General features: G+C 59.0%; 105 protein-coding genes and 1 pseudogene (2 of these 106 only partly in view). 53 read left to right on the plus strand and 53 right to left on the minus strand.

All coding sequences use genetic code 11. The annotated features are described in order from the left end of the window. The 5 genes from ACMG4M_RS02440 to ACMG4M_RS02460 all read left to right on the plus strand — a co-directional run. Positions 1-12: the 3' portion of a DUF3820 family protein gene (locus ACMG4M_RS02440; protein WP_035246140.1), read on the plus strand. Its footprint begins 213 nt before the window's first position; the window shows 12 of its 225 coding nt (coding positions 214-225); the start codon falls outside the window, past its left edge; its stop codon occupies positions 10-12. A 53-nt stretch (positions 13-65) separates the two neighbouring features. Then, positions 66-746 carry a DUF4336 domain-containing protein gene (locus ACMG4M_RS02445; RefSeq protein ID WP_035246141.1) on the plus strand — a complete coding sequence of 227 codons (681 nt, stop codon included), beginning with the start codon at positions 66-68 and terminating at the stop codon, positions 744-746. 82 nt (positions 747-828) lie between these two features. Next, a complete protein-coding gene (locus tag ACMG4M_RS02450) occupies positions 829-1,761 on the plus strand; it encodes a histone deacetylase (RefSeq protein WP_272962569.1) in 933 nt (310 codons plus the stop codon). A 211-nt stretch (positions 1,762-1,972) separates the two neighbouring features. Next, on the plus strand, positions 1,973-2,353 hold the full coding sequence (locus ACMG4M_RS02455) for a sirohydrochlorin chelatase (protein WP_272962570.1): 381 nt from the start codon (positions 1,973-1,975) through the stop codon (positions 2,351-2,353). Between the two features lie 5 nt (positions 2,354-2,358). Further along, the gene (locus ACMG4M_RS02460) at positions 2,359-2,487 is read left to right on the plus strand and encodes a hypothetical protein (RefSeq protein ID WP_269529969.1); all 129 of its coding nucleotides are present in this window, start codon (positions 2,359-2,361) and stop codon (positions 2,485-2,487) included. A gap of 80 nt (positions 2,488-2,567) precedes the next feature. On the opposite strand, the gene ACMG4M_RS02465 is transcribed toward ACMG4M_RS02460, so the two are convergent. Then, positions 2,568-3,680 (minus strand): lipid A deacylase LpxR family protein, encoded by a 1,113-nt coding sequence (locus ACMG4M_RS02465; protein ID WP_272997753.1) that lies wholly within the window; start codon positions 3,678-3,680, stop codon positions 2,568-2,570. Between the two features lie 457 nt (positions 3,681-4,137). Between ACMG4M_RS02465 and ACMG4M_RS02470 the strand changes: the two genes are divergently transcribed. Beyond that, positions 4,138-5,304, plus strand: a complete 1,167-nt coding sequence (locus ACMG4M_RS02470) for an acetyl-CoA C-acetyltransferase (RefSeq protein ID WP_035246147.1) — start codon at positions 4,138-4,140, stop codon at positions 5,302-5,304. Between the two features lie 290 nt (positions 5,305-5,594). Here the strand turns inward: ACMG4M_RS02470 and ACMG4M_RS02475 are convergent, their stop codons facing one another. From ACMG4M_RS02475 to ACMG4M_RS02490, 4 genes are all read right to left on the minus strand, one after another. Continuing rightward, on the minus strand, positions 5,595-6,719 hold the full coding sequence (locus ACMG4M_RS02475) for a HupE/UreJ family protein (RefSeq protein ID WP_273010157.1): 1,125 nt from the start codon (positions 6,717-6,719) through the stop codon (positions 5,595-5,597). Further along, entirely contained in the window at positions 6,716-7,765 is a 1,050-nt protein-coding gene (locus ACMG4M_RS02480; protein WP_414430666.1) for a tetratricopeptide repeat protein, read from the minus strand. Before ACMG4M_RS02480 ends, ACMG4M_RS02475 begins: the two co-directional genes overlap by 4 nt. A 181-nt stretch (positions 7,766-7,946) precedes the next feature. Further along, the gene (locus ACMG4M_RS02485; protein ID WP_062815385.1) at positions 7,947-8,192 is read right to left on the minus strand and encodes a hypothetical protein; all 246 of its coding nucleotides are present in this window, start codon (positions 8,190-8,192) and stop codon (positions 7,947-7,949) included. 11 nt (positions 8,193-8,203) lie between these two features. Further along, entirely contained in the window at positions 8,204-9,724 is a 1,521-nt protein-coding gene (locus ACMG4M_RS02490) for a DUF4331 domain-containing protein (protein ID WP_273010159.1), read from the minus strand. 172 nt (positions 9,725-9,896) lie between these two features. Here ACMG4M_RS02490 and ACMG4M_RS02495 point away from each other — a divergent pair, with 172 nt between their 5' ends. Continuing rightward, on the plus strand, positions 9,897-10,442 hold the full coding sequence (locus ACMG4M_RS02495) for an RNA polymerase sigma factor (protein ID WP_273010160.1): 546 nt from the start codon (positions 9,897-9,899) through the stop codon (positions 10,440-10,442). Next, positions 10,439-11,128, plus strand: a complete 690-nt coding sequence (locus ACMG4M_RS02500; RefSeq protein WP_035246155.1) for an anti-sigma factor domain-containing protein — start codon at positions 10,439-10,441, stop codon at positions 11,126-11,128. Before ACMG4M_RS02495 ends, ACMG4M_RS02500 begins: the two co-directional genes overlap by 4 nt. Positions 11,129-11,159: 31 nt before the next feature. Here ACMG4M_RS02500 and ACMG4M_RS02505 read toward each other — a convergent pair whose 3' ends face one another. Then, complete coding sequence (locus ACMG4M_RS02505; protein ID WP_035246156.1) at positions 11,160-13,064, minus strand: ATP-binding cassette domain-containing protein; 1,905 nt, start codon at positions 13,062-13,064, stop codon at positions 11,160-11,162. Between the two features lie 62 nt (positions 13,065-13,126). Here ACMG4M_RS02505 and ACMG4M_RS02510 point away from each other — a divergent pair, with 62 nt between their 5' ends. Both ACMG4M_RS02510 and bioA read left to right on the plus strand, forming a co-directional pair. Next, positions 13,127-13,591, plus strand: coding sequence for a TIGR02444 family protein (locus ACMG4M_RS02510; RefSeq protein ID WP_273010161.1), 465 nt, complete (start codon positions 13,127-13,129; stop codon positions 13,589-13,591). A gap of 322 nt (positions 13,592-13,913) precedes the next feature. Then, positions 13,914-15,188: an adenosylmethionine--8-amino-7-oxononanoate transaminase gene (gene bioA, locus ACMG4M_RS02515; protein WP_273010162.1), complete on the plus strand. Its 1,275-nt coding sequence runs from the start codon at positions 13,914-13,916 to the stop codon at positions 15,186-15,188. Between the two features lie 185 nt (positions 15,189-15,373). Here the strand turns inward: bioA and ACMG4M_RS02520 are convergent, their stop codons facing one another. Next, positions 15,374-16,114: a ParA family protein gene (locus ACMG4M_RS02520; RefSeq protein ID WP_052042557.1), complete on the minus strand. Its 741-nt coding sequence runs from the start codon at positions 16,112-16,114 to the stop codon at positions 15,374-15,376. Between the two features lie 203 nt (positions 16,115-16,317). On the opposite strand from ACMG4M_RS02520, the gene ACMG4M_RS02525 reads away from it, so the two are divergent. Further along, positions 16,318-16,659: a DUF4124 domain-containing protein gene (locus ACMG4M_RS02525; RefSeq protein WP_035246162.1), complete on the plus strand. Its 342-nt coding sequence runs from the start codon at positions 16,318-16,320 to the stop codon at positions 16,657-16,659. 16 nt (positions 16,660-16,675) lie between these two features. Further along, positions 16,676-17,398, plus strand: a complete 723-nt coding sequence (locus ACMG4M_RS02530) for an FKBP-type peptidyl-prolyl cis-trans isomerase (protein WP_035246165.1) — start codon at positions 16,676-16,678, stop codon at positions 17,396-17,398. A 258-nt stretch (positions 17,399-17,656) separates the two neighbouring features. Here the strand turns inward: ACMG4M_RS02530 and rsd are convergent, their stop codons facing one another. The 10 genes from rsd to ACMG4M_RS02580 all read right to left on the minus strand — a co-directional run bounded on the left by rsd (position 17,657) and on the right by ACMG4M_RS02580 (position 30,212). Then, positions 17,657-18,142, minus strand: coding sequence for a sigma D regulator (rsd, locus tag ACMG4M_RS02535; protein ID WP_414430667.1), 486 nt, complete (start codon positions 18,140-18,142; stop codon positions 17,657-17,659). Between the two features lie 217 nt (positions 18,143-18,359). Continuing rightward, positions 18,360-19,085 carry an LrgB family protein gene (locus ACMG4M_RS02540; protein WP_035246168.1) on the minus strand — a complete coding sequence of 242 codons (726 nt, stop codon included), beginning with the start codon at positions 19,083-19,085 and terminating at the stop codon, positions 18,360-18,362. Further along, complete coding sequence (locus tag ACMG4M_RS02545) at positions 19,078-19,446, minus strand: CidA/LrgA family protein (RefSeq protein WP_273010165.1); 369 nt, start codon at positions 19,444-19,446, stop codon at positions 19,078-19,080. Before ACMG4M_RS02545 ends, ACMG4M_RS02540 begins: the two co-directional genes overlap by 8 nt. Before the next feature lie 7 nt (positions 19,447-19,453). Next, positions 19,454-19,960, minus strand: coding sequence for a disulfide bond formation protein B (locus tag ACMG4M_RS02550; protein ID WP_035246173.1), 507 nt, complete (start codon positions 19,958-19,960; stop codon positions 19,454-19,456). 183 nt (positions 19,961-20,143) lie between these two features. Beyond that, entirely contained in the window at positions 20,144-20,335 is a 192-nt protein-coding gene (rmf, locus tag ACMG4M_RS02555; protein ID WP_035246175.1) for a ribosome modulation factor, read from the minus strand. A gap of 287 nt (positions 20,336-20,622) precedes the next feature. After that, a complete protein-coding gene (gene gshA, locus ACMG4M_RS02560; RefSeq protein ID WP_273010166.1) occupies positions 20,623-22,182 on the minus strand; it encodes a glutamate--cysteine ligase in 1,560 nt (519 codons plus the stop codon). Between the two features lie 161 nt (positions 22,183-22,343). Beyond that, the gene (locus ACMG4M_RS02565) at positions 22,344-24,689 is read right to left on the minus strand and encodes a Tex family protein (RefSeq protein WP_414430668.1); all 2,346 of its coding nucleotides are present in this window, start codon (positions 24,687-24,689) and stop codon (positions 22,344-22,346) included. A gap of 131 nt (positions 24,690-24,820) precedes the next feature. After that, positions 24,821-25,183 carry a response regulator gene (locus ACMG4M_RS02570; RefSeq protein WP_035246181.1) on the minus strand — a complete coding sequence of 121 codons (363 nt, stop codon included), beginning with the start codon at positions 25,181-25,183 and terminating at the stop codon, positions 24,821-24,823. Positions 25,184-25,318: 135 nt separating this feature from the next. Beyond that, positions 25,319-28,930 (minus strand): efflux RND transporter permease subunit, encoded by a 3,612-nt coding sequence (locus ACMG4M_RS02575; protein WP_414430669.1) that lies wholly within the window; start codon positions 28,928-28,930, stop codon positions 25,319-25,321. Further along, a complete protein-coding gene (locus ACMG4M_RS02580; RefSeq protein ID WP_272998395.1) occupies positions 28,923-30,212 on the minus strand; it encodes an HlyD family efflux transporter periplasmic adaptor subunit in 1,290 nt (429 codons plus the stop codon). Before ACMG4M_RS02580 ends, ACMG4M_RS02575 begins: the two co-directional genes overlap by 8 nt. A 207-nt stretch (positions 30,213-30,419) precedes the next feature. Here ACMG4M_RS02580 and ompR point away from each other — a divergent pair, with 207 nt between their 5' ends. From ompR to ACMG4M_RS02595, 3 genes and pseudogenes are all read left to right on the plus strand, one after another. After that, positions 30,420-31,130, plus strand: coding sequence for a two-component system response regulator OmpR (gene ompR, locus ACMG4M_RS02585; protein ID WP_272962591.1), 711 nt, complete (start codon positions 30,420-30,422; stop codon positions 31,128-31,130). Between the two features lie 73 nt (positions 31,131-31,203). Next, the gene (locus tag ACMG4M_RS02590; protein ID WP_272998394.1) at positions 31,204-32,520 is read left to right on the plus strand and encodes an ATP-binding protein; all 1,317 of its coding nucleotides are present in this window, start codon (positions 31,204-31,206) and stop codon (positions 32,518-32,520) included. A 473-nt stretch (positions 32,521-32,993) separates the two neighbouring features. Further along, positions 32,994-33,452 (plus strand): annotated as a pseudogene (locus tag ACMG4M_RS02595) (outer membrane beta-barrel protein); the annotation flags it as partial. Here the strand turns inward: ACMG4M_RS02595 and ACMG4M_RS02600 are convergent. Then, positions 33,369-34,715: an MFS transporter gene (locus ACMG4M_RS02600; RefSeq protein WP_414430670.1), complete on the minus strand. Its 1,347-nt coding sequence runs from the start codon at positions 34,713-34,715 to the stop codon at positions 33,369-33,371. The pseudogene ACMG4M_RS02595 and the gene ACMG4M_RS02600 overlap by 84 nt on opposite strands. A 148-nt stretch (positions 34,716-34,863) precedes the next feature. On the opposite strand from ACMG4M_RS02600, the gene ACMG4M_RS02605 reads away from it, so the two are divergent. Next, positions 34,864-35,214: a VOC family protein gene (locus ACMG4M_RS02605; protein WP_414430671.1), complete on the plus strand. Its 351-nt coding sequence runs from the start codon at positions 34,864-34,866 to the stop codon at positions 35,212-35,214. 50 nt (positions 35,215-35,264) lie between these two features. Here ACMG4M_RS02605 and ACMG4M_RS02610 read toward each other — a convergent pair whose 3' ends face one another. The 4 genes from ACMG4M_RS02610 to ACMG4M_RS02625 form a co-directional block, all read right to left on the minus strand. After that, positions 35,265-37,232: a CocE/NonD family hydrolase gene (locus ACMG4M_RS02610; RefSeq protein ID WP_414430672.1), complete on the minus strand. Its 1,968-nt coding sequence runs from the start codon at positions 37,230-37,232 to the stop codon at positions 35,265-35,267. A gap of 151 nt (positions 37,233-37,383) precedes the next feature. Then, a complete protein-coding gene (locus ACMG4M_RS02615; RefSeq protein ID WP_414430673.1) occupies positions 37,384-38,505 on the minus strand; it encodes a PQQ-dependent sugar dehydrogenase in 1,122 nt (373 codons plus the stop codon). Between the two features lie 63 nt (positions 38,506-38,568). Further along, positions 38,569-38,829 (minus strand): hypothetical protein, encoded by a 261-nt coding sequence (locus ACMG4M_RS02620; RefSeq protein WP_035246189.1) that lies wholly within the window; start codon positions 38,827-38,829, stop codon positions 38,569-38,571. Between the two features lie 64 nt (positions 38,830-38,893). After that, positions 38,894-39,649 (minus strand): SDR family oxidoreductase, encoded by a 756-nt coding sequence (locus ACMG4M_RS02625; protein WP_414430674.1) that lies wholly within the window; start codon positions 39,647-39,649, stop codon positions 38,894-38,896. Between the two features lie 107 nt (positions 39,650-39,756). On the opposite strand from ACMG4M_RS02625, the gene ACMG4M_RS02630 reads away from it, so the two are divergent. Beyond that, positions 39,757-40,665: a LysR family transcriptional regulator gene (locus tag ACMG4M_RS02630; RefSeq protein WP_414430675.1), complete on the plus strand. Its 909-nt coding sequence runs from the start codon at positions 39,757-39,759 to the stop codon at positions 40,663-40,665. Between the two features lie 48 nt (positions 40,666-40,713). Here the strand turns inward: ACMG4M_RS02630 and ACMG4M_RS02635 are convergent, their stop codons facing one another. From ACMG4M_RS02635 to yrfG, 8 genes are all read right to left on the minus strand, one after another. Next, positions 40,714-41,904 (minus strand): lytic murein transglycosylase, encoded by a 1,191-nt coding sequence (locus ACMG4M_RS02635; RefSeq protein ID WP_052042564.1) that lies wholly within the window; start codon positions 41,902-41,904, stop codon positions 40,714-40,716. A 96-nt stretch (positions 41,905-42,000) separates the two neighbouring features. Continuing rightward, complete coding sequence (locus ACMG4M_RS02640) at positions 42,001-42,405, minus strand: 3D domain-containing protein (RefSeq protein ID WP_414430676.1); 405 nt, start codon at positions 42,403-42,405, stop codon at positions 42,001-42,003. A gap of 90 nt (positions 42,406-42,495) precedes the next feature. Beyond that, the gene (locus ACMG4M_RS02645) at positions 42,496-43,404 is read right to left on the minus strand and encodes a YihY/virulence factor BrkB family protein (RefSeq protein ID WP_035246193.1); all 909 of its coding nucleotides are present in this window, start codon (positions 43,402-43,404) and stop codon (positions 42,496-42,498) included. A 318-nt stretch (positions 43,405-43,722) separates the two neighbouring features. Beyond that, entirely contained in the window at positions 43,723-45,015 is a 1,293-nt protein-coding gene (locus tag ACMG4M_RS02650) for an NAD(P)/FAD-dependent oxidoreductase (protein WP_414430677.1), read from the minus strand. Positions 45,016-45,323: 308 nt separating this feature from the next. Beyond that, a complete protein-coding gene (locus ACMG4M_RS02655) occupies positions 45,324-46,868 on the minus strand; it encodes a phosphoenolpyruvate carboxykinase (protein ID WP_035246197.1) in 1,545 nt (514 codons plus the stop codon). Positions 46,869-47,249: 381 nt separating this feature from the next. Next, the gene (gene hslO, locus ACMG4M_RS02660; RefSeq protein ID WP_414430678.1) at positions 47,250-48,104 is read right to left on the minus strand and encodes an Hsp33 family molecular chaperone HslO; all 855 of its coding nucleotides are present in this window, start codon (positions 48,102-48,104) and stop codon (positions 47,250-47,252) included. 39 nt (positions 48,105-48,143) lie between these two features. Next, positions 48,144-48,554, minus strand: a complete 411-nt coding sequence (locus ACMG4M_RS02665; RefSeq protein WP_414430679.1) for an RNA-binding S4 domain-containing protein — start codon at positions 48,552-48,554, stop codon at positions 48,144-48,146. 10 nt (positions 48,555-48,564) lie between these two features. Then, positions 48,565-49,218 carry a GMP/IMP nucleotidase gene (gene yrfG, locus ACMG4M_RS02670; protein WP_035246202.1) on the minus strand — a complete coding sequence of 218 codons (654 nt, stop codon included), beginning with the start codon at positions 49,216-49,218 and terminating at the stop codon, positions 48,565-48,567. 89 nt (positions 49,219-49,307) lie between these two features. Between yrfG and nudE the strand changes: the two genes are divergently transcribed. The 3 genes from nudE to ACMG4M_RS02685 all read left to right on the plus strand — a co-directional run bounded on the left by nudE (position 49,308) and on the right by ACMG4M_RS02685 (position 51,842). After that, on the plus strand, positions 49,308-49,856 hold the full coding sequence (gene nudE, locus ACMG4M_RS02675; protein ID WP_035246337.1) for an ADP compounds hydrolase NudE: 549 nt from the start codon (positions 49,308-49,310) through the stop codon (positions 49,854-49,856). A 170-nt stretch (positions 49,857-50,026) separates the two neighbouring features. Then, entirely contained in the window at positions 50,027-50,842 is an 816-nt protein-coding gene (gene cysQ / locus ACMG4M_RS02680; protein ID WP_035246204.1) for a 3'(2'),5'-bisphosphate nucleotidase CysQ, read from the plus strand. Between the two features lie 115 nt (positions 50,843-50,957). Then, positions 50,958-51,842 (plus strand): alpha/beta hydrolase, encoded by an 885-nt coding sequence (locus ACMG4M_RS02685; RefSeq protein ID WP_414430680.1) that lies wholly within the window; start codon positions 50,958-50,960, stop codon positions 51,840-51,842. 152 nt (positions 51,843-51,994) lie between these two features. On the opposite strand, the gene ACMG4M_RS02690 is transcribed toward ACMG4M_RS02685, so the two are convergent. After that, the gene (locus tag ACMG4M_RS02690) at positions 51,995-52,237 is read right to left on the minus strand and encodes a hypothetical protein (protein WP_035246207.1); all 243 of its coding nucleotides are present in this window, start codon (positions 52,235-52,237) and stop codon (positions 51,995-51,997) included. Between the two features lie 437 nt (positions 52,238-52,674). On the opposite strand from ACMG4M_RS02690, the gene ACMG4M_RS02695 reads away from it, so the two are divergent. Next, positions 52,675-54,183 carry a flavin-containing monooxygenase gene (locus tag ACMG4M_RS02695; RefSeq protein ID WP_035246210.1) on the plus strand — a complete coding sequence of 503 codons (1,509 nt, stop codon included), beginning with the start codon at positions 52,675-52,677 and terminating at the stop codon, positions 54,181-54,183. A 132-nt stretch (positions 54,184-54,315) separates the two neighbouring features. On the opposite strand, the gene ACMG4M_RS02700 is transcribed toward ACMG4M_RS02695, so the two are convergent. The 3 genes from ACMG4M_RS02700 to ACMG4M_RS02710 form a co-directional block, all read right to left on the minus strand. After that, entirely contained in the window at positions 54,316-55,281 is a 966-nt protein-coding gene (locus ACMG4M_RS02700) for an NAD(P)H-dependent flavin oxidoreductase (protein WP_272975268.1), read from the minus strand. Between the two features lie 119 nt (positions 55,282-55,400). Beyond that, on the minus strand, positions 55,401-55,883 hold the full coding sequence (locus tag ACMG4M_RS02705; protein WP_272975269.1) for a DUF4282 domain-containing protein: 483 nt from the start codon (positions 55,881-55,883) through the stop codon (positions 55,401-55,403). Positions 55,884-55,986: 103 nt separating this feature from the next. After that, positions 55,987-56,457 carry a DUF4282 domain-containing protein gene (locus ACMG4M_RS02710; RefSeq protein WP_272975270.1) on the minus strand — a complete coding sequence of 157 codons (471 nt, stop codon included), beginning with the start codon at positions 56,455-56,457 and terminating at the stop codon, positions 55,987-55,989. Between the two features lie 513 nt (positions 56,458-56,970). Here ACMG4M_RS02710 and ACMG4M_RS02715 point away from each other — a divergent pair. From ACMG4M_RS02715 to ACMG4M_RS02725, 3 genes are read left to right on the plus strand one after another with little or no spacing between them, the layout of a single operon-like run. Continuing rightward, positions 56,971-57,900, plus strand: coding sequence for a metal-dependent hydrolase (locus tag ACMG4M_RS02715; RefSeq protein ID WP_272997563.1), 930 nt, complete (start codon positions 56,971-56,973; stop codon positions 57,898-57,900). A gap of 38 nt (positions 57,901-57,938) precedes the next feature. Continuing rightward, positions 57,939-58,778, plus strand: a complete 840-nt coding sequence (locus ACMG4M_RS02720) for an SDR family NAD(P)-dependent oxidoreductase (RefSeq protein WP_272962610.1) — start codon at positions 57,939-57,941, stop codon at positions 58,776-58,778. 15 nt (positions 58,779-58,793) lie between these two features. After that, entirely contained in the window at positions 58,794-60,317 is a 1,524-nt protein-coding gene (locus ACMG4M_RS02725) for a flavin-containing monooxygenase (protein WP_272962611.1), read from the plus strand. Positions 60,318-60,408: 91 nt separating this feature from the next. Here ACMG4M_RS02725 and ACMG4M_RS02730 read toward each other — a convergent pair whose 3' ends face one another. Further along, the gene (locus tag ACMG4M_RS02730) at positions 60,409-61,020 is read right to left on the minus strand and encodes a TetR/AcrR family transcriptional regulator (protein WP_272962612.1); all 612 of its coding nucleotides are present in this window, start codon (positions 61,018-61,020) and stop codon (positions 60,409-60,411) included. 147 nt (positions 61,021-61,167) lie between these two features. On the opposite strand from ACMG4M_RS02730, the gene ACMG4M_RS02735 reads away from it, so the two are divergent. The 3 genes from ACMG4M_RS02735 (at position 61,168) to ACMG4M_RS02745 (ending at position 65,840) form a co-directional block, all read left to right on the plus strand. Continuing rightward, complete coding sequence (locus ACMG4M_RS02735) at positions 61,168-62,094, plus strand: reductase (RefSeq protein WP_035246221.1); 927 nt, start codon at positions 61,168-61,170, stop codon at positions 62,092-62,094. Positions 62,095-62,165: 71 nt separating this feature from the next. Continuing rightward, positions 62,166-63,719 carry a flavin-containing monooxygenase gene (locus tag ACMG4M_RS02740; RefSeq protein WP_035246223.1) on the plus strand — a complete coding sequence of 518 codons (1,554 nt, stop codon included), beginning with the start codon at positions 62,166-62,168 and terminating at the stop codon, positions 63,717-63,719. A gap of 192 nt (positions 63,720-63,911) precedes the next feature. Further along, complete coding sequence (locus ACMG4M_RS02745) at positions 63,912-65,840, plus strand: choice-of-anchor I family protein (protein WP_272961623.1); 1,929 nt, start codon at positions 63,912-63,914, stop codon at positions 65,838-65,840. A 186-nt stretch (positions 65,841-66,026) separates the two neighbouring features. On the opposite strand, the gene ACMG4M_RS02750 is transcribed toward ACMG4M_RS02745, so the two are convergent. Then, positions 66,027-66,329, minus strand: a complete 303-nt coding sequence (locus tag ACMG4M_RS02750; RefSeq protein ID WP_035246224.1) for a DUF1244 domain-containing protein — start codon at positions 66,327-66,329, stop codon at positions 66,027-66,029. Positions 66,330-66,458: 129 nt separating this feature from the next. Between ACMG4M_RS02750 and ACMG4M_RS02755 the strand changes: the two genes are divergently transcribed. The 6 genes from ACMG4M_RS02755 (at position 66,459) to ACMG4M_RS02780 (ending at position 73,037) form a co-directional block, all read left to right on the plus strand. Further along, a complete protein-coding gene (locus ACMG4M_RS02755; RefSeq protein ID WP_272975275.1) occupies positions 66,459-67,232 on the plus strand; it encodes a hypothetical protein in 774 nt (257 codons plus the stop codon). Positions 67,233-67,327: 95 nt separating this feature from the next. After that, entirely contained in the window at positions 67,328-67,735 is a 408-nt protein-coding gene (locus tag ACMG4M_RS02760) for an acyl-CoA thioesterase (RefSeq protein WP_035246228.1), read from the plus strand. 108 nt (positions 67,736-67,843) lie between these two features. Then, positions 67,844-68,935 (plus strand): ferrochelatase, encoded by a 1,092-nt coding sequence (gene hemH, locus ACMG4M_RS02765; RefSeq protein WP_272975276.1) that lies wholly within the window; start codon positions 67,844-67,846, stop codon positions 68,933-68,935. A gap of 129 nt (positions 68,936-69,064) precedes the next feature. Continuing rightward, positions 69,065-70,018, plus strand: a complete 954-nt coding sequence (locus ACMG4M_RS02770; protein WP_272975277.1) for a helix-turn-helix transcriptional regulator — start codon at positions 69,065-69,067, stop codon at positions 70,016-70,018. Positions 70,019-70,082: 64 nt separating this feature from the next. Beyond that, positions 70,083-71,255 (plus strand): helix-turn-helix transcriptional regulator, encoded by a 1,173-nt coding sequence (locus tag ACMG4M_RS02775; RefSeq protein WP_272961619.1) that lies wholly within the window; start codon positions 70,083-70,085, stop codon positions 71,253-71,255. A 135-nt stretch (positions 71,256-71,390) separates the two neighbouring features. Beyond that, entirely contained in the window at positions 71,391-73,037 is a 1,647-nt protein-coding gene (locus ACMG4M_RS02780; RefSeq protein ID WP_414430681.1) for a hypothetical protein, read from the plus strand. Between the two features lie 146 nt (positions 73,038-73,183). Here ACMG4M_RS02780 and ACMG4M_RS02785 read toward each other — a convergent pair whose 3' ends face one another. Beyond that, positions 73,184-74,200: an isocitrate dehydrogenase gene (locus ACMG4M_RS02785; RefSeq protein ID WP_272961617.1), complete on the minus strand. Its 1,017-nt coding sequence runs from the start codon at positions 74,198-74,200 to the stop codon at positions 73,184-73,186. Positions 74,201-74,323: 123 nt separating this feature from the next. Beyond that, entirely contained in the window at positions 74,324-74,773 is a 450-nt protein-coding gene (soxR, locus tag ACMG4M_RS02790; protein WP_052042567.1) for a redox-sensitive transcriptional activator SoxR, read from the minus strand. 139 nt (positions 74,774-74,912) lie between these two features. Between soxR and ACMG4M_RS02795 the strand changes: the two genes are divergently transcribed. Continuing rightward, the gene (locus ACMG4M_RS02795; protein WP_084573413.1) at positions 74,913-75,875 is read left to right on the plus strand and encodes an ABC transporter ATP-binding protein; all 963 of its coding nucleotides are present in this window, start codon (positions 74,913-74,915) and stop codon (positions 75,873-75,875) included. 5 nt (positions 75,876-75,880) lie between these two features. Next, positions 75,881-76,642, plus strand: a complete 762-nt coding sequence (locus ACMG4M_RS02800) for an ABC transporter permease (RefSeq protein WP_414431115.1) — start codon at positions 75,881-75,883, stop codon at positions 76,640-76,642. Positions 76,643-76,811: 169 nt separating this feature from the next. On the opposite strand, the gene ACMG4M_RS02805 is transcribed toward ACMG4M_RS02800, so the two are convergent. Beyond that, positions 76,812-78,041, minus strand: coding sequence for a saccharopine dehydrogenase family protein (locus ACMG4M_RS02805; RefSeq protein ID WP_035246237.1), 1,230 nt, complete (start codon positions 78,039-78,041; stop codon positions 76,812-76,814). A gap of 192 nt (positions 78,042-78,233) precedes the next feature. Further along, positions 78,234-79,415, minus strand: a complete 1,182-nt coding sequence (locus ACMG4M_RS02810; RefSeq protein ID WP_414430682.1) for an alkane 1-monooxygenase — start codon at positions 79,413-79,415, stop codon at positions 78,234-78,236. A gap of 165 nt (positions 79,416-79,580) precedes the next feature. Between ACMG4M_RS02810 and ACMG4M_RS02815 the strand changes: the two genes are divergently transcribed. After that, positions 79,581-80,609: an AraC family transcriptional regulator gene (locus tag ACMG4M_RS02815; protein ID WP_414430683.1), complete on the plus strand. Its 1,029-nt coding sequence runs from the start codon at positions 79,581-79,583 to the stop codon at positions 80,607-80,609. Between the two features lie 49 nt (positions 80,610-80,658). Here the strand turns inward: ACMG4M_RS02815 and ACMG4M_RS02820 are convergent, their stop codons facing one another. Then, positions 80,659-82,080: a fatty acid desaturase gene (locus ACMG4M_RS02820; protein WP_349677496.1), complete on the minus strand. Its 1,422-nt coding sequence runs from the start codon at positions 82,078-82,080 to the stop codon at positions 80,659-80,661. A gap of 325 nt (positions 82,081-82,405) precedes the next feature. Between ACMG4M_RS02820 and ACMG4M_RS02825 the strand changes: the two genes are divergently transcribed. Next, the gene (locus ACMG4M_RS02825) at positions 82,406-83,872 is read left to right on the plus strand and encodes a flavin-containing monooxygenase (RefSeq protein WP_414430684.1); all 1,467 of its coding nucleotides are present in this window, start codon (positions 82,406-82,408) and stop codon (positions 83,870-83,872) included. Between the two features lie 86 nt (positions 83,873-83,958). On the opposite strand, the gene ACMG4M_RS02830 is transcribed toward ACMG4M_RS02825, so the two are convergent. Together ACMG4M_RS02830 and ACMG4M_RS02835 are read right to left on the minus strand one after the other, a co-directional pair. Next, entirely contained in the window at positions 83,959-84,399 is a 441-nt protein-coding gene (locus tag ACMG4M_RS02830; protein ID WP_272975285.1) for a YchJ family protein, read from the minus strand. After that, complete coding sequence (locus ACMG4M_RS02835) at positions 84,396-84,980, minus strand: TetR/AcrR family transcriptional regulator (RefSeq protein WP_272975286.1); 585 nt, start codon at positions 84,978-84,980, stop codon at positions 84,396-84,398. Before ACMG4M_RS02835 ends, ACMG4M_RS02830 begins: the two co-directional genes overlap by 4 nt. A gap of 93 nt (positions 84,981-85,073) precedes the next feature. On the opposite strand from ACMG4M_RS02835, the gene ACMG4M_RS02840 reads away from it, so the two are divergent. Further along, the gene (locus ACMG4M_RS02840; protein ID WP_414430685.1) at positions 85,074-85,490 is read left to right on the plus strand and encodes a VOC family protein; all 417 of its coding nucleotides are present in this window, start codon (positions 85,074-85,076) and stop codon (positions 85,488-85,490) included. Positions 85,491-85,589: 99 nt separating this feature from the next. On the opposite strand, the gene ACMG4M_RS02845 is transcribed toward ACMG4M_RS02840, so the two are convergent. Further along, positions 85,590-86,147 (minus strand): gamma-glutamylcyclotransferase, encoded by a 558-nt coding sequence (locus ACMG4M_RS02845; protein WP_414430686.1) that lies wholly within the window; start codon positions 86,145-86,147, stop codon positions 85,590-85,592. Between the two features lie 77 nt (positions 86,148-86,224). On the opposite strand from ACMG4M_RS02845, the gene pdxH reads away from it, so the two are divergent. Continuing rightward, positions 86,225-86,854 carry a pyridoxamine 5'-phosphate oxidase gene (gene pdxH, locus ACMG4M_RS02850; protein WP_035250448.1) on the plus strand — a complete coding sequence of 210 codons (630 nt, stop codon included), beginning with the start codon at positions 86,225-86,227 and terminating at the stop codon, positions 86,852-86,854. A 138-nt stretch (positions 86,855-86,992) separates the two neighbouring features. After that, the gene (locus tag ACMG4M_RS02855) at positions 86,993-87,604 is read left to right on the plus strand and encodes a response regulator (RefSeq protein WP_414430687.1); all 612 of its coding nucleotides are present in this window, start codon (positions 86,993-86,995) and stop codon (positions 87,602-87,604) included. Here the strand turns inward: ACMG4M_RS02855 and ACMG4M_RS02860 are convergent. Then, positions 87,601-89,340, minus strand: coding sequence for a hybrid sensor histidine kinase/response regulator (locus ACMG4M_RS02860; protein WP_414430688.1), 1,740 nt, complete (start codon positions 89,338-89,340; stop codon positions 87,601-87,603). The genes ACMG4M_RS02855 and ACMG4M_RS02860 overlap by 4 nt on opposite strands. 161 nt (positions 89,341-89,501) lie before the next feature. On the opposite strand from ACMG4M_RS02860, the gene ACMG4M_RS02865 reads away from it, so the two are divergent. Continuing rightward, a complete protein-coding gene (locus ACMG4M_RS02865; RefSeq protein ID WP_272997041.1) occupies positions 89,502-91,040 on the plus strand; it encodes a hyalin in 1,539 nt (512 codons plus the stop codon). A gap of 87 nt (positions 91,041-91,127) precedes the next feature. Here ACMG4M_RS02865 and ACMG4M_RS02870 read toward each other — a convergent pair whose 3' ends face one another. The 3 genes from ACMG4M_RS02870 to atzF form a co-directional block, all read right to left on the minus strand. Beyond that, the gene (locus ACMG4M_RS02870; RefSeq protein ID WP_414430689.1) at positions 91,128-92,063 is read right to left on the minus strand and encodes a bile acid:sodium symporter family protein; all 936 of its coding nucleotides are present in this window, start codon (positions 92,061-92,063) and stop codon (positions 91,128-91,130) included. A gap of 84 nt (positions 92,064-92,147) precedes the next feature. Beyond that, entirely contained in the window at positions 92,148-92,924 is a 777-nt protein-coding gene (locus ACMG4M_RS02875) for a GntR family transcriptional regulator (protein ID WP_414430690.1), read from the minus strand. A gap of 40 nt (positions 92,925-92,964) precedes the next feature. Beyond that, the gene (gene atzF / locus ACMG4M_RS02880) at positions 92,965-94,755 is read right to left on the minus strand and encodes an allophanate hydrolase (RefSeq protein WP_414430691.1); all 1,791 of its coding nucleotides are present in this window, start codon (positions 94,753-94,755) and stop codon (positions 92,965-92,967) included. A gap of 309 nt (positions 94,756-95,064) precedes the next feature. Between atzF and ACMG4M_RS02885 the strand changes: the two genes are divergently transcribed. After that, positions 95,065-95,913, plus strand: a complete 849-nt coding sequence (locus ACMG4M_RS02885; protein WP_414430692.1) for a patatin-like phospholipase family protein — start codon at positions 95,065-95,067, stop codon at positions 95,911-95,913. A gap of 107 nt (positions 95,914-96,020) precedes the next feature. Here ACMG4M_RS02885 and ACMG4M_RS02890 read toward each other — a convergent pair whose 3' ends face one another. The 3 genes from ACMG4M_RS02890 to ACMG4M_RS02900 all read right to left on the minus strand — a co-directional run bounded on the left by ACMG4M_RS02890 (position 96,021) and on the right by ACMG4M_RS02900 (position 98,455). Beyond that, entirely contained in the window at positions 96,021-96,344 is a 324-nt protein-coding gene (locus ACMG4M_RS02890) for a hypothetical protein (RefSeq protein WP_272997048.1), read from the minus strand. A gap of 16 nt (positions 96,345-96,360) precedes the next feature. Further along, on the minus strand, positions 96,361-97,149 hold the full coding sequence (locus ACMG4M_RS02895; RefSeq protein WP_272997049.1) for an aldo/keto reductase: 789 nt from the start codon (positions 97,147-97,149) through the stop codon (positions 96,361-96,363). 112 nt (positions 97,150-97,261) lie between these two features. After that, positions 97,262-98,455 (minus strand): FAD-dependent oxidoreductase, encoded by a 1,194-nt coding sequence (locus ACMG4M_RS02900; RefSeq protein ID WP_414430693.1) that lies wholly within the window; start codon positions 98,453-98,455, stop codon positions 97,262-97,264. 136 nt (positions 98,456-98,591) lie between these two features. Between ACMG4M_RS02900 and waaA the strand changes: the two genes are divergently transcribed. Next, on the plus strand, positions 98,592-99,851 hold the full coding sequence (gene waaA / locus ACMG4M_RS02905) for a lipid IV(A) 3-deoxy-D-manno-octulosonic acid transferase (protein ID WP_273009111.1): 1,260 nt from the start codon (positions 98,592-98,594) through the stop codon (positions 99,849-99,851). A 173-nt stretch (positions 99,852-100,024) separates the two neighbouring features. On the opposite strand, the gene ACMG4M_RS02910 is transcribed toward waaA, so the two are convergent. Then, entirely contained in the window at positions 100,025-101,431 is a 1,407-nt protein-coding gene (locus tag ACMG4M_RS02910) for a TolC family outer membrane protein (protein ID WP_035250480.1), read from the minus strand. A gap of 162 nt (positions 101,432-101,593) precedes the next feature. Here ACMG4M_RS02910 and thiC point away from each other — a divergent pair, with 162 nt between their 5' ends. From thiC to ACMG4M_RS02950, 8 genes are all read left to right on the plus strand, one after another. After that, positions 101,594-103,477 (plus strand): phosphomethylpyrimidine synthase ThiC, encoded by a 1,884-nt coding sequence (gene thiC / locus ACMG4M_RS02915; RefSeq protein ID WP_035250482.1) that lies wholly within the window; start codon positions 101,594-101,596, stop codon positions 103,475-103,477. After that, entirely contained in the window at positions 103,470-104,099 is a 630-nt protein-coding gene (locus ACMG4M_RS02920; RefSeq protein ID WP_349380158.1) for an NUDIX domain-containing protein, read from the plus strand. The genes thiC and ACMG4M_RS02920 overlap by 8 nt, the downstream gene beginning before the upstream one ends. Further along, the gene (locus ACMG4M_RS02925; RefSeq protein WP_349380159.1) at positions 104,096-104,557 is read left to right on the plus strand and encodes a DUF1249 domain-containing protein; all 462 of its coding nucleotides are present in this window, start codon (positions 104,096-104,098) and stop codon (positions 104,555-104,557) included. Before ACMG4M_RS02920 ends, ACMG4M_RS02925 begins: the two co-directional genes overlap by 4 nt. 165 nt (positions 104,558-104,722) lie before the next feature. Next, a complete protein-coding gene (gene cpdA / locus ACMG4M_RS02930; protein ID WP_035250488.1) occupies positions 104,723-105,529 on the plus strand; it encodes a 3',5'-cyclic-AMP phosphodiesterase in 807 nt (268 codons plus the stop codon). 129 nt (positions 105,530-105,658) lie between these two features. Then, positions 105,659-106,249, plus strand: a complete 591-nt coding sequence (locus ACMG4M_RS02935; RefSeq protein ID WP_035250489.1) for a YqiA/YcfP family alpha/beta fold hydrolase — start codon at positions 105,659-105,661, stop codon at positions 106,247-106,249. 82 nt (positions 106,250-106,331) lie between these two features. Continuing rightward, positions 106,332-108,218, plus strand: a complete 1,887-nt coding sequence (gene parE, locus ACMG4M_RS02940; protein WP_272980342.1) for a DNA topoisomerase IV subunit B — start codon at positions 106,332-106,334, stop codon at positions 108,216-108,218. A gap of 232 nt (positions 108,219-108,450) precedes the next feature. Then, a complete protein-coding gene (gene parC / locus ACMG4M_RS02945) occupies positions 108,451-110,691 on the plus strand; it encodes a DNA topoisomerase IV subunit A (RefSeq protein ID WP_035250492.1) in 2,241 nt (746 codons plus the stop codon). 172 nt (positions 110,692-110,863) lie between these two features. Beyond that, positions 110,864-111,793, plus strand: a complete 930-nt coding sequence (locus tag ACMG4M_RS02950) for an acyltransferase (protein WP_297766048.1) — start codon at positions 110,864-110,866, stop codon at positions 111,791-111,793. A 74-nt stretch (positions 111,794-111,867) separates the two neighbouring features. On the opposite strand, the gene ACMG4M_RS02955 is transcribed toward ACMG4M_RS02950, so the two are convergent. Beyond that, entirely contained in the window at positions 111,868-112,608 is a 741-nt protein-coding gene (locus ACMG4M_RS02955) for a TIGR04219 family outer membrane beta-barrel protein (protein ID WP_414430694.1), read from the minus strand. Between the two features lie 150 nt (positions 112,609-112,758). On the opposite strand from ACMG4M_RS02955, the gene ACMG4M_RS02960 reads away from it, so the two are divergent. Together ACMG4M_RS02960 and ACMG4M_RS02965 are read left to right on the plus strand one after the other, a co-directional pair. Continuing rightward, entirely contained in the window at positions 112,759-113,289 is a 531-nt protein-coding gene (locus tag ACMG4M_RS02960; protein WP_414430695.1) for a DUF4262 domain-containing protein, read from the plus strand. A 14-nt stretch (positions 113,290-113,303) separates the two neighbouring features. Beyond that, on the plus strand, positions 113,304-113,590 hold the 5' portion of the coding sequence (locus ACMG4M_RS02965) for a DUF2058 domain-containing protein (RefSeq protein ID WP_035250499.1). The gene runs 253 nt beyond the window's last position; the window shows 287 of its 540 coding nt (coding positions 1-287); its start codon is at positions 113,304-113,306; the stop codon falls past the right edge of the window.

Here is a 113,590-nt window from a genome sequence, read left to right on the forward strand (position 1 = left end):
AGCCATGGATAGCCGCGTGTTTGGCCTTTAGTCTTGATGGTTCAGAGACACGGAAGGATCACACCATGAGCCAGCTTCAATCGCTTACCGACACCATCTGGCACGTCGCCGTCCCTCACGCCTTCATGGGCCTGCATGTGGGGTCCCGCATGACGGTGGTGAAGCTGTCCAGCGGCGGTCTGTTACTGCATTCGCCGGTACCGGTGGATGAGGATCTGGCAGCCGAGTTGGCGGCACTGGGTGAGGTGAAACATATCGTCTGCCCGAATCTGTTCCACCATGTGTTTGCCGCCGAGGTAAAACAGCGTTACCCGGATGCGCTTTTGCATGGCCCGGCCAAACTGGCGGGCAAGCGCAAGGATCTGACCCTGGATGCCACCCTGTCGGAAACCCCGCACCCGGATTGGGGGGACGATTTCGAGCTGGTCTTTATCGAAGGCTCCATGTTGCAAGAGACGGTGTTCTATCATCCCGCCAGCCGTACCCTGATCGCCGCCGATCTGATCGAAAACTTCCGCCAGTGTGACCATGGCTTTACCCGCTGGTATCTGAAGCTGGGTGGTCTGTGGCAAAAGCCCGGCTGGCACCCGATCCTGCGGCTGGTGTATCTGAACCGCAGAAAGGCCCGCGCCAGCATCACCCGCATTCTGGAATGGCCCTTCGAAAAACTCAGCCTGGCCCACGGCGAGGTGATTACCGAAAATGCCCGTAACCAGGCGCGGCATGGTCTGGAGTGGTTGTTTTAAGGGGCCAGGCAGGCCGGAGTCGTTGCTCCGGGAAGCATCGGCCGCCACAATGTGGTAACTGTTTTTCACCTTATGGTCTGCCGTGCTGCCCCTGGTCTACCACCCCGATTACAGCTTTCCCTTTCCCGGCGAACACCGTTTCCCCATGGAAAAGTTCGGCCGGCTGCATGGGCACTTGCGGGGGCTGGGGATAGCCCACGGCGACAACGAATTTCGTCCGGGCCGGGCCAAGGCGGCCCTGTTGGGCCAGGCCCATTGTCCGCAGTATGTCTCGGACATCGTTGCTGGCACCCTGGATCACAAGGCCCGGCGTCGCCTGGGGTTGCCGTGGAGCGAGGGGCTGGTGAAGCGCACCTGCATTGCCCCCATGGGAACCCTGCTTACGGCGCAGCTTGCCCTGAGACAGGGCCTGGCCTGCCATCTGGCCGGTGGTACCCATCACGCCCATTACGATTTCGGTTCCGGCTTCTGTATCTTCAATGATCTGGCGTTCGCCGCGAAACAGTTACTGGCCAGCGGCGCCGTGGAGCGTCTGCTGGTTTTCGATTGCGATGTGCATCAGGGCGATGGCACCGCCGCCATGCTCGCGGATGAGCCGCGGGCCTTTACCTGTTCCCTTCATTGCGAAAAAAACTTTCCGGTGCGCAAGCAGAAAAGCGATCTGGATGTGGGCTTGCCGCTGGGTATGACTGACCGGGATTATCTGGATACGGTGTTCGAAACCCTGGAAAACCTGCTCGATACCGTGCGCCCGCAACTGGTGCTTTATGATGCCGGTGTCGATATTTTCGAGCATGACCCACTGGGGCGGCTGTGTGTTTCCGAGCAGGGCATTGCCGACCGTGAGCGGGGCGTGATCGAGCGCTGCCGCCGGCGGGGAATAGCGGTGGCCACGGTGATCGGTGGCGGCTACGATGATGACCGGGACGCGCTGGCAAGGCGGCATGGGATCGTCGTCGAAACCAGTCACGAACTGGCTACGAAGCCACTGTCGGAGCGCAGCGAAGCGGAGTAACGCAAGCAGTGCGGCCCAAAGGGTGAGCGAAGTGCATAAACCCAAAACCTGAAAATCGGTATTTACCACAGAGGGCACAGAGATCACTGAGGAAAAGAATGGGTTTTCTCTGTGTGCTCTGTGCCCTCTGTGGTGAAATTGCTTTTGATTTACGTGGGTTATCGCGCCGTCAGCGACGCTCCTACAGAAAGATTGATGAGGGAGAGCCCCCATGTCCAAAGCCCTGCTAATCATGGCCCATGGCAGCCGTAGTGACACTGCCAACGATGAATTCCGTGCCCTGGTGGAAACCGTGGCGGAATCCGCCCATGGGGCGGGCGAGGAATACGTGGCGGTGCTGCCCTGTTTCCTCGAGCTGGCGCAGCCTTCCCTGGTGGAGGCGATTCAGCAACTGGAGCACCAGCCGGTTACCCGTGTGCAGCTGTATCCGTTGTTTTTCAACAAGGGAAAACACGTGGGCAAGGACATCCCGGCCCAGGTGGAAGATGCCCGACAACGGTTTCCCGATCTCACCATTGAGTTGCTGGATTATTTTGGCAATGCCAACGGTCTGGCGGCGCTGGTGCTCAAGCATATCGGGGAACAGGACTAGCTGGCATGGCCATGGACGGCACAGTATTCGCCAGAGAGATTGATACGCTGTTTGCCTGGGAATCCTCGGATACGGTCTCCTACGCGGAAGCGTTGAAATCCTGGGCCGCCGTTGCAGCGTTGCTTGCAAAGTAAAAGATTCGGTATGGAGGTGACCGCCGTCCTTTGTTTTCGAGCAACGCCGGAACAGTGAATGGATGTGGTCTGAATCGGCCCTAGAAAGTCTTGGCAAACACCAGTCCGCCCCACAACACATTGCGATCGCCCACGCCGTCTTTCAGTTCGGAAGTGTGACCGCGCAGCACATAGCTGAGCCGGTAGCCGTCGCTGAAAGCCCAGGTATAACCGAGCCAGGCTTCGGCCACGCCATGGTTCAGCTCGTTACTGTCGTAGCTCACTTCGCTGTCACGGAACTGGCCTTGCAGAAAGGCGTTGTAGGCTCGGCCCACCAGAGCGATGCCGCCCCACAGGTAATGCTCATGATCCTGGCTCATGGCGGTGGCGTTGTTGCGTTCACCGTAGTGCGCCAGTTCCGGGCTGGTCTGCCACCAGGGTGTATGCAGACGTCCGGCGCGAAAGCTCAGGCTCCAGCGTGCTTCGGTGAGGTAGCCCAGCGAGCCTTCCACGGTGCTCTTCACTTCCAGGTTGTCGGTGGAAACGGGCAGGATTTTCTGCCGGGCCACGGCATAGCGGAAGGTGGGTTCGCCGCCGTCGCTGACCTGATGCTCCCAGCCCTCCGCCCGGTCACTACCAATCACCTTGTGGACCCCGTTCTGGATATCACCGGCCAGGTCCAGACCCATGGCGCCGACTGTCAGTGAGCTGTGCCAGGCCACTTGCTTGGCCGGGTCTACCTGTACCCGGCTGCTGGAGACATACAGCAGGCTGGCGTAGGGGCGGTCGTCATACAACGGGGCCTCGGCTTCCTTGTCTTCCGGGGTGAACCCGAAGATGCCGGCCTCGAAGCTATGGCCCCGGACATTGCTGTTGGTGATGCCCTCCACCCCGGTCAACCGGTCGATCCAGGTCAGCGGAGTATTCAGTGACAGGGCAAAGTCCCGGGCACGGGTACCGGTGGCGGCGACACTGATGCCATAGGTGTAGTCCTGATCCCGGCTGCCCGGGACCAGCAGATCGTTATCCAGGGTCAGGGACCAGCTGCCGGTTTCCCGCTCCTGTGCCGGGTTGGTGCGGGGGCGACGTGGGCGCTGCTCTTCGAATGCCGGGTCGCCGGCCCGGGCCAGCTGCACGGTATCGACATTGGTGGCCCCGCTGCTGGTGCCGGGCACTGCCAGGCTGGCGAGAAGGATCACAAGCAGCCCGGTCATGGCCGTCCCATGGGAATTGGCAACAGCTGTCTGTCTCTCTGTGTGTTTCATGGCTCCGTGTCCAACTGCGGAGGTGCAGTGCGCCTCCGTGTTACGTTTGCTGCGCGTACAGTAGTGCCGGCGCGTGCAGTAGCGGTATTGGGTTGCTGGACGGTTATTGCCTGTTTCTGCAGAGAGTTGTCGTTATGCCAGCGGTGACGGTTCAGCGAATGTGAGCGTCAGAATAGTGATGACAAGGATGAGCTGGAACAGTTTGATGAAACAGCGGAACTGGCTGGGCGATTTAATCGATTTTTTCGAACTTTACCGTCTGTATGGCGGCCCTGCGCTGACATAGCGGTGACCGAATGGCTGCTTGCCGCGTTGTTTTCTGTCATTGAGCCGTTCCCTGCCTCAAGCGTAGCCTCAAGGTCATTATCGAGTTTTCACCAGTCAACGACGTGTGAGGAGAGGCAAGGTGGCAGAGGCATATATCGTAGCGGCGGTGCGTACCGCCGGAGGCAAGAAGAATGGTCGGCTGAGCAAGGTACATCCGGCGGATATGGGTGGCCGGGTGATTGATGCGGTGGTAGGCCGTATCGGTGTGGCGCCGGAGAAGGTGGACGACGTGATTTTTGGTTGCGTGAGCCAGATCGGGCCGCAGACCTTCAATGTGGCACGTACCTCCATTCTCAGCTCCTGTCTGCCGGAATCCGTACCCGGTGTCACCATCGACCGCCAGTGCGGCTCCTCCCAGCAGGCTATTCATTTCGCTGCCCAGGCGGTGATGAGTGGCACCCAGGATCTGGTCATCGCCGGCGGCGTGGAGTCCATGAGCCAGGTGCCTATCGGTGCTCCGGTAACCGCCGTCAAGGAAATGGGCAACCCGTTTACTGGTGAAATCAGCAAGCGCTATCCCGGTGAAAACTTCAGCCAGTTTATCGGCGCCGAGCGCATGGCGGAGAAGTACGGCGTGAGCAAGGCCGAGCTGGACCAGTTCGCCTACGACTCTCACAAGCGGGGTGCCGCGGCTACCGAAGCCGGCCGCTTCAATGAGGAAATCATTCCGGTGCCGATTACCCTGGAAGATGGCAGCAGCGACGAGCACATCGTCGATGAGGGGATTCGCTGGGAAGCGGAGCTGGATGCGATCAAGGCCCTGCAGCCGCTGCAGGAAGGCGGCCATATCAGTGCCGCGAATGCCAGCCAGATTACCGATGGCGCTTCTGCGGTGATGATTGCCAGCGAAAAGGCAGTGAAAGAATACGGTCTCACGCCACTGGCCCGCATTCATGCCATGGCGGTGGTGGGGTCCGATCCGACCATGGTGCTGGAAGGGCCGATTCCGGCCACCGAAAAAGTCCTCAAGCAGGCGGGTATGACCATTGGTGATATCGATCTGTATGAAGTGAACGAAGCGTTTGGTTCCGTGCCGTTGGCATGGATGAAGGCGGTGGGTGCCGACTACGAGAAGCTCAATGTCAACGGCGGTGCCCAGGCGCTGGGGCATCCGCTGGGTGCCACCGGCACCAAGTTGATGGGAACCCTGGTTTACGAGCTCAAGCGTCGCGGTGGCAAGTACGGTCTGCTGGCTATCTGCGAAGGACTGGGCACTGCTAACGCGACCATCATCGAAATCTTGTAAGCGTCCTTGCAAGTTTCAAGTTGAAAGTGGCAACGCGGGGTTGGTGTGGCGCCAGCGATGAAACGTTGGGTGCCGCGCCGTCGCGTTGTTCGACCATAAAAAAGCCGCCCCGGGAAACCGGAGCGGCTTTTTTATGGTTGGAAATACTCACTGCTCCCCTCGGCATGAAGGTGGATTACGCCTTTGGCTAATCCACCCTACGTTTTATTCAGGGGTTGGCGGTTGATCCCCCCAAACCCTTCGCCATGCACGCATGGCTCCCGGGAGAAGAGGGGAAGATGATCGCCTGGTCAGGAGCCGCTCAGCCTTTCTGCCAGCCACACTCCGGCCAGTATCATGATGGCTATCGAGCCTACCGGCACAAAGATCCGTCGATAGGCCACGGTATTACGGACCAGATAGGCTGCTGGCACAAACAGCAACACAATGGCGACCTGTCCCAGTTCCACGCCCAGATTGAAGCCCAGCAGCGGCAGGAAAATTCCGCTGTCGGTGAGTCCCAGATCGGCCAGTACCGAGGCAAAGCCCAGGCCATGAATCAGCCCGAACACAAAGGCCATTACCCAGCGTTTGGGAAACAGGCGGGGCACCAGGTTGGCCGCTGCACCCAACGCTACGGTGATGGCAATGGCGGACTCCACCAGCCAGATAGGTAGCGTGATGATACCCAGTGTCGCCAATGCCAGAGTCAGCGAATGGGTGACCGTAAAGGCGGTGACAATCGCCAGTGTCTGAGTCAGCGCGCCGGTGATGGTGGGGGCTGGCTGCCAGCCACCCCGTTGCCACACCAGTACCGCCGGGAACAGCAGTGTCAGCAGGAACAGGATGTGGTCATAGCCGATCAGGATGTGGTGTACCCCCTGGCGGATGAACCCCTGGAACGCCTGCCATTGCGACCCGACATCGGTCCCCATCAACTGGTTGCGATGCTGATTACTGAACACGGCGGTGAGGGTGGTATCTCCCTGCTCCAGCCGTAGCAGGCCATGGTGGCTGGGGTCGCGATCAAACAGGAAGCTGTAGCCCACGGCCAGTTGCTCCGGCGGCCGCTGGCAGTCGCCGCGCCAGTGCAGGGCGGCGTAGGTGCCATCCACATGATCGATGGCCTGCAGTCGGGTCAGGTTGAGGGCGCAGGCGTGTCGTTGCGCGCCGTGCAGTGCCTCGATGGTGAGTGCAGGGAGTACGGTGGCGTCCAGGTTGCGTTGCTGCCGGCGCAGTTCGCCCCAGGTGATGTCGCCATCACCATTCTGGTCCAGTGGCAACACCAGCTGCAGGTCGCGCAGGGCGATATCCCAGCGACCCTCAATCAGGGCGTTGCCGGCATTGCTGTTGATCACCAGATAGCTGTCACTGGGTTTGTGGGCGAATGCCTGCCCGGCCAGCAAGAGCAGGAAAAGCAAAGACAGGAGTTTCATTCACTGGCTCCCTTGGCAGGTTGAGTGAGTTGGGCATCGTCAACCTGGTATCGGTCTACAAAGGCCTGTAACTGGCTCAAGGTTGCCTGATCGTCGGCGGCCATGGCGCTGGCGTGCAGCAGTCGCAGGTCAGCCAGTTCCCGTTGTTGCTGCCAATTTTCCCGGGCCAGCGTGAGGGCGCCTTGCGGATCGGACTCTACTTCAAGCAGGAAGCGGGCGTGCTCGCGCAAGTGGCGCTGGCGACCGGTGTCCTGGTCAGCGGCCATGCGGGCCCGGTAGTCCTGCCGCCAGGCCTGGGCCTGAGGGTGCTCAAGGCGTTGCCCGGCAATGGCCAGCCTCAGCAAGGCGCCTTCCCTGTCCTGCCAGTTGGTGAGATCGCGGATGACCGCCGGTGCCTGGTTGCTGGCCAGCCACAGGTCACTTTGCAGGTAGCGTAGATAGGGATCATCCGGGGCCTGTTGCAAGGCGTCACGCAGGTGCTCGGTTGCCAGTTCGAGACGGCCCTGTTGCAGCGCTATTTCCGCGCTCAGGGTGTTCAGCCATTGGGCGGATTTTCCCTGTGGGGCGGCCGGGCTGGATGCCAGGGCCTGCAGGGTGCGATAGGCTTGCTCCCGCTGGCCCGTGATGGCCTGGACGCTGGCCTGACAGAGCAAAACGGTGGTGGGCGGCAGCGTACGGGATGCTGCCTGGCAAGCCTGCCGGGCCTCATCGAGCCGGCCTTGTACCCGGTCAATATTGGCCAGCATCAGCCACGCTTGTCCCTGGTTGGGTGACTGCTCCAGCAGTCGTGTCAGGCGATGACGGGCACGGGCAAATTGATGACGTTGCTGTTCGATACGGGCCATCAGCAGGTTGGCTGCCGGTGACGACATGTCCTGACTGAATGGAGCCAGCGTGGCCTCGGCGTAACCGAGAAAGCGGGGATCGCCTTGGGCACTGGCATAGTCAATCTGTGAGCGGGCCAGTGCCAGCGCTGCTGACAGGTCGCTGGTTGGAGAAGGCGCCTTCAGCGTTGCCGGAACCTGGGGAAGGCGGGCGAGAACCACATGGTCCCCGCCCGGTGTATAGGGGGCGGCGCTTGCGGGGGCCGCCATGCAAAACAAAAAGAGAGTCACCGCAACCGACAAAAGACGCCATATTTTGGCGCCTTTGTCAGTCCCGGAGAAGCTCTCTGAAACGTGCGGGTGAAAAGCCTCCACTACCGCATCGCGGTAGTGGAGGCTGGTTTCATTTCTCCGCTGCCAATACATCGTCATAGGCGTTCGGGTTATTCAGATCACGAAAAATGAAGCGGGTATCATTGATGGGAACCGGATCCCGGGTATCCCCGCTAGTGGCTAGCTGAGCTTTCACAAAGGCGGTGTAGTTGATCGCCACCGGCGCCTGCTGGCGGGGACGGTCATTGTCACTGCCAAAGCACCCGCTCAGCACCAATGCACTCAGGCTGATGATGGTAGCCAGTAGATATCGCATGATGTCCTCCTTCACTCTGCTGCGGCAACGTTATCGGCGCCGGGCAGTGGGGTGTTCAGGTAGGGGAAACGGGTCAGGTAGTCCGCCGCGTTGGGCAGGGCGCCGTCGTTGACGATGGCGCCACCGTTGACCTGCATGTCCTGAGTACCACAGGAGCCAATTTCGCCACCCGCGGCTTCACCGTTCACGTCGGCGCCACACAGGAAGCCTTCAGCCGCAGTGAGGGCGATGTCTACCACATCATCAATCGGGCGTCGGCCATTGGGGAAGCCGGCAAAGTCGCCACCTGCAACACCCAGATCATTCTGGCCACCTGCTGCCGTGGCCGGGATCCCGGTGTTCAGGCGCAGCATTTCGCTGGCGGTAACGGTGGGTAATTGAGTGACCCCGGGCACACCGGTAAGGAAGACAGTGACCAGGTCATTACGGGGCGTTTCCGGTGCCGGTACACCGAACAGGATTTCTACCAGCGCAGGCAGGCTGGGGTTGGTCACATAGGTAGCAAACTGACCATCATCCTTGGGTTCACTGCTGTTGAAACGGTCCTTGTCGGGCAGGCCGATGACCACTTCATTGACCAGCGGAGAGCCAAGACGGGACACCTGGGTAAAGGCGCCGCCTTTCACTGCAGGGCCTTTGGCGTTACTGCTGCCGGTAGTCTCTGAGCCCTGGGGTGCCGGATTGATGACTGTGGCCTGCCGGACGCTTGCGGTGGTCCAGCCGCCGATGACGGTATTGTCACCGGTGAGGCAGTCAGCCGGGACTTCCAATGCCAGGCTGGTGATGTTCTTGTCGGCAATGATGTTTCTGCGCGAGTCCCGTGCACCCAGCGGATTCAACGCGACCAGATCGAAGACTTCACCCAGGTTAACGACAAAGCCTTCCTGGCGCTGTCCGGCAAATACGCGGCCGGGCATGGGGCAGTCAGGGATGGTGACGTCGTAGATGAAGTTGTCCGCGTAGGCTTCGTAGTCACCAATGGATTTGGTGCCGATGTTGTCCAGCGGTTTGGCAAAGCTGCTGTCACCACTGCCGGCCTTGGTCAGGTTTTGTACGTTGCCGGTACGACGGTCGCCGGTCACCATTTCTACGGTGAAGCTTTCCAGTACATTCTGGGCATCGTTGTTCTGGCCGGTTACCGCGCCGATATTAATCAGTGGTACGGGGACAGAGGTGCCGCCTACATCGACCGCCAGGTCGCGGCGTTCGGTATTGAACTGGAAACGGAAGGTAATGTTTTCTTGCGCGTTGCCATCGTTATCAATGTGGATCTCATAGATGGCGTCGTCATCCAGTGAGAAATAATTGGGACCACCATAAGAATCCTGCAGGGGCAGGTAGTTGGCGATCAGAGTGACATAACCCTCTCGGCCGGATTCATAACTGTTGAACATGTAGAAATCCGTACCGTCGACTTTGGGCATACCGGTAATAAATGGCGCTTCTCGGTGGCTGGATGCCATCGTGCCGGCACTGGCCAGCAGAGTGGCGGCAGCACAGGCCGCGGGAAGCAGGGTAAGGCGGGATAGCATGACGAATCTCCTTTCTTGTCGGTGTGTAGGTAGTACGCGTCAGGAGAGGAACTGGATGCAGAATTTCTTTTTCTTTTTTTTGTGCATCCAAATCGGTTTTTTTCACGTATTAACGACAACGCATCTGTCATTAGTGAGGAACGACTTATGGTAATACAGGGGGTGCCTCGTCATGGCGGAAGCAGACGACGGACTAGTACGCGCGCTGGCTCGAATCGCTCAGGGCGACCGTCAGGCTTTTGCTGGTTTTTATCAGAAAACCCATCGCGCCGTATTTGGCATGTGTGTGCACTTGCTGCGTGATCGTGATGAGGCCTGTGACGTGCTTCAGGAAACCTATATTCAGGTCTGGCACCACGCCGGCGAATACCATTGTGACCGCGGCAGCGTGCAGACCTGGATGATGTCCATAGGCCGTTATCGCTGTCTTGATGCCTTGCGCCGCCGCCGCCACGAAGCGGATTACGATAGCGTCAGTGATCGTGAGGAAAGCAACACACCGGGCCCAATGGATAACGTTGGCAATCAGCTTGATCGTCAACGACTCAATCACTGCCTGAAAGATCTGGATGAACGGTATCGTTCCAGTATCGAGATGGCCTACTTTCGTGGTTTCACTCATCAGGAGCTGGCGGTCGCCATGGGCGAGCCGTTAGGAACCACAAAAAGCTGGATTCGTCGCGGGCTGGATGTATTGCGCCGGTGTCTGGACACATGAAGCCGGATAATTACGAACGTAATCATGCGCTGGCCGCAGAATATGTGGTTGGCACGCTGCAGGGCGCCGCCAGGCGACGTTTTGAGCGCTGGATGATGGTCTCTGCCCGGGTGCGTCGTCAGGTATGGTACTGGGAGCGACGGCTGCAGCCTTTCAATGAATCCTTGCCGGAAGAGGCCGCCCCGAAGGCCGTGTGGAATAGCATCGAGCAACGGCTCTTCCCGGGAACGGCACCGGTGGCGTCGCGGTGGTGGCAGACCCTGACCGCCTGGCGCTGGAGTACGGGTATCGCCGTGCTGGCGGTTTTTGCCTTGCTGCTCTGGACGCCGTCACCGCCGGTGGTCACACATTATGTAGGTGTGGTGCAGAGTCAGCAGGCGGAGCCGCTGTGGCTGGTGAATGCCTCTGCGGATCATCGCCTGAGCGTGAAGGCCATGCCGCCGGTTCAGCCGGCGGACGGTGGCAGGGATTACCAGTTGTGGTTGTTGCCGGAGTCGGGCGCGCCGATATCACTGGCGTTGCTGCCTACGGGTGGTGCCCGGTTGCAGATTGATCTCAGCGATCAGCAGGTGCGCCAGTTGTTACAGTCCCGCTCTCTGGCGATCAGCCTGGAACCGGCGGGTGGCTCACCGACCGGCCAGCCCACCGGTCCGGTGGTGTATCAGACACGCCTGGTGCAAATGTAGCGAGCAAAGCCTGAAAGTGAACGCATCAGAATCAGTCGGTGAGTTCACTTTCGGCTTGCTCCAGCGACTCCATGGCTTCCAGTAACTGCTCTTCCAGTTCGTCGTGCTGTTTCTTCAGACGCGCCTGATCGCCGAGTAATCCATTCATTTCGTTTTTGCGACTGTCGTCTGTATACAGGGCTTCGTCGCCCAGGGCTGTCTCGATCTCGGCCAGCGTCTGGTCGCAATGGCTGAGTTGCTTGTCCAGTTTTTCCACCTGCTTTTTCAGCGGGCGCAGCTGGTGGCGTTGCTGGGCAGCCTGTTGACGGCGGGCCTTGGCATCGAGGCCGTCGCCGGGCTTGTCTTCCTTGACGGGTTTGCCGTCGCGGCGGTTCTGTTGCAGCCAGCGGCCGTAGTCATCCAGGTCGCCATCGAATCGACTCACTGACCCGTTGGCCACCAGATAGAACTCGTCCACGGTGGTTTCCAGCAAGTGGCGATCGTGAGACACCAGCACCACCGCACCCTCGAAGGATTGCAGCGCCATGGTCAGCGCTTCGCGCATGTCCAGGTCCAGATGGTTGGCCGGCTCATCGAGGAGCAGCAGCGCCGGTTTTTCCTGCACGATCATAGCCAGCGCCAGGCGGGCTTTTTCGCCACCGGAGAAACGGCCCACCGGTGCAAACACATCATCGCCGTGGAAACCGAAACGGCCCAGCTCGCTGCGCAGCTGCGATTCACTCCACTTGGGGTAAAAGCGGGACATCATCTGGTAGGGGGCGTCGTCGGCGGCCAGCCGGTCCACCTGTTGCTGGTGGAAGTAGCCGATCACCAGGTCGCCGTCTTTTTCGAAGCGTCCACCCAGTGGCGCCAGTTCACCCACCAGGGTGCGCATCAGGGTGGACTTGCCGGCGCCGTTGGGGCCGAGCAGGCCGATGCGCGATTCAGGGCGCAGGCTCAGGCTGACCTGGTCAAGAATCGGTGCGCCCGGGTAGCCGCACTGCACCGCATCCAGGTTTTCCATGGGGTTGGGCAGTTTGTTCGGGCTGTGGAATTCAAAGCTGAAGCCGGAATCCACGTGGGCCGGGCCAATCAGTTCCAGCCGTTCCAGTGCCTTCACCCGACTTTGTGCCTGTTTGGCCTTGGAGGCCTTGGCCTTGAAGCGGGCGATGAACTTCTGCATGTGGGCTACCTGGGCCTGCTGCTTCTCGTGCATCTTCTGCTGCAGGGACAGTTGCTCGGCGCGCTGGCGTTCGAAATCCGAGTAGCCGCCGCTGTAGTGCTTCAGTTGTTTGTGTTCGATATGCAGGATCTGGTTGACGGTGGCATCCAGGAAGGCGCGGTCGTGGGAGATCACCAGTAGTGCCCCCGGTTGCTGTATCAGGTAGCTCTGCAACCAGAGGATGGCATCCAGATCCAGGTGGTTGGTGGGCTCATCGAGCAGCAGCAGATCTGCATCGCTCATCAATACCTGGGCCAGGTTCAGACGCATGCGCCAGCCACCGGAGAAGCTGGCCACCGGCTGTTGTTGCTGGGTTTCGCTGAAACCAAGGCCGGCCAGCAAGGTGGCGGCGCGGGCCGGTTGTTGCCAGGCGTGCAGGGCTTCCAGCTCGCCGTGGGCATGGGCGATGGCGTGGTTATCACCGGCGATTTCCGCGTCTGCCAGTGTTTTCTCTGCCCGGCGCAGGGCGCGGTGGCCGTCAAGCACATAATCGATGGCTGGCTGTTCCAGTGCCGGTACTTCCTGGGCCATCATGGCCAGGCGCCAGTCCGAGGGCAGGTTCAGGTTGCCGCCGTCGCTCTCCAGTTCGCCCATGATAAGCTTGAACAGCGAACTCTTGCCGGTGCCGTTGCGGCCCACCAGCCCCACACGCCAGCCCTTGTGCAGGACCACGCTGGCGTCTTCCAGCAACAGGTCGGGGCCACGGCGAAGGTTGATGTGTTCCAGAGAGAGCATGGGGTAATCCGGGGTTGATGAGAACCGGCGCAGTGTAAGCCAGCAAACGTAACGGGGGAACCGTGGACGACTCCATAAAGCAGGATCTGTGGCGCTATGCCCTGGGGCGATGGCAGCACAAGAATTTTGAGCGGGCTTGCCTGCATCTGCAGGACGATTACCAGGTGCCGGTGGCCCTGTTGCTGTCTGGCCTGTGGCTGGCAGAGTCAGGTAAGCAACCGGATGCCGGGGTAGGGCGCCGCATGGCAGAGCTGGCCGGACAGTTTGAAGCCGATTACCTGCGCCCGTTGCGGGCGGTGCGCCGCAAGGCCGGTGAAGACACCCGGTTGCCGGAATTCAAGCGGCAGCTGCAGCAGGTGGAGCTGGAAGGGGAGCGCTGGTTACTGGCCACCCTGCCGACTTTGTGTGACAACCTTATCCCTGCGGGCAAACCGGTGGACGCCATGGGCTGGTTGCTGGTGCTGGTGCCGGAAACGGCGCAGTGCGAAGGGTTGCAGGAATCCCTCAATGATCTGGTTGCGCTCTAGGCATTGCGACGAAGCCGCTGTAGGAGTACCTCTTGAGGTGCGAATCCGAGCCTTGGCGAGGAAATGGTATCGCAGCTACTCCCATCCCTTTCCAGAAAAGCCTGTTGAGCCCTGACATTCCTGATCGGCCTTCGGCCGATTCCGCGTTGACACGCGGTTCGCCCCTCAAGAGGTGTATTCGCTGCGCTCACCCTTCGGGCCGCACTGCACAACGTGCGTTACTTCGCTACGCTACGTTCCTACGGTGCCACCACCTCGCGCTTTGAACTTTTAACGCCTGCCTGCCATCCTTCATTTCCCTTGTGTTTCACTGGATTTCCCCATGACCACCGACCTGGCCTTCGACCGCGATCATCTCTGGCACCCCTATACCTCCACCTCGAAACCCTTGCCTACCTTTCCTGTGGCCAGTGCCAGAGGGGTGCGGTTGACGCTGGAAGATGGGCGCGAGCTGGTGGATGGCATGTCGTCCTGGTGGGCGGCGGTGCATGGCTATAACCACCCGGTGCTGAATCAGGCCGCCAAGGACCAGATTGACCGCATGGCCCATGTGATGTTCGGTGGGCTGACCCATGAGCCGGCGGTGGAGCTGGGCAAGAAACTGGTGGCATTGACGCCGGACCCGCTGGAGAAGGTCTTTCTGGCTGACAGCGGCTCGGTGTCGGTGGAAGTGGCCATTAAGATGGCGTTGCAGTACTGGCTCAGCCAGGGGCATACCGGCAAGGATAAATTGCTGGCCCTGCGTAACGGCTATCACGGCGATACGTTCGGAGCCATGGCTGCCTGTGATCCGGTCAATGGCATGCACTCCCTGTTCAGCGGCGTACTGGCCAAACATTATTTTGCCGAGGCGCCGCAATGCCCCTACGACAGTGATTTTGATACCGAGGATCTCAATTCCATCCAGCAGATGCTGGCGGATCATCATCAGGAGATTGCCGCCGTGATTCTGGAGCCGGTGGTACAGGGCGCCGGCGGTATGAGGATGTATCACCCCACCTATCTGAAGGCTGTGCGCGCCTTGTGTGATCAGTACGGGGTGCTGTTGATCTTTGATGAAATCGCCACCGGCTTTGGTCGCACCGGCAAGCTGTTCGCTCTGGAACATGCGAATGTGTGCCCGGATATTCTCTGCCTGGGCAAGGCGATCACCGGCGGCTACATGACCCTGGCAGCCACCCTTTGTACCGGCCAGGTAGCAGCGGGTATTTGTGATGGTGAAGCCGGTGTATTGATGCACGGTCCCACCTTCATGGGCAATCCGCTGGCCTGTGCGGTGGCCAATGCCAGCATCCAGTTGCTGCTGGATTCCGGCTGGCAGGAAAAAGTGGCGGCCATCGAGGCGCAGTTAAAGACGGAGCTGCTGCCTCTCAAGGACCTCTCCCCCGTGGCTGATGCCCGGGTGCTGGGTGCCATTGGCGTCATGGAAATGAAAGAACCGGTGGCCATGGAACAGGTGCAGGCACACTTTGTGGAACAGGGCGTCTGGATCCGCCCGTTCGGCAAACTGGTCTACATCATGCCGCCATTCGTGATTGAGCCGGAGGATTTAAGCAAGCTGACCGGGGCGATGCGGGATTTGGCGGAGGGCAGTTGACGTCAAGCCCCAACTTTAAAGCCGTTGTAGGAGTTCCCTTCCAGGGGACGAACCTCGCGAAGTGAGGCGACAAGAGATTTCACCTGCCGCACTGCCATGAGTCGACCTGTAGAACCTGATCGCCCTGCGGGCAATTCCGCGTTTACACGCGGCTCGTCCCCTGTAAGGAAACTCCTACAGGTGGTTTACCGAAACCCCGGCATGGTCTGTATCAGATGCCGCTGCACCTCCAGCCACTCACCAATACGACGCCAGTGCTGTTGGTCATCCAGGTGACGGGAGACGGCGGCGTCGAGGACGCCTTCGCCATTGCTCATGGCCTGCACATAGAGTTGAGTATCGCGCAGGGTAACCAGGTAGGGAATCTTCAGGCTGGCGAGAAACTGGCGCAGAGACTCGTACATGCGGGTGCGGGTGCGGGAACGATTGGCTATCACTGCCAGCCGACGCGGACGGCGCCGGTAGCTGGGGGCCAGCATGACGGTTTGCAGGAAACGGGTGGTGGCACGAATATCGATAGGGCTGGGCAGTACCGGGACCAGTACCACCTGTGACAGGCGCAGCAGGTGATCAAGATGATGGGGGTCCAGGCCGGCGGGTGAATCGATGATGGTAATCGGGCCGGCCTGATCGAGCTTCTGTTGCAGTCGGCCCAGGGAGACCGGCTCGCCGGCTGGCCAGCCGAGGCCGCGAATTGTGGTATCACGACGTAGTTTCAGCCATTGCAGAGACGACTGCTGTGGATCCATATCCAGCAGGGATACCTGTCGCCCCAAGGCCTCATAATAGCAGGCCAGGTTGGTGGCAATGGTGGTCTTGCCGCAGCCCCCTTTACTATTTGCGATCAGAATTACCATGCGGGACGGGCTGGACGAACGCGATTGGGAGCCGATCCCCTTGGCAGGGCTGTTCTGTGCGCTATTCATGCCGTGTCTTATTCGTTTTTTTGCGGGGGATTGTACCCGGCGGTTTGGGTGGCGCGATTACCGTCAGAAGAAAAGGTGATGCTGCTCACAAAACCAACAGTACCGCAAAATAAGGCGCATTGATGTAATTTGTGATGTTATTTTGCTCTCGCGGGGAACTGAATCCTGTGAAGACGGCTCAGTAAAGGGGGAGAGGAAACATCATGCGTTACCTGTTGATTATCATCGTGTTGCTGGCAGTTGTGCTGGCAGCGCTGTTTACTGTGCCGCTCGGTGGGGGTAAGCCGCTACTGGACTGGCAGCATGTCGAACAGAACTGGCAGCAGCCGGAACGGTTGCTGGACCGGAAGATTTCTCCCTGGATGGGGGGAAATGGGGAAAGCGCAGAGATGTATCGCTGGCGTGACCCCCAGGGAAACTGGCAGTATGGCCAGATTCCGCCGCCCGGTGTGCAGGCGGAACCCTTTACCGTAAAAGCGCCCAATACCATCACTGCCGAAGAAATGCGCGGTGGTAAGGTGCCGGAACAGCAACAACAACAGTAGGCCAATTGGAGGCAGAATGAAGAAATTGGGAATCGTGCTGGCGGGGACTGTCCTGCTGGCAGCGTGTGGTCAGGAAACGGTTGAGCTTAAAAGTGATGATCAGAAAGCGTCCTACGCACTGGGCTTCCGCAGTGCGGAGCAGATGCGTAGCCTGGAAAACCTGGATCTGGATGCCATGGTGTCAGGCCTGCGTGATGGCTTTGCCGAAGACGGCAAATCCAAGCTGGGTGAGCAAGATCTGGACCAGCTGATTCGTGACTTCCAGGGCCGTATGATTGAAGCCCAGCAGAAGAAGATGGAAGAAGCGGCCGGGAATAACCTGGAAGCCAGCGAAAAATTTCTGGCCGAGAATGCCGAGCGTGAAGGCGTTACCGTCACCGACAGCGGCCTGCAGTACGAAGTGCTGGAGTCCGGTGAAGAAGGGGGTGCATCCCCGACCCTGGAAGACACCGTGGAGGTTCACTACCACGGCACCCTGCCGGACGGCACCGTCTTTGACAGCTCTGTAGAGCGCGGTCAGCCGGCCACCTTCGGGCTGCAGCACATCATTCCTGCCTGGCAGGAAGCGCTGCCGATGATGGCGGAAGGCGACAAGTGGAAAATTGCTGTGCCGCCGTCTCTGGGCTATGGCGAGCAAGGCGCTGGCGGCGATATCGGCCCCAACCAGGCGCTGATCTTCGAGATCGAACTGCTGGACGTGAAAGGCAGCGGTAACGAAGCGAGTGCCGACGAGGAATAAATCCCGTCGTTACACGCTTCAAAAAAGGGCGCCCTCGGGCGCCCTTTTTGGTTTAGTTGCAAGTTGAAAGTTCAAAGTTGAAAGGCGCGACGGAGGCTGGCGCCAAATATTGAGCCCCAGCGCCGCGCCGCCGCTCATAAAGCCCAGCTCGCTCGCGCATTCGGATGCATATCCTATCCGTGCGGCGCGGCTCTGAGCTGTGTCGGGTAGCACGCAACCCGATCGCGCTTTGTAACTTTCAACTTTAAACTTGCAACTCTAGTGTGTCGCCTGCTGCCGTGGCGGCTCCTGCTGGTGAATGCTGAGAATCAGCTGGTCTTCCAGCGCAAACCTTTCCTCCAGTGTCTGCATCAACAGGGTAATACGTTCCGGTAACTGATCCCGCAGTGCCAGCCACTGTTCCGGGCGCTCGAAATGCTCGTTGAAGGCCAGGGCTTCGTCGGTGGAGTTGTCCAGTTGCTGGAGAATCTGTCGGGTGAGGGTAGGGTTGTCGCGATGGAAATGGCGGGCCTCGTTGACCAGCTCCCGGTACACCTCGAAGTAGCCGGCGCTGATGTAGTCCATCAGTAGCTGGCAGAAATTCTGTACCTGTTTCTGCAAAGGCTGACGGTGATCGGACAGGCCTTTCAGGCCCTGCAGAGTGCATAGCAGCACAATCAGTTGCTGACGCTCATCCAGCCAGGCCTGCACCAGCGCCTCAATGCGCTGCCATTGGGCCAGAGTTGCAGAATGGGAGCTCACCATGGTTCCTCCTTGGAGTGCCCGTTGACTATTGTCTTGTTGGGCTATCGAGCCTAGGACTGGCGGGACTGTGCTGGCAATGGGACAAAATCGGCGTGAAGTCGGGTCAGGGGGAAAAAGCACGCTATCTCAGCCACTTGTCGTTAAAGACAAATTTCTTCTAAAAAGCGGTTTTTTAGCGCTATCCGTGTTGCGTAATGCGTGCAGCCTGTCGCGGCTCTTATAGATATTGCGCTACCCAGGGCCACAACCAGGGCAGCGCCAGCGCCGTTACCAGCCCGCACAGGCCTAGCGCCAGTCCGGCAAAAGCACCGGCTTTTTCCCCATATTCGAAGGCTCGGGCGGTGCCGATGGCGTGGGCTACCAGGCCCAGTGCAAATCCCTTGATGCGGTCGTCGGTGACTCTCAACAGGCGGAAGATGGGGCCAGCGGCCAGGGCGCCGACGATGCCGGTGATCGCCACTGCGCCGGCGGCCAGTGACACATAGCCACCGGTGGATTGCACCACCTCCACGGCAATCGGGGTGGTGATGGATTTGGGCGCCAGTGAACCCACCACTTCGGCGGGAGCGCCCAGCCACCAGGCCAGTCCCACGGCAATGGCGGCAGAGATAAAAGCGCCCAGCACGGTGGCGATCAGGATCGGTGTGAGCACGCTGCGTACCGTGTGCAGCTGTCGATAGAGAGGCCAGGCCAGTGCTACCGTTGCCGGACCCAGCAGAAAGGAAATCAGGGTGGTCTGGTCGCGGTATTCCACGTAGTCCACGCCGACCAGGGGTAGCACGACAATCACCGGAATCGAGGCCACCAGAAAGGGGTGAAACAGGGGCAGGCTGTTGCTACGGCCGTACACCCACAGGGCAAAGCGGTAGCTGACCAGGGTCAGCAGGATGCCGAACAACGGGGTGTGCACCAGGTCTGCAAGGTTGTCGAGCCTATCAATCATGGCTGCCTCCCCGCGACTTACCATGTTTGCCGCCCAGCAGCTTCTTCAGCATCAGGGTGACCAGCACCATGCTGAGCAGGGTGCCTAGCACCACAGCCACGCCCAGTGCCAGGGCATAGTCTTCGTAGCGATGCCATTGCAGCACGATGCCTACCCCCAGCGGGAAGATCAGCAGGCTGATGTGCTTGATCAGGGCGCCGGCGGCAGGGGCGACTCGCTGGCTGAAGGGGGCATTGAGTAGCAGGGCCAGCAACAGCAGCACCATGCCGACCACGGAGGCGGGCAGGGGGATGCCGGTGAGGCGGATTAGCACCTCACCAAGAAACTGGAAAAACAGCAGGATCAGCAGGCCGTCGATCATGGGGCGATCAACGTTTGGGGAGCGGGCGGAACAGTTGCACCAGCGCCACCAGCAGCAGGCCGGAAAAGACCACCAGTGACCAGGCTGGCAGGCTCAGGCCCAGGAAAGCCCAGTCCATTTCTGCGCATTCCCCGGAGCCCGCCAGCACTTCCTGGATCACGCTTTGCAGGGGGAACACATCCAGCATGTAATTGAGGCCGGGACCACAGGCGGGCACCTGATCCGGCGGCAGGTTTTGCAGCCAGATATGACGGATGGAGATGGCGCCGCCGCCGATGGCAGCCAAGCCGGTGAGCAGACCGTAAACACGCACACCAATGCGCCCGGGGCCATGCAGAGCCGCAATCAGCAGAATCAGGGCGGCAGCTATCACGCCGATGCGTTGAAAGATGCACAACGGGCAGGGTTCCAGGCCATCAACGTGCTGCAGATAAAGGGCACCGGCCATGGCGGCAATACAAGCCAACAGGGCAAGCAGGTTAAGCTGACGGGGTGCTGGGATAAGGGACGACATGGGCCACTCTTTTCGTCGGGGACCGGCGAAGGGTAGGCAAAAGCGGGGTTGGCGGCAAGGGGGGGATTGAACCGTGGGAGCGGTCGTTAGACCGCGATCTTCATGGGACAGGGCATTCGCGGTCGAACGACCGCTCCCACAGGGTCGAGGTAGAGGGTGGGGCTGCTGTTTGTTCGGATGGTGTCAGGCCTGCCTGGCATCCTGCTCCTGCAGGTTGCGATCATGCCAGGCCTGGATACCCGCTTCCCACCCCTGAAACCACCATTCTGCCAGGGCATCATCGGCGGAATAAGGACAGCGATTGTTGTCGCCTCCACCCATGCCCCACATACATCCTTGATTGTAGGCTTTTTCGCACTGATCACGATCTGGCATCGCGACGCTCCCTTGCCTGTTTGTCCGAGACTACCACCGCAATACAGACTGAACAGGGAAGAAGTACGTCTTTTTGTTGTGAAATTGCACAAAAACCGGACGGAACGGTGGTGTTGAGACGCGGCGCACAGCGGCCTTGTGACAACCGCCCCGGGGTATAAAAACAACCCGTTTCACCACAGAGCACACCGAGAGCGCAGAGCTAAGGTCTTTCTCAGTGTGCTCTGTGCCCTCTGTGGTGAAAATGCCTTTTGCTGTCAGAGTCACTCACGTGGTTGGTCGGGGCTTCAGTCGCGGAAGTAATCCGCCAGGTAATCCTCGAAACTCTGGGTCTCCGCGTCTTCCCAATGGCGCTGCTCGGTGAGGCTGTGTTCGGCCAGTTGTTCCAGGCGCTGGTTGGTCTCGTCGCAACGCTGGCGTGACAGGAAGTGATCCCGGTGGGCCAGAGCCTGATCCATGGCGAACTGAAAGAAACTTTGCTGACGGCTTTCCAGCTTGTCGAGAATGCGCGCGGACGGGGTAGTGTCCGGGTTGTCCACTTTTTCCTGTTGGCGGGCCAGGGCATCGCTGTAGTTGGTGCCGCCGTGAGTGCGGTCGAAAAGCTCGGCAATGGGCTGCATCTGGGTGAGCTTTTCGCTGGCCCAGTCTTTCAGGGAGACGGACTTGCCCCAGTTGCACAGTTCGATGGCTGTGTTGCGCCCCTCGTAGACCACCTTGCGCAGGTTCTCCTTGCTGGCATGGAGATCGCATTTTTCCAGTTGTGGCGATTCGCGCAACAGGCAGTAGGTGGCGAACAGATCCAGGAAGCGGATTTCCTGCTGGTTAATGCCTACCGGCTCGAAGGGGTTCAGGTCCAGGGCGCGAATCTCGATATATTCCACGCCGCGTTGCTGCAGGGCGGTGGTGGGGCGCTCGCCCTTGTTGATGGTGCGTTTGGGGCGGATCGAGGAGTAGTACTCGTTCTCGATCTGCAGGATGTTGGCATTGAGCTGGCGATAGTCGTCGCCCACCTTCACCCCGATCTTGTCGTAGGCCGGTTCCGGCGTCTTGATGGCATGGGTGAGAGTGGCGACGTACTCGTCCAGATTGTTGTAGCTGATGGCCAAGGACGACTGGGCATTGTTCTGGTAGCCCAGGTCGCTCATGCGCAGGCTGGTGGCGTTGGGCTTGAACAGGGTGTGGTCAAAGGTATCCAGCTGGTGTTCGCGACCTGCCAGGAAGGATTTGCACAGCGCCGGGGAGGCACCGAAAAGATATACCAGCAACCAGGAGTAGCGTTGAAAATTGCGGGTCAGGTCGAAATAGCGCCTGGAGATATAGTCCTGTAACGGGCCGTTTTCTCCCTCCAGCACCTGATTCAGTTTCCAGAATTCTTCCGGGTAGGAGAAGTTGTAATGGATGCCGGCGATGGTCTGCATCTTGCGGCCATAGCGGTGGCCCAGACCTTCCCGGTAGACGCTCTTCATGCGCCCCACGTTGGAGCTGCCGTACTGGGCTACCGGCACGTCGTCATCGTTGCGGATCATGCAGGGCATGGAGTTGACCCACAGCACCTCATCATCGATATGGCTGTACACATAGCGGTGCAGTTGTTCGAGAAACTCCAGCGGCTTGTGCAGCTCGGTGCTGGGTGGAGTAATGAATTCCAGCAGGGCTTCGGAATAGTCCGTGGTGATATAGGGGTGGGTCAACGCGGAGCCCAGCGCCGGCGGATGTGGCGTCTGTGCCAGGGTGCCATCGGTGGTAATGCGCAGGCTTTCTTTCTCAATGCCGCGGCGGATGCCGGCCAGGGTGGCGGCGGCGTCTGAATCCAGCAGGGCATGGATGCGTTGTTCGAGCTGTGCCATAGCAGGCGGTTCCGTTATCGAACTCCGGGTGACGAACAGGCCATCGGCATGTCCGCCCTACATTGCACGGGAGCGGCACCCTGTTCCCCTGCGCCCCCGCCACTGGCGAGAGCGGCGCGAGAGGAAGAGGGTGCCGCCGTTTCCGTCAGCCTGAGCCATGACTACAGGCGCTTCTTGCCTTTTTTCTGCTCGTCCTTGGCCTTGGCGAACAGATCCGCAAAGGTGCCGCCAGCGTTGCTCTGGGCCTGGCCGCCGCCGCGTTTGTTGCCGCCCTGACGCTGGCCGCCGCCATTGCCCTTGCGGGCACTGGCAGGGCGTTGCCCGGCGGCTTTCTCGGCGGGCTGGTCGTCCATGCGCATGGTCAGGCTGATGCGTTTGCGGTCCAGGTCCACTTCCAGCACCTTCACCTTGACGATATCGCCGGGCTTGACCACATCATGGGGGTCTTCCACGAACTTGTCGGCCAGTGCGGATACGTGCACCAGGCCATCCTGGTGAACGCCGATATCCACGAAGGCGCCGAAGTTGGTCACGTTGGTGACGGTGCCTTCCAGCATCATGGACGGTTTCAGGTCCTTGAGTGTTTCGACCCCTTCCTTGTACACCGCCGCCTTGAATTCAGGGCGTGGGTCACGGCCGGGTTTTTCCAGCTCGCTGAGGATGTCGGTGACCGTGGGCAGGCCGAAGGTGTCATCGGTAAAGTCGGCGGCGTTGACCTTCTTCAGGAAGGGCACGTCAGCGATCAGGTCCTTGAGCGGCCGGCCGTGTTTCTCGGCGATTTTTTCCACCAGTGGGTAGGCTTCCGGATGGACGGAGGAACTGTCCAGCGGGTTGGCGGCGTCCATGATGCGAAGGAAGCCGGCGGCCTGTTCGAAGGTCTTATCACCCAGGCGTGGCACCAGCTTCAGGTCGGCCCGGGAGCCAAAGGCACCGTGGCTTTCCCGGTAAGTGACAATGTTGCCGGCGATGGTGGTGTTGAGGCCGGCGATACGGGCCAGCAGCGGGGCGCTGGCGGTGTTCACGTCCACGCCCACGGAGTTCACACAGTCTTCCACCACCGCGTCCAGGGAGCGGGACAGCTTCAGCTGGCTCACATCATGCTGGTACTGGCCCACGCCGATGGCTTTCGGGTCGATCTTCACCAGTTCGGCCAGCGGATCCTGCAGGCGGCGGGCGATGGAGACGGCACCACGGAAGGATACGTCCAGATCCGGGAATTCCCGGGCGGCGGTTTCCGAGGCGGAGTACACCGAGGCGCCGGCCTCGGAGACCATGATTTTCTGGATGTTGCCCTTGCTGGCCTTGACCACTTCGCCGGCCAGCTTGTCGGTCTCGCGGCTGGCGGTGCCGTTGCCGATGGCGATCAATTCCACCTTGTGCTTGAGGCACAGGGCAGCCAGGGCAGACAGGGACTGGTCCCACTGGTTTTTCGGCTGGTGCGGGAAGATGGTGCTGTGCTCCAGCAACTTGCCGGTGGCATCCACCACCACTACTTTCACCCCGGTACGCAGACCCGGATCGAGACCCATGGTGCACTTGGGGCCGGCCGGGGAGGCCATCAGCAGGCTCTTCAGATTACGGGCGAACACCTGAATGGCTTCTTCCTCGCCCAGCTCACGGACCCGGCCCAGCAGTTCGGTTTCCAGGTGGGTGTTGAGCTTGATCTTCCAGGTCCAGCGCATTACTTCCTTGAGCCAGTCATCGGCGGCGCGGCCCTGATGCTGCCAGCCGGTTTCCGCAGTGACCATGGCTTCGCAGGGGTGTGGCTGGGCGCTTTCCAGTTCTTCCGGCAGCACCATGGAGACATGCAGGATGCCTTCGTTGCGACCGCGGAACAGGGCCAGAGCCCGGTGGCTGGGGATATTCTTGACGGCTTCGCTGTGGTCGAAGTAGTCGCTGAACTTGGCGCCTTCCTTCTCCTTGCCGTCGACCACCTTGGCCTGAATCTGCGCCTTGTCCCACAGGAAGGTACGTAGACGGGTTAGCAGATCGGCGTTTTCGGCGAAGCGTTCCATGAGAATCTGCTTGGCGCCGTCCAGGGCATCCTTGGCGCTAGCAACTTTGTGTTCTTCGTTCAGGAAGCCGGCGGCCAGCTCTTCCGGGTTCTGGCTCGGATCATCCAGCAGACCGTCGGCCAGCGGTTCCAGGCCGGCTTCGCGGGCGATCTGGGCGCGGGTGCGGCGCTTGGGCTTGTAGGGCAGGTAGAGATCTTCCAGCCGGGTTTTGGTATCGGCGGCCTTGATCGCCTTCTCCAGCTCCGGGGTCAGTTTTTCCTGCTCGGCAATGCTCTTCAGGATCGCGTCGCGGCGTTCTTCCATTTCGCGCAGGTAGCGCAGCCGTTCTTCCAGGTTACGCAGCTGGGTGTCGTCCAGACCGTCGGTTACCTCTTTGCGGTAACGGGCGATAAAGGGGACGGTGGCACCGTCGTCGAGCAGGCCTACGGCAGCGTGGACCTGGCGTTCCTGACAGCCGATTTCCTCGGCGATAATCTGTTCAATACTGCGCATGACATTTCCTGGCTGCGTGCGGCCTGCCGACGTATTGCGTGCAGGCGTAAAACAAAACGACCGAAATCATAGGCAATGATCCCGGTCGTTAACAGATTGACTTGTCGAAGCGGCTATGTTGCGGGGCTGGACTAGCCCAGCACTTCGTTGATCTTGGCGATCAGCTCGGCTTCCTTGGGCGGCTTGATGATATAGCCGGCTGCGCCCTGGCGTTGCCCCCAGACCTTGTCGGTCTCCTGATCCTTGGTCGTCACCAGGATCACCGGAATCTGTTCGGTAGCCGGGTCACGGGTGATTTTGCGGGTGGCCTGGAAGCCATTCAGTTCCGGCATCACCACATCCATGAGGATCAGGTCAGGCTTTTCCTCACGGGCTTTTTCGATACCTTCCATACCATTGGTGGCGGTGATGACCTCATGGCCTTCGCCCTGAACGATCTTGACTAGATTGGTCAGTTGAGTCGGCGAGTCGTCCACCACAAGAATTTTGGCCATGTTGCTCTCCTCGCGCCGATCCTGCTGTGCGTCGGCGGTACTTTGTTTTTGTCTGTTTGCTTTCAGACGCGAATAATACCAGTCACTGGTCAAAAGGTAAGCTGTCGAATTATGGCACTGTGATGCCGTTTTCGGTCAGCGTGTCAGGGTATGGGCGCTGCGCCGACTCCAGAACAGCAATGGCAGTACGATTACGGCAGTGAAAAGGCTCCAACCTGCCAGTGACCAGAACGCGCCAGCCAGCAACTCCCCTTGCCGGCCTGACAGAGGCGCCAATGCCGCTATCAGCAGACTGCCGAAACCTGTCACCAGCAGCCAGTGTACAGCCAGCCCGGTGGCCCGCTGCCGGCGGCGGAACAGTTGCCACAGGAAGGCGCCACCCAGCCCCATCATTACTAGCCACAGCAGCGCGGAAGGCGCTATCACCAGCAGCCCGGCATCGGCTTTCAGTGCCTGCAGCAGCAGCGGTAGTTTGCCCACTATCGTCAGTAACAGCCAGGGGCCGAGAATCGTCACCCACCACAGGTGCCCACCCAGCCCCTGGGGACCCGCTTGCTGGCGGTAATGGATGGGGTCGAAACGCCAGGCGCGGCGGGCCAGTTCGCCCCAGTTGGTTGGCGCCAGGTGCGGGCCCAGGCCCTGAAAGCGGTCACGCTGTTCTTCGATCAGCATCAGCATGGCCGGCACCACCAGCAGGATCAATACGGTGCCGAACAGCAACCCGAAGACAATGCTCACCGCCATGGGCTTGAGGAACTGGGCCTGCAGGGAGCTTTCGAACAGGATCGGGGTGAGGCCGGCGATGGTGGTGATGGAGGTCAGCAGCACGGCCCGCAGTCGCCGCACACAGGCCTCCACGATGGCCTCGAACCGTTCCATGCCTTCGGCCACCAGTTGTTGGTAGAAACTCACCAGCACGATGGAATCGTTGACGATAATGCCGGACAGGCCGAACAGCCCCATGGCCGAGAACATGGAGAACTTGATGCCGAACGGTGCGGTGAGGATATGCCCGATCACCGCGCCGGTGAGGCCGAAGAAAATGGCGGTCATGATCGCCAGGGGCCAGGAGTAGGAACTGAATACCCAGGCCAGGACCACGTAGATCAGCGCTAGCCCGAGCAGGGCGCCGGTGGCCATGTCCTTGAGGTTGTCAGCCTGCTCCTGCAGCTTGCCCTCGTAGCCGACACCGATGCCGTATTTGGCTTTCAGGTCGGGCAGGGTGCTGTCGTTGAGGCTGGCGATGATTTCGTTGGCATTGCCCTGCTCCGGGTCCAGATCGGCGTAGACCGTGACCGCCAGTTCGCCATTCACTCGGCGTAGCAAGTCCACACCCTTGCGGGCGTCGAAGTTCACCACATCACGCAGGGCGATGGCTTCCCCCTGGGGGGTAATGACGGGCAGACGTTCCAGAGCGCTGAATTGTCGCCGCTCGTTGTCTGGCAGCATCACCCGCACCTCGATTTCCTCGTCTTCCTCGTTGTACAGCTGGGCCAGGTTGCCGTCGAAGGCAGCACGTAACTGGCTGGCCACTTCATTGAGGGTCAGCCCCAGGGCCCGGCCTCGGGCGGTCAGTTCAAAGGTCAGTTGTTCCTTGCCGTAGGGCAGGTCGTCGTCCACGTTGCTGACCCCGGAGAAATCGTTGAGGCGTTCCTGCAGGGCAAGGGAGGCCTGTTTCAGAGTCGGCGCATCGCTGCCGGTTAGCTTCACTTCGATGGGCTTGCCGGGCGGGCCGGCTTCCGGCTGGGAAATGGTTAGCTGGTCGAGGCCGGCGGGCAGGGTCAGTTTCTCCCGCCAGCTCTGGATAAGTTCGTCATTGCTGATTTGTCTGTCGGAGCCCACATAGACTTCCACCACCAGGGTGCCGTATTCGTCACCGTATTTTTCCATCCGCCCGCCGGGGTTGGGGAAGCCGGCGGCGGCACCATGATGGCTGATCACGGTCTTGACCAGATGGCCGCCCAGCTCCTCATTGGTCTCGTTCAGGGCGCTTTCCAGTTGCGCCAGGAAGCGGTCCACCTGGTTGCGGTCGGTGCCGGAGGAAAATTCCACCACCGCGCGAAGCTGGTCGCCATCCACCGGTGGGAAGAAGGTGAACTTGAGCCAGCCGGTGGCGATCAGGCTCAGTGCCAGAATGAAAGCGGACACGGCGGAGACGCTGACCAGGTGGCGGTGGCGGATGGCCCAGGCCACCAACGGCCGGAAGCGCTCTTCACGCAGTCGGTTGAAACCCGCATCGATACGTTCGCGTAGCCCCGAGGCCTTGACCTGAATGCCCCGGAAGCTGTGATGCAGGTGGCCGGGCAGCACCAGAAAACATTCCAGCAGGGAGGCCAGGATCACGCAGATCATCACGAAGGGGATATCGAAGGCGATCTTGCCCATGGCGCCGCTCATCATCCCCAGTGGCAGGAAGGCGGCAATGGTGGTGGTGCTTGAGGCCACTACCGGCCAGAACATGCGTCGGGCGCCGCCCAGGGCGGCACGCTGGGCGGACTCCCCCTGCTGCAAATGGGTGAGGGTGTCCTCACCCACCACAATGGCATCGTCGACGATGATCCCCAGGGCCAGAATCAGGCCGAACAGGCTGATCATGTTGATGGTGCCGCCGAACAGCCAGACCAGCCCCAGGGTGGCCATGAAGGATACCGGGATACCCACGGTGACCCACCAGGCCACCCGGGCATTGAGGAAGAAGTAGAGCGTGGCGATGACCAGCAACAGACCGGTAATGCCATTCCACAGCAGGGTGGAAATACGCTCCTCCACCAGCTTCCAGGCCTCGAAATAGAAGGTCATCTGCACGCCTTCCGGGAGGGAGGTGCGGTAGTCGGCACCCCAGCTGCGTACCTTGTCGGCCAGTTCCAGCATGTCGCCGTCTTCGCCGCGCATCACCTGTAGCTCGATGGCCGGGTTGCCCTGGTAGGTGAGGGTGGGTTGGTCATCCCGGGGGCGCCGTTCGATGATGGACACGTCGCCCAGGCTCAGCTGCTGGCCATCGGCGGTGGTGATCAGGGGCAGGTCGGCGAAGGCTCTTTCGTCACGGCGTTGGCCCAGGGCGCGCAATTGCTTGGCGGCGTCATCCCGGCCCACGGTGCCGGCGGGAATATCCTGGCTGAAGTTGCGCACCCGATTACCGATCTCGCCAAGACTCATGCGCAGATCATGGAGGGCGGCAGCAGGCACCTGGATGGCCATTTCCTCTTCCGGCAGGCCGAGGAATTCCACCTTGCCGGCCCCCAGGGCAAGGATCTCGTCCTCCATGTTGCGCACCAGCGGGCGCAGCTCTTCCAGTGAGCCGTTTTGCGTGGACACCATGATGGAGGTGACCAGGGAATAGTTGGTGATCTTCTGGATTACCGGTCGCTCCGCGTCCTGGGGCAGGTTGCGGATGGAGTCGATACGCTGGCGCACTTCATCCAGGGCCAGCCCCAGATCGGTGCCGTCTTCCAGTTCGATAAAGATGGCGGAGGCGCCCTGCTGGGAGCGGGCGATCAGTTTCTTGGTGTTGGGCAGGGTCTTGATGGCCTGCTCCACCGGGATGGTAATGGAGCGCTGCACATCCTCGGGGCTGGCGCCGCGCCAGGGGATAGTGACGGTGATGTAGTCAAAATCGAAATTCGGGAACAACTGGGTGTTGAGCCGGTTGAGGCCGAGAAACCCGAGCATCACCATCAGCAGCATCAGCAGGTTGGAAGCAACCTTGTGCTGGGTGAAGCTGGCGATCAGACCCCGCGACTCACTCACCGGAGGACTCCTCTGGCGATGCGATATCGGCGTTGCTGCCAGGTACCGGTTGTGGGTCCACTGGCAGGCCGACAATGGCCTGGGGGAGCTGGGTGGTCATGATGCGCTCGCCGCCCTGCAGGTCGGGGACTTGCAGTAGCAGTTGTGATTGCGACTGCTCCATGGCTTCGCCGACGATGTCCGCCGCTGTGCGCTGCAGACGGTTGTCGTCATCAATGATGTAGAGCCGGTTCAGTCCGTGCAGGGCGGTGGCGGGCACGGCGATCAGGTTGTCCCGGGCCGGCAGTGTCAGGGTAATGGTCAGCGGGCGGCCCAGGGCCGCAGCGGGAACGCCGTCGACAAATTCGAACAGCCCATCAATGCCGCCACGGGCATCGCTGGCTTCACCGGCCAGCCGTTTCAGATTCAGTGCCAGGGTGCGGCCTTCCAGTTCGGTGCTGGCGGCCAGCTCACCCTGGTCGAGACCATTGCGCACGGCGGCCAGATAACGTTCGGGAATCTGCGCGCGCACTTCCAGATCGGCGTCGGCGAACAGGCTGAGCAAGGGCTCTCCGGGACGCACCCGTTCCCCCGGTGCCACCGGAATGTGCGTCACGGTGCCATCGAAAGGGGCTTCAACACGAGTGCGGGTCAGGTCCAGTTCTGCCTGCTGCAACTGGGCTTCGGCGCTTGCCAGGCGGGCTTCCATCCGTGCCAGCTCATTCTTGAAATCGCTGACACTGAGTTGACGCTGACTCAGCGACAGCTCGGCGCGCGCCTTTGCTTCTTCTGCCTGATCCAGTTGGGTCTGGGACACCAGTTGCTTGCCACGCAGGGATTGCAGCCGTTGTAGATTATCCTCGCTAAGCTGCGCCAGCTGCTTTTCCAGGGCCAGATTTTTCTTGTCGCTCTGGTAGCGAAGCCGGGTGGTTTGCAACTGGGCGGCGGCCTCATCGCGGGAGGCCTTGGCCCTGTCTCTGGCCAGGGCGGCCTCGGTGTCGTCCAGCTGGATTAGCAACTGACCGGCGCTGACCTTGCTGCCTGCCCGCACCGGGATAGTTGCCACGTTAGCGGTGACCACGGCGGTCAGATTAGCGGCACGGGGTGACTGCACCCGCCCAAACAGCTGGATCTGGGGCGAATGGGCGCCGGGGTCGGCCAATATAAAACGCACCCGGTCGTGGCGTTCGCTGACATCGCGGGTGGGGGCCGACGGCTTGAATACGGCCAGCAGCACAATGGCCAGAATCGTCCCCAGGATGACCAGGGCCACGGGTGGAAGCTGTTTCAGGCGGTCTCGCAAGGGAGGAATCCTTTATTGATAGCCATTCTCATTTGTCGCGTACTGTAGCGATTTCTTTTTCTCATGCCTACTTTGAGGGTGCTTCTGTACCGACCACAATGACCCAGATTCGCAGACTGCAATGTTTTTATACAATCTACTCAGGCCATTATCTTGCACGTTCGGTCCACAACGCGTAAATCAGAGTCTGCGATAAGTGGAGGCACCGTGACAGAACAACAGGATAAGATTCTCGTCGTCGACGATGACGCCCGTCTGCGCAGTCTGCTGCAGCGTTTTCTCGAAGAGGCTGGCTATGCCGTGAAGGCAGTGGGTGATGCGGAACAGATGGATCGGGCCCTGTCCCGGGAACTCTATTCGCTGATGGTGCTGGACCTGATGCTGCCCGGTGAGGACGGCTTGTCCATCTGCCGCCGGCTTCGTGAGGCAGAAAACCGCATGCCGATCATCATGCTCACCGCCAAGGGCGATGACGCGGAGCGTATCGAGGGGCTGGATGCTGGTGCCGATGACTACCTGCCCAAGCCGTTCAACCCCCGCGAGCTGGATGCGCGCATCCGGGCGGTACTGCGTCGTCATGTGCGTGAATTGCCGGGGGCGCCGAGCAAGGAAGAAGGCGAGGTGAGTTTCGGCCCATGGGAGCTGGATCTGGGCAACCGCACCCTGCTTCGCGACGGTGACCCGCAGAACCTGACCACCGGCGAATTTGCCGTGCTCAAGGCGCTGATACAGAATCCCCGTGAGCCGCTGACCCGTGACAAGCTGATGAGCCTGGCCCGGGGTCGCGAATGGTCGGCCATGGAACGCTCCATCGATGTGCAGGTGTCGCGCCTGCGCCGCCTGCTGGAAGACGACCCCTCCAAGCCCCGCTATATCCAGACAGTGTGGGGCGTGGGCTATGTGTTTGTGCCTGACTGAGAGACGCTTCACACAGCATGCCCCACGCCCCAAGCGCGTGTTGCCTGATGCGTGCAGCGTGTAAGCTGCCTTGATGAAACTCTATCCCCGCACTGCCTTCGTCCGTTCCGCCATCGTGGTGGGGCTGGTCATCGGTATCAGCCAGGCGCTGACCCTGTGGTTTTTCGCCCGCAATGCCTACCTGCCCGGTATTCGTGAATACGCGCGCCTGACGGTGCTGCAGGCGGAGCTGGCCTTTTCTTCCTCCGGTGAGGAAGATGCTCGCCTGGCTCTGCGCCTGGCCGGCGCTACCGGTATTGAGGTGGCTACCCCGGACAACCTGCATCAGGGTACCGTGCTGTTGTCCCAGCCAGTGGTCAGCCGGTTCCGGGAAGAGGTGCAGGAACGCCTGCGCGAACCGGTAACGGTAAGGCTGGAGGACAGTCGTCAGCCGGTGCTGTGGGTCAGTGCGCCTTCTTTTCAGAAGCAGTGGTTGCGAGTGCCCATGGAATTCTTCCGCGACTATGACCGCTATCTGCTGCTCGGCTGGGGGGTGACGGTGCCGCTGCTGGCCATCATCGGTGGGTTGTTGATTGCCCGGGGCCTTAACCTGCCGCTGCGACGATTGGCCCGGGTGGCCTTGAAAGTGGGGCGAGGTGAAGCGGTGCCGGAACTGAATACCAGTATCGGCCCGGAGGAAATTCAGGCGGTGAATGCAGCCTTCAACCGTATGACCAGCGATCTGCAGCAGGCTCAGCGGGATCGAGCTTTGTTGCTGGCGGGGGTGTCCCATGACTTGCGTACGCCGCTGACCCGATTGCGTCTGTCGGCGGAATTCATGCAGGACGAGGAACTGGCCCACGGCATTATCGAAGACATCGAAGACATGGATGCCATTCTTGATCAGTTCATTTCCTTTATTCGCGACGGCGCCGATGAGCAGCCGGACCTGGAGAATCTCAACGACCTGATACAGGAAGTGGCTGGCAAATACCCTGCCGAACAGATCCGTTTTGAGCTGCAGGATCTGCCGCGCCTGATGCTCAAGCGGCTAACCGTAAAACGGATGCTCGCTAACCTGATCGGCAATGCGCTCAAGTACGGTGCGCCACCGGTGGAGGTGCGTACTGCGGTGATGGAAAACGTGGTGTGCCTGACCGTCAGAGATCATGGCAAGGGTGTTCGCGAAGAGGATATTCCCCTGCTGCTGCAGCCGTTCTCGCGGGGTGAGAAAGCCCGCACCCTCAGTGGCAGCGGCCTGGGGCTGGCCATCGTCAAGCGCATCGTCGATATGCACCACGGCGAGATTCGCCTGGCGAACCATGAGCATGGCGGCCTGCTGGTAGAAGTCCGATTCCCAGTGACCGGTAAGTTTGTGCAGCCGGAATCACTCTCCGCCGGCGTACGTTAAGGAACCTGATGATAACAAAAAAGCCACATTTTCGGGACGGGAATGTGCGCTGGCGCAACTTCTGTTTTTGCCGAGCGGCGCATTCTATTCAGCATGTTATCGACAATACTGTTAAAACAAAAAACGGCAGAAAGAATGGAAGAAATACGCTTTCGGGAATCAACAATATTGCCCCGAAAATATTGCCAAATGGACGCGGGAGAGACCTCTATGATTCGCCCTCAGTGCCAGCGCCATGCCGTGCGCTGACAGTGCTTTCTGCTACCTGATCACTGATTCCTGACCGGGAAAGTCCGTGTTATGAATGCCGATAGCCTGTCGCTGCAGTAGCAGAAACAGGTCGTTGGGCCGCACCTTTGTGCGGCCTTTTTTTGGTCGGCCTTTTAGGGAATGCTTGCTGAGTGGCGGTCAAATAAATACGCTAAAGGACTATTCACAAGCTGGGTAATTTTATGAGGGTAGTGTTAGGCGCTATGTTGTTAGCGAGCTCGGTAACGTCTTTTGCTGAATCCGATTTGGAGAACAAAAACTATTTCGGGTTTCAGTACAGCAAACTGACCCAGGAAAGTGATTTAGGAGATTTCGAGCCTACCGCCGTTCAGTTCAACCTGGGACATCGTTTTAATCCGTATGTGGCGATTGAGGGGCGTCTGGGGTTTCGTCTGAGTGAGGATGAAAAAACAGTCAATGATGTGGAATATACCATCCAGCCGGTGACTTTGTTGGCGGCCTATCTCAAGGTAGGTCTGGATGACTCGCTGCCTGTTCGCCCTTATCTTCTTGTTGGTCATTCCTCGGCAACAGCAAAACGAAAAACGGAAGTAAACTTCTTCCGTAGTATTTCTGATTCAGAAACGGTCACAGCCAGTGATCCTTCCTATGGCGGAGGCGTCGCCTTTAATTTGTCGCCGGATGTCTCTATCCATGGGGAGTGGGTAATGCTTGATGATGACGACGGCTTTGATCTGACAGCCTTTAATCTGGGCTTCCATCGCCGCTACTGATTTTTTCGGGTAAGTGCCTGCGGGCATTTTGCTGCGCTTCTCCTGCGTCCGCCCGGATAGAAAGATCAGTAACCCGCCGATAGCCAGTGCCGCGCCCACCAGGCCGGTGCTGGACCAGGCCAGGCCCTGTTTGACAGTGATGCCTGCCAGCCAGGCGCCTAGTGCATTGGCCAAGTTGAAGGCGGCGTGGTTCATGGAAGCGGCCATGGTCTGGGCGTCTTCAGCTACGTCCATCAGGCGCGTCTGCAGGGCCGGCCCCAGCGCCATGCTGGTGCCCACCAGCCCCACGAAAATGATGCCCGCCACGGTCCAGTCAGCCGCAAAATAAAAGCCTGCCTGAATCAGGGCGCACCAGATCAGAATCAACGGAATGGCCCGCAACAGATTGCCGTCGGCAGCACGGGCACCGGCAAAGTTGCCGATGATGGTGCCGATGCCGAACACCATCAGTACCAGTGGCCCCCAGCGTTCCGCCATGCCGGCCTGCTCGGTGAGAGTGGGCATGACATAACTGAATACGGCAAACATGCCGCCGAAACCGATACTGGCCACGCTCAGGGTAAACAGCACCCGCTGTTTGACCAGGGCGGACAGTTCACGGCGGGGGCTGGCGTTCGGGTCCGGAGCCTGTGCCGGTACCCACAGACGTATCATCAGGGCGGTGCACAGGGCGATCATACCAACGCCGATAAAGGCCACTTCCCAGCCGAACAGGTTGCCGCCCCAGGTGGCCAGCGGCGCGCCTACCACGATGGCAATGGTCAGCCCGCTCATCACCCGGGCCACGGCTCGGGCACGCATGTGATAGGGCACCGCCGATGCCGCCACCAGAGCAGCCACGCCGAAGTAGGCACCATGGGGCAGCCCGGCCAGAAAGCGCAGGCCCACGAAGGTCCAGAAGTCCGTGGCCAGGGCGCTGGCCATGTTGCCCACGGCAAAGACCAGCATCAGCGTAATCAGTAGACCCCGCCGTGGCACCCGGGCCGCCAGGGAGGAAATCAGCGGCGCGCCCACCACCACGCCCAGCGCATAGCTGCTGATGGCATAGCCCACATCCGGCACCGGCACCTGCAGGTCGGTGGCCACTCGTTGCATCAGGCCCATGATGACGAACTCGCCGCTGCCGATACCGAAGCCGCCCAGAGCGAGGGCGAGGGAAAGACGGAGCAAACGAGCGGAGTCGGTGGGCATGGGGGCTCCTGCGCATGGGGATGCGGTAGTGGTGACGGAGGGATTGGGATTGCCGGAATTGAATAGAGTTCATTCTAGCATGGGAGGAAATGCCATAGTGTCCCAGATGAGGGTGCCGGGCTGTCCTGCAAGCAGATAAGGAGAAGGCATGAAAGTGAAGCGCATCATGGCCAACCTGGCCACAGCGGATCCGCAAAAGGCCGAGGCCTTCTATGGGGACATTCTGGGGCTGGAGCGGATCATGGGCCACGGCTGGTTTCGTACCTATGGCTCGGCGGAAACCATGAGAGTCCAGGTGAGTGTGGGGTCGGAAGGAGGCTCAGGGAGGGCAGTGCCCGACCTGTCCATTGAGGTGGACGATCTGGATCCGGCGCTGGCACGAATCCAGCAGGCCGGTGTGGCCGTGGAGTATGGTCCGGTGAGTGAGCCTTGGGGCGTGCGGCGGTTCTATGTGCGCGATCCCTTTGGTCGGCTGCTGAATATTCTCCAGCATCTATGATGCGGGGCGCTCCCTGCCATCGTTGCAATGATGGCAGGGAGGCCGTGCACTCAGAGTGCGCTGGCGGGTACCAGCGGAAGATTCACCCGCGATGGCATGGCCGGCCCGCTGTAGATGGTCATGACGCCCAGCAAACTGGTGAGCAGATCCGGGATCGGGCTCAGGCCGTGGGGCAGGTCGCTGCTACCCACGCTGATGCGCAGCTTTTCACCGGCCTTGATCCGGGCGCTGGTGGGGAACACTTCCACATCGGCCCGGAACGGTTGCAGGGGCGTGATGGTTCGCTGGGAGGCTTCCGTATACGGGTGCCAGGGTTGAACCAGTTTGCCATTCATGAAACGCGACTTGCTGGCATTGAAGGCGCTCATGGAGGCCATCTGAATGCCATGGGTGAGTGGCCTGGCAATGCCGTTTTCGCCTACCACGCTGACTCTGACGGTGACGTTGGTATCCAGGGCGGTGGTGGAGGCCCAGATCTGCCCGGTGATCGGCCCGTTGATAACCATGTCTTCTTCCAGCGGCTCGCTGGTATATACCGCTTCCAGCAGGTTGGCCACGTTGTCTTGTGCGGTGCAGGGCGGCAGGATCATGCCCAGCACGCCGGCGGTCCACTGGCTGGCGCTGGCGGAGCACAGGCCATTCACCGGAGTCTGCAGCAGGCTGGTCTGCTTGTTGGCGACGGGCGCGTTCGGTGAAATGCTGCCGAACAGCGGGGCGCCGGGCTGGCCGTGGAGGAAAAAGGTGTCTGCTTTTGCCTGCGGGTGCGGCCAGTCGGCGGCAGTGACGTAGCGTTCCTCGCCGGTGTAATACTGGGTAACAGGCGGGTAGTCGCCGGCGCCGCTGTCCATGCCTTTCAGATACTGATCAAACCAGGCCAGACGAATATTCGACAGCGCCGGTACCCCGTCGGCGGGCAGTCCGGCGCCGGAAGACCCGTCCAGATGTTCCCAGGGGCCAATCAGCAGTTTAGCGGTGGTGTGATCTTTCAGACCCTCGTAGATCAAGGGCTCGCCGCGCTGAAAAATATCGTTGAGCCCGCCCACCACAAAGGTCGGTGCGGTGATCTTGTCGATCTGCTCCAGGGGTGAGCGGATACGCCAGAATTCGGTGTCGTATTTGTTTTCATCGCCGATCAGGGCGCCAGCCACTACCGGTACCTGGAATTCTGTCAGGGCACCCTGCAGGTGTTGCAGTGTGGTGTTGAGGTAATACCCCGGTTCATTGTTATCCAGCCCGGCGGGGGTGGGAATGATGCCGAGGCCGGTGACCAGGGTCACCCACAAGGGGATGAAACCGGCATTGATCTGGCCGCCGGTGAAGACGATATCCCGGTAGGCATCGCCCATGGGCACAATGGCAAAGATGGCCTTCACTGCCGGGTCTTCCCGGGCACCGGCGAGCAGGCCGGTGATGCCCATATAGGAGGCGCCGTTCATACCGATGCTGCCGTTGCTCCACGGCTGCGTCTTGATGTAATTGAGCAGCTCGCCAATGTCATCCTGATCAATCTGGCTGAACGCCTGCCAGCTGCCTTCCGCAGCACCGGTGCCGCGCAGGTCCACGATGATGTAGGCGTAGCCACGCTTTACCAGAGCTGGGTCGGCGGCACCGATGGCGCCCAGTGCCTGGTTATAGCCGGTAAAGGTGGCGATCACCGGAAACTGGCCGTCGATGGCATTGCCGTTTTCATCCGCCGGCAGGGTCACGGTGGCCGCCAGGCGAATGCCGTCGCGCATGGTAATCAGCTGCTGGGGCAGGTCGACGGTGTTTGGGTATTCCGCCTCGCGCTGGTAGGGCTCGCCCCAGCTCAGGTTCAGCGCAGCAGGGCCTTGCGCAGACTCGCCGTCGTCCCCGGCGCTGTCATTGGTATCGTTACCGGCGTTGGCTTCCGGGTTGTTACTGCTGTTGGATACGGTGGCCGCACTGCCTCCTCCGCCGCCACAGCCGCTCAATGGCAGTGTTATGCAAAGCAGGGAGGCCAGGAGCCATGGCCCGGGCCGCAGAAAGGATGAAGGCATGGTGCTATCCCCGAATTGTTATACATGTTTTAGCCTATGAGGATAGAAGCGGGACCGGGATGGGTCTGTTGGCACACTGGTGCAAGAAAGTGAAGGAGTCGGCGGGTTTTGTGACGGACTGTAAGGCCCCGGCAGGCGCCGGGGCGGTGGATCACAGAGCGGTTTCGAGGCGCAGCAGGGCGCCATTGCTGCTGTCGGTGAGCAGGTATAGATAGCCATCCGGGCCCTGGCGAACATCACGGATACGATCTCCCCTGTCTTCCAGCAGGCGCACTTCCGACAGCGGTTTGCGGCCATCAAAGGCCACCTTGTTAAGATGGGTCAGCTTCAGGGCACCGTGGACGGTGTTGCCCTGCCAGTCCGGGTAGCGATCGCCGGTCACAAAGGCCATGCCGGAGGGGGCGATGGACGGGGTCCAGTGGAGCAGCGGCTGGGCCAGGCCTTCCTGTTTGGTGTCGCCAATACCGGGACCATAATATTCCCGGCCATAGGTGATCTCTGGCCAGCCGTAGTTGATGCCCGCTGCCACCGCATTGATTTCGTCCCCGCCGCGTGGGCCGTGCTCATTGAGCCAGGGTTTGCCGGTGTCGGGATGCAAGGCCAGCCCCTGCGGGTTGCGGTGGCCCCAACTCCAGATGGCCGCGGCCTTGCCAGACTCACCGGCCAGGGGATTGTCATCGGGAATGCGGCCGTCGTCGTGCAGGCGAAGCACGCTGCCGGCCGGGTCCGCGGTGTTCTGGGCGCGCTCGCGCTCACCGCGGTCGCCCACGGTGACAAACAGGTAGCCGTCGTTATCAAAGAGGATGCGGCCGCCGAAGTGTTTGGCGGTGTTAGTGCAGGCTTTTTCCGCTACGTAAACATCGCGGAAGTCTTTCAGGGCGCCATCCTGGTACGTGCCGTAGCCCACCGCCGTGGTGCCGCCATTGTCGCCACAGGGTTTGGCATAGCTCAGATAAAGGCGCTGGTTGTCGGCGAAATCCGGGTGTGGCATCACATCGAACAGTCCGCCCTGGCCTTTGGCCACTACCTCCGGCACGCCGCTGACCGGGTCCTCTTGCAGGCTGCCCTCCACTAGCCGGCGCAGGGTGCCGCGCCGTTCAGTGATTAACCATTCATTACCGGGTAGAAACGCCAGGGACCAGGGGTGATGCAGGCCATCAGTGAGTGTTGTGGCCGTAACGTTGTCATTGCTTTGCGGCGCCAGAGTGGCGGCGTTGTCGGCACAGGCACACAGGCTCAGGGCGGTGAGGGTGACGGTGATCAGTGATCGCATGACGGACTCCCTTGTTCAGACAGGCTTGAGCATGCCATGCCCGGCGTGAAGGGTGAACCATGGTCACGATTGCAGGTATGTTTTCTTGATTGCCCAGGCCAGCATCAGAGGGATGAGAAAAACCACGAAGAAAATCGGTAACTCAGCCATAAAGGAGTACCCGGCGTGGACAATGCCCACGGTCATATTGATGGCCGAGGCGATAAACCAGAGCAGGGCGAAGACGGCGAGCAGGTGGTGTTGCAACCAGGGGATAAGCCGGGCGGTCAGCGCCAGTACGGCGAACAACAACAGCCCTCCGAGAATGACAGTCAACGTATGCATGGGCGGCTCCCAGTCAGAAGAGCGGCAGGCACGTTATGTGCCTGCCTGTGAGGTGTGGCTGGCACTACCGGGTAGTGTAGCCGCCATTGGGAAAGATGGTCTGGCCGGTGATCCACCAACCTTCCGTGGCCAGGAATTTGATGATGGGGGCGATGTCCTCAATTTTGGTCAGGTCCCCGTTCATGGCCTGTGACTTGTGGTAGGCCACCCGTTCCGGGGTTTCCTGGCCGTAAAAGAAGGGGGTGTCCATGGGCCCTGGGGCCACCGCGGAGACCGAGATACCACGCCCACCGAATTCCTTGGCGGCGGCACGGGTGAAGTGCTCTACCGGTGACTTGCCGCCGGCATAGGTGGAGTAGCCATCGGTAAAGGCGGCCAGCAGCGAGGTGAGTACGGTGACGATCTTGCCGTTGTCGTTCAGGTGTTTGCCCGCTTCCTTGATGAAGAAATAGGCGGACTTGGCATTAATGTCGAACATGGAGTCGTATTCTTCTTCACTGGTTTCCACGATCGGTTTGCGCAATACCTTGCCTACGGTATTGATGGCCACATCGATGCCGCCGAACTTGTCCTTGGCTTCCAGGAACAGCGCTTCCACGTTGGCTGGCCGCGTCAGGTCGCCCTGGGTCATGAAGGCTTCGCCACCCAGGTCTTTCACCGCCTTGACCGTGTCTTCCGCATCGGCACGGCTGACATCGCTGTTGTAATGCACCACGACTTTGGCGCCTTCACGGCCGACTTGCCGGCTCAGCAGGCCGCCCAGGTTCTTGGCGCCGCCCGCAATCAGTACGACCTTGTCCTTGAATCCGTAATCCGTCATCAGTCTTGCTCCTCGTTTGTGGTGTCGACATTGTCGGCAGGCTTGGCGTGGGCATAAACCGGTGTAAGCTGACAGCATATGTCGAAAATAACGAACAATGGAAAAGCATGGACCGTCTCGAGAGAATGCATATCTTTGTCCGGGTGGTGGATTGCCTGAGCTTTACCCGGGCAGCGGAAAGCCTGGAAATTCCCCGTTCCACGGTGTCCACGGCCATCAAAGAGCTGGAGACCGAAATGGGGGCGCGTCTCCTGAACCGCACCACCCGGGCTATCAAGGTCACCGAGGAGGGCCGTTTTCTTTATCAGAAGGGCTTGTCACTGTTGCAGGATTATGAACAGTTGCAGGGGGCATTTGTGGCCAACGATAGCCGCCCCCAAGGCAAGCTGCGCATCAATGTGCCCGGGCGTCTGGGGCGGCGTATTCTGGCCCCGGCGTTGCCGGATTTCCTGAATCGTTACCCGGATATTGATATCCAGATGGGGGTCACCGACCGCGCTGTGGATCTGGTTAGCGAGGGCGTGGATTGTGTGATTCGGGTGGGGGAGCTGACGGACAGCAACCTGATTGCCCGGCCGCTGGGAAGCTTGCTGCTGTGCAATTGCGCCAGCCCGGCTTATCTGTCCCGTTATGGCCGACCGGCAACCATAAAGGATCTGTCATCCCATCCCATTGTGGCGTTTGCGTCGTCCATGACAGGCAGGGTGGAGAGCTGGGAATACCGTCAGGGAGACCAGCTGGAGAGAGTGCCGCTGCCGTCCCGTGTCACGGTGAATACCGCAGAAGCACTGATAGCCTGCGCCCTGGCTGGGCTGGGGATGATACAGGTGCCGCACTATGATGTGCGCCATCATTTGGACTCCGGTCGCCTGATCAGCGTGCTGCCGGACACCGTGCCGCCACCGATGCCCATTACCCTGTTGTATCCGCATCGCGAACATATGACCCGGCGTCTTGAGGCCTTTATCGACTGGGTCGTGCCAGTGCTGAAAGACAAGGTGCTGGGGATGGCGTAGTTGGGTTTGGCGAACTTCGACATTCCTCCGGCTTATTCCCCTGAGGGTCTAAGGCAGGATGCCGATGTGGGTGAGTACATCCTGGCCCGGGAAGCCATCAGCCACCATCTGGTTGGCCTGCTGGTAGCGGGCGATGGCCTTGCGGGTGCCGGGGCCCATCAGGCCATCTTCTTCGCCGGCGTCAAAGCCCTGTTCATTGAGGATCTGTTGCAGACGGGTCACCTGTTCCCGGTTGAGGCGCGGTGCCTGTGGCGGTGTTTTGGACAGGGGGGCGGCGCCGGCAATGCGGTCGGCCAGTCGGCCCACGGTAATGGCGTAGGACTCGGAGCGGTTCCAGCCCATGATCACCCGGAAGTTGTGATAGGCCAGAAAGGCCGGGCCCTCATGGCCGGACGGCACGATCACGGCCGCCTCCATGTCCGCGGAGGGCAGGGGTTGGCCATTGGGCAATGTCAGCCCCAGTTCGGCCCAGTCGGCGAGAGCGCGTTTGTTGCCAAAACCAGTAAGCTGGTAGTCGAAATTCTTGGGCAGGCTGATTTCCCGGCCCCAACGCGCTTCCCGTTCCCAGCCTAGTGCCTGCAGGAAATGCGCGCCGGAGGCCAGGGCGTCTTCGGTGCTGCCCCACAGGTCGCGGCGACCATCGCCATCGTGATCCTGGGCGTGTTTGAGAAATACTGCGGGCATGAACTGGGTCTGGCCCATGGCGCCGGCCCAGGAGCCTTTCATCTGTGCAACGTCTACATCTCCGGCCTGCAGAATGCGCAGAGCATTGAACAGTTCGCCCTGAAAATAATCGCCGCGGCGGCCTTCACAAGTCAGCGTGGCCAGGGCATCAAGAGTGGGGATATTGCCCAGGTAGCCACCATAGTTGGTTTCCAGTCCCCAGAAGGCCACCAGATAGTGGCCGGGGATGCCGTATTCCCGGGTCAGGCTGTCGAGAAGTTGCCGATGGCTGCGGTATTTTTCTCGACCTTTTTCAATCCGTTGTTCGCTGACGCGACGGTTGAAATAGTCGGCGAAGCTACTGGTGAATTCCGGCTGGCTGCGGTCCAGTTCCACCACTTTTTCATTCAGTTTCACATCGTCCAGATGCTGGCTGATGACCTGGGCAGGCAAGCCTGCTTCCAGCCCCGCCTGACGCAGCTTGCTGATGCACATGGCGAATGTTTCCTGATCCAGCGCCAGGGCTGGGTGGCTGAAAAACAGGAACAGGAAAATCAATAAAGAACGGGTGGCCATGGGGACTCCGAAACCGTGGCAGGAACATCAATGTCAGGCAGTTTACGATGGCCCTGCCAGGGTTTCATCGGGAGAATTGCAAAATTGCCGGATTGTTCAGGGCGTTTCCTGCGGCGCCTCCCAATGAATGGTGACGGTTTGCTTGCCCCACTCCCGAGCCTCGGCCCGGTCCGCCATCAAGATGTCGATTTTGTCGGTCCAGCGCTTGTTCATCTTGTCGAGCACTACATAGGTGCCCATGCCTTCCACTTCCACTTCCGTGCGATGGGTGAGTCCTTTGGGAATGAGGTCGCGGGACACGGCGATGGCTTTCATGCCGGGTTCCAGCTGGTCGCCCCAGGCGGCAAGGCCTACATTGCCTATCTTGGTTTCCGCTTCGGACAGGGTGTACGCCGTGGCGGTGACTTCCTGGCTAATGGTGTTGTCGCTGTCACTGCATGCAGAGAGAAACAGGGCCAGCAGGGTCAGGCTGATTATGGAAAACGGTGCTTTTAGTGTCATGAGATCCCCCTTGTTGGAATGACACCTTACCGTGGCAATCCGACCGTGAAGGGGGCATGAACCCTGCCAGGCGGCTGATTCCGCAGCCTGTCAGGCAGGGGTTTCGTGAATTTCCCGGCGGACCCTGACGGCAGTGGAGCGGGCACGGATAACCCGCCCCCGGGCTTCACTGTGGGCGCGGCTGAAGGCGGCGCCGAGCAGCAGGATCATGGAGGAGTAGTACACCCACATGAGCAGGATCACCAGGGAGCCGGCAGCTCCGTAGGTGGAAGCGGTTGCCGTGTGAGACAGATAGAAGCCGATCAGGGCGCGGCCAATGGCAAACAGCACGGCGGTGATCAGGGCGGCGGGGGCCACGTCTTTCCAGCTCAGTACCACGTCGGGAAGCAGGCGAAAGATCATGCCGAACAGCAGGGCGATGACGATGATGGAGACCATGACCTCAAGTGCCAGGGCCACGCTGGAATGGAAGGGAATCCAGTTTTCCGCGTAGACCAGCAGGGTCTGCACGGCCACGTTGAGCAACAGGGATACCAGCAATACAAAGCCCAGGGACACCACCACGGTCAATGACAGCAGGCGGCTTTTGATCAGAGCCACGAGGGTATTGCGTGAGGGCCGTGGCACCACTTCCCAGATGGCGTTCATGGAGCGCTGCATCTGAGCGAATACGGTGGTGGCGCCGATGATCATGACCGTCAGGCTGAGTATGCCGGCGAGAACTCCCTGGCTGGGTGCGCGGGTGTTCATGATGGCATTGCGGATTTCTTCGGTGGCGGCGGGTCCTACGGTAGCTTCCAGCTGGCCGAGAATTTCCGCCATGGCGGCTTCGCTGCTCATCACCAACGAGATCACCTTCACGGCGAGGATGATGACCGGGGCAATGGAGAAAAGCGTAAAGAACGCCAACGACCCGGCATAGCTGGCGGCATTACCTTCCAGCCACAGGCGTATGGTGTTTTTGAGAATGCCGAACCAGTAGAGAAAGGTATCTTTCATCGTTGCCTGTCATCAGCGAGTGTTCAGGCAGTGTAGCGGGGGGAGTTGCAAGTTGAAAGTTTAAAGTTGCAAAGCGCGGGGATGTGGCGTTGCCAAACGTGTTGCCTGGGTGACCCGCGCTGCAAGGCAGGGTGCGGCGAGGCGGTTCATTTACGGCTTGTCCTGCCCGCGCGTTGCAGCTTGCAACTGACATCAATGCAGCTGTAGGAGCGGCGCTTGAGCCGCGAAATACTTGGGAAAGCGTATCGCAAGCAGTTCGCGGCTCATACTCCCAGAGCACAGAGAGCGCCGCTCCTACGGGTGCTACGTAGTGTTGCCTTAATGCAGTTTCAGTCGTGGGCGCACCAGCTTGTTGAAGCGGCCGGCGATCAGCAACATGATCGTGCGGGGCCAGCCGTACAGGGCGGCTTGGTGCATGCGATACAGACTGATGTACATCATCCGTGCCAGCCAGCCTTCCACGAAGAAGTTACCACCCTTCAGGTTGCCCATCAGCATGCCCACCGAGCTGTAATTGGACAGCGATACCAGCGAGCCATGGTCCTTGTACTGGAACGGCCGCGGTTCACGTTTCATGATCAGTTGCTGCAGGCTGCGGGCGGTGTGTTGGGCCATCTGATGGGCGGACTGGGCCCTTGGCGGGATGGGCCGCTCTTCGCCTTCCGGGATCAGGAACGCCGCATCGCCGATGATGAAGATGTTCTTGTGTCCCTTGGCCTGCAGGGTCGGCTCCACTTCCACCTGGTTGATGCGGTTGGTGGTCAGGCCTTCGATCTGGCCCAGCCAGTCCGGGCACTTTACCCCGGCGGCCCATACCAGCAGGTCGGCGTTGATGGGGTCGCCTTCCTTGGGTACCAGCGCCTCAGGGGTTGCCTCGGCGACCATGACACCGGTGCGGACTTTCACGCCCGAGGATTCCAGCCGCTGGGTGGCGGTGGCAGAGACCCGTTCGCTGAGCACCGGCAGGATCCGTGGCGCTGCTTCGATCACGTCCACCTGCAGGTGTTTGCGATCCAGCTTTTCGTGGCCGTAGAAATTGAGCATGGACACCGCATGATGCAGTTCCGCGGCCAGCTCCACGCCGGTGGCGCCGCCGCCGACAATGGCTACGGACACTGGCTTGCCTTCATAGTTGGCGTGCAGACAGGCATTCAGGAAGCGTTCGCGAAAGCGTTCCGCCTGGGCGCGGCTGTCCATGAACAGGCAGTTTTCACGCACCCCGGGGGTGCCGAAGTCGTTGCTCTGGCTGCCGGTGGCCAGTACCAGGTAATCGTAGGGGAGTTGTCGTTCCGGCAGCACTTCCGAGCCGTGGTTGTCCTGGAGCGGAGCCAGCGTCAGAGTCTGCGCCTCCACGTTCACCTGGGTCATGGTGCCCGGCTCAAAACGGTAATGGTTCAGCTGGGCGTGGGCGCGGTAGTCCACCGCATCCAGGTCCGCGTCGATGGCGCCGGTGGCCACTTCATGAAAACGCGGTTTCCAGACATGGATGCTGGAGGAATCTACCAGGGTCACGTCCGCGTGGCCGTATTTGCCGAGCTTGCGACCCAGGCGGGTGACCAGAGGCAGACCACCGGCGCCACCGCCGACGACAACAATTCTGGGTTTGCTCATTGGGGCTCCTGTCGGGCCAACCCTCATGGGTTGCCAGTCAATCATATCCACCTTGGCGGTGAACAGGTCCGGGTTAAAGGAGCCTCTGAATGACGCTGGGCGCACTCAGTGGCTCATCAATGAGGCAGAGCCCTTGTGGGGCAGGGAGCGATGACGGTTGTCGCCACTCCGGGGGTGCAGTCTAGCGCGTGTGGTAAACAAGTCCAGACCAGGTGTTTCCTTTTTGCCTTCCCGGGTGGGCGGGTCTGCCCGCCGGGCGGCAATGAAAAAGCCCGCCGGTGGCGGGCTTTTTCAGTGATCCTTACGGATCAGGCCTTGGGGCCGGCAGCACGGATCTCGTCGGACACGTCCGCATACTTCTCGGCAAAGTTCTTTTCGAACTGTTCTGCCAGATCGCGGGCGCGGGCCTCGTAGTTTTCCGGGTTGGCCCAGGTGTTCTTGGGCTGCAGCAGCTGGCTGTCCACACCGGGAACGGCTTTCGGCACGTCCAGGTTGATGATATCCAGGTGCTCGGTTTCCGCGTTGTCCAGGTCGCCGGAGAGGATCGCGTTCACCACGCCACGGGTAGTGGGGATGCTGAAACGCTCGCCTTCGCCGAAGGGGCCGCCGGTCCAGCCGGTATTCACCAGGAACACGGTGGAGCCGAAATCTTCCATCCGCTTGATCAGCAGCTCGGCGTATTCGCCGGCGCGACGGGGGAAGAAGGGGGCGCCGAAGCAGGTGGAGAAGGTGCTCTTGATGCCGCCACCGGAACCCATTTCGGTGGAGCCGACCAGCGCGGTGTAGCCGCTCAGGAAGTGGTAGGCCGCCGCTTCCTTGGACAGCTTGGATACCGGCGGAAGCACACCGGTCAGGTCGCAGGTCAGGAAGATGATGTGCTTGGGCTCGCCGGCACGGTTGGCTTCTACCTTCTTGTCGATGTTTTCCAGCGGGTAGGCGGCGCGGGTGTTCTGGGTCAGGGACACGTCGGTGTAGTCGGCGGTGCGGCTTTCGTCATTGATGATGACGTTTTCCAGTACCGCGCCGAACTTGATGGCATCCCAGATCACCGGCTCGTTTTTCTGGCTCAGGTCGATGCACTTGGCGTAGCAACCGCCTTCGATGTTGAACACCACATCCTTGCCCCAGCCGTGCTCGTCGTCACCGATCAGGTAACGGTTCGGATCGGCGGACAGGGTGGTCTTACCGGTGCCGGACAGGCCGAAGAACAGGGCCACGTCGCCATCGTCGCCCACGTTGGCAGAGCAATGCATGGGCAGTACGTCTTTTTCCGGCAGCAGGAAGTTCTGCACGGAGAACATGGCTTTCTTCATTTCACCGGCGTAACGCATGCCGGCGATCAGTACCTTGCGCTGGGCAAAATTGAGGATCACACAGCCATCGGAATTGGTGCCGTCACGCTCCGGCTCACACTGGAAGTGCGGGGCGTGCAGGATCTGCCATTCTTCCTTGCTGCGCGGATTGTACTTTTCCGGGCGGATGAACATGGTGTTGGCGAACAGGTTGTGCCACGCGGTCTGCGCGGTCACTTTCACTGCCAGGTAATGGTCCGCATCGGCACCCACGTGCAGGTGGGAAACAAAGGCATCAGCGTCGGCAACGGCAACGCTGACACGATCCCACAGGGCATCGAACTTGTCGGCGGGGAAGGCACGGTTAATAGCACCCCAGTGGATGTGCTCGCTGGTGCTGGGCTCGTCAACGATGTAGCGGTCCATGGGGGAGCGGCCGGTGCGATGACCGGTTTCCACTACCAGGGCGCCGGTGTCGGACAGGCGGCCTTCGTTGCGCTGAACAGCCAGCTCTACCAGCTGGGCCGGGCTGAGGTCGTTATAAACAATCGGGTCGGTCATGGTCATTCCTGGGCTTGTGGCCGTGCCGTTTCAGCGTGTATGGGCGCCGAAACTCTGGTTCGCATTGCGGATAACAGTGCCGGTCTCGTGCCCGTTACTGCCACCGGGCAAGACCAAAGGGGACCGGGGGATGAAACCTCCAGTCAGCACAGGCGCGCGATTATGCCAGAAAAGGAAATCAGTGGCGATTCCCCCTTGGACCGGGCGGTCACGGCAGCACGGCCAAGTTGACAGTTAATAGTGGACAGTTGACAGCTACGCGGGTTAGCCGTGACACACATTTAACCGCAAGAGGCCGCGCTCAAGGTTCGAGCGCGGCCTCTTGCACTTCAGAAACTGATACGCCGGACCGCGACGCTGTCAACTGTCCACTATCAACTGTCAACTACTCTCCCGGATCATCTCTGCCAGATCCACCGCATCAAAGCGTTCTCGGTTGCGGCAGAAGTCGCAGGTCAGGGTCACTTCGCCGTCTTCGTCGAGCAGGGTCTGCAATTCGTTGCTTCCCAGGGAGATCAGGGCATTGCGGTTGCGGTCCCGGGAGCAGGTGCAGCCGAACTGCAGGGCCTGGGCGTCGGGCAGCTGTGGTGGGGTGTCGTGGAATAGCCGGTGGAGGATGGTCTGATCGTCCAGGTTGAGTAGCTCTTCCATTTTCAGGGTGCCGGCCAGAGCTTCCAGGTGCTCCCACATCTGTGTGTTGGCGTCGCTGCTGGCCAGCTGGTTGGGCAGCCGTTGCAGTAGCAGGCCGGCGGCCCGGTTATTGCCGCTGGCCAGCCACAGGCGGGTGGGGAGTTGTTCGGATTGGTGGAAGTAGGCTTCCAGACACTGGGCCAGGGAGTCCCCGGCCAGGGGGACGACGCCCTGATACTGGCGGCCCTGCTCCGGGATGATGGTGATCACCATGTTGCCGTCGCCGATCAGGGTCTGGATGTCGCCATGGCTCCAGTCCTGGCCGTCGCTGTGGCGGGCCAGGGCGCGCAACTCGCCCTCGTTGGTGCACTCGGCCAGCAGCAGGGACACCGGGCCCTTGCCCTGGGCCTGCAATGCCAGGCGGCCCTTGAATTTCAGGGTGCTGGCCAGCAGTGCCACGGCGGCTACCGCCTCGCCGATCAGCCCCTGTACTGCCAGCGGGTAGTTATGCCCTTCAATAATACGGGTGACGCTGCTTTCCACCTGCACCAGTTCGCCGCGGATATCGGAGTCAGGGAACAGAAAGCGTTGTTTGTGATCTTGCATGGTCGTGTCCTGAGGGCTGTTGCTGTCTTCGCGATGCCTTTATGGGGGCGCGATAGCGGTTATTCCAGGGTTGTCTCTCTTGAAGCGCTGGATATCCCGGCGTTCCTTCTTGCTGGGCTTGTGGTCCGGTGCGGCGGCGGCCGCCCGTGCCAGCTTGCGTTGCTCGCTGCTCTGTTCCCGGCGGCTGCGGCTTTGTTCGGTTTCCTGATAGAGGGTCTGGGCCACGCTGGCGGGGCCGCGCTTGCTACTCAGGCCTTCTACTATTACCTCGAAATGTTCGGTGCCCTTGGTAATGGCAATGGTCTGGCCGGGTTGCACATTCTTGCTGGGCTTGGCCTTGCTGCCATCAATCTGCACCTTGCCGCCTTCGATGGCGGCCTTGGCCAGGCTGCGGGTCTTGAAGAAACGGGTCGCCCACAGCCAGGAGTCGATACGAACGGTCTCGCTCACGGCATTTCTCTCATGGTAAGACCCGCAGAAAATCGTCGATGGCCGGGAACGGATGGGTATGGTCCCGCTTGGGCAGGCTGGAATCCGGGTGCAGGATGCTGACCGGCTGGCCGATCCCGTAGAGCTGGGCACTGTGCAGCACCGGCAGGGAGTCATCCACCAGCAGGGCGCGGGCCGGGTCAAAGGGCAGGTGGCGTTGCAGGTGCTGCCAGAAGGACTGGGCTTCCTTGGCGTGGCCATAATCGTGGCTGGAGACGATTTCATCGAAATAGCGGTCGATGCCGGTACGCTCTACCTTCAAGTCCAGGGCATCACGATGGGCGTTGGTGACCATGATGACCTGTTTGTCAGACTCCTTCAGCGCCTGCAGAAACGTGTCCGCGCCGGGTCGCACGGCAATGCGATCGCCGGCTTCCCGTTTCAGGCTGGCGATTTCCAGGCCCAGCTCCGCGGTCCAGAAATCCAGGCAATACCAGTTGAGGGTGCCCAGATGGCTGGTGATCCAGTCGTGGATGATGCGGTCGGCCTCGGCCCGATCCAGCCCTTGTTGGCGGGCGTAGCACTCGGGGACATGTTTTTGCCAGAACCAGTTATCGAACTCCAGGTCGAGCAAGGTGCCGTCCATATCCAGTAGCACGGTGTCGACGGATTGCCAGTCAATCATGAATTTCCTGCGTATTCGGGTTAGTCTTCGGCCTCAAGGAGCTTCTGAGTAACTCCCTACAATCATTGCCGCGAGATCTGACGCTGATTATGGATGAGAAACCGGAGATTCTCGACACCCGACTGGTCGCAAAAAGCCGCCTGTTCGGAATCGAAGAGCTGCACCTGCGTTTTCGCAACGGGGTGGAGCGGACCTATGAGCGCCTGCGCACCCCGCCCATTGCGGCGGTAATGATGGTGCCGTTGCTGGATGACGACACCGTGGTAATGATCCGCGAGTATGGCGCCGGCACCGAAAGTTACGAACTGACCCTGCCCAAGGGCGCCTACGAACACGGCGAGGACTGGCGTGACGCAGCTAACCGGGAATTGAAGGAAGAGGCCGGTTATGGCGCCCGTCACCTTACCTTGATGAAGGACATGACCCTGTCGCCAGGTTATATGGGGCACCGCATCAAGGTGGTGTTGGCGGAAGACCTGTATGAAGAGTCCCTGCCCGGGGATGAGCCGGAAGAACTGGAAGTGCTCACCTGGAAACTGTCCGACCTGGACCGTTTGATTGAGCGGGACGACGTGACGGAAGCCCGGGTGATCGCCGCGTTGCTGATGGCGAAGCGGTTGCTGGAGCAACGTCGATAATTGATCTGTAGGAGCGGCGCCTGAGCCGCGATCCTCGCCTCAGGCGAGGAAATCTATCGCATATGGATGCGATTTTCCGGACTTCGCAGCCCTGTTCGAGGCTCATACTCGCAGAGCACAGAGGGCGCCGCTTCTACAGGTGGCAAAATCTGAATCACAGGAAAAACGAAATGACCGACTTTAATACCCTGCTGGAACCGCTCGCCGAGATCGCCCGTGAAGCGGGCAAGGCTATTCTCACTGTGTATGAGCGTGACGACCTGGGGGTGGAAACCAAGGACGACAAGTCGCCGATTACCGAAGCGGATATGGCGGCGCACAAGATTATCGAAGCGCGCCTGCAGGCGCTGACCCCGGAGATCCCTGTGTTTTCCGAAGAGTCCGGTGGCATTGCCTACGCGGATCGCAAGGACTGGCCCCGTTTCTGGCTAGTGGACCCGCTGGATGGCACCAAGGAATTTATCAAGCGCAATGGCGAGTTCACCGTCAACATCGCTCTGGTGGAAGGGGATACCCCGGTGCTGGGCGTCGTGCATGTGCCGGTAACGGCAGTGACCTACCTGGGTGGCCGCGGTGTGGGTGCTTATAAAGAGGAAGGCGGTGAGCGCAAACCAATCCAGTGCCGTGCCCGTACCGCCCCGGTGGTCATGGTGGCCAGCCGCAGCCATGGCGGTGAAGCGGTGGAAAAGCTGGAAGCCTTTATTCGCGAAGAAGTCGGTGACGTGGAGCGTGCCTCCATGGGCTCGTCCCTGAAGTTGTGTCTGGTAGCCGAAGGCAGTGCCGACATCTACCCCCGTCTGGCGCCCACCTCTGAATGGGACACTGCTGCTGCGCATGCGGTGGTAACGGCTGCTGGTGGCGTTGTGGTCAATACCGCGTTCGAGCCATTGCAGTATAACAAGGAAGACATCCTCAATCCGCACTTCCTGGTGCTGGGGCAGAGCATTGAGGAATGGCGCTTTATCGCCCCGGCGATTGCCGGGTAAGGCGTATTCACCACAGAGGACACAGAGTTCACCGAGGGAAAACAGAACCTGTGTTGATAGGCGTTAACTCCGTGTTCTCTGTGTCCTCTGTGGTAAGAAAAAACAAGGAGTTTCCATGAGCAAAATGCATGAGCTGCGATTTGTTAGCGACGGCCAGTCCTGCCGGGGAGATCTATATCTTCCCAAAGGCGACGGCCCCTTCCTGACCGTGGTCATGGGCCACGGTTTTGGTCTCACCAAGGCCTGTGGGCTGGAGCCATTTCGGGATGCCTTTTTGCAAGCCGGCTACGCGGTGTTCCAGTTTGACTACCGGCACTTCGGTGAAAGTGAAGGCATGCCCCGTCAGGTGTTGCTGCCCAACCGGGAAGTGGCGGACTGGCAGGCGGCGCTGGCCTGTGTGCGCAAGCAGGAGCAAGTGGATAACCAGCGCATCGTGTTGTGGGGGACCTCCTTTGGCGGCGGTCTGGTCACCGCCGTGGCGGCCCGGGAACCGGACGTAGCCGGTATCATTGCCCAGTGTCCGATGATGGATGGCCTGGCCTCGGTGCAGGAAGTAGTGCGTTACGCGGGGGTCGGCCAGGCGGTGAAAATGACCGGTCTGGGTCTCTGGGATATGACCAGCAGCCTGCTGGGGATGGGGCCGCGCATGTTGCCCTCTGCCGGCAAGCCCGGCGAGTTGGCGGCCATGTCCAGTCATGATGCCTACGATGGTTATACCGCGCTGATGCCGGAGGGTGTGCCCAATGAAGTAGCGGCTCGTATCGGCCTGGTGCTGCCCTTGTTTCGCCCTGTGACGCAGGCGGCCAAGGTGGCCTGCCCGGCGCTGGTGCTGATCTGTGAAACCGATACCGTGGCGCCGGCTTCAGCCGCAGAAAAGGCCGCTGCGGCCATGGCGAAAGCGACAGTGAAGCGCTATCCGATTGGTCATTTCGATATCTATCAGGGCGAGGCCAAGGATATCAGTGTGGCGGATCAGCTGGAATTTCTTCAGGGTTTGTAGCGTGGGCAAGTTTCAAGTTGCAACGCGCCATACCTTTGCCCTTGATTTCAAACGCATGAGGCCGCGCTCCAGTCATTGGGCGCGGCCTCATGCGTAGCGGCTGACAGCAGCGCTGATCCGCGTTGAAACTTTCAACTTGTCACTTGCGACTCTCAGAACGGCAGTAAGGCCACCAGATCCAGCGTCAGTTGATCTGCGGCAACCAGCGCGCCGGTGGCGATCATGCTCAGGTTGATGCAGGGCAGTATCAGGCCAACGGCGAACAGGTTGACCATGCCGGGCTGGCGGATGCGACCGCTCCATAACAGCAGGCTGATAATGGTGGCGCAGGAAATCGGTATCCATAGCCAGGGGTGAGAGGCGAACGTATCCCCGAAGGCAGTCAGATCGAACATGCCGGAACCCTTATAATTATAGTGTGTAATCCATCCCCGTAAGCGCCTTTCCCCTATGGCGCGCAGGCAGTATGCAGAAGTGGGCAGGGCAGCAATGTGTATGAGGTCACAAATCGGTGATGGCACGATGATATTGGATCGTCCGTACCACTTTATTATGAAAATCAGCGAGTAATAGCTGGTCGCCAACCCCATGGCCGCCATGTGGGTAGACAGGCGGTCAGGGAAAGTAGATCCAGTGTTAATGCTGGCTGCGCCACACCTGCCGTCCCTAGCGGCACTTTTCCCCGTCTCCAGGGCCAATTAACGGCCTGTTTTGGCCTTTTCTCATACCCGCCAGTACGGCTATTCTGTCTGTCAGTTAACGGTGCCATTGAATGATGTCAATGTTTTGCACTGCCGAGACCAGGCGGCCCAAGGGCTGGAGGTAAAAGAGAATGTCTAATAACCACGTTGATGTATTGATTATTGGTGCCGGCCTTTCCGGTATCGGGGCAGCTTGCCACCTGACCCGCAAGAGCCCGAATCGTAGCTATGCCATTATCGAGCGCCGCGAACGCATTGGCGGCACCTGGGATCTGTTCAAGTACCCGGGTATCCGTTCCGATTCCGACATGTTCACCCTGGGTTACAGCTTCCGTCCCTGGACCGAGCCCAAGGTGCTTGCTGATGGCAACTCTATTCGCCAGTACGTGGAAGACACGGCGGAAGAGTACGGGGTGAAAAAACATATCCGCTTTGGTCGCAAGGTGATCAAGGCGAACTGGTCCAGTGCTGATAATCACTGGGCAGTGGAAACCACCAACGAGAAAACCGGCGAGCAGGAAACCTTTACCGCCAATTTCCTGTTCTCCTGCAGTGGTTATTACAACTACGACGAAGGCTACAAGCCGGATTTCCCCGGTGAGAAAGACTTCAAGGGCCAGGTGGTTCATCCCCAGCACTGGCCGGAAAACCTGGACTATAAAGGCAAGAAAGTCGTGGTGATCGGTTCCGGCGCCACCGCCGTAACCCTGGTCCCGGCCATGGCCAAAGAGGGCGCACAGGTCACCATGTTGCAGCGCTCCCCGACCTATATTGCCACCGTGCCGGAAGTGGACCCGATCTCCGTGGGTATGCGCCGTTTTATGCCCGAGATGATGGTCTATCGTTTGGCTCGCGCCCGTAACATTGGTATCCAGCGCCTGGTGTACAAGCTGTCCAAGCAGCGCCCGAAACTGGTGCGGCGAGCTCTGTTGGCGGCGGCGAAGCGTCAGCTTGGCGATGATGTGGATATGACCCATTTCCGCCCCAGCTATAACCCCTGGGATCAGCGTCTGTGTGCGGTGCCCAATGGTGACCTGTTCAAGACCGTTCGCCGGGGTGAGGCCGATATCGTTACCGATCATATCGAGCGTTTCACTGAGAACGGTATTCTGCTCAAGTCCGGTCAGGAGCTGGAGGCGGACATTATTATCACCGCCACCGGTCTCAATGTTCAGATGCTTGGCGGGGTGGAAGGGACCATCGACGGCAAGGCCGTAGAGCCCCGCGAGTCGCTGGTCTACAAAGGCATGATGCTGCGTGATGTGCCGAACATGGCGCTGGTCTTCGGCTACACCAACTCTTCCTGGACCCTGAAAGCGGACCTGGTCTGCGAGTATGTGTGCCGCCTGCTTAACCACATGGAAAAAACCGGCGCCCAGACCGTGATTCCCCGTGACAACGAAGATTGCATCACCGATGAAAACTTCCTGGGTTTGCAGTCGGGCTATGTCATGCGTGCGGACGATCGTCTGCCCCGACAGGGCTCCAAGCAGCCATGGATGGTCGTGCAGAATTACCTGGTAGATCTGCCGAAGCTGCGTTTCGGCGCCATTGATGATGGTGTGCTGGAGTTCAGCAATTTCCAGCCAGTGAAAAAGAAAGGGCTAGTTGCATCGGTGCTTGGCTCCGTTACAGGCTGAAGCGAGCGGTAAACCACAACGCGGCAAGACGTGTTGTGGCTGCAAACCAGAGAGGCCGTGCCCGGGGATCGGGCGCGGCCTCTTTGGTTTCAGTCCTCTGCTTTTTTCTGACGCGTTGTTGCTTGCCGCTTTTTACTTCCAGGGCAGCTGATCCATCCGCTGGCGAGCGCTGCTGTATTCCTGCTTGAGTCGCTCGATCAATTCACTGGCCGGACCGATTTTCTTGATGGCGCCGATACCCTGGCCGCTGCCCCAGATATCTTTCCAGGCTTTTGAGCTGCCGTCGCCGAAATCCATCTTGGATGGGTCGCTTTCCGGCAGGTCGTTCGGGTCCAGCCCGGCCGCTTCGATGGAGCTGCGCAGGTAGTTGCCGTGAACGCCGGTAAAGAGGTTGGAATAGATGATGTCGCTGGCACTGCTGTCGACGATGGACTGCTTGTAGCGTTCGTCCGCGTTGGCTTCGTCGGTGGCAATAAAGGCGGAGCCGATATAGGCCAGGTCCGCACCCATGGCCTGGGCGCCGAGAATGGCGTCACCCTTGGCGATGGAGCCGGACAGCAGCACGGGGCCGTCAAACCATTCGCGGATCTCCTGCACCAGGGCAAATGGCGACTGGGTACCTGCGTGGCCACCGGCACCGGCGGCCACAGCGATCAGGCCGTCGGCGCCTTTTTCGATGGCCTTCTTGGCGAAGAAATTGTTGATGATGTCGTGAAATACCAGGCCGCCGTAGCTGTGAATCGCCTCGTTCACGTCCACCCGGGCGCCGAGTGAGGTGATCACGATGGGCACCTTGTACTTCACACACATTTCCAGATCGTGTTCCAGCCGGTTGTTTGACTTGTGCACGATCTGGTTGACCGCAAAGGGCGCTGCCGGCTGGTCCGGGTTGGCCTGGTTCCAGGCGTCCAGCTCTTCGGTGATTCGCTTCAGCCATACTTCCAGCTCTTCTGCCGGGCGGGCGTTGAGTGCCGGGAAAGAGCCGACGATGCCCGCCTTACACTGGGCGATGACCAGATCCGGGTTGGAGACGATAAACATGGGGGAAGCAACAGCTGGCAGACGCAGCCGCTCTTGCAGGGACGCGGGTAGCGACATGGTAACTCCTTGTTCTGGGTGAGGGCGCCATGGCGGGCGCCTGCAGGAGAGAAATTACACCTGAAAAGACCGGCAATTGCGATGGTTGGATACGACGTTCATGCTGATTCAGACGCTGCCTAGCGAATCGTGGGGGCTTTCAGAAAAGCCAGTAGGCGAGATGGAAAGCCTGCTGAGCGCAGCAAAGGCCGCACGTGCATCAGGTCCTGGTGAATGTCCTGAACATTATCTGTCAGGCTGTCCACTTGCCGGGTGATGCCGTCTACCCGGTGAGACAGCCCCCTGACCTGATCAGGCAAAGCGTCCATGCGTTCAATAATTCGCATGATTCGGTGAGCCATGATCAAGTATTCCAGGGCGGCGCGCACTACCGCCACTATCACCAGCAGCAGCAGGGGCGCGATCGCAGAGGCGATGAGTCCCACAGGTGTGGATATCCAGAAACAGGCGGCAGCAATACCAGCCACGGCCACTGCCGCTCCGCCTACCAGTAGAATGTAGAAGAGTGGCAACAAGCGCATGGTCAGGTAGTGCTCGAAACGCCAATCCGCCAGGTTGGGAACGAGAGAAGGTGGTCGTTGTAAGCGCTGGTCAGGTTCCATGGTGAATTCCCCTATTGTTGTAATGAAATTCAGTCTAGAACCGTAGATTCTTGGCACAATTACCGCAGCGCCGCCCCCTCGGGCGGTGCGGTGATTACAGTGTTTACTTGTCGCCGTTTTCCTTGCTGTCGCCCTTGCGCAGTGATTCGATAAAACGTCCCGGCAGCCCTGCAGAACGCAGCAGCGGACGCAGTTGCATCAGCATTTCGTGCAGGTCGATGACGTGCTCGTTGAGGGCATCCACTTTGTTATCCAGGCTTTCCACACGCTCGGGCAGGGGGCGCATGCTTTCGACAATGCTCATGGTGCGGTGGGCCATGACCAGATATTCCAGGGCAGCCCGGACGATGGCGATCATCACCAGCAGGATCAGGGGGGAGAGGGTGGCGGTGGCCAAACCAAACCATAACGAACTGGAAAAGCTGGCAGCCACAAAAAAGCCCACCAGCAATACCGCGCCAATAATCATCAGCAGGTAGAGCAATGGCAGCAACTGCATGGACAGGTAGCGATTAAACTGCCAGTCCACCATTTGCAGGACTTTTGATTGGTTCAGCTTTTCCTTGTTGAACATAGATACCCCGATGACGATTCATTTGCTTCATTGTTGCCGGGCTACCGGGCTTTTCCTACCCATAGATTGTAATGCTCTGTTATATGGAAAAGCCTCTATGGCCGCTCCATAGGGGAGCGAATACTAGGCAAATCGTGGCCTATCGTGCGGCCTAAATCCGAACGCTGTGCTCGGGTTTGGCGATGAGCGAGGGGTGGGCTGCCCGGGTTGTGGAAAGCAGGCTTGGAGAGGGGCAGGTGATGGCGTTTTCAGATGCCCCCGGGCAATTGGAGTTTAACTATTAAAAACAAAGAGTTACATTTCCTTTTGGGGGTTTTTAGGCCCGTTGTTATACCTTCTGACGGACATGGCTGAATAATGACAGCAGGCATGACATAGGAAGGTTGAACCGAATTGAACCCGAACAAGCATTCGCTTTATTGTGTCACTCGTCAATGTAACAGTAGTGCGCGCCCAACTCACTCCCATGGCGCGCAACATTATCGGCTTTGCCCTCATTGGACAGGTGACCTAATGACGACTGCAACGATTCATCAATACGTGTCGAAAACCGCCCAGAAACGGCCTGAGATGCCCATTCGCCACATGGATTTTCAGTTCGATGCCAAGCAACTGGACGATACCTTCTTCAGAAACACTGAGCTGGCGTCGGCCTATTTCGAAGCCCTGTCCATCTTTCTGACCTTTGGCGAAGATCTGGTGATCGACACCGCCCGCCACCATCGTCAGTTTGTGAAAGATCCGGAGCTCAAGCGTCTGGTAACCGCCCTGATCGGTCAGGAAGCCATTCACTCCAAGATGCACAACGAGTTCAACGAGGTACTGGCCCAGCATCGTTACCCGGTCGGCCTGTATCGCTTCCTTGCCGACAAGGTGTTCGAGCACGGCTTCAAGAAACTGTCCAACCGCATGCAGCTGTCATTGATGGCAGGCATTGAGCATTTCACTGCGGTGATGGCGGAATACATGATGAAGAACGAAGACATCTTCTATGAATCCCTGGACGAGAAGCAGCGGGCCCTGTGGATGTGGCACATGCTGGAAGAGTCGGAGCATAAGGATGTTGCCTACGACGTGTTCCAGGAATTGTCCGGTGATTATTATCTGCGCATGCGTGGTTTTGCCCTGGCGGCCTTCACTATCACTTTCCTGATTCCGGTTGCGGCGTCGTTGATTCCGGTAATGCGCAAACCGCGTAACTTGCTGAGCCCCAGATACTGGAAAGATGTGAAGCGTAGCCTGGCGGTAATGGCCGGGCCTGAAGAGGGGGTCTTCGGCAGCACCATCAAGCATATTCTCGATTACACCCGTCGGGACTTTCACCCCAGCGACCACGATACCAGTGCCTACCTGGAGTACTACAAGGAAAAGCTGCTGCACCCGAAAACCGGGTTGTTGACGCCGTATCTGACCAAGGAATTCGTACCGGGCAAGCGCGCCTGAACGAACGCTGAATACTCAACCTGAAAAGGTAGAAAATAATGCTGAATATTCTCAAGTTTCGTTCCAGCAAGCCGAGCTATAACGGCTACGCTGTTGTCACCGGTGCTGGCAGTGGTATTGGTCGCAGTTTTGCCCTGGAACTGGCGAGACGAAACAGCGCGGTTGTCTGCGCGGATCTGAAGCTGGAAAGTGCCGAGGAAACCGTGGCGCTGATCGAGAAGGCCGGCGGTAAAGCGTTTGCGGTGGCCTGTGACGTGGGCAAGGCGGCCCAGGTAAAGAAGCTGTCCGAGCAGTCTGAAAAACTGCTGGGCCACCCGGTCACCATGGTCATCAATAATGCCGGTGTGGGCATTGGTGGCAAGTTCGAAGAACTGAGCCTGGAAGACTGGAAATGGGCCATGGATGTGAATCTGTGGGGCGTGGTGCATGGCTGCCACTACTTTGTACCCGGGTTCAAGAAGCAGGGCCGTGGCGCCATTATCAACGTGGCCTCTGCTGCATCCTATACCGCCGCGCCGGAAATGAGTGCCTATAACGTGACCAAGGCCGGCGTGCGGGCGTTGTCCGAAACCCTGTACGCTGAGCTCAAGCGCGACAATATCAATGTCAACGTGCTGTGTCCGACTCTGGTGCCCACCAACATCATCAAGGATGGCCGCATTCCGGCGCGTTATTCCAAGCTGGCCGATCATGCGCTGATGAACTACGCCATGACCACCAGTGATTCCGTGGCCAAGCTGACCCTGAATCGTCTCGACAAGGGTGAGCTGTACACCACGCCCCAGGTGGACGCCAAGTTGTTCTGGATGATGAAGCGTGCCACTCCCAATTTGTACGCGAACCTGCTTGGGTTCTCTTACCGGTTTGTTAAGAATTGATCGAGGAATTTCATCATGGCAGCAGCAAAGAAACGCAAAACCCCTGAGGCCAGGATTTACGACACCTTTATCGTCGGCGCCGGCATTTCCGGCCTATGCGCTGCGATCAAGATGAAAAAAGAGGGCTATCACGATTTCAAGATCATCGAGAAAGCCACCCGCGTCGGCGGTACCTGGCGGGAAAATACCTACCCGGGCTGCGGCTGTGATGTGCCTTCTTCCCTGTACTCCTTTTCCTTTGCCCTGAGCAGCAAGTGGAGCCATCTGTTTGCTCGCCAGCCGGAAATTCTCAGCTACCTGGAAGAGGTCAGTGAAGATTTCGGCATCAAGGAACTGATCGAGTTTGGCACCGAGCTGGAACATGCCGAGTGGGACGAAAGTCGCCACCTGTGGGTGCTGGATACCAAAACCGGTGAGGAAAAAGGCCAGACCCTGGCACGCACGGTTGTCTTCGCCACTGGCCCGATCACCGAAGCCCAGATTCCGTCCCTGCCGGGCCTGGATAGCTTCAAGGGCGAAATGTTCCACTCCGCCCAGTGGAACCATGACTATGATCTGACCGGAAAACGGGTGGCGGTGATCGGCACCGGCGCCTCGGCTATCCAGTTTGTGCCGCAGATCCAGCCCAAGGTCAAAGAGCTGCACGTATTCCAGCGTACCGCGCCCTGGGTACTGCCCAAGCCGGATATGGATCTGGGTGACACCAGCAAGCAGCTGATCGAAAAGCTGCCTATTATTCAGAAAAGCTGGCGCAAGGCGGTGGCTACCTCCCTGAACGTGATCAACTTCGGGCTTCGTAACCCGGCGGCTCTGCAGCCGGTGAGCACGGCTGCCAAGCAATTGTTGCGCGTCCAGGTGAAAGACAAGACCCTGCGCAAGGCGGTGACCCCGGACTTTACCCTGGGCTGCAAGCGTATCCTGTTTGCCAACAACTATTACCCGGCCCTGCAGGCAGACAATGCCAACCTGATTCCCCATGGTCTGGTGGAAGTGGAAGGCAATACCGTGATTGCTGCCAACGGTGAGCGTCACGAGGTGGATGTGATCATTTGGGGTACCGGCTTCGAGGTATCCCATCCCCCCATTGGTCGCAAGGTTATCGACGCCAACGGCGATCGCCTCTCCGACCTGTGGAAAGACACCTCACCAGAGGCCTATCTGGGCGCTACCATGAAGGATGTGCCGAATGCCTTCCTGGTGCTGGGCCCTAATGTGCTGGTGTACGATTCCTTTATCGGCCTGGCGGAAGCCCAGCTGGACTACATCATCGATGGCCTGAAGAAGGTGAAAGAGAAGGGGATTACCCGTTTTGCCATCAAGCCCCAGGTGCTGAGGGCCCACAATGACAAGGTTCAGAAACACCTGAAAACTACGGTGTTCAACAGCGGTGGCTGCAAGAGCTACTACCTGGACCAGAACGGCCGCAACTTTGCCGCCTGGCCCTGGTCGCTGAAGGAACTCAAGAAGCGTTTGAGCCGTTTCAAGGTAGGAGACTACGAAGTGGTCTACCAGAGCGCGGAGAAAAAGAAGGCCGCCTGATGCACATCAGGAACAGGCTTGTTGAATGAGGGGAAGCGCAATGCTTCTCCTCATGCTTTCCGGGCTGCGGCAGCCCTTTTGCCGGATGGATTTACCCTGCGGCTTCCACCTTCTTCTCCACGTAGCTGGCGAGAATGTCCCCGAACACTGTTGCCAGCTCCTCAAAGCTTTGTATCGGATTGTCCTCGGAGAGATGCCTGACCACAGTGAAAATGCCGCCATTAATATAGAAATAAGCCACGGTGGGAATATTCGGCAGTTTAAGCAGCTGCGGATGATGCATCAGGTACTGGGTGAAAAGCTCCATGAGGGCGCTATTGATCGGTGACTGGTAAATCACCATGTCCATGCTGAAGGCGTGGCGGGCGCAGCGCAGGTAGAGCTGATTGTTCTCTTCCAGAAAGTCGCGAAAGCTGAACAGCAATTTCTCGATAGCCTCGCGAATGTCCAGACGCACCAGTTCCGGGATCAGCGGCTTGATCAGGTCAACGGTATCGCTGACAAAGCGCTTGCTGGCCGCATCGATGATGGCGTCCTTGTCTTCGAAATATTCATAGAGTGACCCCACGCCGATTCCGGCCTTCTCTGCGATTTGCCGGGCGGTGATGCCGCTCGGCCCGTGATTGGCAATGGAGATCAGGGCGGCCTGGACAATGGCGTCCACGGTGGCTTTGGAGCGTTGTTGTTTGGGTTTGCGAGCCATCAGGTTATCCGAGTTGAATCCGAACGAGCATTCGCTTTATTGTTACATCAACCAATGTGACAGTAAATAATTTTGTCACCAGTAACGGTGCGCCGGGCAGACCGGGCCCCTCGTTCAACTCGCAGAATAATCCGTAAGGAGTGCATCATGGCTTCCATCGATCTGGACAAAATGCTGACCAAAATCAAAAGCACCCAGTGGGCCCTGTCGGATATCGACTGGGACGCCCCGGGTGCCGAACTGATTACCGAAGAGCAGTGGCCCAAGCTGAAAGATTTCATGGCCGACCTGATGTGGATTGAGCACGTGGGTGCCCGGGCATTTGCCGCCATGGCCAAGAAAGCCCCTACCGATACCTTACGCCAGATCTACACCTACTTTCATGCGGAAGAACAGCGCCATGCCAATGCCGAGATGGCACTGATGAAGCGCTGGGGCATGCTTGAGGGTGATGAAATTCCCGAGCCCAACATCAATCTGCGTCTGGTGATTGAATGGCTGGATCGTTACAGCGATGACATGCCGGTGTATGTGCTGGGCACGGTGGTGCCGATGTTGGAAATTGCCCTGGACGGTGCCTTGTGTACCTTCCTGCTGGAGACGGTGAAAGATCCGGTTTGCCACCAGGCGTTCGAAAAGATCAACGACGATGAGTCCCGTCATCTGGGCGTGGGCTTCAGTGTGATGGAAATGCAGGGCCGCGGGAAAACCTTTATTGGTGCCACCAAAATGCTGGCACCGTTACTGGATCCGCGTCTGATGCTGGGCATCGCCTCCTATGTGCCGCTGCTCAATAAAATGCGCGACAACATTATTACCATGGGGCTGCCGGAAGAGCGGCTGTATGCGGCCATGGCCAAGTTCGAAAAAATTGGTGGTCGTACGGAAGATGGCCGTCGTAACCCCTGGTTCCAGGTCATTCGCCAGCACGCCAAGCTTGTGGTGAATCGGCGTAACCGTGCCTATCACGTGCCTGTGGATGGCATGGTCAAACTGACCGGTCTGATTCCGCGCCGGGCGCTGCCTGCTGTGCCTTCCTGGGTGAAAGAGCTGACCTACCAGCCCACTGCCTGATATCGCCATGACGGCGCGCCATGTGCACCCGGCACATGGCGCGGCCACCTGATTGCTGAAGAGATTCTGTTATGACTACGTCCTCTGCCTCCCCGAAAAAGGCCCCACGCAAGGCGGCGACCCGCAAACGCTCCGCCACGGGAAAACGCCCGGCGGCAAAGAAAGCACCCGCGGTAAAGCCGGCCGCCGTATTGATTGTGGGGGCGGGCTTTGCCGGCCTGGGAATGGCTATCCGACTCAAGCAGGCCGGCATTGAGGATATCGTGATTCTGGAGCGTGCCAACGCGGTAGGCGGCACCTGGCGGGACAATCAGTACCCCGGTGCCGCCTGCGATATTCCCTCCAATCTGTATTCCTATTCGTTTGCGCCCAACCCGAACTGGTCACGGAGCTTCTCGGGCAGCGAGGAAATTCTCGGCTATATCCACCATCTGGTGGCCGAGTTTGGGCTGGAATCGCACATCCGTTTCGAGAAAAATGTGGAAGACCTGTCCTTTGATGAAAAGAAAGGCATCTGGACCGCCACCACCGACAAAGGTGAGCAGTTTGCCGGGCGGGCCGCGGTGATGGCTCAGGGCCCCTTGTCCAACTGCAGCTTCCCGGCCATTACCGGCATCGAGGATTTCACGGGCCACAAGATTCACAGCGCCCGCTGGGATCACGAGTACGATTTTACCGGCAAGAAAGTGGCTGTCATCGGTACCGGCGCCAGCGGCATCCAGATTATTCCCGAACTGGTGAAACAGGCGGGCCACGTGAAAGTGTTTCAGCGCACTCCGGGCTGGGTGATGCCGCGCCCGGATTTTGCCACGCCCGCCTGGAACAAGAAGCTGTTTGAAAAACTGCCAGCCAGTCAGCAGGCCATGCGCAATCTTCTCTACTGGACCCATGAGAGCATGGCGCTGGCGGTTATCTGGAAGTCACCGCTGACGCGTATTGCCGAACGGGTGGCGCGCCTGCATCTGCGTCGCCAGGTGAAAGATCGCTGGCTACGTCGCCAGCTGACTCCGGATTTCACCATCGGCTGCAAGCGGGTGCTGGTCTCCAACGACTACTACCCGGCCCTGCAGAAAGATAATGCCAAACTGATCACCTGGCCCATTGCCCGCCTCAGCGAAAAGGGTATCCGGACGGTGGAAGGCATCGAGCATCAGGTGGACTGTATTGTCTTTGCTACTGGTTTCGACGTCAGTCATTCCGGCACGCCGTTCCCGGTGAAAGGCCGTGCCGGCCGGGTGCTGGGGGAAGAGTGGCAGGGCGGAGCCCAGGCCTACAAGAGCATCAATGTGTCCGGTTACCCGAACCTGTTCATGACTTTCGGACCCAACTCGGGACCCGGCCATAACTCGGCGCTGGTGTACATGGAATCCCAGCTCGACTATGCGGTGAAAGGCATCCGGAAAATTATCGAAAACGATCTGAAAATGCTGGACGTGAAAGAAGACGTTCAGCGCCGACACAACAGGGCAATACAAAAGCGCCTGGCCCGAACCAACTGGAACTCCGGCTGCAAAAGCTGGTATCTGACCGAGGATGGCTTCAATGCCACCATGTATCCGGGTTTTGCTACCCAGTACGCGGCCCAGATGTCGGAATTTGAAGAGCGCGATTACGAAGCCGTCTGACCTCCTGGTCTGGTTTCTTCCGGTGAACGCGGCCTCTGGTCGCGTTTTTTTTGCGGCCAAGGTCATGTTCTGGCGCAGCTTCCTGCTTCTGCCATAAAATCATCACGCTACTGTCGCATCGATTTCATCCCGCCCGGCTATAACCCCAGGTTCACTGATCAACAAATAACACGAACCATTGGGGAATTCACAATGACATCCTGGTATAGCCTGGGCGCCGGCGTACTGCTGGCGACTGCCTTGACTGCCTGTGGCGGTGACAGCAGCGATAACAATCCTGCTGCGGGTGGCGAGCAAGTGAAGACGCCGGATAGCCTGCGCTTGTCCTTTCTGAGCCGCTACGAGTCCGGCAGTTTCGATACCTCTGCTGCTGAAATTCCAGCCTATGACAGTGCCAGCCAGCGCCTGTTCGTGGTCAACGCCAGGCTGGGTGTGCTCGATGTGCTGGATATGAGCAACCCGGCCAAGCCTGCCTTGATCGCGTCGCTGGGCGTTGAAGAGGTTGCTGCCGGTGCGGTGGTCAACAGCGTGGCGGTGAAAAATGGGTTGGTGGCGATCGCCATTGAGGCCGACCCGAAAACCGATAACGGCTTTGCCGCCTTGTATCGTGCCGATGACCTCAGCCTGCTCGGTAGTGTAGAAGTGGGTGCTCAGCCGGACATGATTATCTTCACCCCGGATGGCAGCAAGGTGCTTACCGCTAATGAAGGGGAGCCCAGCGATGATTATCAGATCGATCCGGATGGCTCCATCAGCATTATCGATATCAGCAACCCGCAAGACCCTCAGGTTAGCACGGCGGATTTCAGTGCATTTGATGCGGACACACTGCGCAGCAGTGGCGTGCGTATCTATGGTCCCGGCGCGGATGTGGCCAAGGATCTGGAACCGGAATACATCGCCGTGTCCGCCGATGGCACAACCGCCTGGGTGACCCTGCAGGAAAATAATGCCCTGGCCAAGGTCAATATCGAGACGGCTACCGTTACCGGTATCCTCCCGCTGGGAGAAATCGATCGCAGCGTGGAAGGCTTCGGCATTGATGCCAGCGATGACGATCAAGAGATCAACATCCAGACCTGGGAAGGGGTAGTGGGCCTGTACCTGCCTGATGCCATTCATGCTTACCGCGCTGATGGCAGTACCTATCTGGTCACTGCCAACGAAGGCGACGCTCGTGCCTGGGGCGAAGATAACGATGCTTACTGGGGTGAAGAGGGCGAAGGTTGCGCCGGTGATGCTAGTCAGGGATTCGTGGAAGAATTTCGCGTCAAACATCTGGTGCATAAGAGTGGTTTCGACCGTCGTTGTGGTGACGATTTACCTCCCCAGCTGCGTGAACTGGGTGCCGGTGCGCTGCTGGATCCGGCGGTGTTCGATTACTGCGGCGCCACCGCCGGTGATCCCGGGGATTGCCGTGAAGACGATGTGCTGGGCCGTCTCAATATTACCTGGACTCAGGGCTACAAGGTCGACGAAGCTGGTAATCCTGTGATGTATAACGATGCGGGAGAGGCAGATGAAGCCGGAACCCGCATCATGTATGACACCCTGTACAGCTATGGGGGTCGCTCCTTCTCCATCCGGGATGAAAACGGCAACCTGGTATTCGACAGCGGTGATGCCATCGAACAGTTCCTGGCCAGCGATGAATGTCGGCTGGGCACCAACCGCAGCATTGCCTGCCAGGATTACTTCAACAGTGGCCATGATGAAATCAATGCCATGGACAGCCGCAGTGATGCCAAGGGCCCTGAGCCGGAAGGTTTGACCATCGGCGCCATCGGCGACAAGACCTTCCTGTTCCTGGCCCTGGAGCGCATGGGCGGGATCCTGGTCTATGACATTACCGATCCGCAGCAGCCCCAGCGGCTGGATTACCTGAACAGCCGCAACTTCTGGGGCGGCGGCGGTGATGGCGAGGATATCGAAGACCTGATCGATGATGGACTGCTGGCAGAAAGCGATGTGGGCGCCGTGGTGGGGGATCTGGGACCGGAAGGGCTGGTGTTCATCGCCGCCGCCGATTCCCCCAATGGCATGCCGTTGCTGGTGGTGGGTAACGAAGTCAGTGGTACCACCGCTGTCTACCAGGTGGAAATGCTATTCGACGAGGAGTAATGCTCGTTAGCTATATCGAGGCGGCCTGTGGGCTGCCTTTCAAGCTACAAGCTATAACGCGTGGAAGGCTGTGCAATACAGCCTTTCACGCACTTTGGGCGCTTGTTTATTGCATTGCCGCGCGGAGTCATATCATCCCGTTTGGGGCAAGGCTCTCCACATGCGGCGGCTTGCCGCTTTCCACGATCAATTTTTCTGTTTGGCCTCGAACGCTGCCAGTTGTTCCGGGGTAGCCGGTGTCTGGTATTGCGCTTTCCAATCGGCGAAGGGCATGCCGTATACCCATTCCCTTGCGGCGTCGTAATCCAGTGTCACCTGACGCTCATCCGCAGAGGCAACCAGCCATTTTGACAGGCAGTTACGGCAGAAGTCCGCCAGTATCATCAGATCAATATTTTGCACTTCCTTGTGATCATCCAGATGCTGCAGCAAGCGGCGAAAGGCGGCGGCTTCCAGTTCGGTGCGTGTGGCCGTATCCAGCGTAGTCATGGGCTTCTCCTGCAATGGGGGAGCCATGATACGGTCTGTACACGGCGGGCGTCGACGTTGGCCCCTTACCGTGCATACTATAGGGCATACTTGGGATACCCATATTGAAATCCGCATGGAGGAAGGGTGATGTCATTGAAACGAGGCGCAGCGATTGTCGGTCTGTTTTTGGCAGCAGCGTGGCTGCTCGTCAGTTGCGGCATGAATAGCGAGGAAAAACGCCTGGCAGCAGCCATCGACCAGGCGTTGCAAACCCGGGAGCTGGGTTACTGGCAGGTAGCTGATCTGGATATCGCAGACCAGAAAAACAACCAGACCGGCCCCGAAGAAATTACCACCTACAAGGTGGAGGCCGTGCTGGCTCTGCAGAGCCCGTTGCGCGAAGTTCGCTATGTGGATGACATCGGCCAGCGCGTGGTTACCCGCACGGCCATGGAGTCGGGTGAAGAGCGGGAGCTGACCGCTTCTGTACAGGTCATCAGCGGTAATGGTGAAGAAAACATGGTGACCACGCTGGATGAACAGGTTCTGCCTCGCGGTATGGTGGCAGACGATTTCGAGCGCCGCTTTGAAGGCTGGCAGGTCATTGCCGAAGACAGTGATGAGTTCGCTGAGCTGGAAAAGGAGCTGGAGGCGAAGCTGGATAACAGCCTGTCCGCCCTGGCGGAAGCGGATCACACCCTGCGGCAGATCCAGGTGCAGTTGATGGCGGCACGGGCCGAACTGGCTGTGCTGGAAGAAAACGCCGAAGCTGTCGGTGGACTGGGTGAGCCCATGGAAAAGGCCAGCCAGGAGGTGGAAGCCCTGATTGAGCGGGTGGAAGAGCAGGAAGCCGCCCGAGACAGCCTTGGCGAAGAAGTGGATCGTCGCAAAAAGGCCCTGGCCAGTTTGCGTGGGGAATAAGATGACGACTTGCCGGCCCGGGTGCTGCTAAAGATTCAGGCCGGGGGGCGTCTCGGGTATCATGACGCCCCCGCAGTCCCCATGAGAGCGTCCCCATGTTTGAACTCACCGTCACGCCCCGCTTTTACGAAACCGATGCCTTTGGTCATGTGAACAACACCGTTGTCACCGGCTGGTTTGAAACCGGGCGGGCGCCCCTGTTCCAGTTGTTCGGGGGCGGCAGTGATCCGTCAGCGCTGCCACTGATTCTGGCCCGGGTAGAAGTGGATTTCGTCGGTCAGATTTATTACGGCAGTGATGTGTTGTTGCGCACTGGCATTGAGAAAATCGGCAACAGCTCCTTCGTGGTGGCCCAGCAGGCCTGGCAGAACGGCAAACTGGTGGCCCGGGGCAAGGCGGTGCAGGTCTACTTCGAGCACGACAAACAGGCCTCGGCGCCGATCCCCGACGAGTTTCGCCAGGTACTGAGCGAGCATCAGGGAGAGCTGGCAGAGACCCTGTAATTTCCGGTTCTGATCAGACCGATAGTCATGGCGCGTATGTCACCTTGACGCCGCAGCGCTACACTACCGGTCACACTGATCCCCCAACGTAACGGCAGCGAGGAATGGATGGCTTATCAGGGGCAGAACAATTTTGATCACCGCCAGGCACAGAAACTGGGAGTGCTGGTCACGAATCTGGGTACGCCGGATGCACCGGAGACTGGTGCCCTGCGCCGTTATCTGCGCGAATTCCTGTCCGATCCGCGGGTGGTGGAAGTCCCCCGGCTGATCTGGTTTTTCATACTGCACATGGTGATTCTGGTGATCCGCCCACCGCGTTCCGCCCATGCCTATAAAAGTGTCTGGACGGATGCGGGCTCGCCGCTGATGGTGCACACCGAAGCCCAGTGTGCGGGCATCCGTGAGCGACTGCAGAGCCAGTTCGGAGACGACATCGAGGTCCGCTTTGCCATGCGTTACGGCAACCCCTCCATCGCCAGCCAGTTGCAGGCCATGGAAGAGGCCGGCGTGCGCAAGCTGGTCGTGCTGCCCCTGTATCCGCAGTACTCGGCCTCTACCAATGCGTCCACCTTCGACGCTATTGCCAAGGACTTCATGCAGCGGCGCTGGCTGCCGGACTTGCGCTTTATCAGCCATTACCCGGATTACCCGCCCTACATCAATGCCATGGCCAAACACATTGAGGCCTTTCGCGCCGAACACGGCACGGCAGACAAGCTGATTTTTAGCTACCACGGGGTACCGAAAAAATACCTGCTCAATGGCGACCCCTACTTCTGTGAATGCCACAAGACCTCACGGCTGCTGGCGGAGCGCCTGGGGCTGGGCGACGACGACTGGCTCACCACCTTCCAGTCCCGCTTCGGCCGTGAGGAATGGCTGAAGCCCTACACCGATCACACCCTCATGGCGTTGCCGGAGGAGGGAGTGAAATCCGTGCAGGTGTTCTGCCCGGGCTTTTCTTCTGACTGCCTGGAAACCCTGGAGGAAATCGACGTGGAGAACCGTGGCTATTTCGAGGAAGCCGGCGGAAAAGCGTTTGCCTATATCCCGGCATTGAATGCTCAGCCTGGCCACCTGGATGCGCTCACCCAGTTGATTGAAGAGAATCTGCAGGGCTGGGAATTGCCGGAAAATGATGCCGTGGGCCTGAGCGAGCGACAGCATCGAGCCCGCCAACAGGGCGCGGACCGCTAGCCCATATCGCCCTCTCTTGCCTCAAACGCCCGCTTATGCGGGCGTTTTGCTATCGGTCCCCCATTTGGGGGATGCGCGGATAGCGCTGCCAAATTACTCTGAATTCCAAGAGATAGGGAGGGGCCTGGGGTGTCGCGTGACAAGGATCTGGCAGAGATTATGGACGCGATTTACTTCGCGGCGCATCAAAGGGATGGATGGCAGGATTGCCTGGACCGGATCAGTGTATTGAGCGGCGGGCAATCCGCTCAACTGTTGATGCTGGACAAGGAGAACCACCAGCGAATGGGCTGTTATCAGAGTCCCCGCTCCCTCGCAGAGTCCCGTAATCATGGCGGGCAAGCGCTCACCCTGTGTGATGTTCGCCATGATGCGGGCGATGCACTACTGGTGCTGACTGTGCAGCGTCCAGCAGAGCAGGGTGGGTTTGGGGGCGCTGAAAAGGAATTGATTGAAGGGCTGATGCCGCACATTGCCAGAGCACTGCGTCAGGAGGAGGCCGCCAGACTGATAGACGATCGTCAGATGGCGGTCTACCGGCAAAAACAGGGAGCCATGCTGCTTCTGGACGGTCAGCGAGATGTGGTTTTCGTGTCCACGGAAGCAGAGAAACAATTAATGGAAACAGCCTCGGTGAGGCTCGAAGCAAGTCGCCTGAGAGTGTTCCGTCGACAGTCTCAGGCTGAGCTGGATACTCTCATACAGGAATGCCTAACGCGAAAATACACCGGGATGGTGAACATTGGCGACGCCGGTAAGGAGTCCATGCGATTATTGGTCAGCACGGTACAGCATCGGGATGAAGCCTTGTTTCTGTCACATGGGTTACTGGCGATCTTTATCGTTGCGGACCCGGGCGAGGGAAACAGTGAAGAAGAGTTGATTGGACAGTGGCTGGGGTTGACCGAGTCGGAGTCGCGGATTGCCAATGGAATTGCGCGCGGTCAAAAGCCAAGGCAAATTGCTGATCAGCTGAGCCTTTCTGTGCACACCGTCCGCCATCACATCAAAAATATTTATCGTAAGACCGGGGCGCATTCCCAGTCACAGCTGACGGCGCTGGTGCTTAACTTGCCGGTATAAAGCATCAAATAGAGGCGATAATCTTGTAATGTTGCCATTGAACAGAGGGTGAAAGAGGCGAGTTATGTTTGTTGGCAAAGGGCTGAATGCGTTGCTGGATGCCCTCTATTACGCACCCTATGAAGCATCCGGCTGGCAGGAGTTTCTAAACCGGATGGTGAGCTTGTCTGGCAGTCGTTCGGCGCGAATCCTGGTGATGAACAAGGATGCCGACCAAGTGTTCAACGGCGTGCAGGTCAATACCGATGCCAGTGCTCACAAGGCCTTTGTAGAACATTATGTGAATCTTTGCCCCTGGCGACCCGGATTGGCTTCGCTGCCGCCGGGTAAATTCTATTCCTCGTTTCTGGATGGTATCTGCGACCAGAAAACCTTCTACCGGTCCGAATTTTTCAATGACTGGGCCCGTGGGCTGGATATTCACCATGGCGCCAGTGGAACCGTCTGGCAGCACGAAGGCCAGACCATACAGATGTTTATGCAGCGTACCGGTGGCCAGGGTCATTTTACCCGTGACGAGACCAATGCCTTCAATGCCCTGACGCCACATATCCGCCGTGCTCTTCGGCTTGAGGCGATGATTCACCAGCGTAAACAGCAACAGGATTATCTGGAGCAACAGGGCCGGTTCAGTTCCATGTTGTTGCTCAATGCTCGCAAAGAGGTGGTGTACGCCTCCGAGTCCGCTTGGGAAATGCTACGTGCGGAACCCTCTCTTCGCATGCACGCCAGAAAACTTCGCCTACAGGACAAGGCCGCACAAGATCTGCTGGACAGGCTGCTCGTCGCTTCTTTCGATGACAGTCATGTGCATACCCCGGTCACCGGCGGCGTCGTCCCGGTTTGGCGTTACGGGCGCACGCCCTTGCTCATGCAGGTCATGCCCCTGCACCCGGATGCAGACAGCGGCCTGATGCCGGTTCCTGCCCACGTGGCTATCTATCTGGTGGATGGTGAACAGCAGTCGCAGATGGATCTTGGCAAACTCGCCTCCTTGCTGGATCTTACCCCGGCGGAAGCGCGTGTTGCGGCCCGGGTTGCGCAGGGCGAAAAGCCGGCGGATATTGCCGCTAGTGGCAATGTTTCACTGCACACGATACGTAGTCAGATAAAGAGCATCTTTATCAAGACCGATATCACCAGTCAGGCCCAGCTTACCAAGCTAGTCAGGGCTCTCCCTGTGCAACGACAGGTCCACCAGCCCCGCGTTCCTTTTCTGCTATCAAGTGTAGGCTGATTCTCTTTTTTTATTCCCTTTCAATAATGCAAAAAACGGTTTTACGGTGAGTGAATGCTTATCCCCAATTTGGGGGATGTGCGGCGCGAGTGGCTTGACTAGCCTAGTGCTACTGTTAAAAAAACCGGAGGGATAATGAAAACATTCCAGTATGGAGCCTTGGCGCTGGCCGTGACCTTGACGGCCTGTGGTGGTGGCGGATCATCGTCTGGCGGTAATGGCAGCACTGAGCCAGAGGCGCCTTCTAAAACGGGTGTATTCACGGATAGTGCGGTAGCGGGCATCCAGTACCAGACCCAGCCAGGCAACAAGAGTGGCAAGACCAATGCGTTTGGGGAATACGACTATGTCGAAGGGGACACCGTCACCTTCAGGATCGGTGATACTCAGTTGCCCGCCGTAACGGCGACCGGGCGCGTCACGCCAGCGGATATGGCTGATGGCAACGATGCGGATGTTGTCACCAATGTGCTGCGCTTGCTTCAGACCCTGGATGATGACGGCAATCCTGACAACGGCATTTCCATTAGCCAGCAAACCCTTGATGACTTTATTGGCAAGGAGGTGGAAGTTAATCAGCCTGCTGCCGCCTTTGAGACCGAGGCGCAAACGGCTATCGGCGAGACCCTGGTAACCGAAGAAGAGGCCGAGGCGCATTTCGCCGCCTCTCAGCAGGCGGATTTGCGCGGAAGCTGGCTGTTTAAAGACGATTTTGGCAGCAATGTATTGAGTTTCCTGGACGGTGGTCGCTATATCATTGCTCATTCGAATGCTGATGATGGTGATCAAGAGGCAGCGACTGCTGAATGGGGAACATACACTTGGGATCCCGTATCGGGCGACTTCTCCCTTACGGTGTCCGGCGAATCAGATGGTACTGGTGGGTTGTCTGATCTGTCAGGTGAGACTGTAACATTACAGTTAGTTGATAATCAGTTCATTCTTACTGTGTCTGAAGAGCTGGCTGATGATCAGTTTGTGGAAAACACGGTGACGTTTTCAGCGGTTGAAAGCTCGACGGACTCCCTTGTCGGGGCCTGGTACCTGGCAGAAGAGGGCGGCGCTTTCAATGTGCTAACCATTCTGGACAGTTCCCGCTACACCATCGCTCACAATGCCAATGAGGAATCCTATGAGGGAGACTCCCCGATAGCCGTTTCTTCCGAGTGGGGGACCTATTCGGTTAGCGGTGACGCTTTCAATATTACCAATGTTGAGGTTGAAACGGATGGTCCGGGTGGTCTGTATGATGCAGATTCCCCTAATGCACTTGAGTCCTATGAGACCCCTCCGTGGGGTGACCTGACTTTTACTCATGCAGTGGACGGAGCCTTTAGTTTCAGTCGTGTTGGTCGTTTCGCTGTGGAGCTGGAGGACCTTGACGGTAACGCCAGTACTGTTTTTGTCGAGCGTGAGGAAGATGGCTTCTTCGAAGGGATGGAGATTGACTTCAGCATTGATCTGGTTGGCGAAGATGACAATGCCAATATTTCTCTCAACGCGGATGGCACGGGCACGATGACCTTCTCTCCCGGTACCGAGGACGAAGAATCAAGCACCATTGATGCGCCCTGGGAAGCCACAGAAAGCGGCACCTTGGTATTTATTGAAACCATGCCTGACCAATCCACCGGTAGCTGGAGAATTGCTCCCATCAAGAGCGGCGATTCTGATTCAGCGCTTGTTGATTTTCGTCATGTGGATGGTGGTACGGAGAGTTTTCTCGGGTTTTTCATGAGTGATGTGTCAAGCCCGATTAAAGAAAATGCGCCTGCCCAATAATGCATAGCAAAAACTAAAGTAAAAAAGGGGGCGAGCAGTCCCCTTTTTTATATTTATTGGCAGGCCTTTTGTAAAAAGTCGTCATCGATAGACCGATCTCGAACTCTTTGGTAAGAGGTTAAGCATTGTCTATGGCACGACCATAACTAAAGGCTCTGAAGTCTTCTCACCAGCTCATCGGTAAATTCGCTGGTGCTGGCACGGCCGCCCAGATCCGGGGTGACGATTTCGCCTTCGCCTACCACCTGACGCACGGTGCGACGTAATTGTTTGGCCTTGTCATGCAGCTCGATGTAGTCGAGCATCAGGGCCCCGGCCAGCATGATGGCAGTTGGGTTGGCGATGCCCTGGCCGGCAATGTCCGGGGCGCTGCCGTGCACGGCTTCGAACAGGCCGCCATGCTCGCCGATGTTTGCGCCGGGAGCCACGCCGAGGCCGCCGATCAGGCCGGCACACAGATCGGAAAGGATATCGCCGAACAGGTTGGTGGTAACGATCACATCGAAGCGATGGGGGTTCATGGCCAGCTGCATGGCGCAGGCGTCCACGATCATTTCTTCATGCTCCAGCTGCGGATAGTCTTCGCGCACCTTGCGGGCCACGTCGAGGAACAGGCCGGAGGTGGACTTCATGATATTGGCCTTGTGCACCACAGTGACCTTCTTGCGGCCCTGTTTTACCGCCGTCTCGTAGGCAAAGCGCAGCAGGCGCTCGGATTCCGTGCGGGTGATGCGGCTGCGTAGTTCGGCGGTCTCGCCATCGTCGCTGACCGTCTGGCCCAGGCCGGAATAAATACCCTCGATATTTTCCCGCACGGTCATGATGTCCACGTTGTCGTAACGGGATTTGACCCCGGGAATGGACAGGGCCGGGCGCACGTTGGCGAACAGGTCGAAGGTTTTGCGCAGGGTCACGTTCACGGACGTGAAACCACCGCCCACTGGCGTGGTGATGGGGCCTTTCAGGGCCAGGCGATTGCGGCGGAGTACGGCGAGGGTTTCTTCCGGTACCAGATCCAGTCCTTTGTCCAGCGCGGCCTGACCGGCAATGGCATATTCGAACTCGAGTCCGCAATCCAGTGCTTTCAGTACCCGTACCGTGGCATCGACGATGTCCGGTCCGATTCCGTCGCCGGGAATAACGGTTACGGTGTTCTTGTTCATGCTGCCTCCTGATTGCGGAAAGGGTGTTGCAGGAATCACATTGTGCCCGCTGCAGATGGCAAAATGAATGCCGACCAAGGTCGGAAGGGTTGCCGGCCGGGGCTCTGAAAGGGCGAAAAATCCCTAGAAATGCGGCCCCGGGCCTTTCTCGGACAAGGTGTCAAAGGGATTGCGTAGTCGGCAGGCCTTGATGGACAGGCAGCCGCAGCCGATACACTCATTGAGCTGGTCGCGCAGCACGGTCAGATCATTGATGCGCTCGTCCAGATGCCCGCGCCATTTGGCCGACATGCGCTTCCAGTCACGGGCAGTGGGGCTGCGGCCATCGGGCAGTTCGTCCAGAGCCTCGGCAATTTCCACCAGCGGGATGCCGATGCGCTGGGCTACCTTGATGACGGCGACCCGGCGTAATACATCACGGTGATAGCGGCGCTGATTGCCGGCGCTACGTGAGCTCTGGATCAGGCCTTTCTTCTCATAGAAATGCAGGGCTGAAACAGCCACGCCGCTGCGTTCGGCGACCTCGCCCACGGTCAGGGCCTTGAAGATATCGTCTGTACAGGTCAGCGTCATGGGGATCCCTTGGACATGTTGGGCAACCTTAATCTAACTTGAGGTTTTATGCTGCCAAATTCTGATCGTTGATGCCAGCGAGAGGGTGCCATTTCGGGCATAATGAGGCTCCTCGACGGGCCCAGTGAAGGAGAAAGTGGTGAGTGCTGTCATTTCCGTGAAAGACCTGAACAAGATCTATCAGGGAGGCTTTCAGGCCCTGAAGAACATCAATCTGGATATTCACGCCGGGGAGATTTTTGCCCTGCTGGGCCCCAATGGTGCCGGAAAGACCACCCTGATCAGCATCATCTGTGGCATCGTCAATCCTTCCAGTGGCACCGTGCTGGCGGACGGTTACGACATTGTTCGTGACTATCGGGAAGCGCGCACCGCCATCGGCCTGGTGCCCCAGGAGCTCTCCACGGATGCCTTCGAGACGGTCTGGGATACGGTGAGCTTCAGCCGTGGCCTGTTCGGCAAACCCCGCAATGATGCCCATATCGAAAAAGTGCTGAAGGTTCTGTCCCTGTGGGACAAGCGAGACAACAAGATCATGATGCTGTCCGGCGGTATGAAACGGCGAGTGATGATCGCCAAGGCCCTGTCCCACGAACCCAAAATCCTGTTTCTGGATGAGCCCACCGCCGGGGTGGACGTGGAACTGCGCCGGGAGATGTGGGAGATGGTGCGCCAGCTCCGCGAGCAGGGGGTGACCATCATTCTTACCACCCACTACATCGAGGAAGCCGAAGAAATGGCTGACCGGGTGGGTATTATCCGTGAAGGTAAAATCATTCTGGTGGATGACAAGGCCCGCCTGATGCAGAAGCTGGGCCGCAAGCAGCTCACCGTCCACCTGGCCGAGCCACTGCAAAGCCTGCCGGCCACCCTGGATGACGACGCCCTGGCGCTGTCGGAAGATGGCTACGGGCTGGTTTATACCTACGACGCCAACCAGGAAACCACCGGCATTGCCGAGTTGCTGCGGGCTCTGAATGCGGCCGGCATCGAGTTCAAGGATCTGCATTCCCGGCAAAGCTCACTGGAAGATATTTTTGTGGATCTGGTCCACAACGGCCAGCCTGCACCTGCAAACGCCAGCTCAGCTGGAGAGGTCTGATGAAATTGAACATGTACTCCATTCGCGCCATCTACAAATTTGAAATGGCGCGGACCTGGCGCACCCTGATGCAGAGCGTGGCGTCGCCGGTGATCTCCACCTCCCTGTATTTTGTGGTGTTCGGTTCTGCCATCGGTTCGCGCATGGTGGAAATCGACGGGGTCAGCTACGGGGCCTTCATCATTCCCGGCCTGATCATGCTGTCGCTGATGACGCAGAGTATCTCCAATGCCTCGTTCGGTATCTACATGCCCACGTTCTCCGGCACCATTTATGAAGTGTTGTCGGCACCGGTTTCCTATGTGGAGATCGTTATCGGCTATGTGGGGGCGGCCGCTACCAAGTCCACCATTCTGGGAATACTGATCCTGATTACCGCCAGGCTGTTTGTGGACTACGAGGTGCAGCACCCGCTGATGATGATCAGCTTCCTGCTGCTCACCGCGATCACCTTCAGTCTCTTCGGTTTTATCATCGGTATCTGGGCAGATACCTTTGAGAAATTGCAGATTATCCCTCTGATGATCATCACCCCGCTGACCTTCCTGGGCGGCAGCTTCTACTCCATCGACATGCTGCCACCGTTCTGGCAAACCGTGACTCTCTTCAATCCCGTGGTTTACCTGATCAGTGGTTTCCGCTACAGCTTCTTCGGCAGCGCTGACGTACATATCGGTATCAGCATCGGCATGACCCTGTTCTTCCTGGCGATCTGTATCGCGCTGGTGTGGTGGATCTTTCGGACGGGATATCGGCTTAAGAGTTAACAGTAAATAGTTAAAAGCTTGAGGAATACTGTTCCTGGCTCCTGAAACGAAAGAGGCCGCGCCCATAAATTGGGCGCGGCCTCTTTGCTTACCTCTTTATTATTAATATCGCCAGGTTTCGGCAGTTGCGGTGGAACCCAGTGGTTCCGAAGCAGCTATCGGGTAGGTGTCAGTCGATCACGTTGAAGGTCATGCCGGCTTTTTCCTGTAGGCGCTTGAGCAGGGAGTCGCCGAGCAGGGACGCGGTGGTCCAGAAACCGCCGGGGGCATCCGCAGGCAGATCCTGCGCCAGACACGCTGCCGCCTGGCCCAGCAGCTTGGCGGTGGAGCCGTAGCCCGGGTCCGCATCGCCGGTGACTTTCACGCGGATGCTGTCGTTGTTGTCGGTAACGCCGAAAAAGCGGATGTCATAGAAGCCGGCTTTCTGGGCTTCCGGGCTGGGGCCTTCGCCGGGTTGTGGCACCACGAACTTGTTCAGCAGCCAGCGGGTCGGTTTGATGGCAGCGGCGGCGAAGAACAGGCCGGTGCCGGTGCCGATACCCAGGGCCTTCATGCGCCCGCCCATGCCCGGTCCGGCCAGCATGGCTTCGTTGTAGGTGAAGTTGTCGCCGTAGGCCTTGCCGTTGAGTGCATTGGAGCGATGCACGATACGACTGTTGATGGCGTCCATCACGAAAGGCGCGGCCCAGGCACCGAAGTCTTCATCGTTGCGGGGCATGCTGATGCTGTCCTGACGGGCATTGAAACCATGATTCGGCGGGCACAGCAGATAGGGGTTGGCCAGTTTCTTGCGCAGGGCCGGGTCTCCTGCGGCTTCTTCGGCAATATTCATCATGCTCGCCACTGTGCCGCCGGAGACGCCGCCTTTAGCGACCTTTACGCGCATTTTTACGCGGGTGGCGGGCGCCTTGAAGCGGGCCTGGGCCTGCTGCTGCAGGAAGTAGGTGCCCATGTCCGAGGGAATGGAATCGAAGCCGCAGCAGTGCACGATGCGGGCACCACTCTGTTTGGCCTGGTCTTCATATTCTTCCAGCATGGCGGCAATCCACTGCACTTCACCGGTCAGGTCGCAGTAATCGGTGCCGCTGGTTACACAGGCACGAATCATGGGTTCACCATAGAGCGCGTAAGGGCCCACGGTGGACACCACTACCCGGGTTTGGGCGCAGAGGCTGTCCAGGCTGGCGTCGTCGTTGGCATCGGCGGTGAGCAGTGGCAGCGCGCTGCCGGCCTGGCCCAGCTGGGCCTTTACCTGTTCCAGCTTGTCTTTGGATCGGCCTGCCGCCGCCCATTTCAGATCGCCATCCACCCCATAAGTGTCAGTGAGGTACTGGCAGAGAATCTGGCCGACAAAACTGGTGGCGCCAAACACCACCACGTCAAACTGTGCATCACTCATGGGAACTCCTTGGAAATGAACGCAAAGCGAAATCGGAACGACTGTCCAATGATGGTCCTATCCTAAGGGATTGATAGGGGTAAACGTAACCGGGAAAAGGCTCAGTACCCCTATCCTTTGCCAAACAGCGGGTGTTCGCGACAAAAAAAGCCCCACCAAGGAGGGTGGGGCAAATGCCATACCCGGTGCAGACTACGTGGTCTGTTTGATCTGGTATTTACGAATCAGTGCATCGCGCCGTGCCGGATCAAAGTTGATGTTGGCGGCTTCATAACCGGCGTGTTCCAGCATGCGTCGGTCCATGACCTTGAACCACAGCGGCGGTATATAGCTGATCAGGAACATACCGAAGTAGCCGTTGGGGAGCGTCGGCAGGCCCTCGAAATGACGCAGGCTCTGGTAACGGCGTGCGGGGTGCGCGTGATGATCTGAGTGGCGCTGCAAATGAAAAGATGCCCAGTTGGAGAACATGTGGTTGCTGTTCCAGCTGTGGTGCGGCTGGGTGCGTTCATAGCGACCATTGGCATCCTTGTGGCGGAGCAGACCGTAGTGTTCCACGTAATTGGCGGAGGTCAGTTGCAGGTAGGACCACAAGGTAGCGGCGGCAATAATGGGCAGCATTTTCCAGCCAAACAGGGCGATGATGCTGCTCCAGATGATCAGGCTTAGCACACCCGGTTGCAGAATCTCATTGTCCAGGGACCACACGGATTTGCCTTCCTTGTGCAGCCGCGCTTTTTCCAGGTGCCAGGCCCGCTTCATGGTGCCGGGAATTTCCCGCAGGGCAAACTTCCAGATGGATTCTCCCAGACGAGAGGATGCCGGGTCTTCCGGGGTGGCCACATCACGATGGTGGCCCTTGTTGTGCTCAATGGGGAAGTGGCCGTAGCCCACCGGCGCCAGTACCAGCTTGGCTAGCCAGCGCTCGGTGCGCGTTTTCTTGTGGCCCAGCTCATGGCCCAGGTTGATACCGGCGGCACCGCAGATGGTGCCGGTGAGCAGTACCATGGCAATGATGCCATGTAGTGGAAGTGAGTGGGTGCCAACAAACCACATGCCGAACAGGTACGCGCTCAGCAGGATCGGCACCAGGGCATAGGTCATTCGCCGATAGAACGGGTCGGCTTCCAGCTGTGGCACCACCTCTTCCGGCGGGTTGCTGCGGTCCTGGCCAATCAGCACATCAAGCAGCGGGATGGCCAGATAATAGAATGCCAGTGGTAACCACAGCAGCCAGGGCTCTCCGGTTGCCATCACCAATAGCGGACCGAGGAAAACGGTGCCCGGAACAAAGAGAGACACAATCCACAGGTGCCGCTTGCGATCGCGGTACTCGACGCCGGAAGGGCCGACAAATACGCCAGCTTGACTCATGGTATGACCTCATTGGTTATTGGTGGTATCTGAGTTTCTTCATAGTGTTCCGGAAAGACCGGGGCGAGCACCCCTAGAGGTGGCAAAAAATCGTCATAAAGTGACAGATTAAACAGGGCGTTTAGGGGTAGGCTAGGGACTCACTCACTGACAGGAGAGGATCCGATGGCGCTTGGGGAAATGGACCGGTTGAAGCCGGCCATTCATCCGACCTACAGCCGTGTGCTCTGCGCGCACCTGAAGCAGGAAGGCTTCAGCGATGGGGATATCTTTTCCGGTACCCGGCTGGCCTGGCAGGAATTGTTGAGTGAGCATCGCTATCTCAGCCTGGAACAGCTGTCGCGGTTGATCCGTCGGGCCTTGCGGTTGACTCAGGAACCCTGGATCGGGGTGAAGATTGGCGGCAATACGCCGGTGTCATCGCACGGCGCTCTGGGTTATGCGGTCGCCTCGGCGCCGGATATACGCACATTGTTGTCTGTGGTGGCCCGCTTTGTGGGGGTGCGCCTGCAGCTGATCGAGCTAACCTTTGAAGAGCAGGATGGCTGGGGTCGGCTACAGCTGAAGGAACAAACGGACCTGGGTGACTGCCGGGAATTTTTGCTCGGTGCCCTGCTGGGCAGTTTTTTCCAGATGACCGATGCGGTGTCCACCGGCCGCTCCCGTGGCGCCCGGGTCCACCTGCCTTTCGAGCGCCCGGCCTGGGCGGAGCACTATGAACGTTTGCTTGGCTGTCCGGTGGCGTTTGATGCGGAGTGCTTTCTGATTGAGGTGCCAGCAGAGCAACTGGCATCTCCTTGCCTGACCGCAGACCCGGCCATGCACCGCAATGCCATTCGTGATTGTGAACACCAGCTCAAACAACTGGAAAAAGGCGGGCCGTTCAGTCAACAGGTCAGCCTGGTGCTACTGGATTGTCAGGGTGAGTTCCCTTCCCTGGAAATCATGGCGGAAAAATTTGCCATGTCGCCCCGCACCCTGATCCGCAAGTTGAAAGCGGAAGACACCCGTTATCAGCAATTGCTGGATGATGTGCGCAGTGAGTTGGCAGCCTGGTGGTTGACGGAAACCCAGTTGCCCATAGAGCGCATCGCCGAAAAGCTTGGCTACCAGGATACATCCAACTTCAGCCGAACCTTTCGACGCTGGTTTGGAATGCCCCCTCTCGCCATGCGCAAGGAGGGGGCGCTGTAAAAGACCCCGGCGTACACGGGGGGGATAGTGGTTCGCCGGGGTTGTCCTCTCAGTGTTTCCTGAGGACAAAATCCACTTTTTCTCGCACCGCACAATCCGGGCACGGCCAGTCATTGGGGATTTGCAGCCAGCGGGTGCCCGGCGGAAAACCTTCCTTCTCTTCGCCGCGACTCTCGTCATACACATAGCCACAATTGGGGCACTGGAACTGGTGCGGGGTGTCGATTTCCTGCTCCGCCTGATGGGCTTCCGCCACCGCGCCTTCCGCCACATCCGGTTCCGAGTCGGCGCTGTGATAGGTCACCGCCGGCTGTTGCCATTTCTTCAGCAGCTTCTCCCGTTTGCCCGGCTGCAGGTTGGCCTGGGTCAGGTCACCCTTGTAGTGCTGGTATACCAGCGGGTCCATCTTCTGGTACCAGACAAAGGGAATGTAGGCCGGCATCAACATGGAGGCATAACCCGAGGGCAGTTGTGGGCTGTCATCAAAGTGGCGCAGCGCCTGGAAACGCCGGGTCGGGTTGGCGTGGTGATCAGAATGGCGCTGCAGTTGATAGAGGAACAGGTTGGTCACGATGTGGTTGCTGTTCCAGGAGTGTCTTGGTTCGCAACGCTCATAGCGGCCGTCGGCTTTCTTCTGGCGCAGCAGCCCGTAGTGTTCCATGTAATTGATTACCTCCAGCAGGGAGGCGCCGTAGAACGCCTGCAACAGCAGGAAAGGCAGCACAATCCAGCCCAGCCACAGGGTCAGTAGCCCGAACAGCACCACTGTCATCAACCAGCCCTGCAGATTTTCGTTTTTCAACGACCACAGCGGATCCTCGCAACGCTCCAGGCGCTGGGCCTCGATGTGCCAGGCGGATTTGACGCTGCCGATCATGGTGCGCGGCAGGAACCGCCAGAAAGATTCACCCATGCGGGCACTGGCCGGGTCTTCCGGGGTGGCCACGTTCTTGTGGTGGCCCTTGTTGTGTTCCACAAAGAAATGCCCGTAGGCCACTGGTGCCAGGGTGATCTTGGCCAGCCAGCGCTCGGTTTTGGTTTTCTTGTGGCCCAGTTCGTGGGCGGTGTTGATGGCGATGCCGTTCACCGCGCCGACACTGAAGACAAGGCCTACCAATCCCCACATCGGCGTTTGTCCCTGGGCTACCAGCCAGGCGCCCATAATGGTGGCGAGATATTGCGTTGGGATATAGGCATAGACGATCAGGCGATAATACTTGTCGTCTTCCAGTTGCGGGACGGCAGATTCCGGCGGGTTGTTGGTGTCGGTGCCGATGACCCAGTCGGCCAGGGGAATGAGGCCGTACACCAACAGGGGGCCGCCCCAGAGCAGGCCGGGCCAGTCCCAGATAAACATGTAGATGAGTAGAAACGACACAGCCAGTACCGGAATGGCGGGGCTGAGTAACCATAGGTAACGTTTGCCGTCATGCCAGTCTGTAAAAGCGGTGGTTTGTTCTGCTGATTTCATGTCTCCACCCTGCATGCAAAGTTATCACTTTGAACCTTAATCGCTGATTTCAACGTGGCGGCAAAGGCTCACGTCATGCGCCGCGATGAAATCACGGTTTCAGTTTTAAGCTATACCCAATATTGCGGATGGCCAAGCCATGGTTTGTATTAACTTGGCAACCTTGCGGGGCTTTTCGCGGAAAGAATTTGCAGTGCGGTGGTGCGAATAAAAAGATTGTTAACGGCGATAAATTACGTTGGGATAGGGAGGAAAGGGATGCGTCACTGTTGCCGCTGTAGAAGCCACAGGGCCAGTTTTTCGAGGATTTTTCGGGAGACAACGGATGGAGAAAAACAACAGCCACCACGAATTTGATGTGCTTATCATCGGTGCCGGTCTTTCCGGTATCGGCGCCGCCTGTCACCTGCAGAAAGAATGCGCCGGCAAGACGTTTGCCATTCTGGAGCGGCGTCAGGCCATGGGCGGCACCTGGGATCTGTTTCGCTATCCCGGCATTCGTTCCGATTCGGACATGTTCAGCTTCGGCTATGGGTTCCGCCCCTGGAACGAACTGCAGGTGCTGGCGGACGGGCCATCCATTCGCAACTATATTCACGAGACTGCCGATGAATACAGGGTCAGCCCGCATATTCATTATGGTCTGAAGGTCACCGGGGCGGCCTGGTCCTCCTCGGAGAAACGCTGGACTGTAACGGCGGAGCGCGAAGATAGCGGGGAAACGGAAACCTTTCTGTCCCGTTTTCTGATCGGCTGCACCGGTTACTATAATTATGATCAGGGTTATCTGCCGGAGTTTCCCGGTATGGACCGGTTTCAGGGTGCCTGCGTGCACCCGCAGCAATGGCCCAAAGACCTGGATTACCACGACAAGAAGGTGGTGGTGATCGGCAGCGGTGCGACAGCGGTGACACTGGTGCCGGCCATGGCGGAAGAAACGTCGCACATCACCATGCTGCAGCGATCACCGTCCTATATCTTTTCTGTTCCTGCCTACGACAAGTTTTCTGAATTACTGGATCGTGTGTTGCCGTCCGGTTGGGTCTACCGCATGGCCCGCTGGCGTAATATCAAGTTGCAGCGGCTGATCTATGTGATCGCGAAAAAGTATCCCGACTTTACCCGCAAGCTGTTGCTGTCCAACGTGAAACGTCATGTGGGGAAAGATTTCGACATGACGCATTTTCAGCCCGTTTATCAGCCCTGGGATGAACGGCTCTGTGCAGTGCCGGATGCGGATCTGTTCCGGGATTTGCGTGAAGGCAAAGCCGACATAGTGACCGACCATATCGATACCTTTACGGAAAACGGTATTCGTCTCAAATCCGGCCGCGAACTGGACGCGGATATCATCATTGCCGCCACCGGTCTGAACCTGCAGGTGCTGGGGGGAATGAGCCTGTCGCTGGATGGCGAGCCTCTGGATGTGAGTGAGCGGATGACTTACAAGGGCGTACTGATGGAAGGCGTACCGAACATGGCCTGGATATTCGGTTATACCAATGCGTCCTGGACCCTGAAAGCGGATATCGCCTCGGCCTATATTTGCCGCTTGCTCAATTACATGGACGCGGAAGGGCTGACGGTCGTCACCCCGGAAGGGGACAGCGATCTGACCCTGGTAGACAGATCCATCATGGACGCCCTGGCCTCCGGGTATGTGAAACGTTCAAGCCATAAACTGCCCCGCCAGGGGCGACATCACCCGTGGAAGGTGGTCAACCATTACGGCAAGGATAAGCATATTTTACTGGAAGAGCCGGTGGAGGATGGCTTGTTGCGGTTTTCGTGACGGGAGAGAATTAGCTACGAGCTACGAAGTAATTCCACTGTTTTTTTCTGTCTTGTAGCTCGTCGCTGGTAGCTAGAAGCTGATCATCACCCGCAACACTTCTTGAATTTCTTGCCGCTACCGCAGGGGCAGGGATCATTTCTGCCACGCTTTAATGCGGTGACTGAGGGTGTGCCGTCCAGGTAATACCAGTGGCCGTTTTCGCGCACGAAACGCGAGCGTTCTTCGAGTACGCTCAAGCCCTGACGATCCTTGCTGGTGGCGCAAAAGTGTACCCAGCCAGTATCTCCCTCTTCGCCACTGGCGATGATCTCCAGAGCCAGCCACTGCTGGTCGTCATCCAGGTCCAGCCCGACAGGGCGCTGGCTCAGGTGCCAACTCCGGGCGATGTAGTCGGTATTTTTCAACGCAAAGGCGGAAAACCGCGAACGCATCAACGCTTCCGGTGAGGCTGCCGGCTTGCCCTGGTGGAGAGGCTGGCAACAGTGTGCGTAGTCCAGTCCGGACTGACAGGGACAAGCGCTCATGGGGTCTCTCCACTAAAGCAATCGAACAGCGCCAGCAGATCCTGGCGCAAGCGGGGCAGATTCTCGGCCCAGGGATCATTCAGTACCAGCGCATTCATGGCGCCGTTGAGCAACACGGCCAGTCCTTCGGCGCTGCCGGAAAAGTGCAGGGCGCCTTCTTCCATGGCTTCGCGAATGCCCTCACGCAACAGCGGGAAGCTGTAACGCTCGTCCAGGGCCCGCCAACGCTCCTGGCCCAGCACCGAGGGGGCTTCGACGACCAGGATGCGTCGCACATCGTCCCGGGCCATGAAATCCACCCAGGCCAGGCTGCCGGCCTTCAGAGTGGCCAGGCTGCCGCGCTGCCCGGCGACGGCTTTCTCGATGGCTGCCATGGCTTCCCGGCTGAGCAGATCGCAAACCGCTTCGAACAGCTCCGCCTTGTTGTGGAAATGGTGGTACATGGCGCCCCGGGTCACCCCGGCACCGGACAGAATGGTCTCCGTGCTGGTGTCCGCGTAGCCCTGTTCGGCAAACAGGTGGCGGGCGGCATTGATCAGGCAGCCGCGGGTCTGGGCGCGACGTTGGGCATTGGTGGCCATGATGTCCTCTTCTGGTTGACAAACAGACTACCAGTTTGTTTTTATTTACTCAAAACAGACTGATTGTCTGTTTTATTCACAAGGAGGTATCAGATGAAGATCAGCGACTGTTACCCCATCGTGGTCACCGAGCATAAAGTGGCCTGCCGGGATTTCTGGCAACAGCATTTCGGCCTGGATGTGCTGTTCGACAGCGACTGGTTTGTGCTGCTGGGGGACGAGCAGCAGGGCAGCGTGGTGGCGTTCATGAGCCCGGATCATCCCTCAGCCCCACCGGGCCCGGAGACCTTTGGCGGGCAGGGACTGTGCCTGGAGATCGAAGTGGAGGATGCCCGTCAGGCGCTGGCGGATTTCCAGGCCAGTGACGGCCAGGTGGACTACCCGCTCAGCGACGAGCCTTTCGGCCAGCGCCGCTTCGGCCTGCGTGACCCGTCCGGGTTATGGGTGGATGTGGTGGAGCAGATTGAGCCGCAGCATGGCTATTGGGATCGGTATATGCAGGCGGTGTGAATGCCGCTGTTGGAGCTTTGCATGCAAAGCGAATCTCAGACCCCGGACCGGCAGAAGCCTTCGCTTTGCGAGCAAAGCGCCAACGGGAGACGGCAAAGCCTAGAGGTTGAGCAGGTGCCGTTCGATGGTAAAGACATGGTCGTCTTCAGCGTCCATGTCCCGCAACGCCTCGGCCAGCTGCAGCAGATAATCCCGGTTGCTGCCGCTGGGGCCCTGGCTGGTGGCGATGTGACGGGCAATCAGCAGTTCGTCGGTCTGGCCGAGAAAAGCGGCATTGTCCTCGGTGGCAATATAGACCAGACCGTCCGCCTGATCCCCGTCGGCAAAAGTCAGTGGAGTGCGAAAGCGCAGGTAACCATTTTTCTCCCGATGGTCGAGATGCTCGAACACATCCGGGGTAATCCGGTACGCCATACCGGTGCAGAGGGCGCCCGGTGTCTGAATCAGGGTGACCACCCGGCCGGGGCGGTCCGGGGTGCCACGATGGTCATGGGATCCCTGCCAGAAACGACGTGCCCAGTCGTGGATGGTCGCGGGCCGTCGTTCCAGAAAGGGGAAGTCCGCCTTGTAGATCAGAGAACCATAGCCAAACAGCCACACCGGCTGATGTGGGTCCAGAGAATGGCGACGGCGGTTTTCGGCGGAGGTATCCAGCATGGTTTTCTTGATCCCGGTTCGGTGTCTTCACGGTAGCGGCGCTATACTGCTTGCTCAGTCTAAACGCCGGGGAGACCATGAAAGACGTACGCGAAGAATATCATGCCGAGGGCCTTAGCGAAGGACACCTCCACGACAATCCCGTAGAGCAGGCCCGGCGCTGGGTGGATGAAGCCATTGAAGCCGGGTTCCCGCTGCCCAACGCCATGACCCTGGCCACGGTCAGTGCTGACGGCCAACCCTCTACCCGGGTGGTATTACTGAAAGGGATCGAAGGCGGCGGCTTTACCTTTTTTACCCATTACGACAGCCGCAAGGGTGAAGAGATTGCGGCCAATGCCAAGGTATCGTTCACCATGTTCTGGCAGCCCTTTGACCGGCAGATGATTGTGATCGGTGAAGCCAGCAAGGTGGATGAAGAGGAATCGGAAAGCTACTTTGCGTCGCGACCCTACGCCAGCCAGATCAGCGCGGCCATTTCCCCGCAAAGCCAGCCGACCAGCCGGGAATGGCTGGAAGCGGAAGTGGAAGCCTTGCAACAGCAGCACCCGGAAGCGCCAGTGCCCCGACCTGCCAACTGGGGTGGCTATCGCATCACGCCCACGGAAATCCAGTTCTGGCACGGTCGGCCAAGCCGACTGCATGACCGTTTCCGTTACCGCAAACAGGCGGACGGGAGTTGGGTGAGGGAGCGGCTTGCGCCGTAAAATGCGCTCGAAAGGCCTTGTCGATCTATCGTTGTGCCGTCGCGGCGCGGTTGTGCTCGTTGAATGCAAGGACTTGCCGTGGAAATAATCTTCACTGTCTAATAAGCTTATAACCAGGATCGGGATAAGGCAGTACCGTTGAAGATTTTGATTGTGGACGATCATCAGCTGTTTGCTGATGCGTTAAGAATCACGCTCAAGCATGCCTATGCAGAGGCGAGTATTACCACTTGCGAACAGCCAAAGTGGTTGCTGGATAATCGCCAATTATTACCGGCGTATGATCTCGTGATTCTTGATCAGTCCATGCCTGATCTGGATGGGCTTACCCTGTGGAGCTTGATTGGCCGCCTGATGGGCGAGGCTAAAGTGCTGGTGTGTTCTGGCTCTGCCACAGAAACCACTGTGCGCCGGGCCGTGCAGTTGAAGGTCAATGGCTTCGTGGACAAAAGTGAATCGGTAGAACAGATCCTGTTTGCCATTCGTGAAGTCATGACTGGCCGTAGCTATTTTTCTGAATCCTTCCGGCTGATGGCCGGCACTGCCCCGGAAGAAGCGCTCACCCTCACTCGTCAGCAACTTGCCATTCTGGCCATGCTTCAAGATGGCCATGGCAACAAGGAAATCGCCCGCCAGCTGTTTGTCAGCGTGAACACCATCAAGACCCACCTGCGCCTGCTCTACGAAAAACTGGATGTGCCCAACCGCACTGCCTGTATCGAAAAAGCCCGTCAGATGGGGCTGCTTTAGGCTACGCTGCTGGGCGCGAGCATTTCCTCCAGTTTTGCGGTCAGGGTATCAGCGGCAACCGGCTTGAACAGCACATCGATGTCATCAGGCAGAGTCTGGATAAAATCCGGATTGGTGTTGCCGGTAATGATGAGTGTTGGCACGGGCTGACGAAATAAGGCGGTGACAGCTTCGATCACCGAGCCAGCATTGGTATGCGGCCCAATCTGATCATCGGTGATCACCACTGACGGCGGTGAACCGCGCTCTTTCAGTGCCTGCATGGCCGGTTCCAGTGCATGGTGAGCAGATACCGTTGCGCCCAGGCTGCCCAGCAACCCGCTCAGGGCTTCCGTGACGCGTTTGTCATCATCTATCAACAGCACTGTCAGTGTTTCAAACAGCGGCAGCGCATTGACCACGTTGTCAGCGGGCGGCGGCAGGCAGGTGGCCGCCGCCGGTAACGTCAAGGTGAAGGTGGTGCCTTCCCCCTTCCGAGACCGCATTTGCACCGGGATCTCGCACAGGGCACCCAGCCGGCTGACAATGGCCAAGCCCAACCCCAGTCCGTTCTGGATCGAACGTTGGTCATTGTCTATCTGCATGAATTCCTCAAACACGTCAGACTGGTAAATGTCGTCAATGCCGATGCCGGTATCCTCGATGTCCAGCAACAATTGTTTGTCTTGCTGCCGGGCGACGATACGGATATGGCCCTGTTCGGTGTACTTGAGGGCATTACTGACCAGGTTGCGAACAATGCGGGCGAACATGATGCCATCGGTGAAAATATGCTGGCCGGCCAGGTTTTCGATGATCACCGTCAATTGCTTGGCGCTTGCCTGGGGGCGTACCTCATCAAGGATCGGCTGCAGGGTATTGAGCAGATTGATAATACGCTTACGCGGTTTCAGTCGCTGTGACTGCAAGCGTGACAGCATGAGCAAGTGCCCCAGCAGTTCATTGCAGGAGGCAATGGCGGTATCCAGTTTGGCGACGATCTCGGGTTGTGGGGCGGCATTGTTTTTCAGCATGGCGGCATACAAGGTGGCCGCCTGCAGCGGTTGCCTCAGATCGTGGCTGGCCGCGGCGAGAAAGCGGGTCTTGCTTTCGCTGGCCTTGCTGGCGCGTTCACTGGCCTGTTCGGCTTCAATGCGCAGGGCAATGGTGCTGATTTGTGAGCGGTGGATGTAAAGGCTGAACAGCACCATGAAAATCAGATTGATTAGCGGGATCATTTTGATGATCCCGGGCGCCTCCGGTACGTAAACCAGAATAAAGGCCAGCCAGGCCAGATAGACCGGAGTAATGAAGCCGATAAAAATATCCGGATACACCCCCATGGACACGGACGGAATCGAGGTGGCCACCGACAGGATAACCAGACAGGTCAGCAGGGTTACCGGCGTGGCCCCTTGCAGGAAGAGATAAGGGAAACTTGACCAGAGTATCGCCCAGATCATGGCCAGGTAGAGGTTTAGTCGATGCCATTTTCGGGTTTTAGGCGCTTCGTGTTCCCGATGGGCGTTGTAAAACCGGATCAGGAAAAGAGATTGTGCTGCGACACAAATGAGCACGGTATACCAGCCGATAAAGGGCGGCTCGGTACGCAGCTCCAGAAAAAATAATGGCAGTGCCGCCGCAATAAAAAACGACAGCACCATGCGTGACCCCACCTCTTCCATGAACAGGTTGTGGCGCTCCTGAAGGATGCGTTCGCGGTTTTCCGTCACCGCACGACGAAGGGTTTCTGGCATGGCTGGCAGGTTTGTAAAATGACGACTACCAGTCTAGCCCGATTATGACGGCGTGTAAGTGTCCCCCGGTGAAATTCACCCATCAGGGTGAAGAAGCGGCGTTCCCCCCGATGCTCTAATGAGCCTCTCTCTGGGATGAGTCACTAATCGGGGTAAACGTAATGATCAACAAGCAACTCACTCAACTGGCTGCCGCCATCGGCGTGGCCACCATGATGACCGCCTGTGGTGGCGGTTCTTCCAGCTCTGGCGGCGGTGGCACCACCGTGGCAGAAGGGGGCAATGGCTTTGTGGTATTTCCTGCGGCTGAAAGCGCCGGCGCCATTGCGGTGCTCCGTGCCACGGCAAGGGCGGCGCTTCCCACGGAATACCTTTACAAAACGGACGGTACCCCTGCCGGCACCAGCAAGATTGTTGATGACAATAACAACGGTTTTGAAGTGGGTCGTTTCGGCGGTGGTTACATGGCGGAGCTGGACGGCACGTTCTACTTTGCAGGCAAGGACAGCAACGGCGATGTGGAGCTGTGGGCCACCGACGGCACCGGCGCGGGCACCGAGCGTGTGGCGGACATCTATCCCAATGGCAACGGTCAGCCGCACAATATGGTGCCGGCGGCTGGAAAATTGTTTATGAATGCTGTGGTGGATCAGTTTGGCCGCGAGCTGGTGGTTTTCGACCCCGTTACTAATGACTCAGTAGTGTTGTCGTCAAATATTAACGGCAACCCGACCAGCAATACGGCGCCTGAGTCCCTGACCCCGGTGGATGGCGGCCTGTTCTTCTTTGATCAGCCTGCCGGCGATGTCTACTTCACCGATGGTACGGCGGCAGGAACCGCGAAGATCGCCACCAATAACGACGCCATCACCGGCGGCTCTCTGGCGAAATACCCGGAACTGATTGGCGATGATGATTGGCTGGGATATAACGGCAAGCTGCTGTTTACCGGGCGTTTCAACGCCACTGATGCTGAAACCCGCCTTTACGAGCTGGATCAGAATGGCAATATCGAGGAAATTGTCTTTGTTAATAACGGCTTCAACGTGCGGCTGGATATCACCCAGAATGTGGTGACCAGCAACGGCAAGGTGTATTTCGTTGCGGATGCGGGCGCCAGTGTCCCGGACCTGCATATCTTCGAATATGATGGCAGTTCCGTCGTTAAATTGACCGGCAGCGAAGGCAACCGTCCTTATAATGATAGCCTGGTAGGTACGTCACTGGGTCTGTTCATGTACGTGGAGCAAGCCGGGGTAGCCCCGTATCTGTTGCGCGTGGACAACACGGGAGGCTCTGCAGGGGTTGGCGCGGCATTGCGTAGCACGGGAGATTATTCCTTCTCTGATGTGGAGTACATGGTCGAGGCTAACGGTACGGTGTTCTTTGCGGCGGATACCGAGGGCGCCGGTGGCAGTGATTTCGGTACCGAACTGTGGAAGACCGATGGCACCTCGCAGGGGACGGAGCTGGTCAAGGATATCAATGATACTGCGGCGGGTGCAGGTTCGGAGCCTTTCCCGCTGGCGTTTATGTATCAGGTGCCTCCCACCGTGAATGGTGAGCTGGGCAGTAAGTACCTGTTCATTGCGAATGATGGCAGTTCAGGCTTGGAGCCTTGGGTGTCCGATGGTTCGGCCACGGGAACGGTTATCCTGAAGGATATCAGCGCTGGAGCGGGTAGCAGCGTGATCGACTGATTCAGGTTGTGAGCAATATCAAAGCGGGCCTCTGGTCCGCTTTTTTTATGGGCAGGGCCTTGCTCCCAAGTGATTTTGCTAATGATGCTATTCGTTGTCGCTACAAATGTTTGAACCAGAAGTATCATGTTGCCAGATTGTGGCCAGGAAGGATCCGGACAAATTGTGCCAGATACTGAATAGCGCACCGGGTAGCGCGGCCATGGCACTGAAGTGCTTCACCGCCAGAGCCACTCCCAGCCCGGAATTCTGCATGCCCACTTCAATGGCGAGGGTGCGGGCGCGCTTTTTATCCAGGCGCAACAGCCGTGCGATGCCGTAGCCGCTGGCCAGGCCGAGACCGTTGTGGGCCACCACCGCAATAAAGATGGCAATGCCTGCCTGGGCAATGCGTCCCTGGTTCAGTGCCACGATAATCCCGATCACCACCACAATGGCCGCCACGGAAACCAGCGGAAAGACATCCCGCAGCGGTGCCAGCTGGCGGGCAAAGCGGGTGTTGAGAAAGCAGCCCACGGTCACCGGCAGCAGCACGATTTGCAGCAATGAAATCAGCATGCCATCGATGGGCACCGGAATGCGCTCGCCTAGATACACCCAGGTCAGTAAAGGCGTGGCAACCACCGCCACGAGGGTAGAGGCAAAGGTAATGGCCACGGACAGGGCCACATCCGCCCGCGCCAGATAGGCGATCACATTGGACGCAGTGCCGCCGGGGCAGGCGCCCACCAGTACCAGCCCCACCAGTAATTCCTGGGGCAGCTGCAGGGCGATGCCGATGGCAAAGGCGAGCAATGGCATCAGGCTGTACTGCAGCAGCAGCCCCAGGGCGATAATTCCCGGCTGGCGCAGCACCCGCTGAAAATCCTCCCAGGTGAGCGACAGGCCCATGCCGAACATGATCAGCATGAGCAATGGCACAATAGCGTCCTTGCCGCCGACCAGCAGGGCAGGTTGCCAGTAGGCCAGCAGGGAAAACAGCAGGGCCCAGAGTGGAAACAGTTGGGTCAAGCGGTGGAGCATTGTGGTCGCCTGTCAGTGTGCAAGGCGGCCAGTGTAAGCTGACTAGGGTATCGACGCACAGGAGCAACCCGTGAAAGCGGTGATTCAGGAAGAGCTATCCGGCTGTGGTATTGCGGCGGTAGTGGCCCCTCCCCTATGAATATGGCTTCTGATTGCAGCAGTGTTCTGATTGTTAGCATGGGCTTCCTGCAGCATGTGCAGGGTAATGTTGCGGACGGCATGTCGGGAGGATTCGATGTGGCTCTGCAGATGATGCTTGGCATCTTCAGCCTGGCCATTCTCAACGGCCTTGAGGATGGCGGCGTGTTCGTCATAGGTGGCCGCAATGCGGTCTTGCTGGGTGAAATCCAGGCGCCGGATGATACGCAGTCGTTCGGTAAGATCCTGATGAATGCGTTCCATTTCCCGGTTGCCCGCGGCGGCGACAAGTTGGCCGTGGAAGTTCTCGTCCATGACACTGACAGCAGGGCCGTCTGTCGGTCTTTCGATGGGGGATAGGCTCCATTGTTGCTTCAGTTGCTGCAGCGTTTGGTTTGCTGCAGCTCCCCTTGGGAGCTGGCAGAGGGTATCTACTGCCGCGCATTCGAGAACGGTGCGAACACCGTAGAGTTCTTCGAAATAGCGAAAATCAAACGGTTTCACCTGCCAGCCGCTGCGGAACAGCACATCCACATACGATTCACGCTGTAAACGAAATAACGCTTCGCGAACTGGGGTGCGTGAGGAGCCCATTTGTTCGGCTATATGGTTTTCGGTGAAACGGTCTCCGGGCAGCAGACGATAATCAAAGATGTCTTGCTTGAGTCGTATGTATATTTGTTCTGCCAGACTGGGATCTCTGTTGCCGGAATATCGGGTCATGAGAGTGTCTCCATCTGTTTCACTATGCAGCGGCCTATCCTTATCGGGGAGCGGTCTGATTCAGTGAATCGATATAGTGTTGCCACCCGCCCAGTTCGGTAATGTCGGTGGCGTCGTCGATGGCCCAGGGCTCGCAGATAAACCCTTTCACCCAGCGACCCTCCACGGTTTCCAGGCTGCCAATGCCCAGCGGGGCGGGGATCAGGCCGACAAAGCTGCCGAAGTGTTCGATGGGCATTTGCCACAGCTCAATGGGAATGCTGGTGCCGCCGTCCTTTTCATTGCGGATCAGGCCGGGCTTGGGTGGCACCGTGTTGGCCAGGGCGTAGAGGCGATAGCAGGGTGCGGTGTGAGTGGCTTCCAGCAGCACCGCGTCACGCTCGACCAGCTGACTGTTGAGTGGCATGCCGGTGAGGTGGGCGCCCACTACGGCCACGGTGATGGTGTTGTCATCGTTAATGGTGGTGGGTGTTTGCAGTGCGGGTAGATCCAGTCCGGTGGCGCCGGCCTGCCAGGGCTGGTGTTGTTGCCAGCGTTGTCCGAATTCGGCCAGGGCATGGTCGTGCCAGGCCGGGGCGATCAGGGTGAAGCCACCGGGCAGGCCGTCATCACGAAAGCCACCGGGTAATGCCAGAGCACACAGGTCCAGCAGATTGACGAAGTTGGTCCAGGTGCCCAGTTGGCTGTTCAGAGTGATGGGATCGTTGCGTACCGCGTAGCGGGTGTAGATGCCCGGCGCCGTGGGTAGCAGCAGAGCATCCACCTCGGCCAGCAGGGTGTCGGACTGTCGCTTGAGTTCGGCGAGCCGGTATTGGGCGCGGAAGCTGTCAACGGCGGTGAGTTGTGCGGCCGGTTCGAGGATGTCGCGAATAACCGGCAGCACCGCGTCCGGCTGCTTATGCAGCAGGGCTTCGGTGACGCTGAAACGTTCGGCGACCCAGGGGCCCTGATAGAGCAGGGCGGCAGCATCCTGCAGCACCATGGTGTCCACGGTAACCAGTTCGGCAATGCGGCTGAGGCTTTCCAGTTGCTGCTCCCAGAGCGCTTTCGCCTGGGTGTCACCGAACCAGGGCAGGTCTTTGGGGATGCCCAGTCGGGGGCGGGACGGAAGTCTGGTGCTTTGTCGAGACGGTGCCTGGCGACAGTAGGCATCGCCGCTATCGAACTGGCCGATGATGCGATAAACGGTCTGGGCGTCTTCCACGTTCAGCGCAAAGACGCTGACACAGTCCAGTGTTCGACAGGCTGGCACCACACCTTTGGTGCTGGCGGCACCGCGGGTGGGTTTCAGGCCCACGGTGTTGGTAAAGGCGGCGGGAATGCGTCCGGAGCCAGCGGTGTCGGTACCCAGGGAGAAGGGCACCAGCCCCAGGCTGACACTCACCGCAGAGCCGGAACTGGAGCCGCCGCTGAGGTAGTCAGGGTTGAACGGGTTGGGCACCTCACCATAAGGGGAGCGGGTGCCGACCAGGCCGGTGGCGAACTGATCCAGATTGGTTTTGCCCACCAGAATCGCGCCGGCCTCGCGCAGTAGTCTGACCACGGTGGCGTCTTCCTGCGGCGTGTAGGCAAAGGCGGGGCAGGCGGCGGTGGTGGCAATGCCGGCCACATCAATGTTGTCCTTCACCGCAAAGGGAACGCCATATAAAGGCAGATCCGGGTCGGTCAGGGCGTTGGCCTGGGCAAGCAGAGAGGACTCGTCCAGCAGGTGAATCCACAGGGCACGCTCGCTGTCGTGCAGCCGCGTTGCCAGTTGTTTCATGGCCTGTACCGGGGTGAGGTCACCGCTGCGGTAGGCCGCCTGCCATTGTTGAAGAGTCCAGCCAATCATTCGTTTGCACACCTGGTTGTACACAAGTTGGTATGCGGACTTGTGCAAAGGCGGTGCCAAGCCGATAAAAATATTTTAAGTGGCTGTTTTTACAAAAGTTAAATCTCTGATGGCTGACGTTATCGGCGGCAACCGTCAGGCTGGTATGCGCCACGCTGATGCAGTTGCGCCGTAAGAGTGCAAAAGGTTGCGTGGCGGCAAGTCGCTGCCATTGCCGGTAACGATGGCGGGAAAAGTGAGGTGCTATTTCCGCTTTTGGCCGTGTGTTGGCAGAGTGGATAAGGATGTCGGATCAAACAGGAGGCGTGCATGTCCTCGCGAGCTCTGGTTGTGGAAGGGGGCGCCATGCGCGGCATTTTTGCCGCCGGGGTGCTGGATGCCTTTCTGGAAAAAGATTACCGGGAATTCGATTTTGCGGTGGGGGTGTCCGCCGGTTCTACCAATCTGATTGGTTACCTGGCCGGTGATCATGGGCGCAGTCGGCACATCATTACCGATCACGCCTGCCGTGCAGAGTTCATCAACTGGCAACGCTTTATGAGTGGCGGTCATCTGTGTGACGTGCACTGGTTATGGCATCAATCCTTGCAGGATGTGCCGCTCAGCCTGGGTCGGCACTGGAAGTCGCAGACGCCGTTATGGGTGGTCACTACCTCGGTGGAAGATGGTGCGCCTCGTTACCATCAGGCGACGCCGGATAATCTGAATGAGATCATGACAGCGTCCTGCTCCATTCCTTTTGCCTACAGGCAATTCCCCACGGTGAACGGGCATCCCATGACCGATGGTGGTCTGGGCGATTCCATTCCGGTGCGTTGGGCCTATGAGCAGGGCGCCAGGGATATCACCGTGGTGCTGTCCCGGTATCAGGGATATCGCAAGAAACCCAGTGCGTTGACGCCGTTGCTGAAACCCTGGGTCAAGGATATGCCGGGGTTGTATGCGGGTATGCTCAAACGCTCGCAAGCCTACAATGACGCGCTGGAATTCATCGATAACCCGCCGGCGGATTGTCGGATAACCGTGATCGCTCCGGATCGGGGTTTTCCCGTGAACCGCTTGACCACCAATGGGCAGAAGCTGGAACAGGGCTATTGGCAAGGGCATCAAGCGGCGTCGGTGGCGCTGGGCGAGCAGCCATTAGAAGCGGTGGGCTAACTGGTCGGTTACGCCCTTCGGGCTAACCCACCCTACACCAGTCGGGTAAGGTCAGTGCACGCGCGGCGCTGCGGTCTCGAAACCCGGCGGCTTTCGATTATCAATTTTTAATTGCCTTCACAGCGCCAGGTCCACGCTTCCAGCTCAATGCGTTGAATCCCGCGATGATGATTATCCATCAGAAACACGCGCCGGTCTTTCAGGACTGCCCGGTTGCCATCGGCTTTCTTGACGGCCTTGAACAGTTTCTTTTTGGCGTTGTTTTCAATCCAGGCGTCACTGAAAAACAGCCCCTGGAGTTTGCCGCCGGTTTCTATGGTGACGGTATCGCCGGCCTGGCAGCCGCTGGGTGGAGTTTCCAGAAGATAGACCTTGTCGGCCTGGCTGCTTGAGGCCAGTAATAGCAGCGCGATACTGAGCAACCTGCGCATAGTGCTTCCTTTTTTGTTATTCGCCGCTGGCGCGGCGTGCTTTTTCCACGTTCTCCCGCAGATGTTGCGGGTTGATGGTGCCGGCAATAATACTGCCGACGCCAGCGGTGCCAAGGATCTTGTTCATGCTTTCCTGCACCGGGTCCTTCCCCTGGTTGTGCAGGTGGCCGCTGGCAAAGGCTTTCTTGATCAGGATGCCCTTGTTCCGAGCGGCGGCATGTTCGATCACCGGTAGCTCTTCATCATGGGTCAGGTTGTAGGTGACCATGGCCACGTCTGCCTGGTTGAGGGTGTCGATGCCGCCGGCAACGGTTTTGCTGGACATGCCGGTGGCGCGGATCAGGCCGGCCTTCTTCAGATCGTTCAGTGCATCCAGGGTGCCCATGTTGAGGACATCCAGATCGTTGCCATCGGAATGCACCAGCACGCAATCCAGGTAGTCGGTGTTGAGTCGCTTGAGGCTGCGTTCCACCGAGGTGCGCACATGCTCCGGGGAGAAATCGAAGTGGCTGTCGCCGCTATCGTTGTCGAATTCCTCGCCCACCTTGGTAACGATGACCCAGTGCTGGCGATCCTGCAGCAGTTGCCCCAGTCGCTCTTCGCTGCGGCCATAGGCCGGTGCCGTGTCGATCAGGTTCAGGCCCAGGTCCCGGGACTGGGCGATCAGTTCTATTACTGCCCGGTCATCGGGAATGGTGAAGGCGCCAGGATATTTCACCCCCTTGTCGCGGCCGATCTTCACCGTGCCCAGACCGAGAGCGCTGACGGTTAACCCTGTGTTGCCCAGCGGGCGCATGAAGGACATTAAGACTCCTGAAACATTCTCGCTGTAGGAGCGCCGCTTGAGGCGCGAATTGTACTTGGGAAAGCCGTCGCAAGCAGTTTCGCGCCTCAAGCGGCGCTCCTACAGAGGGTAATTAAAAACAGCGGTGCCAGTACGGCACACCCATGGGCGCCTGTTCCAGCTCTGCCGGTACCGTTAACGGTGCCCCCGGCTCCAGCCCGCTCTCTTCCACCAGTGCCATCACTCTGTCGCCCAGATCCGGGGCCAGGGTGAGTTTGGTGGGCCAGGCGACGATCAGGTTGTGATCGCGGTGGGCGTAGGCGTTGTCCGGTTTTACCAGCGCCTGTTGTTTCGGTTCGGCGCGGGTCACGTTGAGGACGGCGAACTCAGCCTGGCTGAAATCGAGCCAGGGAAACAGCTGCTTTATTTCGGCACGGCCGGCGGCCAGTTGTTCCTGATCGCTGCGTTCCACGCCGCGCTCGGCCAGTTCGCCGCCCAGATACCAGACCACCTTGCCATCCGGGCAGTCATGGGTGGTCACGGTGAGCACCGGCTTGTTGCTGGTGCCGACGCAGTGGGCGTAAAGGCGGTGGCCCAGGTCGTGTTTCACCAGCAACATTTTCAGCGGGCGTAACTGGCTGTGTTCCTCGGGCAGCAGATGGGCCTGGTGGGCGCCGTCCAGCAGTGCCGGGTTGCCATTGCCAGCGGACAGGATGGTCAGGGCCGGTTCGATACGCTGGCCATTGACGGTCACCGCATTCAGCCCTTTCTCTCCCCATTCCAGGGTATCGCGTCCCATATCGAAGGCCAGCAGGCGTTCACGCACCGGCGCGGCCAGGGCGTCGATCAGTGATTCGGTATTGATGACCAGGTCATCCAGCTTGTAGACATTGCCCTTGAAGGCTTTGTCCGCCAGGGCGGAAGGGAAATGGTCCCGCTTCAGTTTTTCGATGCGCCCGCGCAGCATCTTGCTGGCGAAGAAGTTGGTCATGCGCGAGGCCACCGAGCCACTGGACCACATGTGCTGGGTATCGCTGAGCACTTGCAGCTGGCGCAGGTCCACCGGATCGTCGCCGGCCATGGCGGCGCGCCACCGGTCCGGCATGGTGGCAATGGATTCCGATTCACTGGACAGGTTGCCGCTCAGGGCATACTTGAGGCCGCCGTGAATGATGCCCTGGCTGGCCAGGGTCTGGTCGCCGCCCAGGGTGTCGGTTTCCAGCAGCAGGCACTGGTAACCGGCAGCGTTGAGCCGGTTGATCAGCCACAGGCCGGCAATGCCACCGCCGAAGATCAGAATGTCGGGTTTCAGAGGGGAGTGATTCATGGCTCACCATCGGAGAAAGTTGCCGCTATGCTAGCATAGGCTGCGCTGCGGGCACGCAAGCAGGCAACAGGCATGACCCTGGTTTTCCTGTAGCGTGATGCAGGCAAGCAGTCCTTACATCGAGACAAGAGCGCCTATGCAAACCCTTTACTCCTTTCTTTGGTATTTGCTGCTTCCGTTACTGTTTTTGCGCCTGTGGCTGCGCGGTCGGCAGGCGCCGGCCTATCGTCAGCGGTGGAAGGAACGCATGGCCTGGGGATATCGCCCCGCCACCCTGAAAAACAGTATCTGGGTGCATGCGGTGTCGGTGGGGGAAACCCTGGCGGCGGTGCCGATGATCGAGCGGTTGCTGGCGGATTATCCGGATACGCCACTGCTGGTAACCACGACGACACCCACCGGTTCGGAGCGGGTGAAAGCCCTGTTCGGAGATCGGGTGACCCATGTGTATTGTCCCTGGGAATTGCCCACTGCGCTGAATCGCTTCCTGCGTGCCTTTGATCCAAAAACGGTGATCGTGCTGGAAACCGAACTGTGGCCGAACCTGTGTGCGGCGGTGAAACGTCACGGTGCCAAGCTGATGCTGATGAACGGGCGCTTGTCTGAGAAAAGCTATCGGGGCTACCGCAAGCTTCCCCGCCTGGTGCGACCGATGATGGCGCGCTTCGATGCCCTGGCGGTGCAGACGCCGGTGGAACGGGAGCGTTATATCGCCCTGGGTGCCTGGCCGGAACGGGTGCATGCCATCGGCAGTGTGAAATTCGACATGAGCCTGGACGATACGGTCCGGCAGGCGGCGGCGAGCTTGCGTGGGGAGATTGGCGAGCGCCCGGTGTGGATCGCTGCCAGTACTCACCCCGGCGAGGATGAGCCTGTACTGGAAGCCCACCAGGCATTGCTGCAAGTACTGCCCAATGCGCTGCTGGTGCTGGTGCCTCGGCATCCGGAACGGTTCGACAGCGTAGCGCAATTGATTCGCCAGCAGGGGCTCGAACTGGCCCGGCGCAGCAGGCAGGAGGCTATCGCTGCCGACACCCGGGTTTACCTGGCCGATACCATGGGCGAACTGCTTATGCTGTTCGGGGTCGCGGATGTGGCGTTTGTGGGTGGCTCGCTGGTGCCGGTGGGCGGACACAATTTGCTGGAGCCTGCCGGCTGGGGCAAGCCGGTCGTCACCGGGCCCCACCTGCACAATTTTACCGCCATCGCCGGACTGCTGGATGACGCCGACGCCCTGGCTCTGGTGGATAATGCGGATGCCCTGGCCATTGCCTTGCAGGCGCTGTTCCGTTATCCGGAACAACGCCAGCGTCAGGGGCAGGCGGCAGCGGCGGTGGTGGAAGCCAATCGTGGGGCGCTGGAGAAAGGGCTTGAACTGATTAGTGAACAGTTATAGATGGGGCTGTTGTAGGAGCCATGCTCGCATGGCGAACCCCTCGAAATGAGGTGAAAGCACCGCAAAGCGAGAAGGCGTATCCGATTCCTAAAGTGAGATTCGGGGAATGCTGCAACGCCTTTTCCTCGCTTGGGCTCGGTTCGCCATGCAAGCATGGCTCCTACATTGCTCTTTCAGTACCGCGCGTCCGGCACCAGCGCGTCGCTGCGGCCTTCCAGATCCGGCTGGTAGATGTTCAGGGTGTTGGTGTCCGAGAGCCACTGGTTGATGCCTGCCAGGTCTCCCTGCTGAAGGTCACCGGTGGTGGATTTCAGGGTCAGGGAGTTGATGATGTAGTCGTAGCGAGCATTGGCGTAGTCGCGTTCGGCGGCGAACAGCGCCTGCTGGGCGTTGAGCACGTCCACCACATTACGGGTACCTACCTCGTAACCGGATTGGGTGGCTTCCAGGGCTGAACGAGCGGAGCGGATGGCCTGCTTGCGGGCGCTTACGCGCAGGGCATCGGACTCCACTGTGCGGTAGGCGCTGCGGGACTGCTGAATGATATCGCGCAGGGCCTGCTGGTATTGGTAGACCGCAGCATCTGCACGCAGGGCGGCTTCTTTGCGACGGCTGTTGAGGCCACCGCCCTGAAACAGAGGCATGGTGACTTCTACCCCGATCTGTTTGGTGTCGCTGTCCGGGTTGACCCCGGTAGCAAAGCCTGTGGCGCTATTGTCTTCAGGGATGGAGTTGGCGTTCTGGTACTGGGCAACAAATTGAACCTGGGGAAGCTGGGCTCCCAACTGGCGTTTGGCCGTTTTTTCTGTCAGTTCGGAATTATACCGGGCGGCCAGAACCTGGGGGTTTTGGGACTGGGCCTTGTCGATCCAGTCATTCATGTCGGCCGGTTGCGGGCCTTTCATGGGCAGTTCGTCTTTGAGTTCAGAGAGGGTTTCCCAGCGTTGACCGCTCAGCGATTCAAGCTGATCGCGGGCGATGTCATATTGTTGCTGGGCGACAATCAGGTTCACCCGGGTCAAGTCATAGGTGGCCTGGGCTTCTTCCACATCGGTGGCGGGCACCAGTCCCACATCGAAACGTTCCTGGGTCTGTTCCAGTTGTCGGCCGATGGCTTTTTCTTCGGCCTTGGCGGAAACCAGGGTGTCCCAGGCGCGCAGGACACCGAAGTAGCCCTGGGCCACGCGCAGGACAAAATCCTGTCGGGCCTGTTGGAAATTGGCCTGGGCAATATCGGTGCTCGACTTGGCTTCTTTGTAGCCGTACCAGGCATCCATGCGGAACAATGGTTGCGTCAGTTGCACCGTGGTGGTCTCGGTGCCGAATTCTTGGGTGACGCCCAAGTCCTTCAATTCACGCTCTGTGTCATACCGGCCGTAAGTGGCGGAAACAGTGGGGAACAATGCCGCGCGGCCTTGCACCAGCAGTTGCTGGTCCGCGTCCCAGCTCATGCGGGCGGCTCGCCAGGTGCCGTCATAGCTCCAGGCGGCGTTGGCGATCTCGACCAGATCGGCGGCGTGGACGGAACTGGCCAGTGAGGTCAGCATGAGAACGAGGATCTTGGTTGGGCTGCGCTTCATTCTGGTGCACTCTTTCCTGGGTGAGTTTGGTCATTATAGTACTGGGTGGTACAGAAAATTGATACGGCTTCTGTCACACCAGTGTGGCGGTTGTTTGGCCGATAGGCGCTGGCGTATAGTGTCCGCCATCCCTGTCTTTTCCCATGTTTTCCGGAGGCCGACGTGCCAGACGATCAGCGCCCCATCACCGCTAATACGATTGATGAATCTTGCCAGCCTATCGCCGGCTCGCAAAAAATTTATGTTACCGGCTCTCGCCCGGACATTCGTGTCCCCATGCGAGAAATACACCAGAGTCCGACCCCGCTGGCGGACGGAAAGTTCGAGGATAACCCACCGGTTAGCGTCTACGATACGTCTGGCCCCTATACCGACCCGGATGTGACCATTGATGTGCGGCAGGGCCTGGCGCCAATCCGCATGAACTGGATTCAGGAAAGGGATGATACCGAGCAACTGGAGGGTTTGACCAGTGAATACGGGCAAAAGCGCGCCAAGGATCTGAAAACCGCCGGGTTGCGCTTTCAGCACACCCGCGTTCCGCGTCGTGCCAAAGCCGGCAAGAACGTCAGCCAGATGCACTATGCCCGCCAGGGCATCATTACCCCGGAAATGGAATTTATCGCCATCCGCGAGAATCAGCGGTTGCGTGAGCACCGGGAAGCGGGGCTGCCGATGGACCAGCATCCGGGGCAGGATTTTGGTGCCAGTATTCCGGCGGAGATCACCCCGGAATTTGTCCGTGACGAAGTGGCTCGGGGTCGGGCGGTGATTCCGGTGAATATCAACCATCCGGAAATCGAGCCGATGATCATCGGCCGTAACTTCCTCACCAAGATCAATGCCAACATTGGTAACTCGGCGGTGACCTCTTCCATTGAGGAAGAAGTGTCCAAAATGACCTGGGCTACCCGCTGGGGCGGCGATACGGTGATGGACCTGTCCACCGGCGACAATATCCACGAGACCCGCGAATGGATTCTGCGCAACTCACCGGTGCCCATCGGTACGGTGCCGATCTACCAGGCACTGGAGAAGGTCAACGGTGTGGCCGAAGACCTGACCTGGGAAATCTTCCGCGATACCCTGATTGAGCAGGCCGAGCAGGGGGTGAGCTACTTCACCATCCACGCCGGCGTACTGCTGCGCTACGTGCCGATGACCGCCAACCGGGTCACCGGTATTGTGTCTCGCGGTGGGTCGATCATGGCCAAGTGGTGCTTGGCGCACCATAAAGAGAGCTTCCTCTATACCCATTTCGAAGACATCTGCGAGATCATGAAGGCCTACGATGTGACCTTCAGTCTCGGTGATGGCCTGCGCCCCGGCTCCATTGCCGATGCCAACGATGAAGCCCAGTTCAGCGAACTGCGCACCCTGGGTGAACTCACCAAGATCGCCTGGAAGCACGACGTGCAGGTGATGATCGAAGGCCCAGGCCACGTGCCCATGCACATGATCAAGGCCAACATGGACGAGCAGCTGAAGCACTGTGGCGAAGCGCCGTTCTACACCCTGGGCCCGCTGACCATCGATATCTCTCCGGGCTATGATCACATTTCCAGCGCCATTGGCGCCGCCATGATCGGTTGGTACGGCACCGCCATGCTCTGCTATGTGACGCCGAAAGAGCACCTGGGTCTGCCCAACCGGGAAGACGTGAAGGAAGGCATCATCACCTACAAGATCGCCGCCCATGCGTCTGATCTGGCCAAGGGACATCCGGGCGCCCAGCTGCGCGACAATGCCCTGTCCAAGGCTCGCTTCGAATTCCGCTGGGAAGACCAGTTCAATCTGGGCCTGGACCCGGACCGTGCCCGGGAATTCCACGATGAAACCCTGCCCAAGCAGGCCCACAAGGTGGCGCATTTCTGCTCCATGTGCGGGCCCAAGTTCTGCTCCATGAAGATCAGCCAGGAAGTCCGTGAGATTTACGGCGATGGCAGGGAGCAGGTGGCGCAGGCGGACGCGGAAGCGGGCATGGAAGAGAAGTCCAAGGAGTTCCGTGAAAAGGGCAGCGCCCTTTACCATGAAGCCAATGAGTGATCTGAAGCCGCTGTTCGGCCCCGATGACGTGGAAGTGCTGGAACGGGATACACCGTTTCAGGGCTTCTTTCGTGTCGATACCCTGATCCTGAGGCACCGGCAGTACAACGGTGGCTGGGGCAAACCGGTGCGCCGGGAGCTGTTCGTGCGTCCGCAGGCGTCGGCGGTGCTGCCCTATGATCCGCGCCGGGGTGAAATCCTGCTGGTGGAGCAATTCCGTGTGGGCGCGCTGGAGTGGCGCCCGTCGCCCTGGTGCCTGGAGTTGATTGCCGGTATTGCCGACAAGGACGGGGAAAGTGCCGCCGACCTGATTCGCCGTGAAGCCATGGAGGAAGCGGGCATTACCCTGGGTGAGATGGAATCCATCGCTGCCTATATGCCCAGCCCCGGTGGCACCAATGAGCGGCTACAAGTATTTGTGGGTCATGCGGATCTGGCTGGTGCCGGCGGTATCTTCGGTTGCCCGGACGAGGGTGAGGATATTCGTGCCCTGACCGTGCCGGTGGCAGATATTCCCGAATTGCTGGAGTCCGGTCTGGTAGATAATGCAGCGTCACTGATTGCCCTGCAGTGGTTGCTGTTGCATCGTGCCCGGCTGGATGCAGCCTGGGACGGGGCATGAAACGCCGCGATCGCTACCAGCTGGATTTCCGGGCCTTGATGAGCCAGTGCGAGGAAAACTACGCCCGGATGCTGCCGCTGATGAAGGCCATGGGCGACCGCGACAGTATGGATGTGGAAGTGGGGCATACCCATCACTCCCACACCCTGCAACTGCGGGTGCTTGAGCGCTCCCCCTACACCACCACCGTGCGCCTGGAAGACCAGGAACTGCTGGATGTGCTACCGGCCTCACGCCTGACCGTGCGTCTGTATCACGATGCGCGCCTGGCGGAAGTCACCGAGGCGCGTCCCTTTCGGCGGGTCAATGCCCGTTATGCCTATCCCAATCGCCATATGCACCAGCGTGATGAAAAAGTGCAATGGAACCGTTTCCTCGCCGAGTGGCTACGTCATGTCCACGACCACGGTCGTGATGCCGGCAACGACTGGCGACAGCAGGTGACCGGTAATTCCTGAAGGTAGCTGTAAAGAATTGCTAACCATGTCCTGATCTTGGACGTCTTTCCTAGAAAAGTGCCATCATCTTGGTTATAAGTGATCAATGAGCGTTGAGGGAATGCTCGGGAGAGCATTCGGTGCCTCCCAAACGGGAATAATAAATCGAGGACGGGAGCGGGGATCTTGACGCAGCAGTTGCAGCCCCTTCGAGTGGTGCAGTTATCAGACTGCCATCTGTTTGCCGATACACAAGGCAAGCTGTTGGGCCTGAATACCCAGTTCAGTCTGGATAAGGTGTTGGAGCTGATCCGTGGTGAGCAGCCCAGCCCGGACCTGATTCTGGCCACCGGAGATCTGTCTCAGGATGCTTCCTTCGAGTCGTATCAGCGGCTGGAGCAGGCTCTTTCCGGCTTCCCTGCGCCGGTGTACTGGCTGGAAGGCAATCACGACAAGCCCGCCCCCATGCTCCAGGCCCTGGATTGCCATCGCGAGCGGATCAGTCCCTGTGTGCTGGAGATTGGTAACTGGACCATCATCATGCTCGACTCCACCATCCCCGGTGAAGTCCCTGGCGACCTGTTTGACGAAGACCTGAAATTTCTGGATGACGCTCTGGCCAACGCCCGAGGTGAACACCTGATGGTGTGTCTGCATCACCATCCGGTGCCGATGGAGTGTGCCTGGCTGGACACCCAGGTGGTGGGTAGTGCCGAGCAGTTTTTCGCCGTCATCGACCGCCACCCCCGTGTGCGCGCCATCATCTGGGGCCATGTGCACCAGGAATATGATGACCTGCGCAACGGCGTGCGCCTGCTGGCCGTGCCCAGCACCTGCGTGCAGTTCAAACCGAAAAGCGAAGACTTCGCCGTGGACGACAGCAACCCCGGCTATCGCTGGCTGGACCTGTACCCGGACGGCCGCATTGACACCGCCGTCAGCCGGGTGGAGGGGATTACCTTTGAGGTGGACTTCTCGGTAAAGGGCTACTGATTAATTGAAAATGGATAATTGATAACTAAAAACCTCGAATCCTGAATTGATAATGGACAACTTGTCCGGGGCCTGAGAGGCTCTTTCGTCATCAATTATCCATTCTCAATTATCAATTGGCTCTTCATCATGTCGGTTCCCGAAACCTCTCTCATCTACGTTCACGGCTTCAACAGCTCCCCAGCGTCCCACAAGGCGGGCCTGTTGCGAGAGGTGTTCGAACGCGCTGGCTGTCCTGAGCGGTTGCACGTGCCCGCGCTGCCGGTGGAGCCCAAGGCGGCCATGGCGGAGCTGGATGCGGTGATTGCCGGGGCCGGGCCGGTGGCGTTGCTGGGCTCATCCCTGGGGGGCTTCTATGCCACCTGGCTGGCTGAGCATCATGATTTGCAGGCGGTAATCGTAAATCCTGCCGTTCGACCCTGGCGACTACTGGACAAATACACAGGTATCCAGCATAACTATCACACTGGCGAGGCCTGGGAATTCAACCCGGCCTGGCTGGACGAGCTGAAGCGCTATGAAGTGCCGGCCATCAGCCAGCCGGAAAACCTGCTTCTGCTCACCCAGACCGGCGATGAAACCCTCGACTGGGAAGACGGCTGGGACTATTACGGGGACTGCCACCGCTATTGCGGCTTGGGTGGCAGCCACGGCTTTGATAACTTTGACGCCTTCATTCCGCTGATACTGCGGTTTTGTGGTATTGAAATACACGCCTGATGCCCGAGGCCAGACGCCAGACGCTTGATCCTGCCAAGCGTTCAGCGTCTGGCGTCATGCGTCTGGCGCTTCTGGAAACTCTATGGCCAATACGTATACGTCCGAAAATATTGAAGTGTTGTCGGGCCTCGACCCGGTGCGCAAGCGTCCGGGGATGTACACCGATACCTCCCGCCCCAACCACCTGGCCCAGGAAGTCATCGACAACTCGGTGGATGAAGCCCTGGCCGGTCATGCCAAATCCATCAAGGTCACCCTGCTGAAAGATGGTGGCGTGGAAGTGGAAGATGATGGCCGCGGCATGCCGGTGGACATGCATCCGGTGCAGAAGAAGCCCGGGGTGGAAGTGATCCTGTCCACGCTGCATTCCGGCGGCAAGTTCTCCAACAACAACTACCAATTCAGCGGTGGTCTCCATGGCGTAGGCGTGTCCGTCGTCAATGCCCTGTCCACCAAGCTGGAAATTCTGGTGAAGCGGGACGGCCAGCTGCACCGGATGGAATTCGGTGACGGCGAAAAACGCAGTGACCTGGAAGTGGTCGACACTGTCGGCAAACGCAACACCGGTACCATTCTGCGTTTCTGGCCCGACGCCAAGTATTTTGATTCACCGAAGATTTCCGTTTCCCGACTCAAGCATTTGCTGCGCGCCAAAGCGGTGTTGTGCCCGGGATTGCTGGTCTCCCTGGACAACCAGGTCAGCGGTGAAACGGATACCTGGCAATTCGCTGATGGTCTGATCGAATACCTGCTGGAATCCGGCCGTGGCTGGGAGCGGGTACCGGGTGAACCCTTCAATGGCGCCATGAGTGCGGAAACCGAAGCGGTGGACTGGGCGGTGATGTGGCTGCCGGAAGGCGGCGAGCTGGTGCAGGAATCCTACGTTAACCTGATTCCCACCCCCCAGGGCGGCACCCATGTAAACGGTCTTCGCTCTGGCTTGCTGGAAGCCATGCGCGAGTTCTGTGAATTCCGCAACCTGTTGCCCCGTGGCGTCAAACTGACCCCGGAAGATATCTGGGACCGGGTTGCCTATGTGCTCAGCGTCAAGATGCAGGACCCGCAGTTCGCCGGCCAGACCAAGGAGCGTCTCAGCTCCCGGCAGACCGCCGCGTTCGTGTCTGGTGTGGTCAAGGATGCCTTCTCCCTGTGGTTGAATCAGCACACCGACGAGGCAGAGAAGCTGGCGGACCTGTGCATCAACAACGCCCAGAAGCGTCTGCGCGCTGCCAAGAAAGTCACCCGCAAGAAAGTCACCAGTGGCCCGGCATTGCCCGGCAAATTGGCCGACTGTACCAGCGATGATCCTTCCCAGAGTGAAATCTTCCTGGTGGAAGGGGACTCGGCGGGCGGTTCTGCCAAGCAGGCCAGGGACCGGGTCTACCAGGCCATCATGCCTCTGCGCGGCAAGATCATGAACACCTGGGAAGTGGACTCCGCCGAAGTGCTGGGCAGCCAGGAAATTCACGATATCGCCGTGGCACTGGGTATTGAACCGGGCAGCGATGATCTGAGCGCCCTGCGTTACGGCAAGGTGTGCATCCTTGCCGATGCGGATTCCGACGGCCTGCATATCGCCACCCTGATCTGTGCTCTGTTCCTGCGCCACTTCCCGGCACTGGTGAAAAACGGCCATGTGTTTGTGGCCATGCCACCGCTGTACCGCATCGACGTGGGCAAGGAGGTTTACTATGCCCTGGACAAGGAAGAGCGTGCAGGCGTGCTGGACCGTATCAAGGCGGAAAAGAAGCGCGGCAAGGTCAACGTCACCCGCTTCAAGGGCCTGGGTGAAATGAACCCGCTGCAATTGCGTGAAACCACCATGGCGCGAGATACCCGCCGACTGGTGCGCCTGGATGTGACCGGCGGCGACGACACCCACCAGCTTATGGATATGTTGCTGAGCAAGAAGCGCGCCTCCGATCGCAAAATCTGGCTGGAAGAGAAAGGTAATCTGGCGGAGATTTGAGTGGCAAGTTGAAAGCTTCAAGTTGCAAGGCGCGGAACAAAACGTACAAGCCGGCAAGGTCGTGCACGCGAACCATCGTTAATGGCCAGCGCGAAACGCACACCGTCCAGCGAACAACGACACGGCCTCGCGTTGTAACTTTCAACTTGAAACTTGCAACTCCTTGCGCCGAAAAGAATGTATGGCCTATCGGCACTTACCGGTGCTGGGTAAATAAGAAGGCATTGAACAAATGGCTGATGAATTTGAAAGTCTTCCCCTAAGGGAATACACCGAAAAAGCGTACCTGGATTATTCCATGTACGTGATTCTTGATCGGGCCTTGCCCAATATTGGTGACGGTCTGAAACCGGTGCAGCGGCGTATTGTTTACGCCATGAGTGAGCTGGGGCTGAAGGCAACCTCCAAGTACAAGAAATCCGCACGTACCGTAGGTGACGTACTGGGTAAATATCACCCCCATGGTGACTCTGCCTGTTACGAGGCCATGGTGCTGATGGCGCAGCCATTCAGTTACCGCTATCCGCTGGTGGATGGTCAGGGTAACTGGGGGAGTGCAGATGACCCGAAGTCGTTTGCTGCCATGCGTTATACCGAATCCAAGCTGGCTCCTTATGCGGAAGTGCTGCTTGCCGAGCTGGGCCAGGGCACGGTGGAATGGGTGCCCAACTTTGACGGCACCATGGACGAGCCCAAGCTGCTGCCGGCGCGTTTGCCCAATGTGTTGCTCAACGGCACTACCGGTATCGCGGTAGGCATGAGCACCGATATTCCGCCGCACAACCTGCGTGAAGTGGCCAACGCCTGTATTCATCTTCTCAAGGACCCGGGTGCGTCACTGGACGACCTGATGCAGTACATCAAGGGGCCGGACTTCCCCACCGAGGGGGAGGTGATTACTTCCCAGAACGACATCATCCGCATGTATGCGGAAGGGAAGGGGTCGCTCAAGCAGCGTGCCGTGTATGAGCGCGAGGAAGGTGACATCGTTGTGACTGCCTTGCCCTACCAGGTGTCCGGCGCCAAGGTGCTGGAACAGATCGCCGACCAGATGCAGAAGAAAAAGCTGCCCATGGTCAGTGATCTGCGCGACGAATCGGATCACGAAAACCCCACGCGTCTGGTGATTACGCCGCGTTCCAACCGGGTGGATACTGCCCAGTTGATGAGCCATCTGTTTGCCACCACGGATCTGGAAAAAAATTATCGGGTGAACCTGAACATGATCGGCATTGATGGCCGGCCGCAGGTAAAAAGCCTGGATATGATTCTCAACGAGTGGCTGCAGTTCCGCATGGTCACCGTGCGCCGGCGTCTGCAGCACCGTCTCGACAAGGTGCTGGAACGTCTGCACATCCTGGAAGGTCTGCTGGTAGCCTTCCTTAATATCGATGAAGTGATTCATATCATCCGCACCGAAGACGCACCCAAACCGGTACTGATGGAGCGCTTCGGGATTTCCGATCGCCAGGCAGAAGCCATTCTCGACTTGAAGCTGCGCAATTTGGCCAAGCTTGAAGAAATGAAGATCCGTGGCGAGCAGGACGAGCTCAACGAAGAGCGTGAGTACCTGGAAACCACTCTGGGCTCCATGGCGAAAATGAAAAAACTGGTGGCCAAGGAACTGCAGGAAGACGCCGACAAGTACGGCGACGACCGTCGTTCGCCGCTGGTAGAGCGTGATGCAGCTTCCGCTCTGGATGAAACCGATCTGGTCAGCGCCGATCCGGTGACCGTGGTGCTGTCCGAGAAGGGCTGGGTGCGTTCTGCCAAGGGCCATGAGGTCGATGTGGCCGGCCTCAGCTATAAGGCTGGGGACAAGTACAAGGCCTCGGCCCAGGGCAAGTCCAATCAGCCGGTGTGCTTTATCGACAGCACCGGTCGCAGTTATTCCCTGCCGGCCCATACCCTGCCCAGTGCCCGTGGTCAGGGCGAGCCCCTGTCCGGTCGGGTCAGTCCTCCGTCCGGGGCCAGCTTCATGGCAGCGGTGATGGGCAAGGACAAGGATGCCTATCTGATGAGCACCGATGCCGGTTACGGTTTCGTGGTGCGCTACGGGGATCTGCTGGCCAACAAGAAGGCGGGCAAGACGGTGCTGTCGGTACCCAAGGGGGCCAAGGTTCTGCCGCCGAAACCGATTGCCTCCACCGACGATGATCTGATTGCGCTGGTTTCCAACGAGGGCCGTCTGCTGGTGTTCCCGGTGAAGGAATTGCCAGAAATGGCACGGGGCAAGGGCAACAAGATGATGTCCATCCCTGGCGCGCGGGTGGCGGATCGGGTTGAGTTTGTGCAGGACATGCAGGTGCTGGGGCCGCAGGATGCGCTCACCATCCATGCCGGCAAACGTCATTTGACTCTCAAGGCCAGCGATCTGGAGCACTACTACGGGGAGCGGGGCCGCCGTGGCGCCAAGTTGCCACGTGGATTCCAGAATGTGGACCAGATGGCCGTGGAGCGTAAAGGCGAGTAGCGCTTTTTACCGGTGAACAAAAAGCGGCACGCTCAACAGCGTGCCGTTTTTTTGTGTCCCGGTTATCGACAGTCTCAAGCTGTCGACAACCGGGACGGGTACACAGACTTGCGTGATGGCGAGAACCGGGTTTAATACACTCTCTGAGAGGAAAAAGAGTAGGAGCATCGTCATGGCTGCCACGATCACGGGCGTTATCACCGCACTATTATTGCTGCTCAATACTCTGATACTGATTGGCCCCATGATGCTGGTGGCGCTACTCAAGGTGATCCTGCCAGGTTCGCGAGCCCGCCAGGTCTGCTCCTCTGTCGTCATGGCTATCGCTGAAACCTGGGCCGAGATCTGCAAGGCCATCTTTGCGTTGATGACACCCACCCAGTGGGAGATACGTGGCGTGGAGGATTTGCGCGGTGACACCTCCTATCTGGTGATCAGCAACCATCAGTCCTGGGTGGATATCCCCGCGCTGATTCAGGCGTTCAATCGCAAGACGCCTTACTTCAAGTTCTTCCTCAAGAAAGAACTGATCTGGGTGCCGTTTCTGGGGCTGGCATTCTGGGCGTTGGATTACCCTTTCATGAAGCGCTACAGCAAAGCGTTTCTGGAGAAGTACCCCCACCTCAAAGGCAAGGATCTGGAGATCACCCGGCAGGCCTGTGAGAAATTTCAGGGCATACCGGTGACAGTGGTGAACTTTCTCGAAGGTACCCGCTTTACTGCCGCCAAACATGATAACCAGCAGTCTCCCTACCGGCATCTTCTCAAGCCCAAGGCCGGTGGTGTGGCTTTTGTACTGGCGGCTCTGGGTGACAATCTGGATGCCATACTGGATGTGACCATCCTGTACCCGGAAGGGGCGCCGCCGGGCTTCTGGGATTTGTTGTGTGGCCAAGTGGATCGGGTCGTGGTGGATGTACAGACCCGCCCCCTGAAGCCGGCGCTATGGCGTAGCGATTATCAGGAAGACCCGGTTTTTCGGGCGGAAATGCAGCAGTGGGTCAGTGATCTGTGGGCGCAGAAGGACGCGCGACTGGTACAGATGGCCGAACAGGAAAACCAGGGCAGCGCACAGCCGGCAAAGCGCGCCGGCCGCGACTAATCAGGTTCAACAGGAAAAGGCATTGTCCCTGCCTTCGCCGAGGCCAGAGGCAATGCCTGGTCCGTGACAAGCCACTAGAAACTCAGTGACGCCGCCAGATAGGGGCCGCCCATATCCAGATCCGCATCCAGATCGCTGACATCATCCAGCTCCAGGTCCATGTGCTTGTAGCCCAGCTCGACGCCAAGCAGGAAATCCGAGCGCCAGCCGATGCGAGCGGTCAGATCCCGCAAGGTGTTGCCGTCGTAGCTGATCGTATCGATCTCGCCGCCGACATAGACGCCAGGCACCGGCAGGTTGAGTCGGCCAGAGGCATGCAGCATGGGCAGGGTTTCATCGAAGTTCTTGGTGGTGCTGACCAGCAGGTTGTCCAGGCTGATGCTGCCCTCGATCTTGCGGACGGTCACCCCCAGATTCACTTTCAGGGCATTATCCAGCGGCGTGTAGTAGAGCGTGCCGTCGAGGATATCCAGATCGATATCGGTTGCGACCTCGGTGGTAGCCAAAAATGTCCGGCCATTGAAGGTAATGTTGCGTTGCAGGCGATTACTGGCGTCATCTGAGAGATCCAGGCTGCGCACCCGCACATTGGGAATCAACGGTACGGCATGTTCCACGCCGAGATAGAGTACCTGCTGGTTGGCTTCATCAAAGCCCAGATCATCCTGCATGCGGATATCTTCACCACCGGAGGCCACTGTGCCCTCAAACTCGGTGTCCCAGCTATAACCGCCGCCATAAACGGCAATACCTGGTGCAGACCAGGCCAGGGGGGCGGCCAGTAAACCGGCTGCCAGGAGACTGATGCGTTTCATGGAAACTCCTGCTAGTGAGTGAAAGGTCAGTATTGCAGGTCTACAAGGGTGTCACCAAGTCCACAGGGATTCTGGTACCATGCCCACAACAATGACGATTCATTCGCCGGGGCTCGGCAGGTTAGGCCCTGCTCCTGCTGACAGTGACCTATGTTTCTAGATGAAATGCCCGGGACGTTCCGCTACCCGGCACCGGAAGATGCACAAGACAAAGGCCTGCTGGCGGATATCCAGCGCAAGGGATGGCACCATTTTGCGGTGGCCGGTGGCGATGGTCAGCCTGGTTTCACGTTCAGTGTTGGGCATTTCCTCAATCTGAATCACCCGGAACTGATCGTGCTGGGGCTCAAGGATTCCCTGGCGAGCCGCCTGCTGGACAGTGCCGCCGTGCGGATTCGTGGTCTGAACAAGCCCTATCAGCCATATCGCCTGTATAACGATATCGCCGATGGCCTGGAAGTCATGTTTCTGCCGGTGGCCTTCCCGCATTACAAGGAATACCTGGGCTTCGCCAACTGGTTCTACCAGAGCCTGCCTGCGCCGTACCCGGCACTGCAGATGGTGTGGCCCGATACCAAGGGCGTGTTCCCCTGGCAGCCTGGCTACGATGCCCGGTTCCACCGTGCCCAGCCGCTGCTGGGGGTGCCGCCTGCGTCCCCGTTAACCCAGAATCGCCGTTGAGTTCGGAGAGCAAGATGGCCAATTCCCTGCAAGAACAATTGATGAAAGCCGGTCTGGCGGACCAGAAGAAGGCCCGTCGCGCCAAGCAACAAAAACGCCAGGAAGCCAACCAGGCCAAGCGTGGCGAGATTGAGCTGGAGGACCCGGCCGAGCGGGCCCGACGCCAGCGCGAGGAAAAGGCCGAATCGGATCGCCAGCGTGAAGCCGCCCGCAAGGCGGAGCGCGAGAAAAAGGAAATCGCCGCCCAGATCAAACAGATGATCGAACAGAGTCGTCTGGATCGACAGCGTGGCGATGTGGC

Origin of the sequence: Alcanivorax sp. IL3, assembly GCF_047495465.1 — a bacterium.
In the GTDB taxonomy this organism is placed as follows: Bacteria; Pseudomonadota; Gammaproteobacteria; order Pseudomonadales; family Alcanivoracaceae; genus Alcanivorax; species Alcanivorax jadensis.

Coding starts and splice junctions, on each gene's coding strand:
- gshA (WP_273010166.1), bottom strand. CDS start 22,182: ATGGCACAGCTCGAACAACGCATCCATGCCCTGCTGGATTCAGACGCC.
- ACMG4M_RS02785 (WP_272961617.1), bottom strand. CDS start 74,200: ATGAACAAGAACACCGTAACCGTTATTCCCGGCGACGGAATCGGACCG.
- ACMG4M_RS02685 (WP_414430680.1), top strand. CDS start 50,958: ATGAGCAAAATGCATGAGCTGCGATTTGTTAGCGACGGCCAGTCCTGC.
- cysQ (WP_035246204.1), top strand. CDS start 50,027: ATGACCGACTTTAATACCCTGCTGGAACCGCTCGCCGAGATCGCCCGT.
- ACMG4M_RS02730 (WP_272962612.1), bottom strand. CDS start 61,020: ATGGCTCGCAAACCCAAACAACAACGCTCCAAAGCCACCGTGGACGCC.
- rmf (WP_035246175.1), bottom strand. CDS start 20,335: ATGCCAGATCGTGATCAGTGCGAAAAAGCCTACAATCAAGGATGTATG.
- ACMG4M_RS02865 (WP_272997041.1), top strand. CDS start 89,502: ATGATCAACAAGCAACTCACTCAACTGGCTGCCGCCATCGGCGTGGCC.
- ACMG4M_RS02920 (WP_349380158.1), top strand. CDS start 103,470: ATGAGTGATCTGAAGCCGCTGTTCGGCCCCGATGACGTGGAAGTGCTG.
- ACMG4M_RS02600 (WP_414430670.1), bottom strand. CDS start 34,715: ATGCCCACCGACTCCGCTCGTTTGCTCCGTCTTTCCCTCGCCCTCGCT.
- ACMG4M_RS02645 (WP_035246193.1), bottom strand. CDS start 43,404: ATGAAAGATACCTTTCTCTACTGGTTCGGCATTCTCAAAAACACCATA.
- ACMG4M_RS02625 (WP_414430674.1), bottom strand. CDS start 39,649: ATGACGGATTACGGATTCAAGGACAAGGTCGTACTGATTGCGGGCGGC.
- ACMG4M_RS02465 (WP_272997753.1), bottom strand. CDS start 3,680: ATGACCGGGCTGCTTGTGATCCTTCTCGCCAGCCTGGCAGTGCCCGGC.
- ACMG4M_RS02820 (WP_349677496.1), bottom strand. CDS start 82,080: ATGAAATCAGCAGAACAAACCACCGCTTTTACAGACTGGCATGACGGC.
- ACMG4M_RS02890 (WP_272997048.1), bottom strand. CDS start 96,344: ATGCGCAGGTTGCTCAGTATCGCGCTGCTATTACTGGCCTCAAGCAGC.
- ACMG4M_RS02845 (WP_414430686.1), bottom strand. CDS start 86,147: ATGCTGGATACCTCCGCCGAAAACCGCCGTCGCCATTCTCTGGACCCA.
- ACMG4M_RS02950 (WP_297766048.1), top strand. CDS start 110,864: ATGGCTGCCACGATCACGGGCGTTATCACCGCACTATTATTGCTGCTC.
- pdxH (WP_035250448.1), top strand. CDS start 86,225: ATGAAAGACGTACGCGAAGAATATCATGCCGAGGGCCTTAGCGAAGGA.
- hemH (WP_272975276.1), top strand. CDS start 67,844: ATGGCTTATCAGGGGCAGAACAATTTTGATCACCGCCAGGCACAGAAA.
- ACMG4M_RS02700 (WP_272975268.1), bottom strand. CDS start 55,281: ATGTCGCTACCCGCGTCCCTGCAAGAGCGGCTGCGTCTGCCAGCTGTT.
- ACMG4M_RS02460 (WP_269529969.1), top strand. CDS start 2,359: ATGGCCATGGACGGCACAGTATTCGCCAGAGAGATTGATACGCTGTTT.
- ACMG4M_RS02490 (WP_273010159.1), bottom strand. CDS start 9,724: ATGCTATCCCGCCTTACCCTGCTTCCCGCGGCCTGTGCTGCCGCCACT.
- ACMG4M_RS02710 (WP_272975270.1), bottom strand. CDS start 56,457: ATGTTCAACAAGGAAAAGCTGAACCAATCAAAAGTCCTGCAAATGGTG.
- ACMG4M_RS02445 (WP_035246141.1), top strand. CDS start 66: ATGAGCCAGCTTCAATCGCTTACCGACACCATCTGGCACGTCGCCGTC.
- waaA (WP_273009111.1), top strand. CDS start 98,592: ATGCAAACCCTTTACTCCTTTCTTTGGTATTTGCTGCTTCCGTTACTG.
- ACMG4M_RS02545 (WP_273010165.1), bottom strand. CDS start 19,446: ATGATCGACGGCCTGCTGATCCTGCTGTTTTTCCAGTTTCTTGGTGAG.
- ACMG4M_RS02955 (WP_414430694.1), bottom strand. CDS start 112,608: ATGAAACGCATCAGTCTCCTGGCAGCCGGTTTACTGGCCGCCCCCCTG.
- hslO (WP_414430678.1), bottom strand. CDS start 48,104: ATGCAAGATCACAAACAACGCTTTCTGTTCCCTGACTCCGATATCCGC.
- ACMG4M_RS02935 (WP_035250489.1), top strand. CDS start 105,659: ATGTCGGTTCCCGAAACCTCTCTCATCTACGTTCACGGCTTCAACAGC.
- ACMG4M_RS02495 (WP_273010160.1), top strand. CDS start 9,897: ATGGCGGAAGCAGACGACGGACTAGTACGCGCGCTGGCTCGAATCGCT.
- ACMG4M_RS02690 (WP_035246207.1), bottom strand. CDS start 52,237: ATGTTCGATCTGACTGCCTTCGGGGATACGTTCGCCTCTCACCCCTGG.
- ACMG4M_RS02840 (WP_414430685.1), top strand. CDS start 85,074: ATGAAGATCAGCGACTGTTACCCCATCGTGGTCACCGAGCATAAAGTG.
- ACMG4M_RS02550 (WP_035246173.1), bottom strand. CDS start 19,960: ATGTCGTCCCTTATCCCAGCACCCCGTCAGCTTAACCTGCTTGCCCTG.
- ACMG4M_RS02835 (WP_272975286.1), bottom strand. CDS start 84,980: ATGGCCACCAATGCCCAACGTCGCGCCCAGACCCGCGGCTGCCTGATC.
- ACMG4M_RS02475 (WP_273010157.1), bottom strand. CDS start 6,719: ATGAAACTCCTGTCTTTGCTTTTCCTGCTCTTGCTGGCCGGGCAGGCA.
- ACMG4M_RS02620 (WP_035246189.1), bottom strand. CDS start 38,829: ATGCATACGTTGACTGTCATTCTCGGAGGGCTGTTGTTGTTCGCCGTA.
- ACMG4M_RS02775 (WP_272961619.1), top strand. CDS start 70,083: ATGTTTGTTGGCAAAGGGCTGAATGCGTTGCTGGATGCCCTCTATTAC.
- ACMG4M_RS02705 (WP_272975269.1), bottom strand. CDS start 55,883: ATGGAACCTGACCAGCGCTTACAACGACCACCTTCTCTCGTTCCCAAC.
- ACMG4M_RS02900 (WP_414430693.1), bottom strand. CDS start 98,455: ATGAATCACTCCCCTCTGAAACCCGACATTCTGATCTTCGGCGGTGGC.
- ACMG4M_RS02650 (WP_414430677.1), bottom strand. CDS start 45,015: ATGAGCAAACCCAGAATTGTTGTCGTCGGCGGTGGCGCCGGTGGTCTG.
- ACMG4M_RS02610 (WP_414430672.1), bottom strand. CDS start 37,232: ATGCCTTCATCCTTTCTGCGGCCCGGGCCATGGCTCCTGGCCTCCCTG.
- ACMG4M_RS02760 (WP_035246228.1), top strand. CDS start 67,328: ATGTTTGAACTCACCGTCACGCCCCGCTTTTACGAAACCGATGCCTTT.
- ACMG4M_RS02540 (WP_035246168.1), bottom strand. CDS start 19,085: ATGATTGATAGGCTCGACAACCTTGCAGACCTGGTGCACACCCCGTTG.
- parE (WP_272980342.1), top strand. CDS start 106,332: ATGGCCAATACGTATACGTCCGAAAATATTGAAGTGTTGTCGGGCCTC.
- ACMG4M_RS02960 (WP_414430695.1), top strand. CDS start 112,759: ATGTTTCTAGATGAAATGCCCGGGACGTTCCGCTACCCGGCACCGGAA.
- ACMG4M_RS02455 (WP_272962570.1), top strand. CDS start 1,973: ATGTCCAAAGCCCTGCTAATCATGGCCCATGGCAGCCGTAGTGACACT.
- ACMG4M_RS02570 (WP_035246181.1), bottom strand. CDS start 25,183: ATGGCCAAAATTCTTGTGGTGGACGACTCGCCGACTCAACTGACCAAT.
- ACMG4M_RS02715 (WP_272997563.1), top strand. CDS start 56,971: ATGACGACTGCAACGATTCATCAATACGTGTCGAAAACCGCCCAGAAA.
- ACMG4M_RS02530 (WP_035246165.1), top strand. CDS start 16,676: ATGAAGAAATTGGGAATCGTGCTGGCGGGGACTGTCCTGCTGGCAGCG.
- ACMG4M_RS02745 (WP_272961623.1), top strand. CDS start 63,912: ATGACATCCTGGTATAGCCTGGGCGCCGGCGTACTGCTGGCGACTGCC.
- ACMG4M_RS02755 (WP_272975275.1), top strand. CDS start 66,459: ATGTCATTGAAACGAGGCGCAGCGATTGTCGGTCTGTTTTTGGCAGCA.
- ACMG4M_RS02825 (WP_414430684.1), top strand. CDS start 82,406: ATGGAGAAAAACAACAGCCACCACGAATTTGATGTGCTTATCATCGGT.
- ACMG4M_RS02605 (WP_414430671.1), top strand. CDS start 34,864: ATGAAAGTGAAGCGCATCATGGCCAACCTGGCCACAGCGGATCCGCAA.
- nudE (WP_035246337.1), top strand. CDS start 49,308: ATGGATGAGAAACCGGAGATTCTCGACACCCGACTGGTCGCAAAAAGC.
- ACMG4M_RS02485 (WP_062815385.1), bottom strand. CDS start 8,192: ATGCGATATCTACTGGCTACCATCATCAGCCTGAGTGCATTGGTGCTG.
- ACMG4M_RS02910 (WP_035250480.1), bottom strand. CDS start 101,431: ATGAAGCGCAGCCCAACCAAGATCCTCGTTCTCATGCTGACCTCACTG.
- ACMG4M_RS02750 (WP_035246224.1), bottom strand. CDS start 66,329: ATGACTACGCTGGATACGGCCACACGCACCGAACTGGAAGCCGCCGCC.
- soxR (WP_052042567.1), bottom strand. CDS start 74,773: ATGACGCTGACCTGTACAGACGATATCTTCAAGGCCCTGACCGTGGGC.
- ACMG4M_RS02590 (WP_272998394.1), top strand. CDS start 31,204: ATGAAACTCTATCCCCGCACTGCCTTCGTCCGTTCCGCCATCGTGGTG.
- ACMG4M_RS02870 (WP_414430689.1), bottom strand. CDS start 92,063: ATGCTCCACCGCTTGACCCAACTGTTTCCACTCTGGGCCCTGCTGTTT.
- ACMG4M_RS02740 (WP_035246223.1), top strand. CDS start 62,166: ATGACTACGTCCTCTGCCTCCCCGAAAAAGGCCCCACGCAAGGCGGCG.
- ACMG4M_RS02720 (WP_272962610.1), top strand. CDS start 57,939: ATGCTGAATATTCTCAAGTTTCGTTCCAGCAAGCCGAGCTATAACGGC.
- ACMG4M_RS02895 (WP_272997049.1), bottom strand. CDS start 97,149: ATGTCCTTCATGCGCCCGCTGGGCAACACAGGGTTAACCGTCAGCGCT.
- ACMG4M_RS02725 (WP_272962611.1), top strand. CDS start 58,794: ATGGCAGCAGCAAAGAAACGCAAAACCCCTGAGGCCAGGATTTACGAC.
- ACMG4M_RS02565 (WP_414430668.1), bottom strand. CDS start 24,689: ATGCGCAGTATTGAACAGATTATCGCCGAGGAAATCGGCTGTCAGGAA.
- ACMG4M_RS02615 (WP_414430673.1), bottom strand. CDS start 38,505: ATGCGATCACTGATCACCGTCACCCTCACCGCCCTGAGCCTGTGTGCC.
- ACMG4M_RS02525 (WP_035246162.1), top strand. CDS start 16,318: ATGCGTTACCTGTTGATTATCATCGTGTTGCTGGCAGTTGTGCTGGCA.
- ACMG4M_RS02635 (WP_052042564.1), bottom strand. CDS start 41,904: ATGGCCACCCGTTCTTTATTGATTTTCCTGTTCCTGTTTTTCAGCCAC.
- ACMG4M_RS02695 (WP_035246210.1), top strand. CDS start 52,675: ATGTCTAATAACCACGTTGATGTATTGATTATTGGTGCCGGCCTTTCC.
- ACMG4M_RS02640 (WP_414430676.1), bottom strand. CDS start 42,405: ATGACACTAAAAGCACCGTTTTCCATAATCAGCCTGACCCTGCTGGCC.
- bioA (WP_273010162.1), top strand. CDS start 13,914: ATGACCACCGACCTGGCCTTCGACCGCGATCATCTCTGGCACCCCTAT.
- ACMG4M_RS02885 (WP_414430692.1), top strand. CDS start 95,065: ATGTCCTCGCGAGCTCTGGTTGTGGAAGGGGGCGCCATGCGCGGCATT.
- ACMG4M_RS02805 (WP_035246237.1), bottom strand. CDS start 78,041: ATGAGTGATGCACAGTTTGACGTGGTGGTGTTTGGCGCCACCAGTTTT.
- ACMG4M_RS02830 (WP_272975285.1), bottom strand. CDS start 84,399: ATGAGCGCTTGTCCCTGTCAGTCCGGACTGGACTACGCACACTGTTGC.
- ACMG4M_RS02875 (WP_414430690.1), bottom strand. CDS start 92,924: ATGACCCGATATTCCGGCAACAGAGATCCCAGTCTGGCAGAACAAATA.
- ACMG4M_RS02655 (WP_035246197.1), bottom strand. CDS start 46,868: ATGACCGACCCGATTGTTTATAACGACCTCAGCCCGGCCCAGCTGGTA.
- yrfG (WP_035246202.1), bottom strand. CDS start 49,218: ATGATTGACTGGCAATCCGTCGACACCGTGCTACTGGATATGGACGGC.
- ACMG4M_RS02500 (WP_035246155.1), top strand. CDS start 10,439: ATGAAGCCGGATAATTACGAACGTAATCATGCGCTGGCCGCAGAATAT.
- ACMG4M_RS02630 (WP_414430675.1), top strand. CDS start 39,757: ATGGACCGTCTCGAGAGAATGCATATCTTTGTCCGGGTGGTGGATTGC.
- ACMG4M_RS02860 (WP_414430688.1), bottom strand. CDS start 89,340: ATGCCAGAAACCCTTCGTCGTGCGGTGACGGAAAACCGCGAACGCATC.
- parC (WP_035250492.1), top strand. CDS start 108,451: ATGGCTGATGAATTTGAAAGTCTTCCCCTAAGGGAATACACCGAAAAA.
- ACMG4M_RS02520 (WP_052042557.1), bottom strand. CDS start 16,114: ATGAATAGCGCACAGAACAGCCCTGCCAAGGGGATCGGCTCCCAATCG.
- ACMG4M_RS02780 (WP_414430681.1), top strand. CDS start 71,391: ATGAAAACATTCCAGTATGGAGCCTTGGCGCTGGCCGTGACCTTGACG.
- rsd (WP_414430667.1), bottom strand. CDS start 18,142: ATGGTGAGCTCCCATTCTGCAACTCTGGCCCAATGGCAGCGCATTGAG.
- ACMG4M_RS02735 (WP_035246221.1), top strand. CDS start 61,168: ATGGCTTCCATCGATCTGGACAAAATGCTGACCAAAATCAAAAGCACC.
- ACMG4M_RS02505 (WP_035246156.1), bottom strand. CDS start 13,064: ATGCTCTCTCTGGAACACATCAACCTTCGCCGTGGCCCCGACCTGTTG.
- ACMG4M_RS02810 (WP_414430682.1), bottom strand. CDS start 79,415: ATGAGTCAAGCTGGCGTATTTGTCGGCCCTTCCGGCGTCGAGTACCGC.
- ACMG4M_RS02815 (WP_414430683.1), top strand. CDS start 79,581: ATGGCGCTTGGGGAAATGGACCGGTTGAAGCCGGCCATTCATCCGACC.
- atzF (WP_414430691.1), bottom strand. CDS start 94,755: ATGATTGGCTGGACTCTTCAACAATGGCAGGCGGCCTACCGCAGCGGT.
- ACMG4M_RS02925 (WP_349380159.1), top strand. CDS start 104,096: ATGAAACGCCGCGATCGCTACCAGCTGGATTTCCGGGCCTTGATGAGC.